Annotated in this window: 78 protein-coding genes and 1 tRNA gene (1 of these 79 cut by a window edge); 51 read left to right on the top strand and 28 right to left on the bottom strand. The window is 71.0% G+C overall.

Annotated elements, in window-relative coordinates:
- Positions 1 to 348: 348 nt before the first annotated feature.
- Both IMZ11_RS08150 and IMZ11_RS08145 read left to right on the top strand, forming a co-directional pair.
- Entirely contained in the window at positions 349 to 3,168 is a 2,820-nt protein-coding gene (locus tag IMZ11_RS08150) for a M14 family zinc carboxypeptidase (RefSeq protein ID WP_228639140.1), read from the top strand.
- Positions 3,169 to 3,258: 90 nt separating this feature from the next.
- A complete protein-coding gene (locus IMZ11_RS08145; RefSeq protein ID WP_228639138.1) occupies positions 3,259 to 4,680 on the top strand; it encodes a M1 family metallopeptidase in 1,422 nt (473 codons plus the stop codon).
- An 85-nt stretch (positions 4,681 to 4,765) separates the two neighbouring features.
- Here IMZ11_RS08145 and IMZ11_RS08140 read toward each other — a convergent pair whose 3' ends face one another.
- Positions 4,766 to 7,153 carry a serine/threonine-protein kinase gene (locus IMZ11_RS08140; protein ID WP_228639136.1) on the bottom strand — a complete coding sequence of 796 codons (2,388 nt, stop codon included), beginning with the start codon at positions 7,151 to 7,153 and terminating at the stop codon, positions 4,766 to 4,768.
- 286 nt (positions 7,154 to 7,439) lie between these two features.
- Here IMZ11_RS08140 and IMZ11_RS46650 point away from each other — a divergent pair, with 286 nt between their 5' ends.
- The gene (locus IMZ11_RS46650; protein ID WP_374462249.1) at positions 7,440 to 8,399 is read left to right on the top strand and encodes a chorismate mutase; all 960 of its coding nucleotides are present in this window, start codon (positions 7,440 to 7,442) and stop codon (positions 8,397 to 8,399) included.
- A gap of 524 nt (positions 8,400 to 8,923) precedes the next feature.
- Here the strand turns inward: IMZ11_RS46650 and IMZ11_RS08125 are convergent.
- Together IMZ11_RS08125 and murA are read right to left on the bottom strand one after the other, a co-directional pair.
- Positions 8,924 to 11,230, bottom strand: a complete 2,307-nt coding sequence (locus IMZ11_RS08125; RefSeq protein ID WP_228639134.1) for a transglycosylase domain-containing protein — start codon at positions 11,228 to 11,230, stop codon at positions 8,924 to 8,926.
- Between the two features lie 54 nt (positions 11,231 to 11,284).
- Positions 11,285 to 12,589: a UDP-N-acetylglucosamine 1-carboxyvinyltransferase gene (gene murA / locus IMZ11_RS08120; protein WP_228639132.1), complete on the bottom strand. Its 1,305-nt coding sequence runs from the start codon at positions 12,587 to 12,589 to the stop codon at positions 11,285 to 11,287.
- A gap of 53 nt (positions 12,590 to 12,642) precedes the next feature.
- Between murA and IMZ11_RS08115 the strand changes: the two genes are divergently transcribed.
- Positions 12,643 to 13,137, top strand: a complete 495-nt coding sequence (locus tag IMZ11_RS08115; protein ID WP_228639130.1) for a hypothetical protein — start codon at positions 12,643 to 12,645, stop codon at positions 13,135 to 13,137.
- Positions 13,138 to 13,304: 167 nt separating this feature from the next.
- Here IMZ11_RS08115 and IMZ11_RS08110 read toward each other — a convergent pair whose 3' ends face one another.
- Both IMZ11_RS08110 and ybaK read right to left on the bottom strand, forming a co-directional pair.
- The gene (locus tag IMZ11_RS08110) at positions 13,305 to 14,696 is read right to left on the bottom strand and encodes an amidase (protein WP_228639128.1); all 1,392 of its coding nucleotides are present in this window, start codon (positions 14,694 to 14,696) and stop codon (positions 13,305 to 13,307) included.
- A 91-nt stretch (positions 14,697 to 14,787) separates the two neighbouring features.
- A complete protein-coding gene (gene ybaK, locus IMZ11_RS08105) occupies positions 14,788 to 15,243 on the bottom strand; it encodes a Cys-tRNA(Pro) deacylase (protein WP_061252795.1) in 456 nt (151 codons plus the stop codon).
- 171 nt (positions 15,244 to 15,414) lie between these two features.
- Between ybaK and IMZ11_RS08100 the strand changes: the two genes are divergently transcribed.
- The 5 genes from IMZ11_RS08100 (at position 15,415) to IMZ11_RS08080 (ending at position 21,266) form a co-directional block, all read left to right on the top strand.
- Positions 15,415 to 16,305: a sensor histidine kinase KdpD gene (locus IMZ11_RS08100; protein WP_228639124.1), complete on the top strand. Its 891-nt coding sequence runs from the start codon at positions 15,415 to 15,417 to the stop codon at positions 16,303 to 16,305.
- A gap of 2 nt (positions 16,306 to 16,307) precedes the next feature.
- Positions 16,308 to 17,003 carry a response regulator transcription factor gene (locus IMZ11_RS08095; protein WP_228639122.1) on the top strand — a complete coding sequence of 232 codons (696 nt, stop codon included), beginning with the start codon at positions 16,308 to 16,310 and terminating at the stop codon, positions 17,001 to 17,003.
- A gap of 186 nt (positions 17,004 to 17,189) precedes the next feature.
- On the top strand, positions 17,190 to 18,242 hold the full coding sequence (locus tag IMZ11_RS08090) for an ABC transporter substrate-binding protein (protein WP_228639120.1): 1,053 nt from the start codon (positions 17,190 to 17,192) through the stop codon (positions 18,240 to 18,242).
- A gap of 8 nt (positions 18,243 to 18,250) precedes the next feature.
- Positions 18,251 to 20,047: an iron ABC transporter permease gene (locus IMZ11_RS08085; protein WP_228639117.1), complete on the top strand. Its 1,797-nt coding sequence runs from the start codon at positions 18,251 to 18,253 to the stop codon at positions 20,045 to 20,047.
- On the top strand, positions 20,040 to 21,266 hold the full coding sequence (locus IMZ11_RS08080) for an ABC transporter ATP-binding protein (RefSeq protein WP_228639115.1): 1,227 nt from the start codon (positions 20,040 to 20,042) through the stop codon (positions 21,264 to 21,266). Before IMZ11_RS08085 ends, IMZ11_RS08080 begins: the two co-directional genes overlap by 8 nt.
- Before the next feature lie 27 nt (positions 21,267 to 21,293).
- Here the strand turns inward: IMZ11_RS08080 and IMZ11_RS08075 are convergent, their stop codons facing one another.
- The 5 genes from IMZ11_RS08075 to IMZ11_RS08055 all read right to left on the bottom strand — a co-directional run bounded on the left by IMZ11_RS08075 (position 21,294) and on the right by IMZ11_RS08055 (position 27,783).
- Positions 21,294 to 22,544 (bottom strand): NAD(P)/FAD-dependent oxidoreductase, encoded by a 1,251-nt coding sequence (locus IMZ11_RS08075; protein ID WP_228639113.1) that lies wholly within the window; start codon positions 22,542 to 22,544, stop codon positions 21,294 to 21,296.
- A 14-nt stretch (positions 22,545 to 22,558) separates the two neighbouring features.
- The gene (locus IMZ11_RS08070) at positions 22,559 to 23,974 is read right to left on the bottom strand and encodes an NAD(P)/FAD-dependent oxidoreductase (protein WP_228639111.1); all 1,416 of its coding nucleotides are present in this window, start codon (positions 23,972 to 23,974) and stop codon (positions 22,559 to 22,561) included.
- Positions 23,971 to 25,449, bottom strand: a complete 1,479-nt coding sequence (locus IMZ11_RS08065; RefSeq protein ID WP_228639109.1) for an FGGY family carbohydrate kinase — start codon at positions 25,447 to 25,449, stop codon at positions 23,971 to 23,973. The genes IMZ11_RS08070 and IMZ11_RS08065 overlap by 4 nt, the downstream gene beginning before the upstream one ends.
- The gene (locus IMZ11_RS08060; protein WP_228639107.1) at positions 25,446 to 26,939 is read right to left on the bottom strand and encodes an amino acid permease; all 1,494 of its coding nucleotides are present in this window, start codon (positions 26,937 to 26,939) and stop codon (positions 25,446 to 25,448) included. The genes IMZ11_RS08065 and IMZ11_RS08060 overlap by 4 nt, the downstream gene beginning before the upstream one ends.
- A gap of 70 nt (positions 26,940 to 27,009) precedes the next feature.
- Complete coding sequence (locus IMZ11_RS08055; RefSeq protein WP_228639105.1) at positions 27,010 to 27,783, bottom strand: DeoR/GlpR family DNA-binding transcription regulator; 774 nt, start codon at positions 27,781 to 27,783, stop codon at positions 27,010 to 27,012.
- A 143-nt stretch (positions 27,784 to 27,926) separates the two neighbouring features.
- Here IMZ11_RS08055 and hisD point away from each other — a divergent pair, with 143 nt between their 5' ends.
- From hisD to hisF, 9 genes are read left to right on the top strand one after another with little or no spacing between them, the layout of a single operon-like run.
- A complete protein-coding gene (gene hisD / locus IMZ11_RS08050; RefSeq protein ID WP_228639103.1) occupies positions 27,927 to 29,234 on the top strand; it encodes a histidinol dehydrogenase in 1,308 nt (435 codons plus the stop codon).
- 38 nt (positions 29,235 to 29,272) lie between these two features.
- Positions 29,273 to 30,349 (top strand): histidinol-phosphate transaminase, encoded by a 1,077-nt coding sequence (locus IMZ11_RS08045; protein ID WP_308066766.1) that lies wholly within the window; start codon positions 29,273 to 29,275, stop codon positions 30,347 to 30,349.
- Positions 30,346 to 30,978, top strand: coding sequence for an imidazoleglycerol-phosphate dehydratase HisB (gene hisB, locus IMZ11_RS08040; protein ID WP_228639101.1), 633 nt, complete (start codon positions 30,346 to 30,348; stop codon positions 30,976 to 30,978). Before IMZ11_RS08045 ends, hisB begins: the two co-directional genes overlap by 4 nt.
- Complete coding sequence (locus IMZ11_RS08035) at positions 30,975 to 31,127, top strand: hypothetical protein (RefSeq protein ID WP_228639099.1); 153 nt, start codon at positions 30,975 to 30,977, stop codon at positions 31,125 to 31,127. The genes hisB and IMZ11_RS08035 overlap by 4 nt, the downstream gene beginning before the upstream one ends.
- Positions 31,118 to 31,756, top strand: a complete 639-nt coding sequence (gene hisH / locus IMZ11_RS08030; RefSeq protein ID WP_228639097.1) for an imidazole glycerol phosphate synthase subunit HisH — start codon at positions 31,118 to 31,120, stop codon at positions 31,754 to 31,756. The genes IMZ11_RS08035 and hisH overlap by 10 nt, the downstream gene beginning before the upstream one ends.
- 52 nt (positions 31,757 to 31,808) lie before the next feature.
- A complete protein-coding gene (locus IMZ11_RS08025; protein WP_061252374.1) occupies positions 31,809 to 32,147 on the top strand; it encodes a hypothetical protein in 339 nt (112 codons plus the stop codon).
- A gap of 3 nt (positions 32,148 to 32,150) precedes the next feature.
- Positions 32,151 to 32,876 carry a bifunctional 1-(5-phosphoribosyl)-5-((5-phosphoribosylamino)methylideneamino)imidazole-4-carboxamide isomerase/phosphoribosylanthranilate isomerase PriA gene (priA, locus tag IMZ11_RS08020; protein WP_228639095.1) on the top strand — a complete coding sequence of 242 codons (726 nt, stop codon included), beginning with the start codon at positions 32,151 to 32,153 and terminating at the stop codon, positions 32,874 to 32,876.
- Entirely contained in the window at positions 32,873 to 33,289 is a 417-nt protein-coding gene (locus IMZ11_RS08015; protein WP_228639093.1) for a RidA family protein, read from the top strand. The genes priA and IMZ11_RS08015 overlap by 4 nt, the downstream gene beginning before the upstream one ends.
- The gene (gene hisF, locus IMZ11_RS08010; RefSeq protein WP_061252377.1) at positions 33,286 to 34,056 is read left to right on the top strand and encodes an imidazole glycerol phosphate synthase subunit HisF; all 771 of its coding nucleotides are present in this window, start codon (positions 33,286 to 33,288) and stop codon (positions 34,054 to 34,056) included. Before IMZ11_RS08015 ends, hisF begins: the two co-directional genes overlap by 4 nt.
- 82 nt (positions 34,057 to 34,138) lie before the next feature.
- Here the strand turns inward: hisF and IMZ11_RS08005 are convergent, their stop codons facing one another.
- The 5 genes from IMZ11_RS08005 to IMZ11_RS07985 all read right to left on the bottom strand — a co-directional run bounded on the left by IMZ11_RS08005 (position 34,139) and on the right by IMZ11_RS07985 (position 37,887).
- Entirely contained in the window at positions 34,139 to 34,987 is an 849-nt protein-coding gene (locus IMZ11_RS08005; protein WP_228639091.1) for an SDR family oxidoreductase, read from the bottom strand.
- A 122-nt stretch (positions 34,988 to 35,109) separates the two neighbouring features.
- On the bottom strand, positions 35,110 to 36,516 hold the full coding sequence (locus IMZ11_RS08000) for a glutamine synthetase family protein (RefSeq protein WP_228639089.1): 1,407 nt from the start codon (positions 36,514 to 36,516) through the stop codon (positions 35,110 to 35,112).
- Positions 36,517 to 36,641: 125 nt separating this feature from the next.
- Complete coding sequence (locus IMZ11_RS07995; RefSeq protein WP_228639087.1) at positions 36,642 to 36,803, bottom strand: hypothetical protein; 162 nt, start codon at positions 36,801 to 36,803, stop codon at positions 36,642 to 36,644.
- 101 nt (positions 36,804 to 36,904) lie between these two features.
- On the bottom strand, positions 36,905 to 37,063 hold the full coding sequence (locus IMZ11_RS07990) for a hypothetical protein (protein ID WP_228639166.1): 159 nt from the start codon (positions 37,061 to 37,063) through the stop codon (positions 36,905 to 36,907).
- A gap of 188 nt (positions 37,064 to 37,251) precedes the next feature.
- The gene (locus IMZ11_RS07985) at positions 37,252 to 37,887 is read right to left on the bottom strand and encodes a TIGR03085 family metal-binding protein (protein WP_228639086.1); all 636 of its coding nucleotides are present in this window, start codon (positions 37,885 to 37,887) and stop codon (positions 37,252 to 37,254) included.
- 268 nt (positions 37,888 to 38,155) lie between these two features.
- Here IMZ11_RS07985 and IMZ11_RS07980 point away from each other — a divergent pair, with 268 nt between their 5' ends.
- Positions 38,156 to 39,946 (top strand): ABC transporter ATP-binding protein, encoded by a 1,791-nt coding sequence (locus tag IMZ11_RS07980; RefSeq protein WP_228639161.1) that lies wholly within the window; start codon positions 38,156 to 38,158, stop codon positions 39,944 to 39,946.
- A 44-nt stretch (positions 39,947 to 39,990) separates the two neighbouring features.
- Entirely contained in the window at positions 39,991 to 41,751 is a 1,761-nt protein-coding gene (locus tag IMZ11_RS07975; protein WP_228639159.1) for an ABC transporter ATP-binding protein, read from the top strand.
- Positions 41,752 to 41,790: 39 nt separating this feature from the next.
- Here IMZ11_RS07975 and IMZ11_RS07970 read toward each other — a convergent pair whose 3' ends face one another.
- The 5 genes from IMZ11_RS07970 to IMZ11_RS07950 form a co-directional block, all read right to left on the bottom strand.
- On the bottom strand, positions 41,791 to 43,095 hold the full coding sequence (locus IMZ11_RS07970; protein WP_228639084.1) for a hypothetical protein: 1,305 nt from the start codon (positions 43,093 to 43,095) through the stop codon (positions 41,791 to 41,793).
- A gap of 98 nt (positions 43,096 to 43,193) precedes the next feature.
- Positions 43,194 to 43,994, bottom strand: a complete 801-nt coding sequence (locus tag IMZ11_RS07965) for an ABC transporter permease (RefSeq protein WP_061252381.1) — start codon at positions 43,992 to 43,994, stop codon at positions 43,194 to 43,196.
- Positions 43,995 to 44,070: 76 nt separating this feature from the next.
- Entirely contained in the window at positions 44,071 to 44,937 is an 867-nt protein-coding gene (locus IMZ11_RS07960) for an ABC transporter permease (RefSeq protein ID WP_228639082.1), read from the bottom strand.
- A 69-nt stretch (positions 44,938 to 45,006) separates the two neighbouring features.
- Entirely contained in the window at positions 45,007 to 46,266 is a 1,260-nt protein-coding gene (locus IMZ11_RS07955) for an ABC transporter substrate-binding protein (RefSeq protein ID WP_228639080.1), read from the bottom strand.
- Between the two features lie 74 nt (positions 46,267 to 46,340).
- Positions 46,341 to 47,420 carry an ABC transporter ATP-binding protein gene (locus tag IMZ11_RS07950; protein WP_228639078.1) on the bottom strand — a complete coding sequence of 360 codons (1,080 nt, stop codon included), beginning with the start codon at positions 47,418 to 47,420 and terminating at the stop codon, positions 46,341 to 46,343.
- Between the two features lie 160 nt (positions 47,421 to 47,580).
- Between IMZ11_RS07950 and IMZ11_RS07945 the strand changes: the two genes are divergently transcribed.
- The 18 genes from IMZ11_RS07945 to pyk all read left to right on the top strand — a co-directional run bounded on the left by IMZ11_RS07945 (position 47,581) and on the right by pyk (position 68,806).
- Entirely contained in the window at positions 47,581 to 48,306 is a 726-nt protein-coding gene (locus tag IMZ11_RS07945) for a FadR/GntR family transcriptional regulator (RefSeq protein ID WP_228639076.1), read from the top strand.
- Between the two features lie 4 nt (positions 48,307 to 48,310).
- On the top strand, positions 48,311 to 49,069 hold the full coding sequence (locus IMZ11_RS07940) for a cache domain-containing protein (protein ID WP_228639074.1): 759 nt from the start codon (positions 48,311 to 48,313) through the stop codon (positions 49,067 to 49,069).
- A 30-nt stretch (positions 49,070 to 49,099) separates the two neighbouring features.
- A complete protein-coding gene (gene hisI / locus IMZ11_RS07935; RefSeq protein WP_228639072.1) occupies positions 49,100 to 49,489 on the top strand; it encodes a phosphoribosyl-AMP cyclohydrolase in 390 nt (129 codons plus the stop codon).
- Positions 49,486 to 50,181 carry a TIGR02234 family membrane protein gene (locus tag IMZ11_RS07930; RefSeq protein WP_228639070.1) on the top strand — a complete coding sequence of 232 codons (696 nt, stop codon included), beginning with the start codon at positions 49,486 to 49,488 and terminating at the stop codon, positions 50,179 to 50,181. Before hisI ends, IMZ11_RS07930 begins: the two co-directional genes overlap by 4 nt.
- A 142-nt stretch (positions 50,182 to 50,323) precedes the next feature.
- Positions 50,324 to 50,752 carry a CD225/dispanin family protein gene (locus IMZ11_RS07925; protein WP_228639068.1) on the top strand — a complete coding sequence of 143 codons (429 nt, stop codon included), beginning with the start codon at positions 50,324 to 50,326 and terminating at the stop codon, positions 50,750 to 50,752.
- 4 nt (positions 50,753 to 50,756) lie between these two features.
- Positions 50,757 to 51,200 (top strand): DUF2752 domain-containing protein, encoded by a 444-nt coding sequence (locus IMZ11_RS07920; RefSeq protein WP_228639066.1) that lies wholly within the window; start codon positions 50,757 to 50,759, stop codon positions 51,198 to 51,200.
- 168 nt (positions 51,201 to 51,368) lie between these two features.
- A complete protein-coding gene (gene trpC / locus IMZ11_RS07915; RefSeq protein ID WP_061252389.1) occupies positions 51,369 to 52,181 on the top strand; it encodes an indole-3-glycerol phosphate synthase TrpC in 813 nt (270 codons plus the stop codon).
- Between the two features lie 17 nt (positions 52,182 to 52,198).
- Positions 52,199 to 53,422 carry a tryptophan synthase subunit beta gene (gene trpB, locus IMZ11_RS07910; RefSeq protein WP_228639157.1) on the top strand — a complete coding sequence of 408 codons (1,224 nt, stop codon included), beginning with the start codon at positions 52,199 to 52,201 and terminating at the stop codon, positions 53,420 to 53,422.
- Between the two features lie 103 nt (positions 53,423 to 53,525).
- A complete protein-coding gene (gene trpA, locus IMZ11_RS07905) occupies positions 53,526 to 54,320 on the top strand; it encodes a tryptophan synthase subunit alpha (RefSeq protein ID WP_228639064.1) in 795 nt (264 codons plus the stop codon).
- A 257-nt stretch (positions 54,321 to 54,577) separates the two neighbouring features.
- Positions 54,578 to 55,081, top strand: a complete 504-nt coding sequence (locus tag IMZ11_RS07900) for a MauE/DoxX family redox-associated membrane protein (protein WP_308066765.1) — start codon at positions 54,578 to 54,580, stop codon at positions 55,079 to 55,081.
- Between the two features lie 13 nt (positions 55,082 to 55,094).
- Positions 55,095 to 55,853 (top strand): thioredoxin domain-containing protein, encoded by a 759-nt coding sequence (locus tag IMZ11_RS07895; protein WP_228639060.1) that lies wholly within the window; start codon positions 55,095 to 55,097, stop codon positions 55,851 to 55,853.
- 83 nt (positions 55,854 to 55,936) lie between these two features.
- Positions 55,937 to 57,067 (top strand): prolipoprotein diacylglyceryl transferase, encoded by a 1,131-nt coding sequence (gene lgt / locus IMZ11_RS07890; protein ID WP_228639058.1) that lies wholly within the window; start codon positions 55,937 to 55,939, stop codon positions 57,065 to 57,067.
- Entirely contained in the window at positions 57,064 to 57,783 is a 720-nt protein-coding gene (locus IMZ11_RS07885) for a VIT1/CCC1 transporter family protein (protein WP_228639056.1), read from the top strand. Before lgt ends, IMZ11_RS07885 begins: the two co-directional genes overlap by 4 nt.
- A gap of 29 nt (positions 57,784 to 57,812) precedes the next feature.
- Positions 57,813 to 58,703 (top strand): hypothetical protein, encoded by an 891-nt coding sequence (locus IMZ11_RS07880; RefSeq protein ID WP_228639054.1) that lies wholly within the window; start codon positions 57,813 to 57,815, stop codon positions 58,701 to 58,703.
- A gap of 368 nt (positions 58,704 to 59,071) precedes the next feature.
- Positions 59,072 to 63,613 (top strand): glutamate synthase large subunit, encoded by a 4,542-nt coding sequence (gene gltB / locus IMZ11_RS07875; protein WP_228639052.1) that lies wholly within the window; start codon positions 59,072 to 59,074, stop codon positions 63,611 to 63,613.
- Between the two features lie 72 nt (positions 63,614 to 63,685).
- A complete protein-coding gene (locus tag IMZ11_RS07870) occupies positions 63,686 to 65,152 on the top strand; it encodes a glutamate synthase subunit beta (protein ID WP_228639049.1) in 1,467 nt (488 codons plus the stop codon).
- Positions 65,153 to 65,341: 189 nt separating this feature from the next.
- Positions 65,342 to 67,162 (top strand): S8 family serine peptidase, encoded by a 1,821-nt coding sequence (locus IMZ11_RS07865; RefSeq protein ID WP_305075856.1) that lies wholly within the window; start codon positions 65,342 to 65,344, stop codon positions 67,160 to 67,162.
- Positions 67,163 to 67,375: 213 nt separating this feature from the next.
- Positions 67,376 to 68,806, top strand: coding sequence for a pyruvate kinase (gene pyk / locus IMZ11_RS07860; RefSeq protein WP_228639047.1), 1,431 nt, complete (start codon positions 67,376 to 67,378; stop codon positions 68,804 to 68,806).
- A 230-nt stretch (positions 68,807 to 69,036) separates the two neighbouring features.
- Here the strand turns inward: pyk and IMZ11_RS07855 are convergent, their stop codons facing one another.
- Complete coding sequence (locus tag IMZ11_RS07855) at positions 69,037 to 70,455, bottom strand: amidase (protein ID WP_228639045.1); 1,419 nt, start codon at positions 70,453 to 70,455, stop codon at positions 69,037 to 69,039.
- Positions 70,456 to 70,752: 297 nt separating this feature from the next.
- Here IMZ11_RS07855 and IMZ11_RS07850 point away from each other — a divergent pair, with 297 nt between their 5' ends.
- The 5 genes from IMZ11_RS07850 to IMZ11_RS07830 all read left to right on the top strand — a co-directional run bounded on the left by IMZ11_RS07850 (position 70,753) and on the right by IMZ11_RS07830 (position 76,253).
- Entirely contained in the window at positions 70,753 to 71,160 is a 408-nt protein-coding gene (locus IMZ11_RS07850; RefSeq protein WP_228639043.1) for a YciI family protein, read from the top strand.
- Positions 71,157 to 72,311, top strand: a complete 1,155-nt coding sequence (locus IMZ11_RS07845) for an RNA polymerase sigma factor (protein ID WP_228639041.1) — start codon at positions 71,157 to 71,159, stop codon at positions 72,309 to 72,311. The genes IMZ11_RS07850 and IMZ11_RS07845 overlap by 4 nt, the downstream gene beginning before the upstream one ends.
- A gap of 136 nt (positions 72,312 to 72,447) precedes the next feature.
- Positions 72,448 to 74,229 (top strand): ABC transporter ATP-binding protein, encoded by a 1,782-nt coding sequence (locus tag IMZ11_RS07840; RefSeq protein ID WP_228639040.1) that lies wholly within the window; start codon positions 72,448 to 72,450, stop codon positions 74,227 to 74,229.
- A complete protein-coding gene (locus tag IMZ11_RS07835; RefSeq protein ID WP_228639038.1) occupies positions 74,226 to 76,055 on the top strand; it encodes an ABC transporter ATP-binding protein in 1,830 nt (609 codons plus the stop codon). Before IMZ11_RS07840 ends, IMZ11_RS07835 begins: the two co-directional genes overlap by 4 nt.
- A gap of 30 nt (positions 76,056 to 76,085) precedes the next feature.
- The gene (locus tag IMZ11_RS07830) at positions 76,086 to 76,253 is read left to right on the top strand and encodes a hypothetical protein (RefSeq protein WP_228639036.1); all 168 of its coding nucleotides are present in this window, start codon (positions 76,086 to 76,088) and stop codon (positions 76,251 to 76,253) included.
- Positions 76,254 to 76,394: 141 nt separating this feature from the next.
- Here IMZ11_RS07830 and IMZ11_RS07825 read toward each other — a convergent pair.
- Positions 76,395 to 76,469 (bottom strand) — tRNA-Leu (locus tag IMZ11_RS07825).
- 138 nt (positions 76,470 to 76,607) lie between these two features.
- On the opposite strand from IMZ11_RS07825, the gene IMZ11_RS07820 reads away from it, so the two are divergent.
- The 6 genes from IMZ11_RS07820 (at position 76,608) to IMZ11_RS07795 (ending at position 82,299) form a co-directional block, all read left to right on the top strand.
- Entirely contained in the window at positions 76,608 to 77,186 is a 579-nt protein-coding gene (locus tag IMZ11_RS07820) for an ANTAR domain-containing response regulator (protein ID WP_228639153.1), read from the top strand.
- Positions 77,187 to 77,413: 227 nt separating this feature from the next.
- Positions 77,414 to 78,598: a branched-chain amino acid ABC transporter substrate-binding protein gene (locus IMZ11_RS07815; protein WP_061252405.1), complete on the top strand. Its 1,185-nt coding sequence runs from the start codon at positions 77,414 to 77,416 to the stop codon at positions 78,596 to 78,598.
- Between the two features lie 102 nt (positions 78,599 to 78,700).
- Positions 78,701 to 79,669, top strand: coding sequence for a branched-chain amino acid ABC transporter permease (locus IMZ11_RS07810; protein WP_061252406.1), 969 nt, complete (start codon positions 78,701 to 78,703; stop codon positions 79,667 to 79,669).
- On the top strand, positions 79,666 to 80,814 hold the full coding sequence (locus IMZ11_RS07805; RefSeq protein ID WP_228639034.1) for a branched-chain amino acid ABC transporter permease: 1,149 nt from the start codon (positions 79,666 to 79,668) through the stop codon (positions 80,812 to 80,814). The genes IMZ11_RS07810 and IMZ11_RS07805 overlap by 4 nt, the downstream gene beginning before the upstream one ends.
- A 38-nt stretch (positions 80,815 to 80,852) precedes the next feature.
- Positions 80,853 to 81,593 carry an ABC transporter ATP-binding protein gene (locus tag IMZ11_RS07800; RefSeq protein ID WP_228639151.1) on the top strand — a complete coding sequence of 247 codons (741 nt, stop codon included), beginning with the start codon at positions 80,853 to 80,855 and terminating at the stop codon, positions 81,591 to 81,593.
- Positions 81,583 to 82,299, top strand: coding sequence for an ABC transporter ATP-binding protein (locus IMZ11_RS07795; RefSeq protein WP_228639032.1), 717 nt, complete (start codon positions 81,583 to 81,585; stop codon positions 82,297 to 82,299). Before IMZ11_RS07800 ends, IMZ11_RS07795 begins: the two co-directional genes overlap by 11 nt.
- Positions 82,300 to 82,481: 182 nt before the next feature.
- On the opposite strand, the gene IMZ11_RS07790 is transcribed toward IMZ11_RS07795, so the two are convergent.
- The 4 genes from IMZ11_RS07790 to IMZ11_RS07780 form a co-directional block, all read right to left on the bottom strand.
- Positions 82,482 to 86,306: a S8 family serine peptidase gene (locus tag IMZ11_RS07790; RefSeq protein ID WP_228639030.1), complete on the bottom strand. Its 3,825-nt coding sequence runs from the start codon at positions 86,304 to 86,306 to the stop codon at positions 82,482 to 82,484.
- Between the two features lie 20 nt (positions 86,307 to 86,326).
- Positions 86,327 to 86,455: a hypothetical protein gene (locus tag IMZ11_RS45065; RefSeq protein WP_255706142.1), complete on the bottom strand. Its 129-nt coding sequence runs from the start codon at positions 86,453 to 86,455 to the stop codon at positions 86,327 to 86,329.
- Between the two features lie 56 nt (positions 86,456 to 86,511).
- Positions 86,512 to 89,451: an AAA family ATPase gene (locus IMZ11_RS07785; RefSeq protein ID WP_228639028.1), complete on the bottom strand. Its 2,940-nt coding sequence runs from the start codon at positions 89,449 to 89,451 to the stop codon at positions 86,512 to 86,514.
- A gap of 202 nt (positions 89,452 to 89,653) precedes the next feature.
- A complete protein-coding gene (locus tag IMZ11_RS07780; RefSeq protein ID WP_228639026.1) occupies positions 89,654 to 89,974 on the bottom strand; it encodes a helix-turn-helix transcriptional regulator in 321 nt (106 codons plus the stop codon).
- A gap of 57 nt (positions 89,975 to 90,031) precedes the next feature.
- On the opposite strand from IMZ11_RS07780, the gene IMZ11_RS07775 reads away from it, so the two are divergent.
- Complete coding sequence (locus tag IMZ11_RS07775; RefSeq protein ID WP_228639024.1) at positions 90,032 to 90,358, top strand: putative quinol monooxygenase; 327 nt, start codon at positions 90,032 to 90,034, stop codon at positions 90,356 to 90,358.
- 88 nt (positions 90,359 to 90,446) lie between these two features.
- Here IMZ11_RS07775 and IMZ11_RS07770 read toward each other — a convergent pair whose 3' ends face one another.
- Both IMZ11_RS07770 and IMZ11_RS07765 read right to left on the bottom strand, forming a co-directional pair.
- Positions 90,447 to 91,022: a DUF4352 domain-containing protein gene (locus IMZ11_RS07770; RefSeq protein ID WP_228639022.1), complete on the bottom strand. Its 576-nt coding sequence runs from the start codon at positions 91,020 to 91,022 to the stop codon at positions 90,447 to 90,449.
- 518 nt (positions 91,023 to 91,540) lie between these two features.
- The gene (locus tag IMZ11_RS07765) at positions 91,541 to 91,960 is read right to left on the bottom strand and encodes a PaaI family thioesterase (protein ID WP_061252411.1); all 420 of its coding nucleotides are present in this window, start codon (positions 91,958 to 91,960) and stop codon (positions 91,541 to 91,543) included.
- Between the two features lie 63 nt (positions 91,961 to 92,023).
- On the opposite strand from IMZ11_RS07765, the gene polA reads away from it, so the two are divergent.
- Positions 92,024 to 92,610 carry the 5' end (the start) of a DNA polymerase I gene (gene polA, locus IMZ11_RS07760; protein WP_228639020.1) on the top strand. The gene runs 2,092 nt beyond the window's last position, so 587 of the gene's 2,679 nt are visible here — the first part of the coding sequence; it begins with the start codon at positions 92,024 to 92,026; the stop codon falls past the right edge of the window.

Raw genomic sequence — 92,610 nt, 5'->3', positions numbered from 1 at the left:
CTCACGGGGCGGGCCGGGGGCGGGGATTCGGCCCGAGCGGGGCCCCGTGCCGTGCCTCCGGCGTTCCGGCGATCTCCGCACCCGCCATTCGGCGTCCCTGGATCGTTCCCGCGCCGCGGCCCTGGGCGTCCGGGGTGCCCGCTCGCCGGGGCGGGTTTCCCGATTCCCCGGCGGTGTATCGCCACGTTCGCACATTCGGACATCCGGAATTTGAACTTTGATATCTCTTGCCCGCTTTATTCCCAACTTATACGATCCGCAGCAACTTTTACTTTCACCTCATCGGTCTCACTCAGGACGCCATCGCCCGCAAAACCCTTCCCCTTACCCCCCAGGAGAAAAAAGATCATGCGGCCACGCACGATGACGTGCAGAAAATCTCCGTACGGCAAGATCGCAGGAGCGGCGGTCCTCACGCTGACCGCGCTCGTCCTCCCACTCGCCTCCCCGCCCGCGTACGCGGACCCGGGCGACCGGCAATGTGTTTCGGACCCGAACGCCCACGCGACCTCGGTGCCGAGCCCCGACCAGTTCTTCGGTTTCCCCCTCGGCAAGGGCCAGTCCCGGACCCTCACGTCCGACGAGATCAGGAAGTACGTCGAGGCGGTGGGACACGCGTCCGACCGCGTGGTCACCGGCACGATGGCGCACAGCGTCTCCGGCCAGGAACTGCCGTACGCCATCGTCTCCAGCCGTCACCACATGGTGCCAGGACAGCTGAAGAAGATCGCGTCGCAGATCCGGTCGTTGCGGGATCCCCGGTCGCTGCGTCAGGACAAGGCGGCGCGACTCGCCGACGACTCCCCGGCGATCGTGTGGGTGGCCGGGAACGTCCACGGCGGCGAGAAGAGCGGGGCCGACGCCGCGCTCAAGACGCTGTACGAGCTGGCCGGCGGGCTGTCCTGCGACGTGGCGAAGCGCAACGAGAACCTGGTCACGATCATCGTGCCGACCCAGAACCCGGACGGCAGGGAGGCGAACCGCCGCCAGAACGACTACGGGTTCGACCTCAACAGGGACTGGTTCGCCCGGACCCAGCCGGAGACCGGCGGCAAGATCGACATGCTGCGGGACTACCCGCCGCAGGTCTTCGTCGACGCGCACGAGATGGGCGGGCGGCAGTACTTCTTCCCGCCGAACGCCGATCCGATCCACCACGAGATCGCCTCCCAGCCGGTTGACTGGATCAACCGCATCGGGGCGGCCAACGCGGCGGGCTTCGGCTACAACGGCGCCTGCGGCGGCGCGGTCACCACGGAGTGCTACTTCAACTACGCGACGTACGACATGTTCTACATGGGGTACGGCGACACCGTGCCCGCGACCGGCTTCGGCGCCGCGGGCATGACCTTCGAGAAGGGCAGCTCCTCGGCCGTCGAGGACCGTGTGCAGCAGCAGTTCAACACGCAGTGGGCCACCATCGGCTGGGCCGCCGACAACAAGCGCGAGATCCTGGACGGCTACTACAAGATCTGGCAGACCGCGATCGAGCAGGGCGCCGCGGGCACACTGGAGCCGAACGAGGTCGTACAGCCGACCAACACCGTCCAGTTCCCGGTCCCCGACGTCAAGGTCCGGTCGTACTTCCTGCTGCCCGACCGCCAGATCGGCGACGTGCGCCGGCTGGTCGAACGGCTGCGCGACATGGACGTCGAGGTCTACCGGCTCAAGCAGCCGGTCACGGTGCCCACCGCCCAGGTCTTCGGCGGCCGTTCCGCCACGAACCTGTCCGTTCCGGCGGGGGCGTACTGGATCCCGATGGACCAGCCGCAGAAGCACTGGATCCAGGCGCTGATCGCGGAGGACCCCTACGTCCCCTTCCCGTACTTCTACGACGTCTCCTCGTGGAGCAACCCGCTGCTGATGGGCGTGGGCACCGTCTCCACCGGTGACGCGCTGTCGCCGAAGGCCGACCTGGTGAAGCGCATGGACGGCGGCGTCGTCTCCGCGGCCCCGTCCATGGGCTCGTACACCTACCCGATGGACTCGGCCGCCGCGTCCGAACTGACCTTCCGCCTCCTCGGCTCCGGCGTGCCGTTGTCGCGCGACCTCGGGACGGGCGTGGTCAGCCTGCCCGCCCGCGCGGTGACCCGCGGCGAGCTCGACAAGCTCGCCCAGTCGTACGGCGTGGCCGTCGAGGGCCACGCGACGCCGGCCTCCGGCACCCCGCTGCGCACACCCGACGTCGGCCTGTTCGCCGGCACCGGGATCTCCACCACCTCCGGCTCGTACGGCGAGGCGCGTTACGTCCTCAGTGAGCGCTGGGGCCTCGCTCCCAAGACGGTCACGACGGCGGACATCAACGACAACACCCCGGCGTTCACCGAGCGCACGGTCGTGCTGGTGCCGGACGGCAGCAGCGCGAACGGCGGCCTGAACGCGCAGGGCCTGGCGAACCTCAAGGCATGGGTGGCCGCGGGCGGCACGTACGTGGGCCTGCGCAACGAGGGCACCCGCGTCGCCCGCACCGCCGGACTGACCTCCACCACGGAGAAGACCAAGCCGACCGGCTACCAGGTCATCGGCTCGCACTTCCGGGTGAACGTCAACACCGGCAGCGCGGTCGCGCTCGGCCGTCCGGCGGAGGACTTCCAGTTCAACAACGGCGACCCGATCCTGAACCCGAGCCAGACGGGCACGAACGTCCTCACCTATCCGTCCGACGACGCGTTCTGGTCGAACGGCTACACGATGAAGGCCGACGCGCTCAAGGGCACGGTCGCGCTGGTCGACGAGCCGTCCGGGGCCGGCCACGCCGTGCTCTTCGCCTACAACCCGCTGTTCCGCGCCTACAACGAGAACGGCATCCACCTGGTCGCGAACGCCCTGCTCCAGCCGGCGGGGAGCGTGCAGCAGCGGCAGCTCACGGCGACCCCGGGCGGCGGCGCGGACGCCCTCCGGGCGGCGGCGGCGAAGGCGGCGGAGCCGGACGACCTCGCCGGTGAGTGGCGCCCCATCGTCCTCCAGGTCGCCGACGCCGACGCGGCACGGACCGAGGCCGTGGTCAGGACGTACACCGACACCGGCCGGACCGCCTCCGCCGACGGCTCGTCGTACATCACGATCCCGAACCCTGAGGGTCTGGCGGCCGACGAGCATCCGTTCCTGCGCGATCTTGTCCGTGACCTGAACGGTGCGGGCATCCCGCTGCGCTCCGTCGTCGGCTGACGTCACGCACCACGCCGACGCCATCCCCGAAGCAGAATGAGTGGTTCCGGCCGGGCCGTGCCCGGCCGGAACCCGTGTGGAAGGAACCGAATGAGAATCTCCCGTATCCGCGGAGCGGCCCTCGCGACCGCGGTGGGCGCCCTCCTCGGCGCCCAGGTGGCGCACCCCGCGCTCGCCGCACCTGGAAACCCCGGCGCGCCGCGCTACTCGGCGGGCACGGCCTCCGTCGGGGACCCGTACTTCCCCGACCAGGGCAACGGCGGCTTCGACGTGAAGCACTACGACATCGCCTTCACGTACGACCCCGCGAGCCGGCACATGGACGCCACCACGACGATCACCGCGGTCGCCACCCAGGACATGGACCAGTTCAACCTCGACTTCCGAGGCCCGGAGATCACCGAGCTCAAGGTGGACAAGCACCCGGCCTCGTTCACACGCGACGGGCAGGAACTCGTCGTGACCCCGCGTCCGAAGCTCAAGTCCGGGCAGGTCTTCACGGTCACCGTGAAGTACGCGGGCACACCGCCGGTCATCACCGACCCGGACGGCTCCATCGAGGGCTGGGTGCCCACCGACGACGGCGCGTTCGTGGCCGGCGAGCCGCAGGGCGCCCCGGCGTGGTTCCCCGGCAGCGACCACCCGACCGACAAGGCGACCTTCACCTTCCGCGCCACCGTGCCGGAGGGCGTCACGGCGGTCGGCAACGGCCAGTTGCTGTCGCAGAAGACCGAGAACGGCACGACCACCTTCGTGTGGGACTCGACCGAGCCGATGGCGACCTACCTGGCCACGATGACCATCGGGAACTTCGTCGTCAACGAGTCGAGGACCCCGAGCGGGATCCCCGTCTACACCGCGGTCGATCCGCGCCTGGTGGCCGGGTCGGCGAACGCCGTCTCCAAGATCCCGGACATGATCGAGTACTTCTCCTCGATCTTCGGGCCGTATCCGTTCGCCTCGACCGGCGCGATCGTCGACCGGGCGCCGAACGTCGGGTACGCCCTCGAGACCCAGACCAAGCCGATCTTCTCCAACACCGCGAGCGTCGGCACGATGGCGCACGAGCTCGCGCACCAGTGGTACGGCGACAGCGTCACGCCGACCCGGTGGTCGGACATCTGGCTCAACGAGGGCTTCGCGACGTACGCCACCTGGCTGTGGACCGAGCACACCGGGGGCGCCTCGGCGCAGACGACGTTCAACAGCTCCAGCAACTACGGGCGCGCGGCGACGTCGTCGTTCTGGCAGACCGTCCTGACCGACCCCGGCACGGTCGACATGTTCGGCAGCGTGCCCTACAACCGCGGGGCGATGACGCTGCACGCGCTGCGCGGCAAGATCGGCGACACCGCCTTCTTCAAGCTGATCAAGGACTGGGCCGCCGACAACCGGTACGGCAACGCGGACACCGCCGCGTTCATCCGTGGCGCGGAGAAGGTGTCGGGCATGGACCTGACCGCCTTCTTCGACGTGTGGGTCTTCCAGAAGGGCAAGCCGTCCGCCTGGTGATAGCCCTGCCCCGGCCGGCGGCGCCCCTCTCCTCCCTCGGGGCCCGTCGGCCGGGTCAGTGGAACGCCGGCCGACGGGCGGCCGGTCACTTCGCGGGCTTGAACGTGGCCGTGAAGGTCTCGAAGTAGTGGTATTCCTTCTTCCAGCGCTTGTCCTGGGTGTGCCAGTAGATGGCGTAGCCGTGGTGCTTGTCGGTCACGAAACCGCGGTTGATCACGTGGGCCTTGCCGCTCCAGGTCCGCCAGGTGAACTCCCAGTCGGCGGCCTCCTTGAAATAGTCCACCCGCCGGATGCCGATGAGTTCGTAACCGCCGAAGCGGGACGGGGCGGATTTCTCCTGGCTCTTCCAGTCCTTCACCGCGTCGTCCTTGGGACTGCTGGTCATACCGATCAGCAGGTACTGGCTCCGGTCCGAGCCGCGGAACCACACGCTGCCGCCGTCCCGCTTGTACTCCTTCCAGCCCTTGGGAAGCGCGATCGAGAAGCCCGTCTTGTCCTTGTACCGCTTCCAGCCCTTGGGGATCTCCGCGGTCTCCGAAGGCGAGGGGCTCGGCGACGGCGAGGACGTGGACTGCGACGGGCTCGCGGAGCCGGAGGGCTTCGCCGACGTGTGGTCCTGACCCGGCCCGCTGGAGTTCCGCGCCGCCCCGCCGACGGCGGGGGGATCCTGCTCGCCCTGCCGCAGGCCGATGAAACCGGCCACGCCCGCCACGATCAGGAGGGCGGGCACGATGACCAGCGCGGCGCGAAGCAGCGGCACCGGTCGTGACCTGGCCGGCGCGGCCGGGGCGTTCCCCCAGGAGGCGCTCAGCTGGGTCGCCTCCTGGCCGCCTCCGGACTGCCCGGCCGGTACGGCCTCCTTGTGCTCGGCGGAGAAGAACCGGTCCAGCGGGCCGTCGCCGGAGAGGTCGATGGCACCGCCCGGCCGCCGCGCGGAGGAGGAGGTCGGGGTCCCGGAGGAGGGCCCGGCGGCGTCCGTCTCGGGCCGCGTCGTCCCCGCGCCCGGCTTCGCCGCGCCGGACGACGCGTGCCCGACGCCCGATCCCGCAGAGCCTCCGGTTCCCGGCGACGTGGGCGTGGTCGTGGGCGTGTCGGTCCCGGATCCGGGCTTCTCGACGCGGAACTTCGCGGTCGCGGACGCGGGCCCGGCCGTACCGGTCTTCGGCTTCGCGGCGCCGGATCCCGGCGTGGCGGCGGACGACGCGCCCCCGGCAGCCGATCCGGCGGCGCCCGACCCTGCGCCCGACCCTGAGGCGGACCCGGAAACGGATCCCGCGGCAGTCCCGGCGCCGGATCCCGTGCCGGATGTCGGCCCCGTCCCCGCGCCCGGCTTGCCGGCACCGGGCCGCGCCGCCGCCGACCCGCCCGGCCGTTCGGGTTCCGGCTGCGCGAGCGGCGGGCGCGCGAGTTCCGGCTGGGTGTCATGCTCGCTGAATCGCGCCGCGGCCCGGGGCTTCTCGTACGGCCGCCGCCGGGCCTCGCCGCCCGCCCGGCCCTCCCGCGCGGGGCCGTCCCAGGCGCTCTGGCCCGTCTCGGGGATCGGGCGAGCGCCCTCTCCGGCGTCGCCCGCCTCCCGCGGCTCGGCCGACCGCGGCGCGGGGGAGGCCGACGGCGCGGACGCCCTGGACGACGGCGTGGTTCCCGGCTTCGGCCGTGCCGTACCGGTGAGCGAACGCCGCAGGAGTTCGGCAGTCTCGTCATAGCCGGGCCGGGCCGCCGGGTCCTTGTCCAGGAGGCGTTCGAGCACGACGCGCAGTTCCCCGGCGTGTACGGCGGGAGCGGGCGCCTCGTTGAGTACGGCGTGCATGGTCGCCATGGGCATGCCGCGGTCGTGCGGCGGCTTGCCCTCCACCGCGGCGTACAGCGTGGCGCCGAGCGACCACAGGTCGGACTCGCGCTGGGCCGCGTCGCCGCGCAGCCGTTCCGGGGCGATGAACGCGGGCGTGCCGATGAGCCCGGTCCTGGTCATGGTGGAGTCGGCCTCCAGGCGCGCGATGCCGAAGTCGGTCAGCACCACCCGCCCGTCGTCCGTGATCAGGACGTTCTCCGGCTTGACGTCACGGTGCAGGACGCCCTGCGCGTGGGCCTCCTTCAGCGCGTCCAGGACCTGCAACCCGATCTCGGTGGTCCGTTCGGGGGAGAGGCGGCCGTCCTCGCGGATCACCTGCCCGAGGGAGCGCGACTGGACGAGCTGCATGATGATCCAGGGCCGGTCGTCCTCCTCGATCACGTCATGGACGACGACGACGTTCGGATGGGTGAGCCGCCCGGCCGCGCGTGCCTCGCGCATGGTCCGGCGATTGAGCTCGTCGAGCTGGTCGCCCATCGCGCTGTCGTAGCGGACCTCCTTGACCGCCACGGTCCGATCGAGCAGCTCGTCATGGGCTCGCCAGACGATTCCCATGCCACCTCGGCCAATGGGTTCGATCAGTTGGTACCGGCCGCCGACCAGCCGGCCTTCCGCATGCGCCATCAAATCCCCTCCTGGACGCATAGATCGTCCCATGGATGACAAAGGGATCAACCCGGCCGATGACGCCGTGTCCGATATCTGAGACAGATCGTTCCGGCCAGCGGAGGGCGCCTGGTAGGGTCGAGGTATGGCTCGGTATTTCACGTTTACGCAGCCGGCTCCGGGAGGGCCGGTCGCAGGCGTGTGATCTAGCGACCATCCGGAGCCGGCTGAGGCAGAGACGAGCGTCTCTGCCTTTTTCGTTGTCAACGAGCCGGTCGAATGCCGGCCTAACCGAGGAGCCGACATGTCCCAGGCCGTCCCACTCGCCACAACGCCGCCCGACGGCACGACCGGCGGCGTGCCCGACCGCTCCGCCGTACGGATCGGGACCCTGATCGTGGGAGAAGGGTCGCCGGTCGCCGTGATCGGCGGTGGCGACGCCCGATGGCTGAGCCTGCGCGGTCATCACGGCCGCAGGTCGGCGGCGGAGGCCGTCGCCGAGGCGCGCGCGGGCTGGTCCGGCCCGCTGCTCGTGGAACCGTTCTCGGCCGAGGACCTCGACGCCGTCGCCGCCGGCGCGGACGGCGTCCTGGTGGGAGCGGCCTGGATGCAGGACTTCCAGTTGGTCCGCGCGGCGGCCAGGCTCGGCCTGCCGATCGTCGTGCAGCGCGGCCCGGCCGCCACGCTCGAGGAGTGGCTGGCGATCGCCGACTACTGCGTCGCCGAGGGCAACGACCAGGTGGTGCTGTGCGAGAGCGGAAGCCGTACGCACGGATCGGCCGGTGTGCTCGACATGGCGCTGATGCGCGCGGCGCGGGAGCGGTCGGGGCGGCCGGTCCTCGCCGACCTCGGCGGTGACGCGACGCTCGCCGCGGCGGCCGTCGCGGCCGGAGCCGACGGCCTGCTGCTCGCGCCGGACGCTCCCGCCGCCGCGGTCTCCGCCGCCGCGGAGGCCGCCACGGTGCTGGCCGCACTGGTGCGGCACGAGGCCCCGGAGACCGTCGGACGGGCCAGGGACGCGATCGACCGGGTGGACGCGGCGCTCGCCACGCTCCTGGAGCGCCGGGCGGCGCTGGCCGGCACGGTACAGCGGCTCAAGCCCGTCGGCGGGTTCGCCGGCCGGGACATGGACAGAGAACGCCGCCTGGTCGCCGCCATGGCGCACCGCGCCCCCCGCCTGGGCGAGGTACGGCTCGCGCTCGTCATGAACGCGGTGATCGAGGCCGGTCTCCACCTGGCAGAGGAGGAGCGCGGGCGCCCCTGACGTGTCGCCACGCGGAGGGGCCCGATGCCTGGCAGAACGAGGAATTCGAGTGTCTGCTCGACCCGGCCAACAGTGCCTATTACCGGCTCGGCCGCGATCACGTCGACGAGCGCGACGAACTGTTCCAGTTCGCCGTCCCCATCACCGACCCGGCGCAGGCCGACCCGGCCACCACCGCTCGCTACGCCGGCGCCGTCGACGGCCATCCCACGGCGGTCGCCTTCGGTCTGCTCGACATCCACAGGCCATGGTTCCGGAGAGAACGCCACTGGGGGTTGTTCCATTACCTCCTTGACGGTCACCACAAGACGGCCGCCGCGGTGGGGCGCACCATCCGCCTGCTGACCTTCATCTCGGCGGCCGAGTCCTTCGCCACGGAGGCCGAGCTCCTGCGGCTTGCGGACACGCTCCTGGCCGGGAACGGCGCCCGCGGGGAATGACACCGAAGCCGGGCCGGGCGCCGCCCTCCCGGCTCGGGATCCGAGCCGGGAGGGCGACGCCGTACTCGCCCGGAACGGCGTCGCCTACCTGCTCGGGATGAGGCGCGGTGGCTGTCCGGCCGGGAACACGGCCGCCGGGTCCAGACCGGCCGTCGCCGGTGTGCCGTCCCCGGTGGTCCCGGCCGGCTGGGCTCCTTCCAGGATCTGGAAGATGTCCGGTATGGCCGGGCGGGCGTCCCGCTTGTGTTCGCCCCGGTGCCGCTTCTTGCGCCGGGCCTCGCGCGCCTTCTTCCGTGCGGCCTCCAGCATCTCCTTGAGGCCGGGGGTGTAACCGCCGCCGAACCTCGCCATGTCGGGTCCGTTGAAGCCGCTCGGCGGGGTGCGCCTGAGCGCGCCGATCATGGAGTTCACCCAGATGGGGCCGGGGAGCGAAGCGCCCTGGACCGATCCGTAGTACTCCCCGCCGATCGTCACCCCGGTGAGCGGGTACCGGTACGAGCCGCGCATGTCGCCGACGCTGACGGCGGCGGCCAGGTCGGGCGTGTACCCGGCGAACCACGCCGAGGTGTAGCCGTTGTTCGTGCCGGTCTTTCCGGCCGCCGGTCGGCCGATCGACTGCCCGTGCATCGTGCCGCGGGTGAAGACGCCCTGGAGCACGTGGTTGACGGCGTCGGCGACCTGCGGCTCCAGCGCGCGCGAGCAGCTCGGCGGAACGGGAACGCGGGTGCCGTCCCGCTCCACGATCCCGGTGATGGCGACCGGCCGGCAGTAGCGGCCGCGTGCGCCGAAGGCGGCGAACGCCGCGGCCACGGTCGTCGGGTCCATCTCGTTGACGCCGAGCGTGAACGTGGGCACCTCGTGCAGGGGAGCGCCGTCGGCGCGGTCGATCCCGAGCCTGCGCGCCGTCCTGACGACGTTGCACAGCCCGACCCTGCGCTCCAGCTTCATGAAGAAGATGTTGACGGACTTCCACGTGCCCAGCTCCAGGCTGTACGGCCCGCCGCTGCCCTCACCGCCCGCGTTGAAGATCCTCGCGCGGGGGTCGTTCACCGGTTTGCCCGAGCAGTCGGTGTACCCCTCACGCGGGACGAACCGGCCGGGCGTCTGGAAACCCTGCCCGAACCGCCAGCCCTGCGACAGCGCAGTCGCCAAGGTGAACGCCTTGAACGTGGAACCCGCCTGGAATCCGAGGCCGCCGCCGTGCGCCTGGTCCGTCGGCAGGTTGTAGGTGGTGTTCGGCCCGTTCTTCTTGTTGCCCGGGTTGCGGCCGTAGCGTTTGCTGGCCGCGAGGGCGCGGATCCGGCCGGTGCCGGGCTCCACCATCGCCTCCGCCGCCACCTCGGTGTCCGCGGGGGCCACGCGCGCGGCGATGGCCCGCTCCGCGGACCGCTGTGCCAGCGGGTCGAGGGTGGTGTGCAGGATCAGCCCTCCGCGCCGCAGGGTCCGCTCCCGGTCGGCGGCGGTGTACCCGAACGCCGGGTTCGTGAGGATCTCGTGCTGCACGTACAGGCAGAAGTACGGGTAGCGGCTCTGGCCGCAGCCGCCGCCCTCCGACTGCATGTCCAGGCCGAGCGGCTTCGACCTGGCCGACCTGGCGGTGGTCGCCCGGATCACGCCGAGCTGCTCCATCCGCTCCAGGACCAGGTCGCGCCGCTCGCGCAGCGCCCGCCGCTGCGGCGCTCCCAGCGACGGGTCGGTGCTGTACGGCGTACGCACCGCCCCGGCCAGCGTCGCCGCCTGGGGCAGCGTGAGCCGTGACGCGTTCACGCCGAAGAACCGCTGGGCCGCCGCCTGGATGCCGAACGCGCCCGCCCCGAAGTACGCGATGTTGAGATAGCGCTCCAGGATCTGGTCCTTGGAGTACTTCCGCTCCAGCGCCAGGGCGTACCGCAGCTCAGTGATCTTGCGGTCGACGTTCTGGACCCGGGCGAGCCGCCGCTCCTGGTCCGTCTCGGCGTGGTTGACCAGGAGGTTCTTCACCAGCTGCTGGGTGAGGGAGGAGCCGCCCTGCCGGATGCCGCCCGCCTGGGCGTTCGTCACCAGCGCGCGGAAGGTGCCCTTGATGTCGAGGGCGCCGTGCTCGTAGAAGCGCGCGTCCTCGATGGCGACGATCGCCCGCCGCATGACCGGGGCGATCCGGTTGATCGGCACGGACTCCCGGTTCTGCAGGTAGAACTGGGCGATCTGCTTGCCGTTGCGGTCCAGCACCCGGGTCATCTCCGGCAACGGATCCTCGGGCGGGGCCGGGAGCTGGTCGGTGAAGGTGCTCGCCGCCTCCTTGGCGGCCAGACCGACGCCGCCCACCGCCGGAAGGACCAGCGTGGCGACCAGAACGCCGCCGAGCGCACCGGCCGTCCCGAGCGCCCCGGCGTACGCGAGTCGAATGGTCACGAGGTAATGCCTACGACCGCGCGCCGCCCGCGAAACGGTGGCGCGCGGAAGCTTTTACATTCCCCGGCTGATCTTCAACCCGAGGGAGGTGAACTGCTCGAACGGACGGTGGTAGCCGCGCTCGATGTGGTTCACGCCGCGCAGCGTGGACGTGTCCTCCGCGACCGCCGCGGCCAGCACGGCGGAGAATCCGGCGCGGATGTCGGGCAGCGTGACGTCCGCCCCGCGCAGCTTGGACACACCCCGTACGACCGCGGAGTGCTTGGCGTTGCTGTCGTGGTAGCGGCAGGCCGGGCCGCCCAGGCACTGGGCGAACACCTCGATCTCGCAGCCCATCTTCTGCAGGGCCGGCACGTACACGAGCCGGTTCTCGAAGACGGTCTCGTGCAGCACGGACATGCCGTCGGCGCGGGTGAACAGCACCATGAGCGGGGTCTGCCAGTCGGTCATGAACCCGGGGTGGGTGTCGGTCTGCACCGCCGCCGCGCGCAGCCCGCCTGGCGCGGACGCGGTCAGCCACTCGTCGGTGATGTCGAACCGCGCCCCCATGCGGGCCAGGGTGGTGATCGCGGTGACCAGCCGGTCCTGCGGGCAGCCGTGCACCCGGACCTCGCCACCGGACACCAGGCCGGCCACCAGGTAGGAGAACGCCTCGATGCGGTCGCCCGCGAGCCAGGTGGAGGCGCCGCGCAGCCGCTCGACGCCCTCGATCACGATGCGCCGGTCGGGGCTGAGCTCGATCATCGCGCCCATCCGCTGCAGGAACAGCGCGAGCTCGACCACCTCGGGCTCCATCGCGGCGCCCTTGATCACGGTCTTGCCCTCGGCGAGCACGGCCGTCATCAGGATCGTCTCGGTGGCGCCGACGCTGGGGTAGGGCAGCGTGATCCGGTTGCCGCGCAGCCGGGTCGCCTTGGCGGTGATGCCGGTCTCGCCGACCTCGATCTCGGCGCCCATCAACCGCAGCGCCTCGACGTGGAAGTTGACCGGCCGCCGTCCGATCGGGTCGCCGCCGACGAGCGGGACGAACGCCTCGCCGGCCAGGTGCAGCAGCGGACCCAGCATCAGGATCGGGATCCGGTTGAGCCCGGTGTACTCTTCCGGGACGCGGGGCCGGATCTCCGCGCCGCGTTCGATCTTGATTTCTCCGGGCGTGATCTCCACGTGGATGCCCAGGGCCTCCAGCATGGCCGCCGTCAGGCCGACCTCGCCGACCTCGGGCGCGTTGTGCAACGTGCTTGGACCGGTCCCGAGCATGGCCGCGACCATGTGCTTGGACACCGCGTTCTTGGACCCGCGCACCTCGACGTCGCCGCGTAGCGGCCCGGACGGCTCGATGTGCCACACCTCTTCGCTCACGTGGCAAGAGTAACGGCGTTCTGCTCCCGGTCCGCGTAGGTAGCATCGTGACGGTGCGGCATCTGAGAGTCGATCTGGCCACATTGGCGGTGACGGTGCTGGTGCTGGGCGCCCTCGGCGTGGCGGCCGGGTTCACGTGGTCGGCGGTGGCGCCGACGTCCAGGTTCGCGCTGACCGACTCGGGACTCCACCTGGCCGATCCGGAGTCGCAGACGCTCATCGCCGCGGACGGCTGGTTCGCCGCGATCACCGGAGCGCTCGGCCTGGTCTCCGGGGTGGCCGCCTACTTCGTGACGCGCGGCCGCGCCCCCGTCGGCGCCGTGCTGGGGGTGACGGGAGGCGGGCTGCTCGGCGCGTACGTCGCGTACCAGGTGGGCTCGACGGTGACGGGGACCACGATCCAGGCGGCCGGGCCCGGCGGGATCAGGATCACCGACTCCCTCGGCCTGACCGCGCACGGGGTGCTGCTGATCTGGCCGCTCCTCGCCGCCGGGATCTTCTGGGTGCTGGAGTTCATGCTGACCTATCGCGAGGTCCACCACACCTAGCGGTACGTCTGGCGGTACGTTTGGCGGTACGTCGTCCGGCTTCGGCACACCGAGCCGCGCGGCGACCTCGCCCGCTGCCGCGGTCTTTCCTGGCGGTGGCCGACCATGTGAGCGTGCCGGAAGCCGTCCGACGCCGGATCGCCGGGGGTGTGGCGGACGCCGTCCGATCAGAGTCCGGGCCGCCGCGCGCCGTACCCCGTGGCCCGCTCGAACGCGTGGCCGAGGCGGAGCACGTCGAGGTCGGCCCACGGCCTGCCGACGATCTGCAGGCCGACGGGCAGCCCCCCGGAGGTGAACCCGCAGGGCACCGACATCGCCGGCGCGTGCAACACGCTGACCCAGTAGCAGGACCGCATCCACGCGAGGTAGTCCGGCATCGGCCGCCCGTTGATCTCCGTGACGTACGGATCGTCCGCCGGGAACGGCGGCACCTGGCTGACCGGAGCGATCAGGAAGTCGTAGTCGTCGAAGAAGGCGTTCATCCGGTGGAACAACCCGGTGCGCAGCCGCTCGGCGCGGGCGAGATCGTCGCCGGTGACCTTGCGGCCCTCCTCGACGTTCCACGCCACGTTGGGACCCACCCCGGGCAGGTCGCCGTAGCTGAGCGCGTAGTACCACGCCCGCAGGATCCGGAAGGCGTCCTCGGCGTCGGACAGGTCGAGGTCGACCAGCTCGACCCGGGCTCCCATCTCGGACAGCGTCCCGGCGGCCTCCGCGGTCGACCGGGCGGTCTCGGCGTCCACAGGAAGGCCCCCGAGGTCGGGGCTGTAGGCGATCCTGGCCCGGGTGACGTCCAGGTCCAGCCCGGTGCCGAACCTGTCGCCGTCCTCTCGCACCGCGTACGGGGAGGAGGGGTCGAAGCCGGAGATGGCCCGCATGAACAGGGCCAGGTCGGCGACGGTCCTGGCCAGCGGCCCGGGAACGCTCAACGTGAACCAGGCGGCGTGCGCCGACCTGGCCGGAACCCGGCCGGGGGTCGGGCGCAGCCCGGCCACGTTGCAGAAGGAGGCGGGGTTGCGCAGCGACCCGCCCATGTCGGATCCGTCGGCGAGTGGCACCATGCCGGCCGCCAGGGCGGCGGTGGCGCCCCCGCTGCTGCCGCCCGCGCTCCTGGACAGGTCGTACGGATTGCGGGTGACGCCGAACACCTCGTTGACCGTGTGCGACCCGGTGCCGAACTCGGGCGTGTTCGTCTTGCCGATCATGACGCCGCCGGCCGCCCGGACCCGCCTGACCAGGATGTCGTCCGTGTCGGGAACGTGGTCGGCGAACACGCGGGAGCCGTAGGTGGTCCGGACACCGGCGGTGTCGGCCAGGTCCTTGTGCGCGACCGGCAGCCCGTGCAGCGGGCCGAGGACCTCACCCCTGGCCAGCGCCTCGTCGGCCCGCCGCGCCTGGTCGAGCGCCCGCTCGGGGGTCAGGGTGACGATCGCGTTGACCCGGCCGTCGACCTCCTCGATGCGGCGCAGGTGCGCCTCGGCCAGCTCGACCGCGCTGATCTGCTTCGCGAGGAGCAGTTCCGACATCTCGGTCGCGGTCAGGTAGTGCAGATCGGTCATCGGTGCGGCCCCCAAGGACGGTCGTACGGCTGGCCCCCCGAGTCTCGCGGAGCCGTCGCCGGACCGCGATGGCAAGGTTCGCCGAGGCGGCTCAGCCGGTTTTGCCGATCGGGGCGGTGACCGCCCGGGTCAGCTCGATCAGGTTCGCCGGCGCCGTCTCGATCTGCAGGCCGCGCCGTCCGGCGGAGAAGTAGATCGTCTCGAATCCGAGCGCCGACTCGTCGACCACGGTGGGCAGTTTCTTGCGCTGGCCGAGCGGGCTGATCCCGCCGACGACGTAACCGGTGACCCGCTCCACCTTGGCCGCGTCCGCCATCGCGGCCCGCTTGCCCTTGAGCGCGGCGGCGAACGCCTTCAGGTCCAGCTTGCCGGAGACCGGGACGACGGCCACGGCGAGGCCGCCCTCGGTCTCGGCGACCAGCGTCTTGAAGATCCGCTCGTACGGCAGGCCGAGCGCGTCCGCCGCCTCCTCGCCGTACGCCTGGGAGCCCGCGTCGTGGTCATACGGGTGGAGGGTGAAGTCCACCTCGGCCTTGGCCAGTGCCATGGTCGCCGGGGTGCCCTGCCCGCCCTTGCTCTTGGTCTTGCTCACCCGTCGAAGCGTAGGACATGCGATGCCCGTGTCCGAATGTGCGGCCGCCGGACGAGGCGAGCAGGTGAATGGTGACAGGTCAAGATTTATCGGTGTATGTCGCGATCGATCAGGCATCATTGCGGCGTGAGCGGGCGCCGACTTCGCGTTGAGTTCTGGGGCTGGATGGTGCTGTCGTCGGTCAGCCTGCTTCCCTCGGTCCTCGCCGTCGTGGCCGACCTCCGCTGGCTGGCCCTGGCCGGTGGCGCGCTCCCGACGGCGGTGACCGGGGCGGCGGTCGCGGCGTCCCGGCGGTCCGCCGCGGCGGACCGGGAAGAGCTTGAGCGCAGTCGGCGCCTGGCCAGCGTCCGGGCGGATCTCGTCTCGGCGGTCAGCCACGAGGTGCGAACCCCGCTGGCCATGGTGAAGGCGGCGGCCGACCTCATCGACGAGGGACGGCCCGGGCCGCTGACCCCCCAGCAGAGGGTGTTCCTGGACACCATCCGGCAGCAGTCCGACCAGGCGATCGCGATCGCCGAGGACCTGCTCATACAGGCGCGGATCGATGCCGGGCGGTATTCGGTCGAGTGGACCCCGACCGATCTCGGGGACCTGGTGCGGGATACGGTGCGGGCCATCCGCCCCATCGCCGCGGCGCGCGAGCAGCGGGTGACCACGCACACCCCGCAGTTGTCACCGCGCCTGGCGCTCGATCCGCGCCTGATCCGGCAGGCGCTCACCAACCTGCTGGCCAACGCGATACGGTTCACCTCCCATGAGGGACATATCGCGGTACGGCTGTACGAGAACTCCGAAACCGTCGTCGTCTCCGTGACCGACGACGGAGCCGGTATGTCCCGCGTCGAACGCGCCCGCCTGTTCGAGCCGTTCGTGTCCGGCGCCACGCTGGGGGACGGCACGGGACTCGGGCTCATGCTGACCCGCCAGATCGTGGAACTGCACGGCGGGCGGCTCCTCGTCGACACCCGGTTGCGACGCGGGACGACAGTCATGATGACCCTCCCCCGTAAGAGGTGAGCATGAGCGCTCAGCCGCCGGTCGTCCTGGTCGCCGAGGACGAACCGCAGATGGCCGTGATCCTGGCGTACCTCCTGGAGACGGAAGGGTTCACCGTGCGGACGGCGCGGGACGGGGCCCAGGCCAGAGCCGTCTTCGACGCCGGAGGCGTCGACCTCGCGATCCTCGACATCGGCCTGCCCCGGGAGGACGGCCTCTCGCTCTGCCGCCATATCCGGGCTGTCGGTGACACTCCGGTGCTCCTGCTGACGGCCCGCGCCGAGAGCGCCGAGGTCATCGAGGGCCTCGAGTCCGGAGCCGACGACTACGTCACCAAGCCGTTCCACCCCCGCGAGCTGGCGCTACGCGCGCACGCGCTGATCCGGCGGCGCGGCACGCCACGCCCCCGTCGGCTGGTCCGGGTCGACGACCTCGTCATCGACCCGGCGAGTGCCAAGGTCACGATCTCGGGCCAGGAGGTGCGCCTCACCCCGACGGAGTGGAGGCTGCTCGCCGCGCTGGCCGAGCGGCCGGGTGAGGTGGTGTCGTGGCGGCGCCTGCTGGAGCAGGCGTGGGAGGTGGCCGAGTGGAGCGGCGGGAGGGAACTGGTCAAGGCTGCGGTCTACCGGCTCCGGCTTCGCCTCGGCGACGATCCCGCGGAGCCGAGGTTCGTGGAGACGGTGCGCGGCGCGGGATATCGGCTGCGGCTGGCACCCTGAACGGTCGCCCGCCGTGTTCCGGGGGCAGGGCGGGGGATGGGCGCGGACGTCCGATCGTGTCATCGTGACCGAATCTCGTGGTAACGCCGCTGTTACACAGGCTCACCTCGCTGTCACCGACTTCCCGGCCGGGGTTCCGTACTGTCGGCGCTGTCACCCCAGCCACGACGGTCAGGAGTACGGAAGATGCGGATGAGGAAGAGGCGGTCGGCCGCCGCCGGTGGCCTGGTGGTCGCCATCACGCTGAGCGCGTGCACGCAGGCTCCGGGAACGGGCGGCGGCGAGGCGAACGGCGCCCTGACCGTCGTCTGTGGCGCGCAGGAGGACTGGTGCCAGGCGCTGACCGCGGCGTTCCAGCGGAAGACCGGGATCAAGACCGGGTTCGTGCGTCTGTCCAGCGGTGAGGCGGTCGCCCGGCTCCGCGCGTCGAAGGACAGCCCCGAGTTCGACGTCATGCACGGAGGCCCCGCCGACGGCTACGTGGCGGCCAAGCAGGAGAACCTGCTCGCGGCCTACTCCTCGCCCGTGGCCGGGGACATCCCGGCGCGGTACAAGGACCCCGAGGGCTACTGGACCGGCGTCTACGTGGGGGCGCTCGGGTTCTGCTCGAACACCGGCGTGCTCAAGCGGCTCGGCCTCAGCGCGCCGACCTCCTGGCAGGACCTGCTCGCGCCGAAACTGGCCAAGCAGGTGGGCAGCGCGCATCCGGCCACATCCGGAACCGCGTACGTCGCCGTGTGGACGCAGGTGATGCTGCACGGCGGTGACCAGGACGCCGCGCTGGAGTACTTCAAGAAGTTGAAGACCAACGTCCTGCAGTACAGCAAGAGCGGATCCGCTCCCGGACAGCAGGCCGGGCGGGGGGAGATCGCGACCGGCGTGATCTTCGCGCACGACTGCGTGAAGTTCCAGGACGAGGGGATGACCGACCTCCAGCTGACCTATCCCGCCGAGGGCACCGGCTACGAGGTGGGCGCCGTCGGGCTCATCGCGGGCGCCCGCAACCCCGACGCGGCCAAAAAGTACATCGACTTCGCGTTGAGCCCGGAGGCCCAGGAGATCGGCCCGACCGTGAAGTCCTACCAGCTGCCGACCAACCCGAAGGCCACGGTCTCGGCGAAATCGGTCGATCTGAGCACCGTCAAGCTGATCGACTACGACTTCGTCGCGGCGGGAGACGCGAAGAAGGATCTGGTCGCCCGATTCGACAGCGACATCGCCACGGCCCCCAAGGAATGACGAAGGGCATGCGCGTCGATATCGCCGACTCCCCGGTCGCGGCGCGGGGCACGCGCCGGTGGCGGATCAACCCGCCGCCGGCGCTCGTCCTGGTCGCGCTGATCCTGGGGCTGGGCCTGCTACTCCCGCTCGCGCGCATCCTCATGGCGGCGTCGTCCGCCGAGGGGATCGCCGCGGCCGGCAGGCTGGTGACCAGCCCGGTCAATCGCGGCATCGTGGTCAACACGGTGCTGCTCGGTCTCTGCGTGGCGGGCGCGGGCCTGACCCTGGCGTTCCTGTTCGCCTTCGTGATGGCGCGTCTGGACGTGCCGTTCAAGCGGCTGCTGCACACCATCGCGATCATCCCGGTGGTCAGCCCGCCGTTCGCCCTGGCGACGGCCGTCATCGTGTTGTTCGGACGCAACGGCCTGATCTCGCAGGGGATCTTCGGAGTCGCCTACGACGTCTACGGGCTGGACGGGCTCACCCTCGTTCTCGCGCTGTCCTTCTTCCCCGTCGTCTACCTGAGCCTGCTCGGCATGATGCAGCGCCTCGACCCGGCGCTCGACGAGGCCGCGACCGGGCTCGGCGCAGGCCCGTGGCGGGTCTTCCGGACGGTGACCCTGCCCATGATCCTTCCTGGCCTGGCCGGCGGCTTCCTGCTGCTGTTCGTGGAGGCGATCGCGGACCTGGCGAACCCGCTTGTGCTCGGGGGCGACTTCACCGTGCTCTCCGCGCGGGCCTATCTCGCGATCACCGGTGAGTACGACCTCGTGTCCGGGGCGGTGTTCTCCCTCTCGCTGCTGATCCCCGCGCTCCTGGTCTTCCTGCTGCAGAAGTACTGGATCGACGGCAAGAAGGTCTTCACGATCACCGGCAAGCCGTCCGGCACCCCGCGTCTGATCGGTGGCCTCTGGCGGTGGCCGCCGTACGCGCTCGCCGTGTCGGTGGCGTTCCTGATCACGACGATCTACGCGGCCATCGTGGTCGGCGCCTTCACCAAGGTGCCGGGCGTGAACCACACGTTCACCCTGGACAACTTCCGGTTCGTCCTGCTGGGCATCGGCTCCGACGCGATGATCGACACGACCGTCATCTCGATCGTCGCCGCGCCGCTGGCCGGGGTCCTCGGCATGGTCGTCGCCTGGCTGGTGGTGCGCAAACTGCGCCGCGGGGCCGGCGCGCTCGACTTCGTGGCCATGCTGGGGGTGGCCGTACCCGGATCGGTGCTGGGCATCGGGTTCCTGCTCGCCTTCCACCCTGCGAACCTGGTCGGGGGCGTGACCGTCATCCCGTCACTCGCCGGGGGCGGGGCGGTACTCGGCGGGGCGGTGGCGATCGTCTTCGTGCTCACCCTGCGTAGCCTGCCCGCCGCGCTCCGGTCGGGCGTGAGCGCGCTCCAGCAGATCCATCCCTCGATCGACGAGGCGTCCACCAGCCTCGGCGCCGGAGACGCCACCACCTTCCGCCGGATCACCCTGCCGCTGATCCGCCCCGCGTTCTTCGCCGGGCTGACCTTCGCCATCGCGCGCTCGATGACGACCCTGTCGCCCATCGTGTTCCTGACCACTCCGGAAACCAAGATCATGACGTCGCAGATTCTGGCCGAGGTCGACGCGGGGCGGTTCGGCAACGCCTTCGCGTACTGCTGCGTCCTGGTCGCCATCATCCTCGCGTTCATCGGCGTGGTGCGTCTCCTCATGCGGGACGGCCCGGCCCGTCGCGCGATCCGGGTCGACACGATCTCGTCGAGTTCATCCAGTTCATCCAGTTCATCCAGTTCATCCAGTTCGTCCAATTGGAGAAAGGAACCGGGAAATGAGTGACCGGGACGCCGGCACGGTCGAGCTGCGCCGCCTCACCAAGGTCTACGAGGGGCAGCGGGACACCGCGCCGGCCGTCGCCGGCATCGACCTCACTGTGCGCGCCGGCGAGTTCCTGACCCTGCTCGGGCCGTCCGGCTGCGGCAAGACCACGACGTTGCGGATGGTCGCCGGATTCGAGACGCCGACCAGCGGAACGATCACGCTGGACGGGCGGGACATGCTGCGCCTGCCGCCGAACCGCCGGCCGATGGCCATGGTCTTCCAGAGCTACGCGCTCTTCCCGCACCTGTCGGTGTACGAGAACGTCGCCTACGGCCTGCGCATCGACCGCTCCCGCCGCGCCAACCTGGACGACGCGGTGTCGGTGGCGTTGACCAGCATGAACCTCGACGGGTTGGCCGACCGCCAGCCGCACCAGCTCTCCGGCGGGCAGCAACAGCGGGTGGCGCTGGCCAGGGCCATGGTCATGCAGCCCAGGGTGCTCCTCTTCGACGAGCCGCTGTCCAACCTCGACGCGAAGCTGCGCGAGCAGATGCGGCGGGAGATCCGCCTGCTGCAACGCAGGATGGGCATAACCGGCCTGTACGTGACCCACGATCAGGACGAGGCGATGAGCCTGTCCGACCGGATCGTCGTGATGAACTCCGGCCGCATCGAGCAGGTGGGCACGCCGGGGGAGATCTACACGAGGCCCGCGTCGGTCTTCGTCGCGGACTTCATCGGCAGGGCGAGCTTCGTCGCCGTCGACCCTCGCGGTGACGGCGCGGACGACCATGGCGTACGGGTGTCGGCCTTCGACGAGGAGCTCGTGGTGGCCGCGCATCCGGCGCTGAGACACGGGCGGTCCTCGGTACTGATGCTGCGGCCGGAGTCGATCGCGCTGGAGGCCGTCGCCGGTGACGCCAACGGCAGCGTGGTCAGCGCGATGTACCTGGGCACCAGCGTGGAGTACGAGGTGGAGACGCGGTACGGGAGCCTGCTGGTCTCCGTCCCGAACCCGGACCCGGACCAGGTGCTCGCCGAGGGTACCTCGGTGCGGGTCGCCGTGGACCCGGGCAAGGCGTACGTGCTGCCCAGGGAGGAGAGCGGGGAGGAGAGCGGGGAGGAGAGCGGGGAGGAGAGCCGGGGCCGGTACGCCCCACCCCCAACAGGGGCGGGGGCGGGGCGAACCGCGGGAACGGAGATCGTCTCGGCGCATGGCGCCGACGCGTTGCCGTGACACCCGGCCGACGGCGCCCGCGTCGGTTCAGGCCAGCGCGATGGTGATGGGCCCGCCGTGCGGGTCGGCGCCGGAGAGCATCGAGGACGGCACCCGGAAGACCCGGCCGGGGGAGACCGGCCAGGGGAGTGTCCGGCGGGAGATCCGCCGTCCGTCCTGGGTCACCTCGACCCGGGCGACGAGCCGCGGCTCCGCCGACCAGAGCAGGATCCGCTCGCGCGGCGGCGTGCCCGCTCCCGGGCGGATCAGGCCGGGGGACACCCAGGTGAACGGTGCCTCGGCCCGCAGCGGGATGCCCGGCCCGTACGGCAGAGCGCCCGCGAGGTAGTCCCGGACGTGCCGGGCCACGTGCCGGCCGTCGAGCGCCGCGATGTCGGCGGTGTCCACCGGGTGGATCAGGTTGCCCACGGCGAAGACGCCGGGACGGCTGGTGCGCAGGGCGTTGTCGACCAGCGGCCCCTTGCTCCCGGGATCCATGTCCAGACCGGCCGCGCGGGCCAGTTCGTGGTCGGGGATCCAGTCACCGGTGAAGATCACCGTGTCGCACGGCACCGTGCGGCGCGCTCCCGACGCCAGGTCCTCGACCTCGACCGCCTCGACCGCGTGATGCCCGATGATCCGTACGACCCGGGTCCGGGTCGCCACCGGCACCCGCAGCACGGCCCGTCCGGGCACGCTGAACGCGGCGTAGGACTCGGCGTGCGGCTGCTCCGTCGTCATCAGGACGGTGCGGCACCCGGCCTCGCGCAGGGTCAGCGCCGCCGACCAGCTCACCAGCTCCGCGCCGACGATCACCGCCCGCGTGCCGACCTCGCGGTGGTGGAGGTGGACCAGGTTCTGCAACTGGCCGGTGTTCATCACACCGGGCGGCCGGTCGCCCGGCACCAGCCGGGCCGTCCTGGGCCGCTCCCTGGCCCCGGTCGCCAGCACGACGGCGCGGGCGTCGACACGGACCCGGCCCTCGGGCGTGGTGACGTCCAGGGCGCGCTCGCCGCTCCAGCCGGTGACCATCGCCGACGTCCGGACGCGGGCGCCCGCCTCCAGCGCGCGCTCGACGAGTAGCCGCGCGTACGCCGGACCGGTCATGACCCTGCGCAGGTCGCGCAGGCCGTACCCGGTGTGGTCGCTGTGCCGGGGGATGCCCCCGGCCTGCCGCTCCCGGTCCAGCACCAGCACATCCAGCCCTCCGGCCGCGAGCTCCCGTGCCGCGGTCAGGCCGGACGGCCCGCCGCCGACGACGGCGACGTCCGGTGTCTCCAGGAGGACGTTCTCTGTCATGCTCCCCGTGCCGCTCACTGTGACTCCCCCGCGCGCAGGCGCTTCTCGACCTCGGCCCCGCAGAAGAAGCCCTGGCAGCGGCCCATCAGCGCCCGCGTACGGCGGCGCAGCCCGTCGACGTCGGCGGGCGGGATGGGCGAGGCGAGCGCGTCCCTGATCTCCCCTTCGGTGACCCGCTCGCAGAAGCACACGGCCGTGCCGTACGCCGGGTCCTCGGCGATGAGGTCCGCGCGCTGGTAGGGCCGCGGGAACGCCTCGCCGATGTTGGGCATGCGCGGCGGGTCCGGCAGTGTGGCCTTCGCGTCGAGCCGCAGCCCGGCCTCGCCGAGCAGGCCGAGCGTGTGCTCGGCCAGGGCCATGGCCGACGTCAGCCCGGTGGAGCGGATGCCGCCGAGCACGAGGTAGCGCTGCCCGGTGTCCAGGTGCACCTGGTAGTCGCCGTGCTCCGTGGCCGCCCGCAGGCCCGCGTAGGAGGCGGTGACCTCCTCGTCCAGCAGGGCGGGCATGAGCTTCCTGCCCTTCTCCAGCAGGAAGTCGAAGCCGTGCTCCGAGGTGGAGGTGTCCGTCCGGTCGTCCCGGTCCTCGGCGGTCGGGCCGAGCATGACGTTGCCGTAGATCGTCGGGCTGACCAGCACGCCCTTGCCCCGTGAGCTGGGCACCGGCAGCACGATCCGGTTCACCATCGGCCGCGCCTGCTTGTCGAACACGAACAGCTCGCCCCGGCGCGGGGTGACCGTGAACCGGCGGTGCCCGAAGAGGCCGTCGATCACGTCGGATCCGAGCCCGGCGGCGTTGACCACCCAGCCCGCGCGCAGCGTCCCGCGGCCGGTGCGCAACACCGTGTCGCCGTCCCCGCCGCTCTCCGCGCCTTCGACCCTGGTGTTGAGCAGCACGTACGCGCCGCGGGACAGGGCCTCCGTGGCGAACGCCAGCGTCGTGGTCCACGGGCAGATGATCGACTCGTCCGGCACGGTCAGGCCGCCGAGCGCGCCCGGCGCCAGCGCCGGGACCTGCCGGTAGACCTCCTCCGCGCCGATGATCTCGCACCGCTCGTAGCCGTTCTTGACCGCCTTGGCGGCCAGTCCGGGAAGCGCGGCCAGTTCCTCGTCGGTCCAGGCGACCAGCACCGCCCCCGTCCGCTCGACCGGGATGCCGGTGGCGCCGGCGTATTCGGCCAGCAGCTCACAACCCCGCCGTACCAGCCGGGACTCCAGCGTTCCGGGGGTCGCGTCGAACCCCGTGTGCAGGATCGCGGTGTTGGCCTTGCTCGTGCCGTCGCCGACGTCGCAGCGCGCCTCGACCAGCGCGACCGACAGCTCGTACCCGGCCAGCGCGCGGGCCACGGCGGCACCGACGACCCCGCCGCCGATCACCGCCACGTCGACTCTCTCGACCGGCAGGGGACCGTACCTCATCTGCCGTGCGTTCATGCGTCACTCCCCGTGTCGTCGGCGCCGTCCACCCTGTCCACGGGCCCCTCCGCGACCCGGTCGACGGCCGCGTTGACTCCCTGGCGCCACCGGGCCAGGAACTCGGCGGCGCGGTCGCCCGACCAGCGCGGCTCGTACGTCATGGACGGCGTCCACGCCGGAACGGCCTCCTCCACGCTGAGCGCGGGCTCCACCGCGAGCCGGGCCATGGCGGCGGCACCGAGCGCGGTCGCGTGCGGCGACGGATAGACGTCCACGGGCATCTGGGCCAGGTCGGCCTGCGCCTGCATCAGCGTCGCCGACCGGGTGAGCCCTCCGTCCACCCGCAGCCGGGTCAGGGGGGCGCCGAGGTCGCGGGCGACGACCTGGGCGAGGTCGGCCACCTGGGCGGCCACACCTTCGAGGACCGCCCGGACCAGGTGGCCGGGGCGGGTGGACAGCGTCATGCCGAGGAACGAGGCGGTCGCCTCCGGGCGCCACCAGGGCGCGGCCAGCCCGGCGAGCGCCGGGACGAACAGCGCGCCCTGGCTGTCCGGCGCGGCGAGCGCGTCCAGGTCGGTCGCGCCGCCGATGAAGCCGAGGTCGCCGAGCCAGCGCACCGCCGACGCCGCCGTGTAGACCTGCCCGTCCACGCAGTACGGCGTGCCGCCCCTGGCCCGCCACGCCACGGACGTGGTCAGGCCGGAGGTGGACCGTACGGCGTGCTCGCCGGTGTTGGCCAGCAGGAACGCGCCGGTGCCGAAGGTGCACTTGGCCTCGCCGGGGCGCAGGCAGCCCTCCGCGAGGAGGGCGGCCTGCTGGTCGACGATGAGGCCGCCGACGGGGATCTCCCCGCCGAACGCCCGGGTGGTGCCGACGACCTCGTCGCAGGCGACGATCCGGGGCAGCCGCTCACCGTCCAGCTTGAACAGGCGCAGCAGCTCGGGACTCCAGTCGACGGCGTCCAGGTCGAGCACCAGCGACCGGCTGGCGGTGGCGGCGTCGGTCACGAACTCGCCGGTGAGGTGGTGCACCAGCCAGGTGTCGCTGGTGGTCACCACCCCGTCGGCGGTGAGGTTGCGGCGGATCCACGCCATCTTGGGCGCGGAGAAGTAGGGATCGAGCACAAGCCCGGTCAGCTCCGCGATCCGGGCGGCGTGGTCGGTGAGATCGGCGCAGACGTCCTCCGCGCGGCGGTCCTGCCACACCAGCGCGGTCGTCAGCGGCCGCCCGGTGTCGGGGTCCCACGCGAGGACGGTCTCGCCCTGGTTGGCCAGGGTCACCGCGTCGATCGGCCGGCCCGCCTGGGCGACCGCCTGGCGGCCCGCCGCGAGCACCGAGTCGAGCAGTTCCTGCGGGTTCTGCTCGACCCGGCCCCCGGGCAGGTACGCCGGGCGGACGGGGACCTCGGCCAGCGCCAGGACGGCGCCGTCCGGCCCGACGACGACGGCCTTGGTCCCCGACGTCCCCTGGTCGATGGCCAGGATGGTCGTCACAGCTCGTCCACCTCCGTGCCGACCTCGGCGGTCAGCCGGTCCCTGCGGGTGGCCCAGACGAAGGCGAACACGATGGCTCCGAGCACCAGCGAGCCGAGGGCGTAGAGCTGCGCCGTACGGAAGTCGGACGGGATGATGAAGATGCTCAGCTCGATGAGCAGCCAGACGACGGCGCCCGCGACGACGGGCTTCTCCCACCTGCCGAGCCGGAAGTCGTCCGGCTGCGGGCGGTACTTGTGCCGGGTGCCCAGGTAGAGCGCCACGGTCCCGGCGTACAGGATGGCCGGCATCAGGGTGCCCGCGCCCAGGAGCTGGGACAGGGCGTCGGCGTTGCCGGAGAAGGCGAGGACGATCAGGATCGAGGCGCCGGCGGCGACGACGGTGGCCCAGGTGGGGCCGCCGGTGGCGCGCGGCACCCGGCTCAGGGCGGTGGAGCACGGCAGCCTGCCGTCACGGGCCATGGCGTGCACGAGGCGGCTGCAGCTCACCATGATGACCAGGCCGCAGGCGAAGATGGCCACGCTCACGACGACGAGGAAGGCGCGCGCCATGCCGGCCCCGACCACGTTCTCGATGACCTGCGCGACGGGGGCGGAGGAGGCGCTGATGCCGGCGACGTCCGTGCCGAGGGCGGCGGTGACCACGATCAGGAACACCATGCCGATGATCACGCTGACCAGGATCGCGCGGACCATGGCCCGGGGGACGACCCGCTTGGGGTTGATGGTCTCCTCGGCGAGGTTGGCCGCCGACTCCCAGCCGACCAGGGTGAACGCGCCGAGCAGGGCCGAGAGCATGAACGGCCCGAGCCAGCCGAAGTAGCCGTCACCGGACGCGACGCCGGTGGAGGTCAGGTTGGACCATTCGGCGTGCCCGCCGAAGATCGCGAATCCGGCGATGAGCAGCGTGAGCCCGATCATCGCGATGACCTCGGCGCTGACCGCCAGGTTGTTGATCTTGGTGGTGATGGGGGTCGACCAGATGATGAGGACCATCTGCACCAGCAGCACGACCAGGGTCACCAGGGCGCCGCTGAGCGGGGTGTAGGTCCAGCCGAACAGCGGGAACAGCGCCGCCTGGGCGAGCCCGTAGTCGACCGCGACGGCGACGATCGCGAGGAACGCGAACGACACCCAGCCGAACCACCAGCCGAGCACCGGGGAGGCGAGCCGGCTCGCCCACTGGTAGCTGTAACCGGAGAGCGGGATCCGGCTGGCGAGCATGCCGTAGACCAGCGCCACCATCAGCGTGCCCGCGCCCACGATGGGCCAGGTCCAGATGCCGGCCGGGCCGCCCGAGCTGAGCACCGTGCCGTACGTGGAGAACAGGCCGGTCGTGATCGAGATGAACGAGAAGGCGACCGCGAAGGACTCGAACGACTTCAGGGTGCGCTTGAACTGCTGGGAGTACCCGGCGTGCGAGATCGCCGCGTCGGCGGCGCTGTCGCTCCCGGTCGTGACCCCCGTCGAGGGCGTGGAACGATGGGACATGGATCGTCTCCTGCTGCGAAGAAAGTGAGCGGTCCTGGCCCGGTGGCGTTGCAGCGCCGCCGGGCCGAGTTTACGGCCTGATTACCTCCACACCCGCCCTGACCAGGGCGGATGCGAGTTCGGGTGGCGGTTCCCCGTCGGTGATGAGACCGGAGAACCCGTCCAGGCCGCACACCCGGTAGGCGGCGACCCTGCCATGTTTCGTGCTGTCGGCCAGCACGTAGGTGCGCGCCGTGTTCGCGAGGATGACCCGCTTCGTCGCGACCTCGTCGAGGTAGTAGTCGGTCAGCCCGGCCCGCGCCGTCACGCCTCCGGAGCCGAGCAGCGCCACGTCGGCCCGCAGGTCCTGGAAGAAGGCCACGGTCTGGGCGCCCCAGACCGCGAGGTCGCCCTGCCTGACCCGGCCTCCGGCGGTCAGCACCTCGACGCCCGGCCGCCCGGCGAGCTCCGCGGCGACCAGCAGCGAGCAGGTCGCCACGACCCCGTGGAACCCGGGCGGGATCGCCCGCGCCGCGTGCACGGCGGTGGTGCCCACATCGATGATCACCGTCTGGCCCGGCCGGAGGACCTGGGCGGCCAGCGCGCCGATGACCGTTTTCGCCTCCGCCTGCGCGGTGGAGCGCTCCAGGTAGGAGGACTCCTCGCCGGTGCCGGACGTGATGGCCGTGGCCCCGCCGTGCACCCGTACCAGCAGGCCGCGCTGTTCGAGGGTGTGCAGGTCGCGGCGGGCGGTCTCGTGCGAGACGCCGAGCAGGTCGACCAGATCCTCGGTGCGCAGCGTGCCGGCCTGCGACAGTGCCTCGACGATGCGCTGGTGGCGCTGGGCCGGAAGCATGGACACCATCCACTTGACCGAAATTGACTGCTATTGCCCGGAATTGTGGATTAGTGCCCGAAAGATGTCAAGAGTCGGTCACCGGAACGAAACGCGTTGTCCGCATGCTGGACGTAACGGGATCAGCCTCGCGCCGTCCGTAGACTAGGTGGGTGATTTCCCGTATCGACCTGCGCGGGTCCCTGCCCGATGACCTGCGCGATGTGCTGCCCCGCGCCGAGCTCGACGTCGAGGCCGCCCTTGACAAGGTGCGGCCCATATGTGAGGACGTGCGCCATCGTGGCGCGGCAGCCGTACGGGAGCTGACCGCGAGATTCGACGGCGTCGAGCTGAAGTCCACCCGCGTTCCGGTGGAGGAGCTCGGCCGGGCCCTGGCCGGTCTCGACCCGGCGGTGCGCGCCGCCCTCGAAGAGTCGATCAGGCGGGCCCGCCTGGTCCACCGCGACCAGCGGCGCGTCGACGCCACCACGCAGGTCGTGCCGGGCGGCACGGTCACCGAGCGGTGGGTCCCGGTGGACCGCGTCGGCCTCTACGTGCCGGGCGGGCGGGCCGTCTACCCCTCCAGCGTGGTCATGAACGTGGTCCCCGCCCAGGAGGCCGGAGTCCCGTCGCTCGCCGTGACGTCGCCCGCCCAGAAGGAGTTCGGCGGCCTGCCGCACCCGACCATCCTCGCCGCCTGCGCGCTGCTCGGCGTCGACGAGGTCTACGCGGCGGGCGGGGCTCAGGCCGTGGCGATGTTCGCCTACGGCACCGAGGAGTGCCCCCCGGCCACCATGGTCACCGGGCCGGGCAACATCTGGGTGGCCGCGGCGAAGCGCCTGCTCAAGGGACGCATCGGCATCGACTCCGAGGCGGGTCCGACCGAGATCGCGATCCTCGCCGACGAGACCGCCGACCCGGTGCACGTCGCCGCCGACCTGATCAGCCAGGCCGAGCACGACGTGATCGCCGCCTCCGTGCTCGTCACGACCAGCGTCGAGCTCGCCGACGCGGTGGAGAAGGAGCTGCCCGGCCAGGTCGCCGCCACCCGCCATTCCGAGCGGGTCACCGAGGCGCTGTCCGGCCGCCAGTCCGGCATCGTGCTGGTCTCCACCCTCGACGACGGCCTGCGCGTCGTCGACGCCTACGCCGCGGAACACCTGGAGATCCAGACGGCGAACGCGTCCGAGGTGGCCGCACGGGTGCGCAACGCGGGCGCCATCTTCGTCGGGGCGTACTCCCCGGTGTCGCTCGGCGACTACATGGCCGGATCCAACCACGTGCTGCCCACCGGCGGCTGCGCCTGCCACTCGTCGGGACTGTCCGTGCAGACCTTCCTGCGTGGCATCCACGTCGTCGACTACACCCGGGAGGCGCTCGCCGGCGCCGCGCCGCACGTCTGCGTGCTCGCCGACGCCGAGGACCTCCCGGCGCACGGCGCGGCGATCCGCGCCCGGTTCGACTGGGGCATCCCCTCATGACGGATCCCGCCCGACAGGACAGCCAGCGAGAGAGCACCGTGACGACACTCGACGACCTGCCGATCCGGGACGACCTGCGGGGGAAGACGGCCTACGGTGCCCCCCAGCTCGACGTGCCCGTCCAGCTCAACACCAACGAGAACCCCTACCCGCCGTCACCCGGCCTGGTCGACGACCTGGCCCGTGCCGTACGGCACGGCGCGGCGACGCTCAACCGCTATCCCGACCGGGACGCGCTCGACCTGCGCAAGGACCTCGCCGACTACCTCGGCCACGGCCTCACCGCCGGGCAGCTGTGGGCGGCCAACGGCTCCAACGAGATCATCCAGCAGATCCTCCAGGCGTTCGGCGGTTCGGGACGCTCGGCGATGGGCTTCGAGCCCTCCTACTCCATGCACCCGATCATCACGGGCGTCACCGGCACCCGCTGGATCGACGGCGCGCGCGAGGAGGACTTCGCGATCGACGAGGCGCGGGCCGTCGCCCTGATCGAGGAGCACCGGCCCGACGTGGTGTTCCTCACATCGCCGAACAACCCCACGGGCACGGCGCTGCCCCTCGGCGTGATCGAGCGGATCCTCGCCGCCGCGCCCGGCATGGTCGTGGTCGACGAGGCGTACGCCGAGTTCGCGCGCGCGGGGACGCCGTCGGCGCTGTCGCTGCTCCCGGGCAACCCCCGGCTGATCGTGACGCGCACCATGTCCAAGGCGTTCGCGATGGCGGGCACCCGGCTCGGATACCTCGCCGCCGACCCCGCCGTCATCGACGCGCTGCTGCTGGTCCGCCTGCCGTACCATCTGTCGACGCTGACGCAGGCGGCGGCCCGGGTCGCGCTCGCGCACCGCGAGGAACTGCTCGGCACGGTGGACGCGCTGCGCGCCGAGCGGGACGCGACGGTGGACTGGCTACGGCAACGTGGCCTGTCCGTCGCAGACTCCGACGCCAATTTCGTGCTATTCGGTAAGTTTCCGGATCGGCACGCGGTGTGGGAGGACATTCTCGACCGCGGCGTGCTGATCAGGGAGACCGGTCCGGCCGGCTGGCTGCGGGTGTCGATCGGGACAGGCGACGAGATGGCGGCCTTCCGCGCCGCACTGGAGGGGGTCCTCGGATGAGCGACGCGCGTGCGAGCGGCACGGGGCTCGGCGGCACGGGGCGCATCGGCCGGGTGGAGCGCGCCACCAAGGAGACGTCCGTGCTGGTCGAGGTCAACCTCGACGGCACCGGCATCGTCGACGTGGCCACCGGCGTCGGATTCTTCGACCACATGCTCGCCCAGCTCGGCAAGCACGGTCTCTTCGACCTGACCGTCAAGACGCAGGGCGACCTGCACATCGACTCCCACCACACGATCGAGGACACCTCGCTCGCGCTGGGCGCCGCGTTCCGCGAGGCCCTCGGCGACAAGTCGGGCATCCGGCGGTTCGGCACCGCGGCGTGCCCGCTGGACGAGTCGCTCGCCCAGGTCACGGTGGACCTGTCCGGCCGCCCCTACCTCGTGCACACCGAGCCCGAGGGCATGGCGCCGATGATCGGCCCCGAGTACGACACCACCATGACCCGGCACATCCTGGAGTCGTTCGTCGCCCAGGCCGCGGTCTGCCTCCACGTGCACGTGCCGTACGGGCGAAACGCCCACCACATCGTGGAGGCGCAGTTCAAGGCTCTGGCCCGCGCGCTGCGCGAGGCGTCGGAGCGGGACCCGCGCGCCACCGGCGTGCCGAGCACCAAGGGCGTGCTATGACCTTCGCGTCCGTCGGCATGATCTTCGTGGGGCTCTTCCTCATCGGCGGGGTCATCTCCGCCGTGCGCCAGGGCCTGAAGGGGCTCGCCATCGTCACCGGCGCCGGAGCGGTGCTGGCGCTGACCGCGGGGGCGTTGTGGTGGCAGTAGCGAAGCGGGTCGTGATCCTCGACTACGGATCGGGCAACCTGCGCTCGGCCGAGCGGGCTCTGGCCCGCGCGGGCGCCGACGTCACGGTGACGGCCGACTACGACACGGCACTCGAAGCGGACGGCCTGGTCGTCCCCGGGGTCGGCGCGTTCGCGGCGTGCATGGCGGGGCTGAAGAGCGTCCACGGCGACCGCATCGTCGGCCGCAGGCTGGCCGCGGGGCGTCCGGTCCTCGGCATCTGCGTCGGCATGCAGATCCTCTTCGAGAAGGGCGTCGAGCACGGCGTCCACACCGAGGGCTGCGGCGAGTGGCCCGGCGTCGTCCAGCGCCTGGAGGCCCCCGTGCTGCCGCACATGGGCTGGAACACCGTGACCTCCCCCGAGGGCAGCGTCCTGTTCCGCGGGCTCGACGCCGAGACCCGCTTCTACTTCGTCCACTCGTACGGCGTGCGCCAGTGGGAGCTCGCCGCCGGACCCGGGTTCGCCGACCCGCTGGTCACCTGGGCCGAGCACGGCGTACCGTTCGTGGCGGCCGTCGAGAACGGGCCGCTCATGGCCACTCAGTTCCACCCGGAGAAGTCCGGGGACGCGGGAGCCGTACTGCTCTCCAACTGGTTGAGCACGCTGTGAACCCGCGGGGCCTCCCGGGCGCGAGCCCCGGACCGTCGCGAGGGGAGGCCACGTGAGCAGGGAACGAGCCAGGCGCCGGGCGGAGCGCGAGGCCGAGCGGGAGCGCCGCGCGGCGGAACACGCGCTCCGCGAGGCGCGGGCGGCCAGGCGGCGGGAGCTGCGCGGCCGGGTGACCGCCGTCCTGCCGCGGCGGGTCCGGGTGGCCAGGCAGGGCGGAATCCGCGCCCGCAGGCGCCGTGACCAGAACGCCGTGATCGCCGTGCTGTGGTTCATCACGCAGGTCCTCGCCTGGCTGCTGCTCGACGGCTGGGCCGCCAGGCTCGCCGTGCTCGTTCTGTCGATTCTGCTGATCCCGGTGCTCGTCACCGTCGTCTTTGACCGGAGGTCGTGACTGATGTCGCTCGTTTTGCTCCCCGCCGTGGATGTCGCCGACGGCCAGGCGGTTCGCCTGGTCCAGGGCGAGGCGGGCACGGAGACCTCGTACGGCGACCCGCTCGCCGCGGCACTCGCCTGGCAGGAGGCCGGCGCCGAGTGGATCCATCTGGTGGACCTGGACGCCGCGTTCGGCCGCGGGAGCAACCGTGAGCTGCTGGCGTCGGTGGTGGGCGCCCTCGACGTGCAGGTCGAGCTGTCCGGCGGGATCCGCGACGACGCCTCGCTCGAGGCCGCCCTCGCCACCGGCTGCCGCCGGGTCAACATCGGCACCGCCGCCCTGGAGGACCCGGCCTGGTGCGCGAAGATCATCGCCGAGCACGGCGACCGCATCGCCGTCGGGCTCGACGTCCGGGGCACCACCCTGGCGGCGCGCGGCTGGACGCAGGAGGGCGGCGACCTGTGGGAGGTGCTCGACCGGCTGGAGTCGGAGGGCTGCCCGCGTTACGTCGTCACCGACGTCACCAAGGACGGCACCCTGCGCGGGCCCAACCTGGACCTGCTCCGTGACGTCTGCAGCCGTACGGACAAGCCGGTGATCGCCAGCGGCGGCGTGTCCTCGCTGGACGACCTGCGCGCGTTGTCGACCCTCGTCCCCGAGGGCGTCGAGGGCGCCATCGTCGGCAAGGCGCTGTACGCCCAGGCGTTCACCCTGGAGGAGGCCCTTGCGGCGGTGAGTCCCCGATGAGCACCAGGATCTTCTCGGGCGGGCCGTGGGAGGACAGGTACGGCTACGCCCGCGCCGTCGTCGCCGGGCCCCGGGTGTGGGTCTCCGGATGCACCGCTACCGTGGACGGTGAGGTCCGGCACGTCGGCGACGCCTACCGGCAGATGCTCACCGCGATCTCCATCGCGCTCGACGCGATCGGCAAGGCGGGCGGCAGCCTGCAGGACGTCGTCCGTACCCGCATCTTCCTGGTGAAGGCGGAGGACTTCGACGCCGTCGGGCGGGCGCACGGAGAGGTCTTCGGCGCGGTCCGGCCGGCGTGCACGAGCATCCAGGTGGCCGGTCTGGTCGACCCCAGGATGCTGGTGGAGGTCGAGGTGGAGGCCTATCTGAACAACGGCACGCGCGAGGAGCGGAGCGAGGAGGCGCCATGACGGTCGCGGTACGCGTCATCCCCTGCCTGGACGTGGACGCCGGGCGGGTGGTCAAGGGCGTCAACTTCGAGAACCTGCGGGACGCGGGTGATCCGGTCGAGCTGGCCCGCCGCTACGACGCCGAAGGCGCCGATGAGCTGACTTTTCTGGACATCACCGCGTCGTCGGGTGAGCGGGAGACCATGCTGGACGTGGTCCGCCGCACCGCCGAGCAGGTCTTCATCCCGCTGACCGTCGGCGGGGGCGTGCGCACGGTCGAGGACGTGGACCGGCTGCTGCGCGCGGGCGCCGACAAGGTGGGCGTCAACACCGCCGCCATCGCGCGGCCTGAGCTGCTGACCGAGCTGTCCCGGCAGTTCGGCGCCCAGTGCATCGTGCTGTCCGTGGACGCGCGCCGCGTCGTGGACGGGCCGCCCACCCCCTCCGGCTTCGAGGTGACCACCCACGGTGGCCGCCGCGGCACCGGCATCGACGCGGTCGAGTGGGCCCGCCGCGGCCAGGACCTGGGCGTGGGGGAGATTCTGCTCAACTCCATGGACGGCGACGGCACCAAGGACGGCTACGACCTGGAGATGCTCAGGGCCGTGCGCGCGGCCGTCACCGTCCCCGTGATCGCCTCGGGCGGCGCGGGCGCGCTCGAGCACTTCCCGCCCGCGGTCGAGGCGGGCGCCGACGCCGTGCTCGCGGCGAGCGTCTTCCACTTCGGCGAGCTCAAGATCGCCGATGTCAAGGACACCCTCCGCGCCGCGGGACACCCCGTCCGCTGACCGGCCACGCGACCCCGGCCACTGACAGGGCCACTGACGGAGCCGCTCAGAGGGCCGCTCAGAGGGCCGCTCAGAGGGCCGCTCAGAGGGCCGAGGTCGTACGGAGGTACTCGGCGAAGCTCATCGGCGGATGGCCGACGATCTTCTCCACGGTGTCGGAGACCACGTCCAGCTCTCCCGCGGCGATCGCGGCGTAGGACGTCACCCATCCGGCCACCTCCCATTCGGGGGCGCCGTACCGGGCACGGGACGCGTACGCCTCCTCCATCGTCTCGGCGTGGTACCGGGTCGTCCTGCCGGTGACGCGGCTGATCGTCTCGGCGGCCTCCGCGAGGGTCAGCGCGCGTGGGCCGGTCACGTCGTACGTCGCGCCGCCGTGGCCCTGCTCCCGCAGTACGACGGCCGCCACGTCCGCGATGTCGTCCCGTGCCACCATGGCGACGCGGCCCTGCCCGGCCGGCCCCCGGATGACACCGTCCTCACCGGCGAAGGACGGCACCAGGTCCATGTAGAGGCTGTTGCGCAGGAACGTGAACGCGATGCCGCTCTCACGGATGTGCTGCTCGGTGTGCCAGTGGTCGCGGGCGAACGTGAAGGTCGCGTCCGGCGCGGCGCCGAGGAACGAGATGTACACGATCCTGGAGACGCCCGCGTCCAGCGCCGCGTCCACGGTCGTGGTGTGCCGTGCCACGCGGTCCGCCGTCTCGGTGGCGGAGACCAGCAGCAGCGTCTGCACCTCGTCGAGCGCGCCCCGCAGCGCGTCCGCGTCCTCGTATGACGCGGCGACCGCGTGGGCGCCCCGCAGGACCGGCGCGCGGGAGGTGTCGCGGACGACGAGGCGCTGCTCCACTCCGGCGGCGGCGAGTCTGCGCGCCACGCGCGAGCCGAGCTGACCGGTCGCTCCGGTCACGGCGATGAGATCAGAGGTCATCCGTCCAGTGTCACACCGTCCGGCGGCGCGCCGGCGGGTGGACTCGCGGGTCACCGGCTCGGGTTGGAACATGATCTGCTGTCCCCACGCGTGCGCCACCCCGCCCCCCGGGGCGGAGGGAATCAGAACACCCGGAAATGGTGGAAGGTCTCGTACTCGGCGTCGTGGCCGGCGAAGTCCGCGGCCTCGGAACGCTTGACGGCGAGGTAGGCCCGGCGGCGCAGGGGACCGAGTGCCTCCATGAGCAGCTCGTCGGCCTCGAGCGCGTCCAGCGCCTCGTCAAGCGACTCGGGCAGCCGGACGCAGCCGAGGCGGGCGCGCTCGTCGTCGGTGAGCGTCGCGGGGTCCACGTTCACCGCCTCGCCCGGATCGAGCCGCCGCCTGATCCCGTCGAGCCCGGCGTGCAGGACGGCGCCGAGCGAGAGGTACGGGTTGGCGGTCGAGTCGGAGGGCTTGATCTCCAGGTTGGTGGACGCCTCGACGTTCCCCGCCATGGGCGAGCAGATCCGGACCGCCGCCTCCCGGTTGTCCATCCCGTAACAGGTGTAGGCGCTGGCCCAGGCCCGCGGGGCCAGCCGCCGGTAGCTGTTGACGCTCGCGCAGGTCAGCGCGACGAGACCGGGAAGGTGGCGCAGGACGCCGCCGATGAAGTGGCGGGCCGTGTCCGACAGGCCGTCCCGCCCGCCGGCGAAGAGGTTGCGCCGCAGCTCCTCGTCCCACAGGGAGACGTGCAGGTGCGTCCCGTTGCCCGCCTGCGCCGGGATCGGCTTGGGCGCCAGGGAAGCCCACAGGCCCATGCGGAAGGCCACGCCGCGCACGGTCTCGCGGTAGAGGACGTGATTGTCGGCCGCTTTCAGCGCGGTGGCGTGCCGGATGGACAGCTCCTGCTGGCCGGCGCCGAGCTCCGGGTAGTAGTGCTCGACCCGCAGGCCCTGCGCGTCGAGATCGCGTATGAGCCGCACGGCGTAGTCGTGCGCCAGGTCGAACCCCGTGGTGGCGTAGCAGAGGCTGTCGTCGAGGGGCATGAGCCGGTCCGGGCCGCCGGTCGGGTCGGGGAGCCGCCGGCCGAGGGTGAACTCGGGCTCGAACGCCGCCACGGGGGTGAACCCTTCGTCGTGGAGCGTGGCGATCGTGTCTTTCAGGAAGGTGCGCGGGCAGGCCGCCCAGGGGGCGCCGTCGAGGTCGCGCAGGTCCGAGAGCATCGCCGCGGCTCCCGGGGCGTACGGGAGGGTCACGAAAGTCGCGGGGTCGGGGACGATGCGCACCTCGCCCACCGGACCCATGCCCTCCACCGGTTGCAGGTGGTCCAGCATCGACATGGCCATCATCGCCACCGTGTGCCCGATGCCGGTGGTGATCCGTTCGGCGAGACGCGCCCGTGCGGCGGCCTTGCCCCGGATCACCCCGCCGTGGTCGGCATAGATGAAGCGGACCAGCTCGACGCCCTCGACCTCCGCGCGTTCGAGGACGCGCAGTGCCGCGGGTTCGAGCTGCCGCACGTCGGAGACGTTGTGGCGATCCCTCATCATGCCTGCGTAACACGCCGGGCGCCGTCGCGGAAGTGCCGCCGCGCCGTCCCGGCCACACCGTCGGGGCCGGGTGTCATCGTGATGCCGTCACATCACGTCACGTCACAAAGCAGGGACGCCACATATCAACTCAGAACAGTTGTAAAGAATTGCCCCAATCGCGTGGCGCCTGTGGTCACCGTGTCGAACACACCCTTCACTGCGCCCGCGGCGGCGGCTGGCTGATTGTAGAGGTAGAAGACCACGAACGCGATGGCCGCGTACGTAAGAACCTTCTTGACCTGCATTGGGGGGCCTCCTGCAGTCAGTTTCCCGGCTGTACATACCCAGCGACGCGAATGATCATAACTAGCCGGGAAGCCACGAGGCCCTTCCGGGGCCTAACTCTTCAGCCAGAAAACAGAGACGTGAAGAAGGCCGACAGCCGATCGGCGCCCGTGCCGATGCTGCCGAACACGCCCCTGACGGCGGCGGCGGCCCCCGCGGGCTGGGTGAACAGGTAGAAGACCACGAAAGCGACAGCAGCGTATGTCAGCAACTTCTTCATGTTCATCAGAGTTCTGGCGCGGCCCCCGCCGTGGCGGGTGAGGAGGCGCCGCCCTCCCTTCTTCTCCGATCGCTGGCCCTCATGCTGCCGCATCACGTCGTGATATGTGCGTGTTTCGCGAGGAGTGCCCGAGATCGGAGAGAACGGGGAGGCAGAGCCCGCCCCTGTCACATGCCGAGCCGCCCCTGTCACATGCCGAGCCGGGCCTCGCGCAGGCGGGCCACGGCGCCCGGATCGCCCTCGTAGGTCACCCGTGCGTGGGCCTGGCGGCCGAAGGCCAGCAGGAGCAGCTCCTGCGCGTCGCCGGTGACCACCACGGCCGGTTCGGCCATCCGGCCCGCGACCTTCTCCCCGTTCGTACGGCGGAGCACCACGCCGACCGGTGACCTCCGGAAGAACACCCGGGCCATGGTGCGCAGCCGCTTCCACAGCACGTCGTCCAGGCCCGCGGGCAGCTCCCTGGGCTCCCAGCCCGGCCGTGCCCTGCGGACGTCCTCGTGGTGGACGAACATCTCCACCGTGTTGACCAGCTCGTCGGCCCCCGGGACGAAGCCGTACGGCGTCCACTTCGGAGGGCCCTGCCGTACGAGATCGACGAGCTCGGGGTAGGGGTGCCTGGCCTTGAGCCCCTCCTGCACCGACGCGGTGTAGGGGGCGAGCGCCTTGACCGCGATGCCGCCCATGGCGTCCGGGCGGCGCTCGCGGAGCACGAGGTGGGCGGTGAGGTCCGCGGTCGTCCAGCCCTCGCAGAGCGTGGGCGCGCCGGGGCCGAGGTCGTCGAGCAGGTCGCAGAGCGCGGCACGCTCCGCGCGGGTGTGGGTCACGCCCCGAGCCTAACCGAGCCGCAACGAACGATCCGATCTGCGGAATATTCCGGTTGATCAGGATGATAAGGAGTATCTAGGACCAATTACCTGGGAAGGTGTCGGTCCGAGGACGGATCCGGGGCGCCGCGCGGGCGGGGTAACGTCTCGGGGTGCCCGTCCGGGAAAACCGGCTCCGGGCCGGAACCCGCCGGGAGCGAGCCGGTCGAACCGCGCCGCCACGATCGAGAGGACCTCACGCGTGTCGTCCAAGGTGTCCACCGCCGTCATGCGCCAGGGTCTCAAGGTCATCGGAGTCGCGATCAGGACCGAGCCGCGCGTCTTCACCGCCGCGGTGCTCTCCAGCGGCCTCTACGGCGTCATGACGGTCGCCTCGTCCTGGGCCCTGGGCCGGGCGACGGAACACGTCGTTTTGCCCGCCTTCCGCGAGGGCCGGACCAGCGCGGGCGCCCTGACGACCGCCGCGCTGCTGATCATCGGCGTGGCCGTGCTCAAGGCCCTCGGGATCATGGGGCGGCGCATCCTGGCCGGGATCATGCAGTACCGCATGCAGGCCGCGTCCCGCCGTGCCGTCACCCGGCAATATCTGCGGCTGCCGCTCGCCTGGCACCACCGCCATCCGACCGGCCAACTGCTCTCCAACGCCAGTTCCGACGCCGAGGCCGCCTGGGCGCCGCTCGCGCCGCTGCCCATGGCCGTCGGCGTCATCGTCATGCTGGTGACCGCCGCCGTGGCGATCCTGGTGACGGACCCGGTGCTCGCCATCGTCGGTTTCCTGATATTTCCGGCTATCGCGGTGCTCAACCTGATCTACCAACGCAAGTTGTCCCCGCTGGCGACCCGGGCGCAGCAGCTGCGCGCCGAGGTCAGCGAGATCGCCCACGAGAGCTTCGACGGCGCCCTCGTCGTCAAGACCCTCGGCAGGGAGGACGCCGAGACCGCCAGGTTCCAGGCCAAGGCCGACGAGCTGCGCGACGCCAACATCGCGGTCGGCCGGGTCCGCGGGTTGTTCGACCCCCTGCTCGAAGCCCTGCCCACCCTCGGTGTGCTGGCCGTCCTCCTCGTCGGCGCGCTCCGGCTGCAGAGCGGCGGCATGGTGGCGGGCGATCTGATCGAGGTCGCCTACCTGTTCACGCTGCTCGCCTTCCCGATCCGCGCGCTCGGCTGGGTGCTCGGCGAGCTGCCGCGCAGCGTCGTCGGCTGGAACCGGGTCCAGGACGTCCTCGACGCCTCGGGCTCCATGGAGTACGGCACGGCCCGGCTGGACGGCCACGGCCCGGCCGAGATCGAGATGAGCGGCGTCACCTACGGATACGACCAGGAGACACCCGTGCTGCGCGACGTCGGCTTCGGCGTCACGCCGGGAAGGACCGTGGCCGTCGTCGGCCCGACCGGGTCGGGCAAGTCCACGCTCACCCAGCTCCTCGCCCGCCTGATCGACCCGGACCGCGGCGCCGTGCGCGTCGACGGGACCGACCTGCGGGAGGCGGCGCTCGGCGCGGTCAGCGAGGTGGTGGCGCTCGTGCCCCAGCAGACCTTCCTGTTCGACGACAGCGTGCGCGGCAACATCGCGCTCGACCGGGACACGCACGACCGGTCGATGGACGAGCAGGTCTGGGCGGCGCTGCGGCTCGCGCAGGCCGACGGCTTCGTCGCCGCGCTCCCCGAGGGCCTCGACACGCGGGTCGGTGAGCGCGGCGCCACGCTGTCCGGCGGCCAGCGCCAGCGCATCGCGCTCGCCCGCGCCCTCGTGCGGGAACCACGCCTGCTCATCCTCGACGATGCCACCTCCAGCGTGGACCCGCAGGTCGAGAAGCGCATCCTGTACGGCCTGCGCGAGGGATCGGCCCGGTCCACGGTCATCGTGGTGGCCTACCGGATGGCCACCATCGCCCTGGCCGACGAGGTCGTCTATCTGGAGCACGGGGCGGTGGCCGACCACGGCACCCATGAGGAGCTGCTGGCCCGCTGCGAGGGCTACCGCAACCTCGTCACCGCGTACGAGAGGGAAGAGACCGAGCGGGCCGCGATCGAGAGCGACGAGGAGGTCGTGGCGTGACCGCCGTGACACAGGAGCGGGAGGCCGTTGCGGCCGGCGGCGCCATGCGGGCCGCGGAGCGGTCCGCGCTCGAGACCCTACGGCATGGCCTGCGGTTGTCGCCGGAGTTCCGCCGCGGCCTCGGCGGGACCGCGGTCCTCGCCGTGCTCGCCACTCTCGGCAAGGTCATCATCCCGTTCGCCGTGCAGCAGGTCATCGATCACGGCCTGCGCGGCGCCGCGCCCGACGTGCCGTTCATCAGGAACATGGTCCTCGTGTGCGGCCTGGCCGTGCTGCTGACCGCGCTGGCCGGATACCTCATGAACGTCCGGCTCTACCGGGCCACTGAGTCGGGGCTCGCCACGCTGCGCGGCAAGGGCTTCCGGCACGTGCACGACCTGTCCGTGCTCACCCAGAACAGCGAGCGGCGCGGCTCCCTCGTCTCGCGGGTGACCGGCGACGTGGACCAGATCAGCAACTTCATGCAGTGGGGCGGCCTGATGGTCATCGTCGCCGCCGGGCAGTTGCTGATCGCGACGATCGTCATGGCGGTCTTCTCGTGGCAGCTCACGCTCCTGGTGTGGGCGTGCTTCCTTCCGCTGATCTTCGTGCTGCCGAGGTTCCAGCGGCTGGTGGCGGCCGGATACACCGCCGTACGCGAGCGTACCGGCGACGTGCTCGCGGCCGTCAGCGAGTCGGTCGTCGGCAGTGCGGTGATCAGGGCGTACGGCTCGGAGGACCGGACGGCCAGGCGCGTCGACGCCGCGGTCGACGGCCAGCGCGCGGCGCAGACCCGGGCTCAGAAGATCGTCGGGCTGACCTTCCCGGTCACCGAGCTGGTCGCGTCCGTCGCCCTGGCGGGGGTGGTGCTGCTCGGCGTCGAGCTGGGCCTGCACGGCTCGATCACCGAGGGGCGGCTGGTCGCCTTCCTGTTCCTGATCACGCTGTTCATCAGCCCGCTGCAGACCGCGACCGAGGTCCTGAACGAGGCGCAGAACGCGATCGCGGGGTGGCGGCGCATCCTCGGCGTGCTGGACTCCCCGGCAGACGTGGCCGACCCCGAGAACGGGGTGACGCTGCCGCGCGGGCCGATCTCCGTGTCGTTCGAGGGCGTCGGGTTCTCCTATCCGGGAGGCGCTCCGGTCCTGCACGACGTCTCCGTCGACATCCCGCCGCGCATCCGCGTGGCCGTGGTCGGAGAGACCGGGTCCGGAAAGACGACCTTCGCCAAGCTGCTCACCCGCCTGATGGACCCCGTGTCCGGCCAGGTCCTCGTGGACGGCATCGACCTGCGGGACGTGAAGTTCTCCTCGCTGCGCGAGCGGATCGTCATGGTGCCCCAGGACGGCTTCCTCTTCGACGCGACCCTGGAGGACAACATCCGCTTCGGCCGGCCGTCCGCCACCACGGAGGAGATCCGGCTGGCGCTGACCGAGCTCGGGCTCACCGACTGGCTGGACGGGCTTCCCGCCGGCCTGGACACCCCGGTCGGCCAGCGCGGCGAGTCCCTGTCGGCGGGGGAGCGCCAGCTCCTCGCCCTCGCGCGCGCCTACCTCGCCGACCCCGACCTGCTGCTCCTCGACGAGGCGACCTCCGCCGTGGACCCCGCCACCGAGGTGCGGATCGCGCGGGCGCTCGACGGGGTCACCCGGGGTCGCACGGCTGTCTCGATCGCGCACCGCCTCTCGACGGCCGAGGCCGCCGACGAGGTGCTGGTCTTCCAGCACGGCCGGATCGTCCAGCGCGGCCCGCACGCCGAGCTGGTCGAGGAGCCGGGCGTCTACGCCGACCTCTACGCGTCCTGGACCTCCGCCACCCGTTCCTGAAGGGTCGGCGGTTTCCGAGCGCTCAGAGTTTCCGAGCGCTCAGCGGCGGTGGAGCGGGCCGCTCTGCTCGGAACGGGAGCGCGCGGTTCTCGGGCCCGCCGAGAGCCGCGGCTGGAGGAAGGCCAGGATCAGCGTGCCTCCTCCGGTGATCACGACCCCGGCCATCTCCTCGCCCAGCACCTTCGTGGCGTAGGCCCAGAAACCCACCAGGATGATCATCACCCCCGGCGCGCAGGCGAGGAGGAACCGCAGCAGCGTGCGGAACCCGGCCCAGCGCGAGGACGACGGCGGGTTTTCCGCGCCGGGCCGGTCGGCCGCCTCGTCGAAGAGCCCGCCGTCCAGCGCCAGCCGCCGCAGGACGTCGAAGAGCGTCTCGCCGAGCTCGGCCACGGATCGGCGACCGTAGAAGAAGTCCACCTGGTCGCGGCGGATCGCCGCCCCCGTGCGCCGGATCTGGTCCAGGATCACCGCGTCCACCGCGGGCGCCCCGGTACGCAGCGCCCGGGGCGCGTACGTCTGGTACACGCCCGCGACGTAGTCGAGCTGCCGGACGAACCAGCGACGGGTCTCCACACTCAGGCTCACGGTCCCCACCACCGGCGTGGCCGCGTAGAGGCCGGGTTCCTCCGACACCGCCGCCGTCTCCCTGATCAGCCAGGCCAGGTTGTCGAGGAGGCTCTCCACGGGGAAGGCGCGGTCCTTGCGCCACCAGATCCCCGTACGGGTGAGCCATTCGCCCATCAGCACCAGGAAGTACGTGCCGACGAGGGAGGCCGACGCGGCGCCGGCTCCGCGCAGCGGGCGCACCAGCCAGTCCGGTACGCGCGGCGGGAACAGGGCCGCGAAGCACAGCGCGATCACGCTCACCACCAGGAGCGTGGCCGGCCAGCGGCCCCACCTGGACCGTCGCTGCTCACCCCACATCATGGCGAGCCAGGTGAGTGCGGCGGCGACGACCGCGGCGACCGGCGCCGCGAGATAGCCGTACCAGGGGCCGGCGGGCGGCCACGCCGTCGCCGTGAGCGTCGCGAGCGCGACCGTCCAGCCCAGGAGGGCGGGCGTCAGGGACTCGATGACGGTCTGGACCTGCTCGAGCCGCTGCGCGCGGCGCACGCCCGCCTCCACCGACTCCAGGACCCGCCGCCGCGCCGCGGCGTCGAGGTCGTCCAGGTAGGGGGACAGGGCCCTCAGCTTGAGCGCGAGCACGTGATCCACCAGGAGCCGGTGGTGCGCACGCAGCGCCCCGGCCCAGCGGAACGGCTGCCGGCCCAGCGCGAGGACCGGCTCCGGTGGAACGGACAACCCCACCGTGGCCGCCCGCGTATCCACCGCCTCTTCGGGCATTCCGCGCCTCCTCACGCCCGCGCCGGGGACCCACCGTCAGGATGACCCCTTGGGTGCGCCCCGGACAGCGGGCTGCCCGAATCGATATCCGGGCGCGTTCAGCGCGTCTGGGGATCGCCCCCGGACAGCCGCTGGGCGAGGTAGATCGGGACGACGGACACGACGATCAGCGCGGCGGCGACGACGTTCACCACCGGGGCCTGGTTGGGCCGGAACAGGTTCTCGAAGATCCAGATGGGCAGGGTCCGCACTCCGGCGCCCGCGGTGAACGTGGTCACGATGATCTCGTCGAACGACAGCGCGAACGCCAGCAGGCCGCCCGCGAGCAGCGCCGAGCGCATCATCGGGAACGTCACCAGGCGGAACGTGGTGAACGTGTCCGCGCCCAGGTCGGCCGACGCCTCCTCCAGGTTCAGGCCCATGCGCCGCAACCGCGCCAGCACGTTGTTGTAGACGGTCACCACGCAGAACGTCGCGTGCCCGACGATCACGGTGAACAGCCCGAGGGGGACACCGAGCACCGAGTGGAACGTGTTGCTCAGCGCGATGCCGGTCACGATGCCGGGCAGCGCGATCGGAAGCACGATCAGCAGCGACACGGTGTCCCGGCCGAAGAACCGGTAGCGCTGCACGGCGAACGCCGCCATGGTCCCCAGCAGCAGCGCGATCACGGTCGCGCCCAGCCCCGCCTGGACCGAGGTCCACAGCGCGTCGCGCACACCCGTGGAGCGCCAGGCCGCGCCCCACCACTGGAGCGTGAATCCGGGAGGAGGCCACCCGAACGTGCGGTCGGAGTTGAAGGAGTTCAGCACGACCACGCCGAGCGGCACGTAGATGACGCCGAGACCGAGCACCAGCGCCGTCCACAACGACGCGCGAGCCGTACGGGACAGATTCATCGTGACTCCTTCGCCGGCCGGTGAAGCGGATCTCCGCGCTCTCGGGTTCGTTCGCCGCGCTCGCTCACGGTCTCCTTCACAAGTTCTCCAGGGCGCCGGTACGGCGGACCGCCGCGAGGTACACCAGCATGATCACGACGGGCACGGTCGCGACGGCCGCCGCGAAGGGGAGGTTGTTCGCCGCGCCGATGTTGTCGTAGACGACGTTGCCGATGAGCTGGGACTTCCCGCCCACGATCTTCACGGTGATGTAGTCGCCGAGCGACAGCGAGAACGTGAAGATCGAGCCCGCCACGACGGCGGGGAAGCTGAGCGGCCACACCACGGTGCGGAACGTCCGCCACCCGCGCGCGCCCAGGTCGCCCGCCGCGTCGAGCAGCGAGGACGGCAGGCGTTCCAGTCCGGCGTAGATCGGCAGGATCATGTACGGCAGCCACAGGTAGGACAGCGTCGCGATGGTCGCGGTCAGCCCGTACCCCCAGCCGAGCACGCCGTCCGAGGACAGCATCACCCGCCACGCGTACGCCTTGACGAGGTAGGACGCCCACAGCGGGGTGAGCACCAGGATCACCAGCCAGCGCTGCGCCCTCGGCGAGGCCAGCTTGGCCATGGCGAACGCCATGGGGAAGGCGACGATCAGGTCGATGAGCGTGACCGCGACCGCCACGCCCAGGGAGCGCAGGGCGATCGTCCGGTAGACCTCCCCGGTCACCAGGTCCCGGAAGTTCGCCCAGGTGAACGATCTGACCAGGTCGCCGGTGAACGTGTCGGTCGACCAGAACGCCGTCACGAAGAGGGCGGCGAGCGCCCCCAGGTAGGCGAGTCCCAGCCAGGCCAGCGGCGCCGAGAGCAGCAGCGACAGCCGTACGCGCGCGTGGCGGTGCAGGAAGGCGGCCAGCCGCCCGCGCGGACCGGGACGGCTGAGAGCAGCCGAAGTAGTCATGTGATCTCTCCAAAGACCCCGCCCCCGGCCGGTACGGAACCGGGCCGGGAGCGGGACGCCGGGGGACGGTCAGCCCTTGATCTCGGTCCAGGCGCGGGTCCACTCCGAGTAGTCCTTGCACGTCACGTCCGTGCGGCCGTCGAGGCACTGGGCGATCGGGGTGGTCCAGAAGTGCACCTTGGAGAAGTACTCCTCGTCGGTGGCGTGGAAGGTGTCGCAGAACGAGGCGTCCGAGGTCTTCGCGCACGCCTTCGCGTTGGCCGGGGCCTCGCCGAACCACTCCGCGACCTGAGCGTTCGCCGTGGGGGAGATGATCCAGTCGAGCCACTTGTAGGCGCAGTTCGGGTTCTTCGCCTCGGCCGCGACCATCCAGGTGTCCGACCAGCCGGTCGCGCCCTCCCTGGGCAGGGTCACCTCGACCGGCGCCTTCTCCGCCTTCGCGAGGTTCGCGATCACCTGCCAGGTGGTGCCGACGACGGTGTCGCCGCCCTTGAACGCCTGGATCTCCTTGGTGTAGTCCGACCAGTACTCGCCGATGACCTGCCGCTGCTGCTTGAGCAGGTCGACCGCCGCCTGGAACTGCGTGTCGTCCAGCGCGTACGGGTTCTTGATGCCGAGTTCGGGCTTGGCCGACATCAGGTAGACGGCCGCGTCCGCGATGTAGATCGGCGAGTCGTACGCCGTCACCTTCCCCTTGTGCGGCGAGGCCGGGTCGAAGACGACGCCCCACGAGTCGGGCGCGGGGCTCACCGCGTCGGTCCGCCACATGAGGAGGTTCGCCCCGCGCCCGTGCGGCACGCCGTACGCGACGCCCTTGACCGAGTTCCACGGCTTGAGCTTGAGGCCGTCGAAGACGTCCGCGTAGTTGGGGATCAGGTCGGTGTTGACCGGCGCGGCCGTGCCGGAGGCGATCAGCCGCAGCGAGGCGTCGCCCGAGGCGGACACGGCGTCGTACTCGCCGGTCTTCATCAGGTTGACCATCTCGTCGGAGGTTCCGGCGACCTTGGTGTTGACCTTGCACCCGGTCGACTGCTCGAACGGGTGGACCCAGTCGACCTTGGGGTCGTTGGAGCCGTCCTCGGCGTATCCCGCCCAGGCGATCAGGTTGACCTGGCCCTCGCCCGCGCCGAGGGACTTCAGAGCCTCGATCGCGGGCGGGTTGAAGCCGCCCTGCCCGGGCGCGGCGGCGCTGCCGCTGCCGCCGCTGCCGCCGCTGCCGCCGCTGCCGGACGTGGAGCCGCCGCAGGCGGTCAGGGCGGCGAGCGCGAGCGCGGCCGTGACGGCGAGGCCGCGCGTGAGGAACACGGGCCGGGGGGAGGTGGACCGCATGCTGTCTCTCCTTGCTGTGTGACAGATCAGTGCGCGTGGTGACGAACGTGACGAAGCGGGTGTGGTCAAGGGGGTTAGGAGGAGCCGATCGCGAACTCGTGACGGCGCTGCCAGACGAGCCGCACCCGGCGGCCGCGCAGGCCCATCACGTCCATCGAGGAGACCTCCAGGTTCTGCTGGAGCGCGATGAGCCGGCCGCCGACGTCCAGGTCCACGACGAACCGGGTCGCCGGGCCCGCGTACACGACCTCGGAGACCGTGCCCTCGGCGCTGTGCTCGTCGGAGCTCACCGGGTCGGGCGCGCCGGGATCGGCGGGAACCACCCGCAGCTTCTCCGGCCGGACGCTGAACGTGCCGTCCCTGCCGAGCACGGACCGCGCCGCCGCTCCGGTGATGAGGTTGGACGTGCCGACGAATCCGGCCACGAACGCGGTCGCGGGACGCTCGTAGATCTCGGCGGGCGTCCCGACCTGCTCGATCCCGCCCTCGTTGAACACCGCCACCCGGTCGCTCATGGTGAGCGCCTCCTCCTGGTCGTGGGTCACGAACAGGAACGTGATGCCGACCTCGCGCTGGATGGCCTTCAGCTCGACCTGCATCTCCTCGCGCAGCTTGAGGTCGAGCGCGCCGAGCGGCTCGTCCAGCAGCAGCACGCGGGGCCGGTTGACCAGGGCGCGGGCGAGCGCGACCCGCTGGCGCTGCCCTCCGGAGAGCTGCGCGGGGCGCCGCTTCTCGAAACCGTCGAGCCGTACCGACTTCAGGGCCTCCAGCGCGCGCGTCCGCCGCTCCGTCTTGGGGACCCGCTTCACCCGCAGGCCGTACTCGACGTTCTCGAGCACGCTCATGTGCGGGAACAGCGCGTAGTCCTGGAAGACCGTGTTCACGTCCCGCTCGAACGGCGCAAGCCGGGTGACGTCCCGGCCGCCCAGCTCGACGGTTCCGCCGGTGGGGGACTCGAACCCCGCGATCATCCGCAGGACGGTGGTCTTCCCGGAACCGGACGGTCCCAGCATCGCGAAGAACTCGCCGTCGGTGACGTCGAGGTCCACCCCCGCGACCGCGACGACGCTCCCGAAACTCTTGCGCAGCCCGCGCAGGCGCACCGCGTGCTCGGATGCCGGGATGGTGACGGGTGTCACTGCTTGCTGTGGCATGACCGGAAACATATGGGGTTAAATGTTTCTGGTAAAGCCGCGATCCGGTATCACTGTGTTAACTATCGGGCGAACGTGATCGAACACAGGAAAGCGGGCAGGTGGCCACGATGACTGCGACGCGACACACCGGACCCGGCGGGCGAGAGACCGACTGGGCGTGGCCGTGAACGTCGCGCGCCTGGCGGTGTTCTCCCCGGTGGACAGCACCGCGCGGGTCGACGTCGTGGTCCGGCGCCTGACCGACGCGATCGCCCTCGGTCTGCTCGCGGACGGCGAGCAGCTGCCCAGCGAGGCCGAGCTCGCCGGACGCCTCGGCGTCTCCACCGTGACGGTGCGCGAGGCGCTCATGGCGCTGCGGCAGCAGGGGCTGGTCGAGACCCGCCGGGGCAGGGGCGGAGGCAGCTTCGCCCGCGCCCCCTCCGAACTGGACGTGACCGAGCGGCTGCGCGCCTTCGCCGTGGACGAGCTGCGCGACCTGGGCGATCACTACGCCGCCATCGCCGGAGCCGCGGCCAGGCTCGCGGCGCAGCGGTCGCTCCCCTCCGACATCGCGCCGCTGTGGCGGTCGCTCGACGAGATGGCCGGCGCCGAGTCGAACGCCCACCTGCGCCGCCTGGACGGCCGCTTCCACATCGAGGTCGCGGCGGCCTCCCAGTCCGCGCGACTCACTCGGGAGGAGATCCGGTTACAGGCCGACATCGGACCGTTGCTGTGGCTTTCGCACGAGAACCTCGGAGGGCACGATGAGACGGCGGCACAGCACCGCGCCATCGCCGAGGCGATCGGCGGGGGCGACGCCGACCGGGCGCGCGCCCTCGCCGAGCGGCACGTGCTCGACGCCACGGACCACCTGATCGAGCTTCGGCTGCGGCTCCGGGAGTAAGACGATGATCACAGGGTCGACAACGGCGCTTTCGGACCTGGCGCCTCCGGACCCGACGCCGGCCGGCACGACCGCCGCGGCGGTGACCTGCGCCCTCACGCGGGTCCGCGACACCGCCGAGGAGATCTTCGCCGCACTCGACGACATCCGCGCCGCCACCAGGGGGCGGGCCCGTGCCGTACGGCGCGGCGGGCGCCGCCTGGTCAGCGCCGACCTCGCCGCGCTGCGCCCCCTGCTGTTCGGCCGCCTCGGCGCCGTCATCGCGGGGATCGGTTTCATCGCCGCCCCCGGACTGCTCGCCGACGCGCCCTGGTACCTGGAGTGGTGGCAGGAGAACCCCACGGGGACGCCCGTGCAACTCCTGCGCGATCTCGACCCGTCGAGCAGCGCGTTCTACGACTACACCCACTGGGACTGGTACACCGGTCCCGAGTCGGGCGCCGACCGCACGATCTGCGGGCCGTACGTCGACTACCTGTGCACCGACGAGTACAGCCTCACCCTGTCGGTGCCGGTCACACTCGACGGCGTCTTCCTCGGGGTGGCCGCCGCCGACGTCTTCGTGCGCCGGTTCGAGGCCGCCGTGGTCCCCGCGCTAAGGGACGTCCCCGTCCCGGCGTTCCTGGTCAACGCCCAGGGCCGGGTGGTCGCCTCCAACACCGCCCGATGGATCGCCGGGTCCGTCTACCGGGGAGCCGAGGGCTTCGCCGTGCGCGCCGTGCCGGGCCTCCCGCTGTCGCTCGTGGAGGGCACCGCCCGGTAGACCGGTCCCGGCCTGCGGCAGAATTGGCGCATGTCCCTCGACCCGAAGATCGCCGCGCGGCTGAAGCGCACTCAGGACGGGCTGGTGCCCGCCATCGTCCAGCAGCACGACACCGGTGAGGTGCTGATGCTCGCCTGGATGGACGACGAGGCGCTGCACCGCACGCTCACCACGGGCCGCGCGACGTACTGGTCCCGCAGCCGCGGGGAGTACTGGATCAAGGGCGACACGTCCGGAAACGTCCAGTGGGTGAAGTCGGTCAGCCTCGACTGCGACGGCGACACGATCCTGCTCAAGGTCGACCAGGTGGGCGCCGCCTGCCACACGGGTGACCGCACCTGCTTCGACGCCGGGGTCCTCGACGCCGTCCGGGGTCATGACGACGAGGGCGCTGGGACGCGGGCCGGCGATCGGTCATGACGTCGTCCGATCGCGCGGGTGACCCGGTCGCCGGGGCGCCGGAGGCCGGACCGCCCGCGCCTTCGACTCGTCCGCGTACGGCACGGCGCTCGCTGACGGCCTGGCTGGTCGCCTGCGCGGCCGGCGCCGGCCTGGTGCTGCTGGCCGGGGGCCGCGAGTGGGCGTCCGTGAACTACGGCGGCACGGCCGGTGCCGCGCCCGTCCCCGTGAGCGGGGGTGACGCCGTCCCCGGTCTGACGCCCCTCGCGCTGGCCGCGCTGGCGGCCGTCCTCGCCGTCTTCGCCACCCGCGGCGTGTGGCGCCGCGTCGTCGGCGTCGTGCTGGCCGCGTGTGGCCTGGCCGTCGTGGCACTGGCCTGGCCGTCGCGGGTGCCCGCGAGGGCGGTCGAGGTCGCGGAGACCCTGCGCTCCCTCGCCGGGCAGGCGGCGCACGTCACCGTGTCGGCGTGGCCGTGGGCCGGGGTCGCCGGAGGCGTTCTGCTCGCCCTGGGCGGGGTGGCGGCCGTCCTGCTCGGCGGCGGCTGGCCGGGCATGTCGGGCAAGTACGAGCGCCGGTCGGGGGACGCGGGCCGCACCGGCGCCGGGCGGCCGCGCCGCGAGGTCACGGGCGACCGTGCGCTGTGGGACGCGATCGACGAAGGCGCGGACCCCACCCTCGATCCAGATGATCGTTCTGGAAACGAAAGCGAATAACAGAAAAGCACCATGTGGCGTGGGGGTTTCCATCTTTGCGACAACATCACAAGTTGTCCACGAACTGGATACTTCCGCAACGCCAGTCTCATATGTCGCTAAGCTTCCCGACCGCAACTCATGACCTATTAGGAGTCATTAAATGAGCTACGGAAACCAGCCGGGCGACACGGGGGGCTATGGAGCCCAGCCGCCTGGCGGTGGATACGGGCCGCCTCCCGGCGACGGCGGCTATCCGCCGCCCGGCGGTGGTTACCCGCCGCCCGGGGGCTATCCGCCGCCCGGCGGGTACGGCGGTGCGCCGACCCCCCCGAACAACCACCTGGTGATGGCCATCATCACCACGGTCCTGTGCTGCCTCCCCCTCGGCGTCGTGTCGATCGTCTACGCCACCCAGGTGAACTCGAAGTGGGCGCAGGGTGACTACCAGGGCGCCATGGCCGCCTCGGAGTCGGCCAAGAAGTGGTGGCTCGCGTCCATCATCACGGGCGTGGTCCTGATCGTGCTGTACATCATCCTCGTCGTGGTGCTCGGCGTGTTCAGCGCCTCCATCAGCACCTCGTCATACTGAGGACATGACTGAGGGCACGACGGCCGCTGTCCACGGGCGGCGCGGCGCGGACCGGCTCCGGTCCGTGCTCGCGCCGCTCGGCGTCGCGGCGGTCACCGGCGCCGCCTTCGCGTTCGTGGGCGCCGTCGATCCGAACCAGCCGGGCCACTATCCGACCTGCCCCTTCCTTTTCCTGACCGGGCTCTACTGCCCCGGATGCGGCACCCTGCGCGCGATGCACGCGCTCGCGCACGCCGACCCGGTCACCGCCCTCGGGCTGAACCCTCTCGCGGTGGCCACCATCCCGTTCCTGCTGTTCTGGTGGGGGCGCTGGACGGTGCGGTCCTGGCAGGGCCGGCCCGCGCGTACGAATCTGGCGAACCCCATCTATCTCTGGGCCTTCCTCGCCCTGGTGATCGTTTATTGGGTGGTGCGAAACCTCCCATTCGGCCGCTTCCTGGCACCCTGACGAGACCCGATGGCCGAGCGGCCCCGGTGAGGCCGATAGCATCGGCAGGGCAAGGTAGCGACAGCAGCGACCGGAGGGACCGCTTCTCGTGAGCGAGCGTAGCGAGCGAACAGGTTTGCGCGGCAGTGTTCACTCATGCGGGCTCCGAGCCGATGGCGAGGAGGGCTCATGAGCGTTCTCGACGAGATCATCGTCGGTGTCCGGGAGGACCTGGAGGCCCGGCAGAAGGCCGTGCCGATCGACCTTCTCAAGGATCGCGCCGGACGCGCGCCCGCGGTGAAGGACGCCTACGCCGCGCTCGGCGGCGACAAGGTGTCGGTGATCGCCGAGGTGAAGCGTTCGAGCCCGTCCAAGGGCGCGCTCGCCGCCATCGCCGACCCCGCCGCCCTGGCCGCGGACTACGAGGCCGGCGGCGCGCACGTGATCAGTGTGCTGACCGAGCGGCGCAGGTTCGGCGGAACCCTGGAGGACCTGGCCTCGGTCCGGTCCGCCGTGGACATCCCGATCCTCCGCAAGGACTTCATCGTCACCTCCTACCAGCTCTGGGAGGCCCGCGCGTACGGCGCGGACCTCGCCCTGCTCATCGTGGCCGCACTGGACCAGAACGCGCTGGTCTCGCTCATCGAGCGGGCCGAGTCGATCGGCCTGGCCGCGCTGGTCGAGGTGCACACCGAGGAGGAGCTCGACCGCGCGCTCGCCGCCGGAGCCAGGATCATCGGCGTCAACGCGCGCAACCTCAAGACCCTGGAAGTGGACCGGGACGTCTTCGCCAAGATCGCGCCCAAGATCCCCGACGGCGTCATCAAGATCGCCGAATCGGGTGTGCGCGGCCCGCACGACCTGCTCGCCTACGCGCGGGCCGGGGCGGACGCGGTGCTGGTCGGCGAGAGCCTGGTCACCGGCAAGGACCCCAGGGCCGCCGTGAACGACCTGGTGACCGCCGGCGCCCACCCATCGTCTCGGCAGGAAAGGCAGTCGTGAGCCCCACAGAAGCACCCATCCTCACCGCGGCGGACCTCGCCGGCAACGGCGTCTACGGTGACGACCCGGACGGCCACGGCAAGTTCGGCGTCTTCGGCGGCCGGTTCGTGCCGGAGGCCCTGATCCCGGCGCTGGACCAGGTGGCCGTGGAGTACGAGAAGGCCAAGAACGACGAGGAGTTCCTCCGCGAGTTCGACCACCTGCTGCGCACCTACGCGGGCCGGCCGACCACCCTCACCGAGGTGCCGCGCTTCGCCGCGCACGCGGGAGGCGCCCGGATCGTGCTCAAGCGTGAGGACCTGACCCACACCGGCGCCCACAAGATCAACAACGTGCTGGGCCAGGCCCTGCTGACCAGGCGCCTGGGCAAGACGCGGGTGATCGCCGAGACGGGCGCGGGCCAGCACGGCGTCGCCACCGCGACCGCCGCCGCGCTCCTCGGCCTCGAATGCGTGATCTACATGGGCGCCGTCGACTGCGAGCGCCAGGCGCTCAACGTCGCGAGGATGAAGCTCCTCGGCGCGACCGTCGTGCCGGTCACCAACGGCAGCCAGACTCTCAAGGACGCCATCAACGAGGCGTTCCGCGACTGGGTCACCAACGTCGACCGCACCCACTACCTGTTCGGCACGGTCGCCGGCCCGCACCCGTTCCCCGAGATCGTCCGGGACTTCGCCCGGATCATCGGCGTCGAGGCCCGCCGCCAGATCATCGAGCTGACCGGCCGGCTCCCCGACGCCGTGGCCGCGGCGGTCGGCGGCGGTTCCAACGCGATCGGCATCTTCCACGCCTTCATCGGCGACGAGGAGGTCCGGCTCCACGGTTACGAGGCCGCGGGGCGCGGGCTGGAGTCGGGCGAGCACGCCCTGACCCTCACCGCCGGGACCATCGGCGTGCTGCACGGCTCGCGCACCTACGTCCTGCAGGACGACGAGGGCCAGACGATCGAGTCCCACTCGATCTCGGCCGGCCTCGACTACCCCGGAGTGGGCCCCGAGCACGCCTGGCTCAAGGACTCCGGCCGCGCCACCTACCACGGCGTCACCGACGACGAGGCGATGGAGGCGTTCGCCCTGCTGGCCCGCACCGAGGGCATCATCCCGGCGATCGAGTCCTCGCACGCCCTCGCCGGCGCGCTGAAGCTCGGGCGGGAGCTCGGCCCCGAGGCCACCATCCTGGTGAACCTCTCCGGCCGCGGCGACAAGGACATGGGCACCGCGATGAAGTACTTCAACCTCTAAGCCGACTCCAGCTGACCAAGGAGCCGAGCCGGCGACGGCGGAGCGGAGACGGCGGCCCCACACGCAGGGCGAGGTGGATCCGACACAGACGAACGGAAATCCGATGACGACTCTTCAGACGGTCTTCGCGAAGGCGCGTGCCGAGAACCGGGCCGCCCTCGTCGGCTACCTACCGGCCGGTTTCCCCACCAAGGAGGGGGCCGTCGCCGCCGCGACCGCCATGGTGGAGGCCGGTTGCGACGTGATCGAGATCGGTCTGCCGTACTCCGATCCGCTGATGGACGGTCCCACCATCCAGGACGCGGTCCACCGCTCGTTGATCAACGGCACCCGCATCGCCGACGTGATGCGCACCGTCGAGGGCGTCGCCAAGTCGGGCGCGGCGACCCTCGTCATGACGTACTGGAACCCGATCGACCAGTACGGCGCGGGCCGCTTCGCGCGTGACCTGGCGAACGCGGGCGGCGTCGGGACGATCACCCCGGACCTCACGCCGGAGGAGTCCGGCACGTGGCTCCAGGAGAGCAAGGACGCCGGCATCGACACCGTCTTCCTGGTGGCGCCCAGTTCCACCGAGGACCGGATCGGCAAGGTGGCCAAGATCTGCACCGGCTTCGTGTACGCCGCGTCCCTGATGGGCGTCACGGGCGCCCGCGAGTCGGTCGGATCCGCCGCCGAGGGCCTGGTCGGCCGGACCCGGCGGCACACCTCGCTTCCCGTCTGCGTCGGCCTCGGCGTGGGCACCGGCAAGCAGGCCGCCGAGGTGGCCGCCTACGCCGACGGAGTGATCGTCGGTTCCGCCTTCATCCGGCGCCTCCTTGACGCCCCGGACGAGGCGTCCGGCCTCGCCTCGGTGCGCGAGCTCGCGGCCGAACTCGCCGCGGGCGTACGCCGCTGACCGGGGGGACCTCGGCAGGGTCCCCCGAAGTCCGGCGAAGACCGCCCTCCACGGGGGTCGCGCGCTTAACCGGCGCTTATATCGTCCATGATGTGGTGGGCTGCAAGTAGTGTGCAGAGAACATGGCCGCGGCTCTCCGAGCCGCGGCCAGACATCGTGACCGGCAGCGATGCCCACCCCGCGAGGAGACGATGGTGTTGACTTACCAGAAGGCCGCACCTGATCGACCGCGAACCGAACATCCCGCGTTACCGTGGGTGACGACCGCGGCTCGACTGGTCCTCGCGGCGGTGCTCATCGCGGCGGGCGGACTCAAGATCGGCGCGCCCGCGCTGTCGGTGCAGGCCGTCAAGGCATATCAGCTGCTGCCCGACTCGCTGGCCACCGCCATCGGGTACGGCCTGCCCATTCTTGAGATCGTCGTCGGGGTGCTGCTGGCGGTCGGCCTGCTGACCAGGGTTTCGGCCGTGGTCGCCGGGCTGCTCATGCTGGCGTTCGTCGTCGGCATCGCCTCCGCGTGGGCGCGAGGTCTGCGCATCGACTGCGGCTGCTTCGGCGGAGGGGGCGAGCTCAGCGCGGGTCAGGATCCCAACTATTTCTGGGAGATCCTTCGTGACTTCGGTCTGGTGATCGTCGCCGCGTGGATCGTCATCCGCCCCCCGGGCCGCCTCGCGATGGACTCGGCGCTCGGCCTGGCCGGGCCGCGTGAGCCGTACCAGCCGGAAGGCGACATATTCCAGGGCGAAGAGCCCGACGCATAGGGAGAGACCCACCATGAGCAAGGCGGCGAGGGACGCCTCGGTGCGAGCGCGCATCGCGGCGCAACGGGAAGCCCAGCGCAAGCAGGAGCAGCGCAGGCGCCTGGCCACCATCATCACCATTGTGGTCGTCGTGCTGGCCGTGATCGGAGGAGGCTGGTGGTACGCCGCCGAGCAGACCAAGTCCGAGACGGTCGCCGGGGGGCTCGCCCCCGTGACGGTGCAGAGCGACGGCTCCGTCGTGATGGCCAAGGCCGGCGTCACCACACCGGTGCTGGACATCTTCGAAGACCCGCAGTGCCCGGTCTGCAAGCAGCTTGAGGAGATCAGCGGGCCCACCATCAAGAACCTCGCGGCCGAGGGCAAGGTCAAGGTCGTCTACCACCCGCTCACGATCTTCTCGCAGGAGCCGACCCGGTCGAACTCCCTGCGCGCCGCCTCGGCGCTGCGGTGCGTGCCCGACGGCAAGCAGTGGCTCGCCTTCCACGACAGGATCTTCAAGGAGCAGCCCAGCGAGACCGTCGAGGGCTTCAAGATCGACGATCTGATCAAGTGGGGCCACGACGTCGGCGTCACGGCGCCCGGCTTCGACTCCTGTGTGAAGGACCAGACGCACAAGGCGGCCCACGAGCAGTTCTCCACCAAGACGATGGCGGACCAGCAGCTCCAGGGCACCCCGACGCTCAAGCTCAACGGCGCCGCCATCGACAACAACACGATCTTCGTGCCGAGTGCGCTCCGCCAGGAGATCCTCAATGCCGCAGGCGCCAAGTAGGACGGAACGGGCCCGGGATCTCCGTGGCCCGTTCTCCACAGCATTGCGTCGGAGCGGTCCGGTCTACGGTAACGTCCACTGACATGCCCCTCGCCTCGATTCCCAGCCCGTCACAAGGGGTCTGGAACCTCGGACCGCTCCCCATCCGGGCGTACGCGCTGTGCATCGTGCTCGGCGTCATCGTCGCCGTCTGGATCGGGGAGCGCCGCTGGCGCGCCCGCGGCGGCGCGCCGGGAGCGATCACCGACCTCGCCGTCTGGGCCGTCCCGTTCGGCCTGGTCGGCGGGCGGCTCTACCACGTCATCACCGACTGGCAGCTCTACTTCGGTTCCGAAGCGCCCAACCGGCCGATCGACGCCCTCTTCATCTGGAAGGGCGGCCTCGGCATCTGGGGCGCCATCGCGCTCGGCGGGCTCGGGGTGTGGATCGCCTGCCGCCGCCGGGGCATCGCTTTTTCGGCGGTCGCGGACACCCTCGCCCCCGCCATCGCGGTGGCCCAGGCCATCGGCCGCTGGGGCAACTACTTCAACCAGGAGCTGTTCGGCGGCCCGACCACGCTGCCGTGGGGTCTGGAGATCGACCCGGGCCGTCCCGGCACGGTGCCCGGGGTGGAGACCTACCATCCGACCTTCCTCTACGAGTCGTTGTGGGACCTCGCGCTCGCGGGTCTCCTCGTGCTCGCGGGCAGGCGGTTCGCTCTCCGCCACGGTCGGCTGTTCGCGCTGTACGTCGCGGGGTACACGCTTGGCCGGTTCTGGATCGAGGGCCTCCGGGTCGACCCCGCCCACCACATCCTCGGGCTCCGGTTGAACCAGTGGACCTCCGTGGTGATCTTCGTCCTGGCGATCGCATACTTCTGGCTCACCCGGAACAAGACCGGCGACGAGCCACTCGGGGCTGTGGCGGACACCGGGGACGGCCAGGGCGGCGACCATGCCGACCCGGCGCATCCCCAGGACCAGGCCGACCCGGCGGAGGCCGGTGCGAAGGAGGAGCCGGACGCCGCGGACGGTGATTCCGGCACTGAGTCCGGCACTGAGTCGGGCACTGAGTCGGGCAGCGTGTCCGGCACTGAGTCGGGCACTGAGTCCGGCACTGGGTCCGGCGGTGGTTCCGGTGGCGCCGCGGCCGAAGGCGCCGGCAGCGGTCCGGCCGATCCCGCTCCTTCCGGTGAGGCGTACGCCGCGCCGGAGCAGGGAGGGAGCCCGCGATGAACGGCGCAGATTCGGGGGTTCGCGCCGAGATCCACCACCAGCACCGGGACGTGACCGGCGGCTGGTTGCGGCCCGCCGTGTTCGGGGCGATGGACGGCCTCGTCTCCAACTTCGCCCTCATCGCGGGTGTCGCGGGGGGCACGGCGGACACGAAGATCATTTCACTGGCCGGAGTGGCCGGGCTCGCGGCCGGGGCCTTCTCCATGGCGGGCGGCGAGTACGTCTCGGTCGCCAGCCAGAGCGAGATGGCCCAGGCGGAGATCGACATCGAGCGCCGGGAGCTCGAACGCAACCCGCAGGCCGAGGAGGAGGAGCTCGCGCAGCTCTACGTGCAGCGCGGGGTCGATCTGGAGACGGCCAGAGAGGTCGCCCGTCAGATCTCCAGTAATCCGGAGAGCGCGCTGGAGGTGCACACGCGGGCAGAGCTGGGCATCGACCCGCACGACCTGCCCTCCCCGATCCTCGCGGCGGTCTCCTCGTTCCTGTCGTTCAGCGTGGGCGCCCTGATCCCGCTCCTGCCCTACCTGCTGGGCGTGCGGGGGCTGTGGGTGTCGGCGATCGTGTCGATGGTGGCGCTGTTCGCCGCAGGCGCGGTCGTGTCCCGAGTGACCGCGCGCACCTGGTGGTTCAGCGGGTTGCGCCAACTCGTGGTCGGCGCGGTGGCGGCGGCCCTCACCTGGGGCCTCGGGACGGCGGTCGGAGCTAGCGGTCTGTGACGAAGCGCAAGCGCCGGGCGCCAGCGCCAGTGCCATCGGAACGCTGGACCAGCGACACCCTGGCGGAGCTCGGGTTGAGCGTCATCCAGCAGCGGCTCGTCATCGGCGTCGGCTCCGTGGTGGCGGTCATCGCCGCCGCGCTCGGCCTGACGCTCGTGATCAACATGATCGGGGGCAGTGACGTCGCCCCCGCGCGGGCGGGCTCCGGGTCCCTGGGCGGGACCCGGCCCGGTGACTACCAGTCCTGGCGGTCGCTGAAGCAGTTCACCCCCATCGCGGACCGCAAGGCCGACTCCAAACCCCTCACTCTGCAGGAGCTCTTCGGGGCACGCAGCCTCAAGTCAGGGAAGATCACGCTCAGGCGGGCCGGGGTCCACCTCGACGCGGGATGCCGCACCGCCGTCTGGGGCGCCGACCTCGTCGAGGAGCTCTCCGACGCGGGATGCACGCAGATCGCGCGCGGCCTCTACACGAGCGCCGACGGCGTCTACGTCGCCCAGTACGCCATGCTCAACCTCGCCGACGTCAAGGCGGCCGACGCCCTGGTCGAGAGCCTGGAGACGCTGCACCTGGGCGGCTGGACGCTGCCGATCGAGTCGACCAGGGTGAAGTTCGGCGACTACACCGAGTCCAGCGGCCTGGCGATGGGACACTACGTCGGCCTGGTCTGGATCGGCCGGGCCGACGGCGCCGAGCCGGGCGCGGGAGACGACTTCGTGACGCTCGGCCTGGCCGTACGCGAGGTCGAGCGCGCCCTCTACCGGCGTGTCGTCGCCGTCGCCGGGGTCCCCTCGGTCACGGTCAAACCCTCGCCGGGGGAGGAGACGGCCCAACCCGCCGAGCCGACCCCCACGGACCCGGGCGCCACGGGATCCACGACATCCGTGGTGCCCCCCTCCCCGACGCCGGCGCCCCAGTAGGGCCCGGCCGCGGGAGGGTTTGCCATCCACGATGGATACCGAAATATCGGCTTGAATCATGCTGTTGTAGTGTAAAAACCGGTCAGCCGGGATACGGACGTGATCGACTGCCGTGCTCAAGGGGGAGCGACGCGGCGGCGCACTCACGGTCCCACCGCAACGAAGCGGTCTCCCCGGCAGGTGAAGCGCCCGCCGCCGTGCTCACTTTTCTCCGCCTTTCTCCGCCCGATTCGACACGTGAAGATTCGCGAAGCGGACCTGGTTGGGACTAATCGGGCAGCATGCGGTAATCTTTGACGCACCTATCACCGCAGCAGGGCCAACGTCGTCCCTCTGTTTCGAGCAGAAGATGACGACGGGAGGGATTCATGCCTGCTGCCCGCTTTGGCCGTCCTGGGGGCTTTCCCGAGCCTCAGGGCCTGTATGACCCCGCGAACGAGCACGACGCCTGTGGCGTGGCCATGGTGGCGGACGTCGCCGGCCGCCGCAGCTACGACATCGTCGCGAAGGCCCTGACCGCGCTCCGCAATCTCGATCACCGGGGGGCGAGTGGCAGCGAGCCGGACACCGGTGACGGCGCCGGCATCCTGACGCAGATCCCGGACGCGTTCTTCCGCGCGGTCGTGGCCGAGTCGGGCTGGCAGAGCCCTCTCCCGGCCGAGGGCGCGTACGCCGCCGGCCTCGCGTTCCTCCCGTACGACGAGCAGGCCCGCGGCGTTGCCGTCAGCCTGATCGAGGAGATCGCCGCCGAGGAGGGTGTCACCGTCCTGGGCTGGCGTGACGTGCCGGTGGACGCCGCCCTCCCCGGGGCCAGCGCCCGCGCCGTCATGCCCCACTTCGCGCAGCTCTTCATCACCTCGCCGAACGGCGAGACCGGCATCGCCCTCGACCGGCTGGCCTTCGCCTTCCGCAAGCGGGCCGAGCACGAGGCCGACGTCTACTTCGCCTCGCTGTCCAGCCGGACCGTCGTCTACAAGGGCATGCTGACCTCGCTGCAGGTCGAGCCGTTCTTCCCCGACCTGTCCGACGAGCGCTACGCCACGGCGATCGCCCTGGTCCACTCGCGGTTCTCCACCAACACGTTCCCCTCGTGGCCGCTCGCCCACCCCTACCGGTACATCGCGCACAACGGCGAGATCAACACCGTCAAGGGCAACAGGAACTGGATGCGCGCCCGCGAGGCGATGCTGGCCAGCGGCCTGATCCCCGGTGACATGGAGCGGCTGTTCCCGATCTGCGACCCGGACGGCTCGGACACCGCGTCGTTCGACGAGACGCTCGAACTGCTCCATCTGGGCGGCCGGTCGCTCCCGCACGCCGTGCTCATGATGATCCCGGAGGCGTGGGAGAACCACACCGAGATGGACCCCGTGCGGCGGGCGTTCTACGAGTTCCACTCCACCCTGATGGAGGCGTGGGACGGGCCGGCGTCGATCACCTTCTCCGACGGCACGCTCGTCGGCGCCGTGCTCGACCGCAACGGCCTGCGCCCCGGCCGGTTCTGGGTCACCGACGACGGTCTGGTGGTCCTGGCCTCCGAGGCGGGCGTCCTGTCCGACATCCCGCAGGAGAAGGTGGTCCGCAAGGGTCGTCTCCAGCCCGGCCGGATGTTCCTGGTCGACACCGCCCGGGGCAAGATCATCGAGGATGACGAGATCAAGGCCGAGCTCGCCGCGGCCGAGCCGTACGCCGAGTGGCTGCACGCGGGCCTGGTCCGCTTCGAGGAGCTGCCCGCCCGCGAGCACGAGCACCCGACGCACGAGGCGCTCGTCAAGCGGCAGCAGACCTTCGGCTACACGGAGGAGGAGCTGCGGATCATCCTCTCCCCGATGGCCCGCAGCGGTTACGAGCCGATCGGCTCGATGGGCACCGACACGCCCGTCGCCGTGCTGAGCGAGAAGCCGCGTCTGCTCTTCGACTACTTCAGCCAGCTCTTCGCCCAGGTCACCAACCCCCCGCTCGACGCGATCCGCGAGGAGCTCGTCACCTCGCTGCAGTCGACCATCGGCCCCGAGGGCAACCTGCTCGACCCCGGCGCGGCCTCCTGCCGGCGGCTCGTCCTGCCCTACCCCGTGATCGACAACGACGAGCTCGCCAAGATCGTCCACATCAACGACGAGGGCGCGCTGCCGGGCTTCCAGCCGTACGTCGTCTCGGGCCTGTTCCACGTGGGTGGCGGCGGTGACGCGCTGCTTCGCCGGCTGCGGGAGATCCGCGAGGAGGTCTCGCGTGCCATCGAGGATGGCGCGCGGATCATCGTGCTGTCCGACCGAGGCTCCTCCCGCGAGAAGGCGCCGATCCCGTCGCTGCTCCTCACCGGCGCGGTGCACCACCACCTCATCCGGGAGAAGTCGCGCACCCGCGTCGGCCTGGTCATCGAGACCGGCGAGGCCCGCGAGTGCCACCACATGGCCCTCCTGATCGGGTACGGCGCCAGCGCCGTCAACCCGTACCTCGCGATCGAGACCGTCGAGGACATGATCGAGACCGGGCAGCTCGCCGGGATCGAGCCGCGGGCCGCCGTGCGCAACCTCATCAAGGCGTACGGCAAGGGCGTCCTGAAGGTCATGTCGAAGATGGGCGTGTCCACGGTCGCCTCGTACACCGGCGCGCAGATCTTCGAGGCGCTCGGCCTCGGCGCCGAGGTCATCGACGAGTGCTTCGCCGGGACCACCTCCCGGCTGGGCGGCGTCGGCTTCGACGTCCTCGCCCGCGAGTCCTTCGAGCGGCACCAGCGGGCCTACCCGCGCGCGGAGAACGCGCACCGGCGTCTGGAGGTCGGCGGCGAGTACCAGTGGCGCCGCGAGGGTGAGCCGCACCTGTTCAACCCGACCACCGTCTTCAAGCTCCAGCACGCCACCCGCACCAGGCGCTACGAGATCTTCAAGGAGTACACCTCCCTGGTCGACGGCCAGTCCGAGCGGCTCATGACGCTGCGCGGCCTGTTCCGGCTCCGTCCGGGCGCTCCCGTGCCGATCGAGGAGGTGGAGTCGGTCGAGTCCATCGTCAGGCGGTTCTCCACCGGCGCAATGTCGTACGGCTCGATCTCGATGGAGGCGCACGAGACCCTCGCCATCGCCATGAACCGGCTGGGCGCCAAGTCCAACACCGGCGAGGGCGGCGAGGACCCCGAGCGGCTGCACGACCCGGCCAGGCGCAGCGCGATCAAGCAGGTGGCCTCCGGCCGCTTCGGCGTGACCAGCGAGTACCTGGTCAACGCCGACGACCTGCAGATCAAGATGGCCCAGGGAGCCAAGCCCGGCGAGGGCGGCCAGCTTCCCGGCCACAAGGTCTACCCGTGGATCGCCAAGACCCGGCACTCCACGCCCGGTGTCGGCCTCATCTCGCCGCCGCCGCACCACGACATCTACTCGATCGAGGACCTGGCCCAGCTCATCCACGACCTCAAGAACGCCAACCCGCGGGCCCGCGTGCACGTGAAGCTGGTGTCCGAGGTCGGGGTCGGCACCGTGGCCGCGGGCGTGTCCAAGGCGCACGCCGACGTCGTGCTGATCTCCGGCCACGACGGCGGCACCGGCGCCTCGCCCCTGACGTCGCTCAAGCACGCCGGTACGCCGTGGGAGCTCGGCCTGGCCGAGACCCAGCAGACCCTGCTGCTCAACGGCCTGCGCGACCGCATCGTCGTCCAGGCCGACGGTCAGCTCAAGACCGGTCGTGACGTGATCGTCGCCGCGCTGCTCGGGGCCGAGGAGTTCGGCTTCGCCACCGCGCCCCTCGTCGTCTCCGGCTGCGTCATGATGCGGGTCTGCCACCTGGACACCTGCCCGGTGGGCGTGGCCACGCAGAACCCTGAGCTGCGCAAGCGGTTCAGCGGCAAGCCCGAGTTCGTGGTGAACTTCTTCGAGTTCATCGCGCAGGAGGTCCGCGAGTACCTCGCCCAGCTCGGCTTCCGCACGCTCGACGAGGCCATCGGCCACGCCGAGATGCTCGACACCACCGAGGCGGTCGGCCACTGGAAGGCGGCGGGTCTCGACCTGGCGCCGATCCTGCACCAGCCGGAGCTGCCCGCGGGCACCCCGCTGCACAAGATCGTCGACCAGGACCACGGTCTCGACCGGGCCCTGGACAACACGCTCATCCAGCTCGCCGAGGGCGCTCTGGAGTACGGGGACAGGGTCACGCTGGAGCTGCCCATCCGCAACGTCAACCGTACGGTCGGCACGATGCTCGGCCACGAGGTGACCAGGCGGTACGGCGGGGCCGGACTGCCCGACGGCACCATCGACGTGACCTTCACCGGTTCGGCGGGCAACTCGTTCGGCGCCTTCGTGCCGCGCGGCATCACCCTGCGGCTCACCGGCGACGCCAACGACTACCTCGGCAAGGGCCTGTCGGGCGGCCGGCTGGTCGTCCGGCCGCACGCGGACGCGCCGTTCGAGGCCGAGACCCAGGTCGTCTCCGGCAACGTCGGCCTGTACGGGGCCACCTCCGGCGAGGTGTTCGTCCGCGGCGTGGTGGGCGAGCGGTTCTGCGTGCGCAACTCGGGTGCCACCGCCGTCGTCGAGGGCGTGGGCGACCACGGCTGCGAGTACATGACCGGCGGCCGGGCCGTCGTCCTCGGACCGACCGGCCGCAACTTCGCGGCCGGTATGTCGGGCGGCGTCGCGTACGTGCTCGACCTCAACGCCGAGCGGGTCAACCGCGAGATGGTCGAGATCGAGCCGCTGACCGACGAGGACGCCGAGTTCCTCAGGGAGATCGTGGAACGGCACCTCGCGGAGACCGGATCGACCGTCGCCAAGGGGCTGCTGGCCGACTGGGACGCCGCCCTGCCGCGGTTCGGCAAGATCATGCCGACCGACTACAAGCGGGTGCTCCAGGCGGCGGAGGCCGCCAGGCTCGAAGGCCGCGACATCGACGAGGCCGTCATGGCCGCCTCGCACGGGTGACGCCGATGAACAACCACCGGGCCGTCATGGGCCGCGACACGTCCACCGCACACGGATAAGGGGGGTACACCGATGGCTGACCCGAAGGGTTTCCTCACGCACGACCGCGAGCTGCCGGCGCGCCGCCCGGTCGATGTGCGTATCCGCGACTGGCGGGAGGTCTACGAGGACTTCCCCAAGCCCGCGCTGACCAAGCAGGCCGCACGCTGCATGGACTGCGGCATCCCGTTCTGCCACAACGGCTGCCCGCTCGGGAACCTCATCCCCGAGTGGAACGACCTGGTGTACCGGGACGACTGGCGTGAGGCGATCGAGCGGCTGCACGCCACCAACAACTTCCCGGAGTTCACCGGGCGCCTGTGCCCGGCTCCGTGTGAGGCGGCCTGCGTCCTCGGCATCAACTCCGACCCCGTCGCGATCAAGCGGGTCGAGGTCGAGATCATCGACCGCGCCTTCTCCGAGGGCTGGGTCACCCCCCAGCCTCCGGAGGCGAAGACCGGCAAGCGCGTCGCCGTGGTGGGCTCGGGCCCGGCCGGCCTGGCCGCCGCCCAGCAGCTCACCCGCGCCGGGCACGACGTGGTCGTGTTCGAGCGGGCGGACCGGATCGGTGGCCTGCTCCGCTACGGGATCCCCGAGTTCAAGATGGAGAAGCGGCACGTCGACCGTCGTCTGGAGCAGATGGAGGCCGAGGGCACCGAGTTCCGCACCGGGGTGAACGTCGGTGCGGATGTCACGGTCGCCGAGCTGCGCGAGGAGTTCGACGCGATCGTGCTCGCCGGTGGGGCCACCGCCTGGCGTGACCTGGCGGTGCCGGGTCGCGACCTCAAGGGCGTCTACCAGGCCATGGAGTACCTCCCGCCCGCGAACCGTGACATGGCCGCGTCGCCGATCTCGGCCGAGGGCAGGCACGTCGTCGTGATCGGCGGCGGCGACACCGGCGCCGACTGCATCGGTACGGCGATCCGCCAAGGGGCCGCCTCGGTCACCCAGCTGGAGATCATGCCGCAGCCGCCGGCGGCCCGTCCCGACTCCCAGCCGTGGCCGACGTACCCGATGTTGTTCAAGATGGAGAGCGCGCACGAGGAGCTGGAGGCCGGCGCGGGCGACCGGGTCTACGCGGTCTCCACCACGGAGTTCCTCGGGGACGAGGACGGCAACGTCCGGGCGCTGCGCCTGGTCGAGGTCGAGGGGCCCGCGAACGGGTTCCGGCAGGTCCCGGGCAGCGAGCGGGAGATCCCCGCCGAGCTGGTCACCCTCGCGATGGGCTTCGTCGGCCCGGAGAAGGGCCCGCTGCTGACCGGTCTGGCCGCGCTCGCCTCGCGCGACTTCTTCGACCCGCGTGGCAACGTGGCCCGCGGCACCTCGTACGAGACCGCCGTCGACGGCGTCTTCGCCGCCGGTGACATGGGCCGCGGCCAGTCGCTGATCGTCTGGGCGATCGCGGAGGGCCGCTCGGCCGCCGCCGCGGTCGACGAGTACCTCACCGGGCGCACGGCTCTGCCGGTCGCCATCCCTCCGACGGCGCGCTCGCTGGTCTGAGGCCCGTACGACAGGCGTGGTCACGCGGTCTCCGGCCGCGTGACCACGTCTATTGTTGTGGGCCGGAGCTCGTCTCTTGCCGTCCGCCACTGGCGAAAACCGGACAAAACGGGTATCTCCACTATGGTCGGTGGTGTGCTCTCGCTGTCAGGCCCCGCCGGAACGCGCGGGCCGGAACGAGGAGGGTCGTTGAACGTACGGGGACGTCTCGCCGCGGCGGTCGTGTCGGTGGCGCTGGCGGGTACGGCGTGTTCGGCGGCCGGTCCCGAGGCCGGTGACGCGCGACCGGAGCACGCCTCCGCGACGAGATCGACGGGACGCCCCGCCGCCGGGCCGAAGGGGCAATACCTCGTCTTCTACGCCGAAGGCGCCCGGGACGCGGCGGTGCGCGCGGTCACGGACAGCGGCGGCGTCATCACGAAAGAAGAGGCCAAACTCGGCTACCTCCTGGTCAGGACCTCCGCCCCGGAGAAGATCGGCGCCAGCCCCGCGGTCGTCGGCGTCACCCCCGACCGCCCGATCGGCGAGGCCGCCGCGCTCCCGGCCGTCCGGCCCGTGGCCGCGCCTGAAACCTCTGGGACCTCCGGGTCCTTCAGGATGCCCGGGGCTTTCTGGACTTCCGGTGCGTCGGGTGCTTCCGGGGCTTCCGGTGCCTCAGGGGCTTCCGGTGCCTCAGGGGCTTCCGGGGCCGTCACGCGGACCGGAACCGGGAGGGCGCCGGCCACCACCCGCGCGGCCACCCTGGCCGACCCGCTGTCCGGCCTCCAGTGGGACATGAAGATGATCGGCGCCACCGCCGACGGGTCGTACGCCACGGCCCGGGGCGCCCGCGTGCTCGTCGGCGTCATCGACACCGGGATCGACGGGAAGCACCCCGACATCGCGCCCAACTTCAACCGCGCGCTGAGCCGCAACTTCGTCATCGACCGGCCCAAGGACCCGAACGGCAAGACCTTCGACGGTCCCTGTGAATACAAGGGCTGCAAGGACCCCGTGGACGTGGACGACGACGGCCACGGCACGCATGTCGCCAGCACGATCGGCTCCCCGCTCAACGGCGTCGGCGTCGCCGGGGTCGCCCCCGAGGTGTCACTGGTCAACCTCCGGGCGGGCAGCGACTCCGGTTACTTCTTCCTCAAGCCCACCATGGACGCCCTGACGTACGCCGCGGACAACGGCATCGCCGTGGTCAACATGAGCTTCTACGTCGACCCCTGGACGTTCAACTGCGCGAATAACCCCAAGGACTCGCCCGCCGAGCGGCTCGAGCAGCGCGGAATCGTCGAGGGCATGCGCCGTGCCGTGGCCTACGCGCGCGGGCACGGCGTCACCCTGATCAGCGCCATCGGCAACAGCGCCACCGACCTGGGCCATCCGGTGAAGGACACCGCGAGCCCCGACTATCCGCTCGGCACCGAGCGTGAACGCAAGGTCGACAACACCTGCCTCAACGTGCCGGTCGAGTTGGAGGGCGTCATCTCGGTCTCGGCGGTCGGCCCCACGGAGCGCAAGGCGGCCTACTCCGACTACGGCGTCGAGCAGACCGACATCGCCGCTCCCGGCGGCGACCTCTTCGCCAAGGACGCCGGGCTCAAGGGCGTGCGCAGGGAGATCCTGGCGGCGGTCCCGACGAAGCCGCTGCGCAAGAAGGGGCTCATCGACGAGCGCGGGATTCCCGTGGATCCCTCCGTGCTCCGGGACTGCGTACGCGGGGTCTGCTCCTACTACCAGTACCTGGAGGGCACCTCGATGGCCGCGCCGCACGCCACCGGCGTCGCCGCGATCATCATCGGGCGCTTCGGCAGGCCGGGCAAGGGCGGCCTGCAGATGGACCCCGCCGAGGTCGAGCGGATCCTGTACGCCACGGCGGTCAGGAAGCCCTGCCCCGAGCCCCGCGCGTACAAGTACGCCAAGAACGACGTCCAGACCTGCGAGGGAGGCACGGCGCACAACGGCTTCTACGGCCGCGGCGTCGTGAGCGCCTCCAGGGCCGCGACGTTCACGCGCTGACGGAAATTCGGGTGGCCGTCCCCGGGATTGGGTACCCTGTGCAGCGCACGCGCCATGCCGGGCGGCGCCGCGACGGCGGGCGACGGGCCCCGGCACCACCCCCGTACGCGGGGCGATCGGGACACCTGGATGAGCGCGTTATGTCATTGACAATTTGGCCACAGCTCCATGCGTCGTCACAATCAAGTGGTCTGTACCAATTAGGCTAGGACCGTGAGTCGTCGAGCAAAGATCGTCTGTACCCTTGGCCCCGCCACCTCCTCGCCGGAGCGGCTGCGCGAGATCATCACCGCCGGCATGGACGTGGCCAGATTCAACCTCTCGCACGGCAGCCACGAGCTGCACAAGGAGGTGTTCGACCGGGTCAGGGCCGCCTCCGCCGAGGTGGGACGTGCCGTAGGCGTACTCGCCGACCTCCAGGGGCCCAAGATCCGTGTCGGCCGCTTCGCGTCCGGTCCGGTGCGCCTCGGCTTCGGAGACGTCTTCACGATCACGACCGAGGACGTCCCCGGTGACCGCGACATCGTCTCCACCACGTACTCCGGGCTGCCCGGCGACGTGAAGGCGGGCGACACGATCCTCGTGGACGACGGCCGCCTCCACCTGGAGGTGACGGCCGTGGACGGTCCGCGCGTGGTCACCCGCGTCGTCATCGGCGGCATGATCTCCGACAACAAGGGGCTCAACCTCCCCGGTGTCGCGGTCAGCGCGCCCGCGCTCACCGAGAAGGACGAGAAGGACCTGCGCTGGGCGCTGCGCACCGGTTTCGACATGATCGCGCTGTCCTTCGTGCGCTCGCCCCACGACGCCGAGATCGTGCGCGGGATCATGGAGGAGGAGGGCGTTCACCTCCCGCTGCTCGCCAAGATCGAGAAGCCGCAGGCCGTCGACTGCCTCGAAGAGATCGTCGACGCCTTCGACGGCGTCATGGTCGCCCGTGGAGACCTCGGCGTCGAGCTGCCGCTGGAGCAGGTGCCGATCGTCCAGCGCCGCATCATCGAACTGTGCCGCGACAAGGCCCACCCGGTCATCGTCGCCACCCAGATGCTCGACTCCATGATGAGCGCCCCCAGGCCGACCCGGGCCGAGGCGTCCGACGTCGCGTACGCCGTGATGGACGGCGCCGACGCCGTCATGCTCTCCGGCGAGACCTCCGTCGGCAGCTATCCGGTCGAGTCGGTCTCCACGATGGCCCGCATCTCCACCGCGGCCGAGAGCGCCACGCTGCACGCCACGCACACCCTGGAGCGGCTGCCCGAGACCACCGGCGGCGCCATCGCCAGGGCCGCGGCCGAGGTCGGCGCCATCGTCGGCGCCAAGGCGCTGGTCGCGTTCACCATGTCGGGCGAGACCGCGCGGCGGCTGGCGCGCTACCGCTCGCCGATCCCGCTGCTCGCCTTCACCTCCAACCCGCAGGTTCGCGGCCAGCTCGCGCTGACCTGGGGCGTCGAGACCTTCGAGGTGCCGTTCGTGCACCACACCGACGACATGGTGCGCCAGGTGGAGGCGTCGCTGCTCACGCTCGGCGACTTCGAGAAGGGCGACAAGATCGTGATCGTGGCCGGTTCCCCGACCGGGACGCCGGGCTCGACCAACTTCCTCCGCGTGCACACCATCGGCTCGGCGGTCGCCCACCCCCGCTGACCGGCGCGGCGAACCGGGCCTGCGTACTGCCGCGAGCGCGCGGGTCGCGGCCCCTCTCGGCCGCATTCCAGTGGCACCCGGAGACGACCGGTCGCCACGGCCGCCACGTCCGCGCCGGCTGCGCGGACGTGACGGCCGTCGTGTACGGCGTCTTCGAGCAGGAGCAGACCCCGCGGTCGGGTCTGCTGGTTGACGGCACAGGCGATCGGGAGTGCCGACCGCGCCGCAGGTCAACTCCTCCCGACGAAGAAGGCGGGGGTTCGCCGGTGCCAGGGCATGGCCTGTTCCAGCTGGGAGGAGATCTGGAACAGCAGGTCCTCGCGGCCGTAGGGGGCGACGAGCTGGACGCCGATCGGCAATCCGTTCTCGCTCTGGCCGAGTGGCAGGCTGATCGCCGGGTGGCCGGAGACGTTGAAGACCATCGTGAACGGCCCATAGTCGAACATCGAGTCCAGCCACGTGGCGAAGGTGTGGCCGGGGTCGTTGTAGCGCAGGGTGCCGTGGCGCGCGGGCAGGCGTCCCAGCGTCGGAGTGATCAGCAGGTCGTGCCCGGTGAGGAACGCGGCCACCGATCGGGTGACGCGGTTCTGCGCGTCGAAGGCGTTCATCATGTCCATCGCCGTGTACGCGTCGGCCACTTGTAACAACCGCCGGGAGACCGCCTCCAGGTGGTCGGGGTCGGGTCGCCGAGGCGCCCGAAGCACCGTTGAGGCGATCGCGACGCCTTCGGCCGTCGCGCTCGTCAGCACATCGTCCCAGTCGAGTTCGGGACGGGCGAAAGTGATGGCATGGCCCAGCCGTTCCAGCAGATGCCCGGCCTGGACGGTCGCCGCGGCCACCTCGCTGTCCACTCTCGCCCCCGACCAGGCCTCGGTGGTCACCGCCACCCGCAGTGAGCCGGGGTCGACGCCCAACTCCTCGGCGTACCGGCGGCTCGGGGGAGGCGCGGTGTACTTGTCGCCGATGCCAGGCCCGTGTACGGCGTCGACCAGGTGGGCGGCATCGCGGACGGTGCGGGTGAGCCCGAACTCATACGCCATGCCGAGCATCGGCTCGCCCATGCCGGGACCGCACGGGACCCGGCCCCGGCTCGGCTTGAGCCCGACCAGCCCGCAGCAGGAGGCGGGAATCCGGATGGACCCGGCGCCGTCGCTGGCGTGCGCGAGCGGGACGGCACCGGCCGCGACCAGGGCCGCGGCGCCGCCGCTCGATCCGCCGACGCCGCGATCGCGATCCCAGGGGTTGCGGGTGGGGCCGTACCTGAGGGATTCGGTGGAGAAGCTGAGCACCATCTCCGGCACGGTGGTGAGGCCGAGCGTGACCAGCCCGGCGGCCCTGAAGCGGGTCATCAGGTCGGTGTCGCGCTGGGCGAGGATGCCCGGCAGCGCCCGGCTGCCGAGAAAGAACGGCACGCCCTCGGCCACCGGCCCGTGGTCTTTGATCAGGAACGGCACCCCGGCCAGCGGGCCGTCCGCGACGTGGCCGAGCGCGGGATCGAACGGGGGTAGCGCCAGCCCGTTCAGTACGGCGTCCGCGGTCGCGATGGCCTCTCGGGCGACGGCCTCGACCTCGGCGCCGGTGACCTCGCCCGCCTTGATCAGGTCACGGAGGCCGATGGCGTCAAAGCCCGCGTATTCGTGAATTCTCATGATGAGTCCTTGCTCTCGCACATCGATGACTGGGGGGTGGTCGGCGACCATCCCCTTGGCGGAATCGATGTGCTACTACGCTCGGAACATCAGGTTCATCGTGGCAGCCGCGGGCACGGCGGTCGAGCGATTTACGGGCTCGGCAGGCCGACGGAGTCGCCATCGGGGCCGGTGAAGGCGGCACTTGGGCGGCACCTGGAAATCGGCACGCTTCCGGGTGTCGAGAATGTGGCGCCGGCTCCGTCCCAGGGACACGAGTGGCCACGACGGGCCGCGCGACGAAGAAGGAGAACCACGATGAAGTACCTGCTGCTGAAGCACTACCGAGGTGGCCCGGCCCCCGCCGTCGACTGGGCGCCGATGGATCAATGGACGCCGGAGGAGGTCGACGCGCACATGCAGTACATGCGCGACTTCGCGGCCCGCTTGGAGGAGACGGGTGAGTTCGTCGACGGACAAGCGCTGGCACCCGAGGGCGCGTTCGTGCGGTACGACGGCGAGGGGCGCCCACCGGTGACCGATGGTCCGTTCGCCGAGACCAAGGACCTCATCGCCGGCTGGATGGTCATCGACGTGGAGTCCTGGGATCGCGCGGTCCAGCTGGCCGGGGAGCTGTCCGCCGCTCCCGGCGCCGGCGGCGAGCCGATCCACGAGTGGCTCGAGGTTCGACCCTTTCTCACCGAGCCGCCCACGGTGACCGAGTGAACGAGTCGCTGCTGCGGGAGCTCGTGCCCGCGGTGATCGGTGTCCTTGTCCGGCGCGGAGCCGACTTCGCGCCGGCCGAGGATGCCGTGCAGGAGGCTCTGATCCGGGCGCTGGAAACCTGGCCGGACGATCCACCGCGCGACCCGAAGGCATGGCTCGTCGCGGTCGCGTGGCGCAAGTTCCTCGACGCCGCCCGTGCCGAGGCGTCGCGGCGGGGGCGGGAGCTCGCCGTGGAGGTCGAGCCTCCCGCCGGTCCGGCGCCCGCCACGGACGACACGCTGCGGCTCTACTTCCTGTGCGCGCACCCGACCCTGCCGCAGGGCTCGGCCGTCGCCCTGACGCTGCGCGCGGTCGGTGGCCTGACCACGCGGCAGATCGCGACGGCATACCTCGTCCCCGAGGCGACCATGGCGCAGCGGATCAGCCGGGCCAAGCGGCGGATCGCGGGGCTGCCGCTCGACCAGCCCGGCGATCTGGGGACGGTGCTGCGCGTGCTCTACCTCGTCTTCAACGAGGGGTACGGCGGAAGCGTCGACCTGGCGGCCGAGGCGATCCGCCTCACCCGCCAGCTCGTCGCCCTGACCGACGAGCCCGAGGGCGCGGGGCTGCTCGCCCTCATGCTGCTGCACCATGCGCGCCGCGCGTCTCGCACCGGCCCGGGAGGTCGCCTGGTGCCGCTTGGTGAGCAGGACCGATCGCGCTGGGACACCGGCCTGATCGCCGAGGGGGTGACGATTCTGCAGGCCGCGCTGGCCCGCGACCGGCTGGGCGAGTACCAGGCACAGGCCGCGATCGCCGCCCTGCACGCGGACGCCCGGAGCGCCTCCGAGACGGACTGGGTGCAGATCGTGGAGTGGTACGACGAACTGCTGCTCCTCACCGGCAGCCCGGTGGTCCGACTCAACCGCGCGGTGGCGGTCGGGGAGGCAGACGGACCGCGGGCCGGCCTGGCGGCGCTGGCTGACGTGAACCCCGGCCTGCCCCGTTACGCCGCGGTGACGGCATACCTGCACGAACGCGCCGGCGACCTCGAGCACGCCGCCGAGCTGTATGCCGAGGCCTCCCGCGCCGCTACCAGCGTGCCGGAGCGTGACCACCTCACCCGGGAGGCCGCACGGGTGCGGCAACTGCTGCGCGGCCCCGTGAGCTGACCCCGCCGCGGGGTCGCGGGTCTGTCACCGGGCATCCCAGGAGGTGGCGGAAAACCCCTTGATCGGGCATGACTTCCTGGGCAACCATGACGGGAGCGAACCATCCCCCGTCAGGTGAGGAGTGTTACGCCCGACCATGCCCCCACACGCCGGTTCCACCTCCGACGCTCGACGATCCTCGTGGAACTCCCTGTGGCGGCTGAGGTCCTATCTGCGCCCCTACACCCGCCCGCTGGTCGTCTCGTGGGTGGCCGCCGTCCTCGGCATCGCGGCCGGCATCCTGACCCCGCTCGTCGGCAAGGAGATCATCGACGGTCCCGTGGCGCACGGCGACCAGGGCGCGCTGCTCCCGCTCGGGCTGCTCGCGCTCGTGCTCGGCGCGGCCGAGGCCTTCCTCACCTTCCTGCGCAGGTGGTCCCAGGCGGCACCGGTGCTCGGCCTGGAGACGGCGATCCGCGACGATCTCTACCGCCACCTGCAACGCCTGCCCATGCGCTTCCACGACGAGTGGCAGTCGGGGCAGCTGCTCTCCCGCGCGACCACCGACCTGTCCACGATCCGCCGGTTCCTCGGGTTCGGCGTCCTGTTCCTCGTCATGAACGTCCTCCAGCTCACGACCGTGATCGTGGTGCTCCTGCGGATGTACTGGCCGCTCGGCCTGCTCGTGGCCGGGTCGGCGATCCCCGTCGTCATCCTGTCGATGCGCTTCGAGAAGGGCTACATCCGCATCTCACGCCAGGTCCAGGACGAGCAGGGCGACCTCGCGACCTTCGTCGAGGAGTCCGCCCTGGGCATCCGCACGATCAAGGCGTTCGGGCGGCGGCGCCACGTGGCCGCGACGTACGACGGCCTGGCCGGGAAGGTCCACCACACCTCCCTCGCGAAGGTGCGGCTGTCCTCCCGGTTCTTCACGTTCCTCGAAGTGGTGCCCAACGTCACGCTCGCCATGGTGCTGCTCCTCGGCGCGCTCGCCGTCGGCGGCGGCGGACTGACCCTGGGCACGCTGGTGGCCTTCACCACGCTCGTCCTCCAGCTCGTCTGGCCGGTCACCTCCCTCGGCTACATCCTCGCGATGGGCCAGGAGGCCATGACGTCGGCCGACCGGGTCGTCGAGGTGCTCGACACCATGCCCGAGATCGTCGGCGGCTCGGACACCGTCGCCGCCCCGCGCGGGCACCTGCGGTTCGAGGGGGTGGAGTTCCGGTTCCCCGGCGCCGACCGGCCCGTGCTGCGCGACGTCTGGCTCGAGGTGCGCCCGGGGGAGACCGTCGCCGTCGTCGGTGCGACCGGCTCGGGCAAGACCACGCTGACCGCGCTCGTGCCGCGGCTGGTCGACGTCACGGCCGGCCGGGTCACCGTCGACGGGCACGACGTGCGCGACCTGTCCCTCCCGTCGCTGCGCTCCGTGGTCGCCACCGCCTTCGAGGAGCCCACGCTGTTCTCGATGAGCGTCAGGGAGAACCTCACCCTCGGCCATCGGGACGCCACCGACGACGATGTGCGCGCGGCCCTGGAGATCGCCCAGGCCGGCTTCGCGTACGACCTGCCCTGGGGGCTGGACACCCGCATCGGCGAGCAGGGCATGTCCCTTTCCGGCGGCCAGCGGCAACGCCTGGCCCTGGCCCGCGCGGTGCTCGGCAAGCCCAAGATTCTCGTCCTCGACGACACCCTCTCGGCGCTCGACGTGGAGACCGAGGCGCTGGTCGAGGAGGCGCTCCGCGGCGTCCTCGCCGACGCCACCGGGCTCGTCGTCGCGCACCGGGCGTCCACCGTGCTGCTCGCCGACCGGGTCGCGCTCCTGCGGGAGGGCACCATCACCCACATCGGCCGGCATACCGACCTGCTGTCCGAGGTGCCCGAATACCGGGCACTCCTCGCCCAGGACGCCGAACTCGACCCGGAGGAGGCGCTCCAGTGAGCGAGGGAGTCGCGGGAGACACGTGGCGCGGGGTCGCCGCGGAGGACAAGGACCAGCTCTCCGACACGGTGTCGCTCCTGCTGCGCACCCGGTCACGCCGGTTGCTCGGCGACCTGCTACGCCCGCACAGGCGGCAGATGGCGCTGCTGTTCGCGATCATCGTGCTGTCCAGCGGCGCCGGGCTCGCCATCCCCTATCTCGTCGCGGCCGGCATCGACGACGGCATCCCGCCGATGTTGCGCGACGACGGAAGCGGCACGCTGCTCGTCATCGTCGCGGCGATCGTCACGGCCGCGCTGATCCAGGCGCTCACCCGGCAGGCGTTCCTGCGACTTTCCGGCCGCATCGGGCAGGACATCCTCCTCGAACTCCGCCGCCGCGTCTTCGACCACTTCCAGAAGCTGTCCCTGTCGTTCCACGAGAAGTACACCTCGGGCCGGGTCATCTCCCGGCTCACCTCCGACATCGAGGCGATCGCCGAGCTGCTCGCGTCCGGCCTCGACGGTCTGGTCACGGCGGTGCTGACCCTCGTGGGCACCGCGGTCATGCTGCTCGTGCTCGACGCGCACCTCGCGGTGGTGGCGTTGCTGCCGCTGCCGCTGCTGCTGTTGTTCACCCGCTGGTTCCGGCGCGAGTCCGGCCTCACCTACCGCCGGACCAGGGAGGCCGTCGCCCTGGTCATCGTCCACTTCGTCGAGTCCATGACCGGCATCCGGGCGGTCCAGGCGTTCCGCAGGGAGCCGCGCAACCAGGAGATCTTCGAGCGGCTCAACGACGACTACCGCGACGCCAACATGCGGGCCGCCCGCATCGTCGCCATCTTCATGCCCGGCATCAAGCTGATCGGCAACGTGACCGTGGCGGCCGTCCTGCTGTACGGCGGGTGGCTCGCGCTGCACGACGCCGTCACCGTCGGGGTGCTGGCCGCCTTCCTGCTTTACCTGCGCCAGTTCTACGAGCCCATGCAGGAGATCAGCCAGTTCTACAACACCCTGCAGTCCGCGGGGGCGGCCCTGGAGAAGTTGTCCGGCGTGCTGGAGGAGGAGCCCGCCGTCGCGGAGCCCCGCCGTCCCGCCGCTCTGCCGTACGCCAGGGGGTCGGTACGGTTCGACGGCGTCGAGTTCTCCTACACGGGCGGCACCCCGGTCATCCCCGCCCTCGACCTGGAGATCCCGGCCGGGCAGACCGTGGCGGTCGTCGGCACCACCGGCGCGGGCAAGACCACGCTGGCCAAGCTGATCTCCCGGTTCTACGACCCGGTGGCCGGACGCGTCCTGCTCGACGGGGTGGACCTCCGCGACCTCGACGAGGCCGTGCTGCGCCGTTCGGTGGTCATGGTCACCCAGGAGAACTTCCTGTTCACCGGGACGGTCGCCGACAACATCAGGTTCGGCCGTCCCGAGGCCGGTGACGAGGACGTCGTCGCCGCCGCGCGGGCGATCGGGGCCCACGACTTCATCGCCGCGCTGCCGGACGGTTACGACACCGAGGTGGGCAAGCGCGGTGGCCGGATGTCGGCCGGGCAGCGCCAGCTCGTCGCGTTCGCCCGGGCCTTCCTCGCCGATCCGGCCGTTCTCATCCTGGACGAGGCGACCTCCAGCCTGGACGTGCCCAGCGAGCGACTCGTCCAGCGGGCACTACGCACCATCCTCGCCGACCGGACCGCCGTGATCATCGCGCACCGGCTGTCCACCGTCGAGATCGCGGACAGGGTCCTGGTCATGGAGAGCGGCCGCGTCGTGGAGGACGGCTCGCCGGAGCGGCTCATCGGCGGATCGGGCCGCTTCGCCCGCCTGCACCGCGCGTGGGTGGACAGCCTCGCCTGATGCGGCCCCGGCTACGGCCACCGACGATCGTTGATCTTCGACGCGAACGTCCCGCTCTACGCGGTCGATGAGAGCAGTCCCTTCCACAAGCCGTCACTCGCCTGGCTGGAGGGGGCGCTGAACGGCCCCGCCCGCGTCGGCCGGTTTCCCGGGCTCATCTGGCACAGTCCGCTCATTGCAGCCGGGTCCTCCGTCTGAGTCGGCTGCGAGGCGTGAAACCGCCCGTTGAGGCCCGACTCGAGCAGCCGGAGAAGGGTGTCGGCGTGTGCCGCAGTCGCAACACGCCCTCGATCGTGCCGAGCGGAACCGACGGTTTCGGCTCAACGCGACTGATGAAAGTGCCCCGGGTGGGACTCGAACCCACACTGTACGGGTTTTGAATCCGCTCCCTCATGCCAATTGGGGTACCGGGGCTTCAATCCGGACTCTATATGACTCGTCCGGACCCGTCGCTTTGGAGCCTAGTGGATGACTGATCACCCACACGACCCCAGGCGTGGTCCTACTGTAGTGGACATCGGTAACCTCTTGTGCGTGACTACGCAGCGGCGAGTGGTGATCGCGGAAGACGAGGCCCTGATCCGCCTCGACCTCAAGGAGATGCTGGAGGAGGACGGCTACGCCGTCGTCGGGGAGGCCGGTGACGGGGAGACAGCGGTCAAGAAGGCCATGGAGCTGCGCCCCGACCTGGTGATCCTCGACGTGAAGATGCCCGTGCTCGACGGGATCTCGGCCGCCGAACGGATCGTCTCCGAGCGGATCGCGCCCTGCCTCATCCTCACCGCGTTCTCGCAGCGCGACCTGGTCGAGCGGGCCAGGGACGCGGGCGCCATGGCGTACCTGGTGAAGCCGTTCACCAAGGGGGACCTCGTCCCGGCCATCGAGATGGCCATCAGCCGCCACGAGGAGATCGCGGCTCTGGAGAAGGAGGTCTCCGGACTCTCCGAGCGGCTGGAGACCCGCAAGCTCGTCGAGCGGGCGAAGGGCCTGCTCATGGCGCAGCACGGGTGGACCGAGCCGCAGGCGTTCCGCTCGATCCAGAAGGCGTCGATGGACCGTCGCATGAGCATGCGGCAGGTGGCCCAGATCGTGGTGGACGAGGGGCAGGCGGACACTCAGCCGGAAGCGTGAACATACCGGAGAGTAACCGACCGGATCGTCTGAGCGCGGGACGAGGCCGCTGGTAGAGGGCATGTTCGGCGCTGATGTTGAGGAGTTATTACGACTCCGCAACCAGATGCGGACGGTTCTGATGCATTCCTGTTCGTGGGGCCCTTGAACTATGTACGTTTCCAACATTCGATCGGGACGGTTCGGCGGAGCTGACGAATCCCGGGCCTGGATGAAGGAGACACTTCATGATCCGCATTGCCTCACTCGGGCGCGTGCTGGCCATCGCGGCTGCTGCCAGCCTTGCCTTGACGGCCTGTGGCGGTGGCACGGAGTCGGACGGCGGTGGCGACAGCGCCGCTCCGACCACGCTCAAGATCGGCTTCATGGGCGACCTGTCCGGCGAGAACTCGGGCATCGTCATCCCGCCGAGGAACGGCGCGCAGCTCGCTGTGGAGCAGTACAACGCCAAGAACCCCAAGGTCAAGGTGGAGATGATCCCCTATGACAGCCGGGCTGACGCGACCGTCGCCGTGGGTCTGGCCCAGCAGGCGATCAAGAAGGACAAGGTCGTGGCCATGGTCGGCCCGGCGTTCTCCGGGGAGTCCAAGCAGGTCGGCCCGGTGCTCGAGGAGGCCAAGATCCCGAGCATCTCCGCCTCGGCGACGAACGTCGACCTCGCGAACCAGGGCTGGAAGTTCTGGCACCGCGTCGTCCCGAACGACGGCGTCCAGGGCCCGGCCATCGCCGACTTCATCGTCGGCGCGGCGGCGGCCAAGAACGTCGTCGTGGTCGATGACAAGTCCGAGTACGGCAAGGGCCTCGGCGACGCGGTCCGCGGCCAGCTCAAGACCAAGGGCGCCACGGTCAGCGACGACGCGCTCGACCCGAACGCCACCGACTACTCCTCGACGGTCACCAAGATCTCGGCGACCAAGCCGGACGCGATCTTCTTCGGCGGCTACTACGCCGCGGCCGGCAAGCTGCTCAAGCAACTCCGGGACAAGGGTGTCACGGCGAAGTTCTTCTCCGCCGACGGCTCCCTTGACAAGGGCCTCATCGAGGGCGCCGGCGCCGCGCAGGCCGAGGGCGCGCTCATCGGCTGCCCGTGCCGCATCTCCACCGCGACGGAGACCGACGAGAACGTCAAGAAGTTCGCGGCGGACTACAAGACGAAGTTCGGCGCCGACCCGCTGATCTACGCCACCGAGGGCTACGACGCTATGACGGCGTTCCTCAAGGCGATCGAGTCGGGTGCCACCACCGCTGAGGCGATCAACGACGCGGTCGGCAAGTCCGACTTCGACGGGGTCTCCAAGCACGTCAAGTTCGACCCGAACGGCGAGCCCTCGGCGAAGTCCATCTACATGTACGAGGTCAAGGGCGGCGAGATCGGCCTGCTGGGCGACACCACGACGGCCAAGCTCAGCTAACCGTCGTCGACGGTCACCGACCAGGTAATGAGGGGGCGGGGACGCCACAGCGACCCCGCCCTCTGTGTTATCGCGTGAAGGCTCCCCTGAAAGCGAAACCTCGTGTTCGATAATCTCCTCGGTTCCTTCTGGCCGTACACCATCGACGGCCTGGTCCTCGGCGCGATCTATGGCCTCGTCGCCCTCGGCTACACGATGGTCTACGGCGTGCTGCGGCTCATCAACTTCGCCCACTCCGAAATCTTCATGATCGGCACCATGGCGTCGGCGTTCGTCGTGATGTCGATGGGCCTGACCCACCCGCTGACCGGCTTCGCCCTCGTCGGCGGCCTGCTCCTGATGATCCTGGTGGGCGGCTTCGCCTCGGCGGGGTCGGCCATGCTGCTGGAGCGCATCGCCTACCGCCCGCTGCGCAAGCGGGGAGCCTCCCGCCTCGCCGCCCTCATCTCCGCCATCGGCGCCTCGCTCTTCCTGCAGGAGCTCTTCGCCCTGGTGATCATCCCGCACGCCTTCAACCGTCCGGAGCAGGGCCGCAACCAGATGGGTGTGGCTCGCATCATGGACAAGGACGTGCTGTTCTCCATCGGCGGCGCGGACGTCCGGGTCGACCAGCTCCTGATCTTCGTGGCGGCCATCGGCATGATGGTGCTGCTCGACCAGGTGGTCAACCGTACGAAGATCGGCCGCGGGATCCGCGCGACCTCGCAGGACCCGCAGACCGCGATGCTGATGGGCGTGGACATCGACAAGATCGTGCGGGTGACGTTCCTGATCGGCGGTCTGATGGCCGGCGTCGCGGGCGCGCTGTTCGTGCTCCAGTTCGAAGTCACCAAGTTCTCCATCGGCTTCCTCCTGGGCATCAAGGCGTTCACGGCCGCGGTGCTCGGAGGCATCGGCAACCTGCGCGGTGCGCTGCTCGGCGGTCTGTTCCTCGGCCTGATCGAGAACTACGGCGCAGCGGTCTTCGGGTCAGGATGGAAGGACGTCATCGCGTTCTCGGTCTTGGTCCTCGTCCTGATGTTCCGGCCCACCGGCATTCTCGGTGAATCTCTCCAGCAGGCGCGCGCATGAGCTCGAACTCCATGATCACAAATGGCAGGAACGCCTTCGGGGCGTTCGTCGACGGCGTGCGCGGCCGGTGGGCGACGGCCCCCGGCTGGCAGCGCTGGACCATCTACATCCTCCTGATCGTCGGGGCGCTGCTGCTGCCGTCGGAGTCGATCGGCGGCTTCATGTCGCCGTACAACGACTGGGCGAGCATCCTCTTCTTCCCGATCGGCACCTACATCGTCCTGGCCATCGGGCTCAACGTCGTGGTGGGCCAGGCCGGCCTGCTCGACCTCGGGTACGTCGCGTTCTTCGCCATCGGCGGTTACCTGATGGCCATCCTCGGCACCAGGATGGGGCTGAACTTCTGGGAGATCCTCGTCGTGGGGGTCCTCCTGTCGGCAGCCTCCGGTGTGGTCCTCGGCGCGCCGACCCTGCGGCTGCGGGGCGACTATCTCGCGATCGTCACGCTCGGCTTCGGTGAGATCGTCCGCCAGACGGCGGAGAACACCGACGCCATCGGAGGTCCCCGCGGCATCGCCGGCATCCCGCACCCGCCGAACATCGACGGGATCGAGCTGTTCGGCGTGCAGATCTTCCACTACGGCGTGCTGGACCCGCGGCCGTACTACTACCTGCTGGTCGCCCTCGCCGTGCTGATCATCGTCTTCGTGAAGCGGTGGGAGCGCAGCCGGGTCGGCCGCGCCTGGGCCGCCATCCGCGAGGACGAGGACGCCGCCGAGGTCATGGGCGTGCCGACGTTCAAGTTCAAGCTCCTGGCCTTCGCGATCGGCGCGGCGATCGGTGGCGCGATGGGAGTCGTCTGGGCGGCCAAGACGATCTCGATCAACCCGAACGACTTCCTGTTCATGTTGTCGGCCACCATCGTCGCGGCGGTGGTCCTGGGCGGTTCGGGCAACGTCCCCGGCGTCATACTCGGCGCGTTCCTCGTCGCCTGGCTGCCGGAGCGGTTCCGCGGCCTGTCGGACTACCGGATCCTGGTGTTCGGCGCCGCCCTCGTCGTGTTGATGATCTTCCGTCCGGAGGGCCTGCTGCCGTCGCGTCGCCGAAAAGCCGAACTGGCGGAGGGCACCGGAGGCATGGGCGCGCTGGGCGCCGAGGTCCCCGGTCCGGAGGACCAGCCCGCGGGTGAGGGAGTGGCCAAGTGAGTGATCCCCGTGCGCTTCTCCAGCTGGAGAAGGTGACGATGCAGTTCGGCGGTGTCACCGCGCTGCGCGAGGTGGAACTGACGATCAACGAAGGCGAGATCTTCGCGCTGATCGGGCCGAACGGCGCGGGGAAGACCACGGTCTTCAACGTCGTCACCGGCGTGTACCAGCCGACGGGCGGCGACGTCGTCTTCGACGGCGACCGGATCGACGGCATGAAGCGGTTCAAGGTCACCAAGCGCGGGATCGCCAGGACCTTCCAGAACATCCGCCTCTTCCACAACATGTCGGCATTGGAGAACGTCATGGTGGGGGCCGACGCCCACCACCGTACGGGCCTGTTCAGCGCGGCCCTGGGCCTGCCGTGGCATCGGCACGAGGAACGGGACGGCAAGGCCCTCGCGCTGGAACTGCTGGAGTTCGTGGGCATCCGTCACCGTGCCGAGGAGACCGCGAAGAACCTGCCCTACGGCGACCAGCGGCGGCTGGAGATCGCCCGCGCGCTCGCGACCAAGCCCAAGCTGCTGCTCCTCGACGAGCCGGCGGCCGGCATGAACCCCGCGGAGAAGGAAGACCTCCAGGGGCTCATCCGCAGGATCCGCGACGCCGGCCGCACGGTCCTGCTGATCGAGCACGACATGGCCCTCGTCATGGGCATCAGCGACCGCATCGGGGTGCTGGACTTCGGGCAGAAGATCGCCGAGGGGCTCCCGGCCGAGGTGCAGAACGATCCGAGGGTCATCGAGGCGTACTTGGGAGCTCCCGCAGATGCTTCTTGAGATTAAGGACATCCACGTCCACTACGGCAAGATCGAGGCTCTCAAGGGCGTCTCGCTCGAAGTCGACGAGGGGGAGATCGTCACCCTCATCGGCGCGAACGGCGCGGGGAAGACCACCACGCTCAAGACGATCTCGGGGTTGCGCCCGCTGTCCTCGGGCAGCGTCGTCTTCGACGGCAAGGACATCAGCGCCCTGCCGGGGCACAAGCGGGTGCTCGTCGGCATCGGCCAGTCGCCCGAGGGCCGTGGCGTCTTCCCCGGCATGACGGTGACCGAGAACCTGCTCATGGGCGCGTACGCCCGCAAGGGGGACTTCTCCAAGGACCTGGAGGAGGTCTTCGAGCTGTTCCCGCGCCTGGCCGAGCGCAAGAGCCAGGCCGGCGGCACGATGTCGGGCGGCGAGCAGCAGATGGTCGCCATCGGCCGGGCGTTGATGAGCAAGCCCAAGGTGCTGCTGCTCGACGAGCCGTCGATGGGACTGGCCCCCATGCTGGTGACCCAGATCTTCTCGATCATCAAGGAGATCAACAACCGCGGCACCACCGTCCTGCTCGTCGAGCAGAACGCCCAGCAGGCGCTCCAGCTCGCCGACCGGGCGTACGTCCTGGAGACCGGCAAGGTGGTCAGGTCCGCACCGGCGGCCGAGCTGCTCGACGACCCGCAGGTCCGCGAGGCGTACCTGGGGGGATCACTGGGCCAGCACTGAGCTGCCCCGAGCGGGTCGCGGAGCGACGAGGGTCCGGCAGGGGTGCGTCCCCGGCCGGGCCCTTCTTCCATGCATGACGCGGTACGGGCTGAATCCCCGGCCTTCGGGCCGGGAAGCGCGTCCACCAGCACAGGTCGAACCCGCCGCCCGTGGCGCGGGCGGCGGGTTTCTTCCAGAAGGGGTCAGCGCAGGGGGAAGGCGCGAGTGGTGGTCTGTTCGACCTTGTTGCCTCCGGTGTCCCAGGCCTCGGCCTTGAGGGTGACGGCGCCCTTGGTCAGGGCGAGGGCCGGGTAGGTGAGCGTGGCGGTGTAGACGCCGGTGCGGAGCTTGCGGACCTTGGCGTCCTGCCAGGTCTGGCCGTCGTCGGTGCTGTAGGCGAGCTTCAGCCCCGCGATGGCGGGCATCCGCTCGGTCGAGGCGGGATGGGTCACGTCGACCTCGAAGGTGTGCTTGCGTCCGGCGGGCACGGTGTTGTCCAGGGCCTGGGTGTCAAGCAGGTCGTAGCCGACGAACACCAGCGGTTGCGGGTTGCACGGGCCGGAGGTGCCGAGCACCGGGTGACAGGTGGTCGTGGGCGGGGTGGTGTCCTTGTCGTAGCCCTTGGAGTGGAAGGTCCAGGCGCTGACCGTGCCGAGGCCGCTCTGTTCGAGCCGGTAGACGCCTTCGTCCTTGGGCAGAGTGAACTTCGGGATCGCGGTACCTCCGACGCGCGGGATCTCCTTGCCGTCCCTGAACAACTTCGCGTTGGTGTTGACGCTCCCGCCCTCGCCGCCCTGCCGGCCGTTACCGGTGACGAACGTGTAGGCGGGCAGGAACGTGTCGCCGCTCCGGCACATGGCGCACATCACCTTGTACTTGCCGCCGGGGACCTCGGGGATCACCAGGCCGCCCGGGGTGGCCGAGCCCGTGCCCCAGTGCCTGGTTTCCTTACCGGCCTTCTCGATCGTCGTCCCCAGCATCCAGGTGTCGCCGTCGACGCTGCCGAAGGTTCCCTTGCGCAGGGTGTCCGCGGCGAACCCGCTGAAGTACTCGGTCCGCCTGGCGGGGGCGGCGAAGTTGAAGGCCACCGAGAACGACACCATCTCCAGCGGCTTCCAGCTGTGCCACGCCTCCAGCTGATGGTCGAGGTTCTTCGGCGTGTGGTAGTAGGTGTCCACGGCCGACAGTTTGCCGTTGGTGTAGCGGTAGGTGAGGTCGCCGGGGACCCTGCCCTCCTCGTACTCCTGGAGCTGGTAGGTGTAGTCGATCTTCGGGTTGCTGGTGATCTCGAGTGTCACCGGGCCGTCGGCGAGTTGGGCGCGGAGCTTGTCGCCGGCGTCCTTGAGGATCTGGGCCACCGGCAGCTCCGGCCTCGTGCTCTCCTTCGGGTGCGCGGGGATCGTGCAGCCGGGGTACACGCGGTTGGCGAACAGCACGACCCCGGCGGCGCCCGCGGCCTTCAGGGCCTGGACGCGCTCGAGATCGGTGACACAGGTGTCGCTGGGATCGATCGTCATCAGCGCGAGCTTGCCGCCCAGGTCGCCCTCGGGGTGCTCGCCGCCGCCGACGTACGCGAGGTCGTAGCGATGGGTGCCGGCCGGGAACGGCGTGTCCTCGTCGAAGTCGAAGCTCCTTCCGCCGTCGAAGAACTCGTGGGTCCTGGCGTCGATCGGATACTTCTGCGGGGCGACGGCGCTCACGGCCAGTTGCGCGTTGGCCGCCGTAGCCCGGACCGAGAACAGGAACTTCCCCTTGGTGACCTTCTTGGTGGGGCTGATGTACCAATCGTTCTGGCCGAGGGCGCCCATCGAGCCGGTTGCCAGCGGAGTGCCGTCCCAGGCCGTGCGCACGGTGGTGATGGTGCCTCTGGCGTGCCGCCAGTCGATCGGCTTGGGCGTCTCGAAGCGCAGCTGTACGGCTTCGCGGGCGTCGAGGGTGATCTCGATGCCCTCCTCCGGCACGACCACTTCGGGGTTGTACAGCAGGGCGATCGGGCCCTGCGCGCCGTCTGTCGTCTGATGCTGGATGCCGGACTGAACGCTGTAGGTACCCGGCTCGACCATGAAGCGGTACGTGCCGTCGCTGACGAGCTCGCGCCCACCGACGCCGTAGGTGTCGGCGACGTCGACCGCGGCCGCGGACACCCAGAACTCCCGCGCCAGCGGCGCGTCGCCATACTTGTTGACGGTGTGAACGAGCAGCGGCACCTTCTTCGGCCCGCGGCGCAGGCCCACCGGGGTCGTGGCGAGCGCACCGGAGGGCCCGGTGGCCACCACGGCGCCGGTGTAGCCGCCCTTGGCCAGGCCGTCCGGGTGCAGCGTGACGGTGACGGAGGCCGTGCCGCCGGCGGGGACGGTCACCGTCGAGGCGCTCAGCGCCAGCGCGTCCTTGGCCTCGCGCATGGTCGCGGTAAGGGTCAGCGTCACCTCGGCGGCGCCGTCGTTGGCGTAGGTGATGGTCCTGTCCACGGCGCCGTTCGCGTCGACCGGGATGACGCCGTAGTCAAGGTTCGGCGTGGTGGCGACGACCTCCTGGGAGGTGGCCCTGGCCACGTCGACCCGGCCGGCGCCCTGCTCGTAGGCGGTGTAGCCGGTGTCCTTGGCGGTCGACATCAGCGCGGCCTTGAGCCGCTCGCCGTTCCAGCCGGGATGCTTCTGGGCCAGGAGCGCGGCGGCGCCCGCGACGTGCGGGGTGGCCATCGAGGTGCCGTTCAGGCTGGTGTAGAGGTTGTCGACCGGTGTGCCCAGCGCGGTGCCCGCGGCACGGGCGGCGACGATGGCCACGCCCGGGGCGGCGATGTCCGGCTTGAGCGCGCCGTCGTTGGCCCTCGGCCCACGGCTGGAGAAGTTCGCGAGCTGGTCGGCCTTGTCGGTGGCGGCCACTGTCAGCGCGGACGCGGCGGCGCCGGGCGTGCCGATGGTCTCCTTGCCCGGCCCGGAGTTGCCCGCGGCGATCACGAACAGCGCACCCGTCGAGGCACTGAGGTAGTCGACGGCCTGGGACAGCGGGTCGGTGCCGTCGGTGGGCGTGCCGCCGAGGCTCATCGAGACGATCTTCGCCTTGGCCTCGGTGGTGGCCCACTCCATGCCGGCGATGATGTCGGAGGAGCTGCCCGAGCCCGAGTCGCCGAGCACCTTGCCGATGACCAGCCTGGCGCCGGGAGCGACGCCCTTGCGCGAGCCGCCGGAGGCCGCGCCCGAGCCCGCCACTGTGGCCGCGACGTGGGTGCCGTGCCCGTGGCCGTCGGTCACCTCCTGGTCCGGGACGAAGCTGCGGCTTTCGGCGATCTTGCCGGCCAGGTCGGGGTGGGTGGCGTCGACGCCGGTGTCCAGGACGGCGACTGTGGTGCCGGTGCCGTCGAAGCCGGCCTTCCATGCCTCGGGGGCGCCGATCAGCGGCACGCTTTCCGCGAGGTCGGCCTTGACCTTGGCGTCCAGCCAGACTTTGCCGACGCCGCCGGTCAGCGCGGTTTTGCCCGCGGTCGTGGTCTGGTCGCGCAGGGTTGACCAGAAGTCGTCCACCTTCGCCTTGTCGACCGCCAACGCGGCGCCGTGGATGCTGGGCAGCGACCGGGTGGCGCTACTGGCGGGCAGGGCCCGTGCGGTGGCCTTCGGGGTGTCGCCGCCCTTGTACTGGACGATCAGCGGCAGCTGGTCGGCCGTGCCGTCGGCGTAGCCGTTGTCGGCCAGGTAGCGCACGTCGAACAGCCTGCGGTCCAAGACGCCCGAGTCGAGGGCGGGCTGGGCGTCGTCGGGGATGACGAAGACGCCCTCCGGGCCCGCCTCGCTGTGGAACAGCGGCGTGTGGCCGTCGGGGCGGCGGGTGGCCTCAGGGGTGGCGGTATAGCGCCCGCTGCCGTCCCTGGTGAGATGGACGGTGTCGCCGGTGATCAGGGTGAGGTTCCACTGGCCCTCGGCTCCTGGCAGCGTGATGACGGTGCCGTCGCCCTCTGCCGCCCGGGCTGTCGCCGGGGTCAATAACCCCGCTGCCAGCGCCGCGACGGCCGCGCCGGTTAAGACTCTTCGCATGGTGGGGGGGACCTCTCTGCTCATGCGTCGACCCAGCCCTCGCCGAGTTCGGGCTCGTCCTCGTCGAGTTCGAGGTCGAGTCCGGGCTCGTCCTCCTCGCGTTCAAGGTCGAGTTCGGGCTCGTCCTCCGGATCGTTCACTTCGGACATGCGCCAAGGGTCACAGGAGCCCCAGAGGGCTATCTATGGGGTAAACACCCCAATAGTCAGGCGTCGAGGCGGCGGGCCAGCCCGGCGCGGGAGCGCAGGCCCAGCTTGCGCATGGCGGAACCCAGGTGCTTGTCCACGGTCTTGGCCGACACGAACAGTTCCTTGGCGATCTCCTTGTTGGTCAGCCCGGTGGCGGCCAGCCTGGCCACGGCGTGTTCCCTGGGGGAGAGCTCGGAGCCGTAGCCGCGCGGGCCGCCACGATGCCTGGCCGGCAGGGACAGGCCCCAGCGTCTGCCCAGCTGGACGGCCCGATCGAGGTCCCAGCTCGCGCCCAGCCCGCCGTACGCGTGCAGGGCGGCCTCCAGCACCGGCACCCCCTGCTCGTCACCGGCGGCGAGCAGACGCGCCGCGGCCTGCTCGCGGGCCTGGGCGGCCTCGTACGGCGCGGGCAGCCGGTCGTATGCGGTGGCGGCGGCTGTGAAGCAGGCGGCGTCGGACGTCAGAAAGCCCGCGGCATGGTCGAGCGCTGCCCGCGCGAGCGGCGCGTCCAGCCCGGCGAGCTCGCGTTCGAGGCGCGTCACCAGCTCCACGGCCTCGTCGTTCCTGCCCAGCCCGACCAGGGCTTCGGCCAGGGCGGGAACGGCGCGCACGCCCACCGGCCACAGCCCCTTGGCCGCCCACAGCCGGAACGCCTCGGCAGTGCGCGCCACGGCCTCCTCCGCGCGATCCTGCGTGGTGGCCAGCCTGAGCAGGGCGCTGACCGGGAGCGGGAGCACGTCGGCGGCGCCCGTCGTCACGTTCTCGCGCACCAGGTCGTCGAGGCGTACGGCGTCGCCATGCCCGCGGGCGAGCGCAAGGCAGGCGGCGACGGTCTCCGCCGTGAGCCGGTAGCTCCGCAGGTCGGCGAAACGCACGAGCGAGGCGTCGAGCTCGCTTTCCAACCGGTCCCACGGACCCCGGCAGTAGGCCAGGGTCGCCAGGTTCAACCGGCACCTGGATTCGAGCAGGCCGGTGACGTCGTGCTCGGCCGCCTCGTGCAGCGCGGCGTCCAGCAGACGGTGGGCGTCGTCGTGTCGTCCGGCCAGGCAGGCGACCTCGCCGATCGACTCGTAGGCGACCGCTTCCCACCGGTTGGCCGGGCGGCCCCCGGTCTGCGCCACGACCTGCTCGGTCAGGCGCGCCGCGCGCGGGTCGCCGACGAGGGTCAGCACCATGGCGACCTTGCCGAGGACGGAGATGCGCCGTTCGGGCTCGGCGATCTCGGGGAGCCGGTCGAGGGCCCGGTCGAGCCAGTGGAGGTGCTCGGCGATCGGGGTGTCGGGGGTTCTCGGCATGCCCAGGCCCACCATCGCGTAGGCGGCGAGGACAGGCCGGTCCCCGAGATCGGCGACGGCGTCCGTCATGGCCCGCCGGACAAGCTCCGGTGGTGCGCCCGCGGCCTCGAGCTTCAGGCCGATGAGGTAGTTCAGCTCGCCACGAACCGGTCCGGGTGGCTGCCGCTCCGCGGCGCGGCGCAGCAGGGCGATGAGCTCGTCGCCGCCCAGCGCGTAGCCACCGGCCCACCCCAGCTTCGCCGCGAGCCTGCCCTCCCGCACGGGATCGAGCGGGCCCTGCCGCGTGGAGTCGAGGGGCGTGGGTCGGGCCGGGGCGAGGGGCTCGTGCCGGAGCACCGCCGCGAGGAGGCGTTCGGCTTCGGCGTCGTTGGCCAGGGCCACGGCCTGGTCGGCCGCCTTCTCCGCGGCGTCCACCCAGGCGTCGTCATGGCCGGCGTGGCGGTGGTGGTGGGCGATCTGGCCCAGCGGTGTGGGGCGCTGCTGGGACACGGCCGTGGCCGCGCGGGCGTGCAGGTCCTGCCGCCTCGACAGCGGGATGCTGCCGTAGACGGCCTGTACGGCCAGCGCGTGCCGGAAGCCCGCCGTTCCGGAGCGTTCGGCGAACAGGCCGCGGTCGAGCAGTTCGTCCAAGCCCTCGTGGGCGTCCTGCTCGGGCACGCGGCAGGTGGCCGCGAGCACCGGCACCGCCACGCTCACCTGCAGCACCGCCGCGGCCTCCGCCACCGCCTGGGCGTTCGCGCTCAGGCTGCGCACCCGCTCCAGCACCGAATCCCGCACCCCGACGGGGACACCCAGCTCGTCGAGCGTCTTGCGCGCCCACCGGGTGCCGCGCTGGACCAGCACGCCCCGGGAGCGCAGCAGCGCGACGAGTTCCTGGATGGCGTACGGCAGGCCGGAGGTGCGCTCGCACAGATAGGCGGCGAACTCCTCCGACACCTGCGCGGTCCCCAGGATGGAGGCCGTCAGCTCGTTCGTGTGCGCGGCGTCCAGCGGGGCCAGGACGAGGTGGGCGTGGGCCAGCCCCGGACGCAACCGCGCGGTGAGCGCCCGCAGCCCGGGCCCGGCCTCCTCACCGCGGAAGGTGAGGACGAGCCCGAGCTCCGGTGGCGGGTCGGCGAGCAGATAGGCGAGGAACTCGATCGTCTGCTCGTCGGCCCAGTGCAGGTCCTCCAGCACCAGCACGACCGGCCCGAGCGCCCCGATCAGCTCCACGAGCCCCCGGAACACGCGGTGCCGCAGCCCGGCGGGGTCGTCCAGCGGTCCGGGTGCGTCCGGAAGCACATCGGCGAGCTCGGGCAGCAGGGGGCGCAGGGCACCGGTCACGGGCGACAACCCCGCCACGGGAAGCCCTTCGGCGGTGTCGCGCGGCGCGTTGACAGTGGGCAGCCTCGCGGCGGCGCCGCGCAGGGCTTCGATGACGGGGCCGAGCGGGAACGGCTCGCGGATCTGCGCGCAGCCGCCGACGAGCGGCGGGTGGTCACGCAGTTCGTCCGCCGCGGCCAGCTCGCTGACCAGCCGCGTCTTGCCGATTCCGGCCTCGCCCTCGATCATGACCACGGCCGGAGTGCGCGTCACCACCGCCATCAGCCGCCGCAACTCCGCATCCCGGCCCACGAGGGTCGGCGAGATCACCCGCTCGGTGGTCACATCGGCATCGTCCATGATCGAAGCCATTGAAGCGCCGAGCGCGCGAAATGTCACGCCTTATCAGTACAATCCGGCGGAACCGGAACTGGAACCGGCAGTGCTCAAGACGCTCGGCCGGGACACTCCTGCGAAGCGCCTCGCGGAGCTCATGACGGCCTGCCTCCGACCCGTGGAACAGGGGTGCGAGAGCGACAGGGCGGCCGGTGGTCCTGGTGAGCTAATCAGCGGTAGCGCTCCCTGTCGCGCCCTCCCTGCTGCCGGACTCCAACTCCTCGGACAGGAGCGTCAACAGGCCGGGCAGATGACGCTCGATGTCCTGCCTGGGCAGTGAGACGGCGCTGCCGTTGCCGTGGTCACGCTGCGTGATCAGTCCCGCCTCGCGCAGTACCCGGAAGTGATGCGTGCGCGCGGCCTTCTTCACCGGCAGGTCGAACGAGCCGCAGGCGCGCTCCCGGTCTTCGGGATCGGCCGCGAGTTCGGCCACGACCCGGCGGCGGGAGTCGTCGGCCAGCGCGCGGAACACCTTGCCCAGATCCATGTCTCACTCCTAGGTACGATTTGCATCGTACCTGACCGATGGCTAGCGTTGGCAGGTATGAAAATCGTCGTACCTGAAGGAAGCGGGCCGGTCGGTATCTACGGCTTCGCCCGGCCGAAGCCCGAGCGCGCCGATGAGTTGGAGCGACTGCTGCTGTCATTCGTGGAACCGACCAGGGCCGAGCCTGGCTCGATGCAGTACCAGGTCCACCGCGACGTGGCGGATCCCGGCACGTTCGTGTTCTACGAACTGTGGCGGTCGGCCGACGACCTGCGCGCGCATCTCGCGCGTCCCGAACTCGCGCACTTCCAGCGGCACCGCATGGACTACCTACGAGAAGACCTGGAGATCCACTGGCTGACGCCCCTCAGCGTGACCCTCTGACTCGCAGGCTGGGCAGTGAGTCACGCTGCCGATGACGCGGCCCGAACCGCCGAAGCCATCGACGGCGAGGAGCCGCAAGCCTGGCCCTTCAAGGCCCAGAAGCCGACCGTAGCGGTACGTCCACGCCATTCGAGGGGCCGCTGGCGCCGAGCGGTGGATCCGCGACGAAGCGGACCTTGACGATCCTGGCGTCCTTCGGCACGTCGAACCAGAGGTCGAACTCCATCCGCACGAAGCTGCCGACCGGGAGCTCGTCGGGCTGGCGCTTCATCGCCTGCGAGAAGTTGTCGACGTGGAAGGTGCGCCCGTCCGAGGCGACGAGCAGTTGCTGCTTGGCGTCGAACGTCTGGTTGGTCCGGTCGGTGCTCTCGATCAGCACGCGTACCCGGACGAACTGCCCCTTGGCGTTCCATTCCGCGTGGCTGCCGAACGTGCTCGGCATGCCGTCCCGGTAGCCGAGCACGCGGAACCGCATCTGGCCGTCGACCACGGGAGGCGCTGTGATCACGGTTTCGTCGGGGCGGGCCGTCTGCGCGGGCAGCGGGTAGGTGGGGGCGGCCGCCGGTTTCGCGGGCGCGTCCGAGCACCCGGACACGAGCGCGGTGACCACAGCGGTGACCACAGCGGTGACCATCAGGAATCCGACCCGGCCGAACCATGGCATTCCCGCACGATAGTCCGCGCGCCGAACCGGCGCAGTGGGGTGCGACAAGGCGTTCTTGGATTGTTTCCTTCGCGCGATGTCTTGGGCGTTCTCGCGTGAAGTCCCGCGTGATCCCGCGGCCGAGCGGGGCGGCGCCGTCCCGTCTCATCGTGCCCGTGGCGGCCTTTGGGGCCGTGCGCAGCTTCCCCGGCTTCGCACGTTATCTACTCGGCGCGCCACGGGCACCGGCCCCGAGCGGACTAACGTTGACGTGCTCTATGGCATGAATGCCGGAGATTCAGCCTGTGCCGCGCGTGCGGCACTTCTGCGGCTTCCTGCTTCATCGACCTGTGCCGCCGAAGCGGTCCTACCGGGTCTCCACAGGCTTTCGAGCCTTACGGCTCCGTTCCCGCCCGTCCGGCGGTACCTGACGCGACCACGCTACCCAACACCGGTTCGTCCCGACGGCGAAACGGCCTTTCCTACCCGGCTATGCGGGAGAGTCCGCTTCACCCCGGCCTGAAGCGAAGGCCGGGAGATCAGCCGGCATCGCGCAGCATGCAGGTGAGCCTCGCGGTGCAGACCCGCCGGCCCTCGTCGTCGTTGATCTCGATGTCGTACGTCGCGAGGCTGCGGCCGCCGTGGACGCGGGTGGCGACCGCGGTGACGTGACCGGACGTGGCCGAGCGGTGGTGGGTGGCGTTGATCTCGATGCCGACGGCGACCCGTCCGGGACCCGCGTGCAGGGCGGCGCCCATCGATCCCACCGACTCGGCGAGAACGCACGACGCGCCTCCGTGAAGCAGGCCGTACGGCTGGGTGTTGCCCTCCACGGGCATGCGCCCGACGACCTTCTCCGGGGTCGCCTCGAGGAGTTCGATGCCCATCCGATCCGGGAGGTGCCCGCGGCTGATCTGGTTGAGGAAGGACACGGACTCGTCGGGATTGGTCAGGGTCAAGGGGATGCCTCCTGTGCGCAAGAGCCTGCGGATTCTGTCGTAGATGGAGACTAGGCTGCGGATGTGCCGAACACCGAAGCGACCCCCGACCGTCCGTGCCTGTTGCTCCTGGATGGTCATTCCCTTGCGTACCGCGCCTTCTACGCCCTGAAGGACGCGAACCTCATGACGACGGACGGTCAGCACACGGAAGCGGTGTACGGCTTCACCTCGATGTTGACCAACATTCTCCGCGACGAGCGGCCGACCCATGTCGCCGTGTGCTTCGACCGGAGCGAGCCGACCTTCCGGCACGAGGCGTTCGAGGCGTACAAGGCGAACAGGTCCGAGACGCCGGAGGACTTCCGCGGCCAGGTGCACCTCATCTTCGAACTGCTCGACGCGCTGCGCGTCCCGCGCCTGTCACTCGCGGGCTACGAGGCCGACGACCTGATCGCGACGCTGGCCACGCAGGCCTCGGGCGCCGGCATGAACGTCCTGATCGTCACCGGTGACCGCGACGCGCTGCAGCTCGTCGACGACCGGGTGACGGTGCTGATGACCCGGCGCGGGATCAGCGACATGACGCGGTTCACCCCCGACGCCGTCGCGGAGAAGTACGGCCTGACTCCGGCGCAGTACCCCGACTTCGCGGCGCTGCGCGGCGACCC

It is taken from the genome of Microtetraspora sp. AC03309 (genome assembly GCF_020826795.1).
GTDB classification, from domain to species: Bacteria; Actinomycetota; Actinomycetes; order Streptosporangiales; family Streptosporangiaceae; genus Microtetraspora; species Microtetraspora glauca.
The sequence above is the reverse complement of the archived record's forward strand: the minus strand, read 5'-3'. Positions and strand labels throughout refer to the sequence as shown.

Coding starts and splice junctions, on each gene's coding strand:
- priA (WP_228639095.1), top strand. CDS start 32,151: ATGTCGCTCGTTTTGCTCCCCGCCGTGGATGTCGCCGACGGCCAGGCG.
- IMZ11_RS08140 (WP_228639136.1), bottom strand. CDS start 7,153: ATGGCGCATGCGGAAGGCCGGCTGGTCGGCGGCCGGTACCAACTGATC.
- trpA (WP_228639064.1), top strand. CDS start 53,526: ATGACGACTCTTCAGACGGTCTTCGCGAAGGCGCGTGCCGAGAACCGG.
- IMZ11_RS07895 (WP_228639060.1), top strand. CDS start 55,095: ATGAGCAAGGCGGCGAGGGACGCCTCGGTGCGAGCGCGCATCGCGGCG.
- IMZ11_RS08000 (WP_228639089.1), bottom strand. CDS start 36,516: ATGATGAGGGATCGCCACAACGTCTCCGACGTGCGGCAGCTCGAACCC.
- IMZ11_RS07970 (WP_228639084.1), bottom strand. CDS start 43,095: ATGCCCGAAGAGGCGGTGGATACGCGGGCGGCCACGGTGGGGTTGTCC.
- IMZ11_RS08055 (WP_228639105.1), bottom strand. CDS start 27,783: ATGGTGTCCATGCTTCCGGCCCAGCGCCACCAGCGCATCGTCGAGGCA.
- IMZ11_RS07925 (WP_228639068.1), top strand. CDS start 50,324: ATGAGCTACGGAAACCAGCCGGGCGACACGGGGGGCTATGGAGCCCAG.
- IMZ11_RS08035 (WP_228639099.1), top strand. CDS start 30,975: ATGACCTTCGCGTCCGTCGGCATGATCTTCGTGGGGCTCTTCCTCATC.
- IMZ11_RS08110 (WP_228639128.1), bottom strand. CDS start 14,696: ATGACCGATCTGCACTACCTGACCGCGACCGAGATGTCGGAACTGCTC.
- IMZ11_RS07805 (WP_228639034.1), top strand. CDS start 79,666: ATGAGCTCGAACTCCATGATCACAAATGGCAGGAACGCCTTCGGGGCG.
- IMZ11_RS07995 (WP_228639087.1), bottom strand. CDS start 36,803: ATGCAGGTCAAGAAGGTTCTTACGTACGCGGCCATCGCGTTCGTGGTC.
- IMZ11_RS07955 (WP_228639080.1), bottom strand. CDS start 46,266: ATGCGGTCCACCTCCCCCCGGCCCGTGTTCCTCACGCGCGGCCTCGCC.
- hisI (WP_228639072.1), top strand. CDS start 49,100: ATGTCCCTCGACCCGAAGATCGCCGCGCGGCTGAAGCGCACTCAGGAC.
- IMZ11_RS08085 (WP_228639117.1), top strand. CDS start 18,251: ATGCGCGTCGATATCGCCGACTCCCCGGTCGCGGCGCGGGGCACGCGC.
- IMZ11_RS07850 (WP_228639043.1), top strand. CDS start 70,753: ATGAAGTACCTGCTGCTGAAGCACTACCGAGGTGGCCCGGCCCCCGCC.
- IMZ11_RS07980 (WP_228639161.1), top strand. CDS start 38,156: ATGCGCCAGGGTCTCAAGGTCATCGGAGTCGCGATCAGGACCGAGCCG.
- IMZ11_RS07785 (WP_228639028.1), bottom strand. CDS start 89,451: ATGGACGATGCCGATGTGACCACCGAGCGGGTGATCTCGCCGACCCTC.
- IMZ11_RS07795 (WP_228639032.1), top strand. CDS start 81,583: ATGCTTCTTGAGATTAAGGACATCCACGTCCACTACGGCAAGATCGAG.
- IMZ11_RS07855 (WP_228639045.1), bottom strand. CDS start 70,455: ATGAGAATTCACGAATACGCGGGCTTTGACGCCATCGGCCTCCGTGAC.
- IMZ11_RS08145 (WP_228639138.1), top strand. CDS start 3,259: ATGAGAATCTCCCGTATCCGCGGAGCGGCCCTCGCGACCGCGGTGGGC.
- IMZ11_RS07800 (WP_228639151.1), top strand. CDS start 80,853: ATGCAGTTCGGCGGTGTCACCGCGCTGCGCGAGGTGGAACTGACGATC.
- IMZ11_RS07960 (WP_228639082.1), bottom strand. CDS start 44,937: ATGACTACTTCGGCTGCTCTCAGCCGTCCCGGTCCGCGCGGGCGGCTG.
- hisF (WP_061252377.1), top strand. CDS start 33,286: ATGACGGTCGCGGTACGCGTCATCCCCTGCCTGGACGTGGACGCCGGG.
- IMZ11_RS07770 (WP_228639022.1), bottom strand. CDS start 91,022: ATGCCATGGTTCGGCCGGGTCGGATTCCTGATGGTCACCGCTGTGGTC.
- IMZ11_RS07975 (WP_228639159.1), top strand. CDS start 39,991: ATGCGGGCCGCGGAGCGGTCCGCGCTCGAGACCCTACGGCATGGCCTG.
- IMZ11_RS08090 (WP_228639120.1), top strand. CDS start 17,190: ATGCGGATGAGGAAGAGGCGGTCGGCCGCCGCCGGTGGCCTGGTGGTC.
- IMZ11_RS08095 (WP_228639122.1), top strand. CDS start 16,308: ATGAGCGCTCAGCCGCCGGTCGTCCTGGTCGCCGAGGACGAACCGCAG.
- IMZ11_RS07965 (WP_061252381.1), bottom strand. CDS start 43,994: ATGAATCTGTCCCGTACGGCTCGCGCGTCGTTGTGGACGGCGCTGGTG.
- IMZ11_RS08060 (WP_228639107.1), bottom strand. CDS start 26,939: ATGTCCCATCGTTCCACGCCCTCGACGGGGGTCACGACCGGGAGCGAC.
- IMZ11_RS07940 (WP_228639074.1), top strand. CDS start 48,311: ATGATCACAGGGTCGACAACGGCGCTTTCGGACCTGGCGCCTCCGGAC.
- IMZ11_RS08150 (WP_228639140.1), top strand. CDS start 349: ATGCGGCCACGCACGATGACGTGCAGAAAATCTCCGTACGGCAAGATC.
- IMZ11_RS46650 (WP_374462249.1), top strand. CDS start 7,440: ATGTCCCAGGCCGTCCCACTCGCCACAACGCCGCCCGACGGCACGACC.
- IMZ11_RS08075 (WP_228639113.1), bottom strand. CDS start 22,544: ATGACAGAGAACGTCCTCCTGGAGACACCGGACGTCGCCGTCGTCGGC.
- trpC (WP_061252389.1), top strand. CDS start 51,369: ATGAGCGTTCTCGACGAGATCATCGTCGGTGTCCGGGAGGACCTGGAG.
- IMZ11_RS08080 (WP_228639115.1), top strand. CDS start 20,040: ATGAGTGACCGGGACGCCGGCACGGTCGAGCTGCGCCGCCTCACCAAG.
- IMZ11_RS07790 (WP_228639030.1), bottom strand. CDS start 86,306: ATGCGAAGAGTCTTAACCGGCGCGGCCGTCGCGGCGCTGGCAGCGGGG.
- IMZ11_RS07780 (WP_228639026.1), bottom strand. CDS start 89,974: ATGGATCTGGGCAAGGTGTTCCGCGCGCTGGCCGACGACTCCCGCCGC.
- IMZ11_RS07930 (WP_228639070.1), top strand. CDS start 49,486: ATGACGTCGTCCGATCGCGCGGGTGACCCGGTCGCCGGGGCGCCGGAG.
- IMZ11_RS08005 (WP_228639091.1), bottom strand. CDS start 34,987: ATGACCTCTGATCTCATCGCCGTGACCGGAGCGACCGGTCAGCTCGGC.
- IMZ11_RS07920 (WP_228639066.1), top strand. CDS start 50,757: ATGACTGAGGGCACGACGGCCGCTGTCCACGGGCGGCGCGGCGCGGAC.
- gltB (WP_228639052.1), top strand. CDS start 59,072: ATGCCTGCTGCCCGCTTTGGCCGTCCTGGGGGCTTTCCCGAGCCTCAG.
- IMZ11_RS07840 (WP_228639040.1), top strand. CDS start 72,448: ATGCCCCCACACGCCGGTTCCACCTCCGACGCTCGACGATCCTCGTGG.
- IMZ11_RS07775 (WP_228639024.1), top strand. CDS start 90,032: ATGAAAATCGTCGTACCTGAAGGAAGCGGGCCGGTCGGTATCTACGGC.
- IMZ11_RS45065 (WP_255706142.1), bottom strand. CDS start 86,455: ATGTCCGAAGTGAACGATCCGGAGGACGAGCCCGAACTCGACCTTGAA.
- IMZ11_RS07990 (WP_228639166.1), bottom strand. CDS start 37,063: ATGAAGAAGTTGCTGACATACGCTGCTGTCGCTTTCGTGGTCTTCTAC.
- IMZ11_RS07950 (WP_228639078.1), bottom strand. CDS start 47,420: ATGCCACAGCAAGCAGTGACACCCGTCACCATCCCGGCATCCGAGCAC.
- IMZ11_RS08015 (WP_228639093.1), top strand. CDS start 32,873: ATGAGCACCAGGATCTTCTCGGGCGGGCCGTGGGAGGACAGGTACGGC.
- IMZ11_RS07870 (WP_228639049.1), top strand. CDS start 63,686: ATGGCTGACCCGAAGGGTTTCCTCACGCACGACCGCGAGCTGCCGGCG.
- IMZ11_RS07815 (WP_061252405.1), top strand. CDS start 77,414: ATGATCCGCATTGCCTCACTCGGGCGCGTGCTGGCCATCGCGGCTGCT.
- lgt (WP_228639058.1), top strand. CDS start 55,937: ATGCCCCTCGCCTCGATTCCCAGCCCGTCACAAGGGGTCTGGAACCTC.
- hisB (WP_228639101.1), top strand. CDS start 30,346: ATGAGCGACGCGCGTGCGAGCGGCACGGGGCTCGGCGGCACGGGGCGC.
- IMZ11_RS08070 (WP_228639111.1), bottom strand. CDS start 23,974: ATGAACGCACGGCAGATGAGGTACGGTCCCCTGCCGGTCGAGAGAGTC.
- ybaK (WP_061252795.1), bottom strand. CDS start 15,243: ATGGCACTGGCCAAGGCCGAGGTGGACTTCACCCTCCACCCGTATGAC.
- IMZ11_RS07885 (WP_228639056.1), top strand. CDS start 57,064: ATGAACGGCGCAGATTCGGGGGTTCGCGCCGAGATCCACCACCAGCAC.